Here is a 111,704-nt window from a genome sequence, read left to right on the forward strand (position 1 = left end):
GACACGGCAGGGAATTGCGTCTCGCTGAAGGTCAAGCCCGCCGCGAGTTTCAGGCTCAACCGGGGCGCCAGCCGCGTGTTGAGCTGGGCGGTCGGCGTATATTGGGTCGTCTTACCGAAGGCGGGATCGAGATAGTCGCTGCGAGCCGCATTGAAGCCCACACCCACAGAGGTGTTTGCGCCGATTGCGCGCATGTAGGTCAAGCCGCCGCCGTAGGTGTCATATTCCTTGGAGAGGCCCATATTGTCCGGGAACCGCACGCGCGTGCCGTTGGCTGACACGTTGAGCGTGTCGCGGGGCGAGAGGGTGAAGCCGAAGCCAAGCTGGCCGGAGAACACGTCGGACCGCTGGCGATAGTTCACGCTGCCGCTCGGATCGACGATGATCGGGGCGCCAGGATCGACCGGCCCGCCCACGATCGGATCGTAGACCGGGTACAGGCCGTTGCGCACATAGCTGGAGTAGGAAAGACCTGCAGTCAGCGAGGTCAACGGGCTGATCTGGCGGCTGATGTTGCCGGAAAGGCCGTAATCGGTGGTGCCGTCGTAGAGCCGCGAATATTCCGTATGCGTCACTGATCCGCGCAACTGGGTCGTGCCCGTCGGCGAATTGATCGTGACGGTGGGAGCGAAGCTGCCGGCCAGCGTGGCAGCGGCGCTATCGCCGCCCACCGTGCCATAGGGATTGCTGGCGACACCGCCGGTGACGCCAAGATCTGCGCCAATGCGGGTGTCAGCCTGCGCGGCGCTGCCGAGCATGAGGGCGGCGATGGCTGCCGAGCCGATCAGCTTCGTCTTATTCATGGAACGATCACCGTGTCGCCGGTCTGGATCTGGGGAATGGCGCGGGCGGCCTCTTCGGAAAGATTGCCCTTCATCGCGCCGCCGAGCCGGAAGCGCAGCGCGGACAGCTCATTGCCGTTCTTGCGGATGATGGTGACGTTATCGAGATTGGCGAACTCGTCCGGTCCACCGGCCATGGCGATGGCCTCGACCAGGTTCACATAGCGACCCGGTGTGAACGAGCTGGGGCCGCGGACCCGGCCCACCACCGAGAAGGTGAAGCCCGAGGGCGTTTCGACCGAGACGGTCACCTGAGGGGGCTCGCCGCGATATTGGCTGGCCAGTCCGTTCGAGATCGCAGTCTGGACCTGCTCGGGCAGCATGCCCTGCGCGACGATGCGGCCGACCAGCGGGAAGGAGAAGCTGCCATCCGGAAGCACGCGGATCGAGCGCTGCAGACGCTCCTCGCCCCACACATAAACTTCGATCTGGTCGCCGGGGTTAATTGTATAGGGCCGGGCGACCTGATTGGATGCACCGCCTGCCGCAGCGGCGTTCTGCTGCGCCATCGCTGGCAGCGTTGCGACGGCGGCAAGAAGGCCCGCCATGGACCATGAAATTACGGGAAACCGCACGGTTGAGGATCCTTCTACTTGGCCGGGAATGCAGGCTTCATATACCAAAACCCTATGCCGTCACTACGTAAAAGCTGGGTTAATGATGTGGGGGCAATGGTTACTTTCGTTGCTTGCTGGGGTTAAGCCCTGTAACGCGACGCGGGTTGGGCGATATTCACGACAGGGCGATATGACCGGGTTTGGCAGGCTGACTTTCGCTCATGGCAGCGCCGCCCGTTTCGGCGGCAGAATGCCGAAGGCCTCGGGCAGAGGCCCATCGTCGAACGCTTTGGCAGCTTTGCTGATCCTTGCGGCCTTGGGCGGCTGCAAGAGCCCGAGCGAGCAGGCCGCCGAGCGGGCGCAGGCGGCGGAAGCGATGCTGCAGGCGGGTGACCTCGCCGGTGCCCAGCGGGCGATTGGCGAGGCGATCCGTCTGCGGGAAGATGGACCCAATTTCCAGCAATTGGCTGGCATGATTGCCTTGCAGTCGGGCGATCCTGCGGGGGCCTACCGGGCGTTCCAGAGGGCGCTGGAGTTCGATGCCACGAACCGCCTGGCCCTCGCCTATGTGGCGAATCTCGGCGTTCAGCTCGGGCAGATCGCAGATGCCGAAGCGGCAGCGGACCGACTGTTGACGCTGGAACCCGATGCCATGCCCGCGCTCCAGACGAAGGGCATGATCGCCCTGGCCCGCGAGCAACTGGACGATGCGATGTCCTATGCGGACCGGATTCTGGCGCGCTCGGCAACGGACGAGGCCGGCGTTATCGTGAAGGCGCGAGTGCTGGCGCGGCGCGGGCAGGCGGAAGAGGCCATCGCCCTGATCGACAACGCGTTGCGTGTCTCCGGCGATTCCTCGGCGCTGTTGACCAACAAGGTCAATCTGTACCGCTATCTCGGCAAGCCTGAGCCGATGGCGGAGGCGCTGGGCCGGCTGGTCGCGACCGGCAATGCCGGGACGGCCATGAAGCTGGACCGCATCAACCTGCTCTACAAGATGGGCCGGCTGCCGCAGGCCCGCGAGGCCAACCTGGCGCTGCTCCGCGAGGGTCTGCGAGAGCCGTCGGATTATGAGGTGCTCACCCGCATCTGGTGGGAGTTCGACCCCACGCCGCTGTCGCCCGACGTCGCGCGCGGGCCGACGGATTGGCGTGACCCGCTCGCCGTCCTGACGGTTTCGCGCTATCTGCTGGCGCGCGGAAATCGCGAGACGGCCAATCTGCTTTTGAATTCCGTGCCGGATGGGCGCGCCAAGGATTTGATCGCACCGCTCAAGCTGCGCCTGCTCATGGAAACCGGTAAGGATCAAGGAGTCGAGGGGCAGGTCGAATCGCTGCTCAAGCAGGATCCGGAGAATGTCGACGCGCTGCTGCTGCGCGCGCACTACGCCGCGAAAAGGGGCGACGTACGCGCTGCGCTGGAAGCGGCGCAGCTGGCGCTGGCGAACGATCCGCGCAATCCCGACGCCTATCAGGCCGTGGCGCAGCTTTATCGGGCGCGCGCCGAGAACTGGCGTGCCCGCCAGATCTACGAAGAGGGATTGAAGCAGATCCCCCAGAATTTTCCTCTGGTGCAATCTTATATGCAATATCTTCATGACTCGGGGGATAGGGCGCGGAGTATGTCGGTCGCGCGCAATTTTGCCCGGGCTTTGCCGTCGTCGGAAAAGGCGTGGAGCCTGCTCGTGGCGCAATGCGCGGCCATACAAGATGGGACCTGCGCGAGCGTGGCTCAGAATGGATTGGACAATGCCCGGACAGCCTATCTCGTGGATGATCCCCCAGGCAAACCGGCCGATCGCGGCCTGTTTGGTCGCTTTTGACACCGTTTTGTAATTCGGCGAACCATGATCAGCTTTCAGCGTCCTGCGCGTAACAAATATGTCCGCTTCACGTCCAACGTGTTGCGCTCGGGCGGTATCATCAATGATAGCCTGTGCTTCCTGCTGTCCTATCTGATCACGGTCGCCTTTTATCGCAGTTTCCTGGGCTATTATCTGGACGCGCGCCTGCATTCGACCGTCGTGGTCGTCATGGCGATCAACTTTTTCCTGATCCGGATTTCCCGGGACGCCTATTCCGGCTTCCGGGGGCAGGGCGATGATCTTGGCGGCAGCACATTCCTCGATTTCCTCGTGGCTTTGACGCTGACCGGATTCATCCTCGTCCAGTTTGGCAAAGGCGGCGATCTGTCGCTCCGCTTCGCGCTCGTCTTCTCGCTGGTCTGCCTGATCTTTCTAGTGTTTTCGCGCCTGTTGTTCCGGCAGCTCGTTCGCGTGGCGATGAAGCACAAGATCATCGGGCAGCGCGTGGCGATCTATGGCGCGGACCGGGAGGTGACGAGCCGGCTGCTGGAACTGCTGGAGATCGAGCGGCTGCCCCATATCAACATCGTTGGTTTTGCAGACGACCGGCGCTCTCGGGTCGAGACGGGTATGATCGGGCGATTTCCGTATCTGGGCGGGTTCGACGAGATGCTGGGCCTCGCGCAGCAGGGGATGCTGGACCAGGTGATCGTGGCGCTGCCTCTGGTGCGACAGGAGCGGCTCAACCAGATCATCGAGCAACTCAGTGCCGGCGCGATCGACATTTGCATCATGCCGCGCGAGTTTCTGGTGCTGCGGGATCGGTATAGCGTCAATTATATCGGCTCCCTGCCGGTGCTCAGCGTGTGGCAACTGCCGATGCGGGATTTCGACGGCGTTCTGAAGGAGATCCAGGATCGCCTTCTTGCGCTCATCGGCGTGATCGTTCTGGCGCCGCTGCTCATCCTCACCGCGCTCGCCATCCGGCTGGAGAGCAAGGGGCCGATCCTGTTCCGCCAGAAGCGCCTCGGCTTCAACAATCTGGAAATCGAGGTTCTCAAGTTCCGGTCGATGTATACCGATCGTCAGGATGTCAGTGGTGGCGAACGGACGCGAAAGGGCGATCCGCGGATCACCCGGGTGGGACGCATCATTCGTCGCACCAGCATCGACGAACTGCCGCAGTTGTGGAATGTGCTCAGGGGTGAGATGTCTCTGGTCGGGCCGCGGCCCCACGCCTTGGCGATGCGCGTCGGCGATGCCTATTATCACGACGCGGTCCGTGGATATGCGGCGCGGCATCGCGTGAAGCCCGGGATCACCGGCCTCGCGCAGGTTAGGGGCTTGCGCGGAGAGATCGATACGATCGAGAGAGCTAAGAAACGTGTCGAATATGACATCTATTACATTGAGAACTGGTCGCCCTTGCTTGATCTGCGGATCATCCTCGAGACTGTCGTGCGCCTGATCTGGGACAAGCATGCCTACTGAGGCTGTCCGCCAGCGTGAAGGGTCGTGCGAGCGGGCTGCCATGGCCGGCGCGTTGATGAGCGCGCTCAACTGCATCGCGCGGAGGGGATGAAGCGATGCAGGCGTTGATCGCTCAGAGCGTTCTCATCCTCTGGCCGCTGGTGGCTCTGGTCCTTTACATGACCATGTCGGCCGGACGGGCGACGATCTGGACGTTGCTCGCGGGCTATCTGCTGCTGCCGCGCGGGGTTGCGTTCGACCTTCCGGGCATTCCGGCCTTCGACAAGTCCACCATCCCGAGCCTCGCAGCGTTCGTGCTCGCGCTAGCCACCGCGCGGAGGGGTGAGTTCAAATGGCCGCACAGCAAGGCGCTGAACTTGCTGATGCTGGGCTTCGTCCTCACGCCCTTTGCCACGGCTCTGACCAACCGCGATTTCTACATGATCGGGAGCATGGCCTTCCCGGCGCTCGGTTTTAGAGAAGGCCTGTCCATGTCGGTCGGCCACGTGATCACGCTGGCGCCGTTCGTGCTCGGCGCCGGTCTGCTCGGCAATGAGCGTGGCCATCGGCAGATCCTGCTCGCGCTAGTGATCGGCGCGCTAGCTTATTCCATCCCAATCATGCTCGAAGTCAGGCTCAGTCCGTTTTTGCAGCGATGGGTCTATGGCATCGAAGACGCCGAATATTTCCTGCAACAGATGCGGTTCGGCGGCTTTCGCTCGATGGTGTTCCTCGGCCATGGCCTGCTGGTGTCCACGCTGCTCGGCATGGCACTTCTGGCCGCACTCGGCCTGATGAAGATGCGAATGAAGTTGTTCGGACTCCCGATGTCCCTCATCGCGGCTTATCTGGCGGGCATCCTGATCCTGAACAAATCCGTCGGCGCAGTCGTCCTGGTCGCCCTGCTGGCCCCGATGTTGCTGCTGCTCAAGCGGCGCATGTTCCTGATCGCAATCGCCGGGTTGGCCATGATGGTCGTGACCTATCCCGCCCTGCGCGGCGCCAATCTGCTGCCGTTGCAGGACATCGTACAGACCGCTGCCTCGTTGAGCGCCGAGCGGGCGGACTCCTTCGATTTCCGACTGAGGAATGAAGAACTGTTGCTCGACAGAGCGGAGCAGCGGCCATTGTTCGGATGGGGGACATTTGGTCGAAATCGTGTGATCGTGGTCGCGCATTGGGGCGGCACGCTCGATGTCGCGGTGACCGATGGCACATGGATCATCGTCATCGGCATGCTGGGCTGGGTCGGCTATGTGCTATTCTTCGGTTTGCTGTCCTATCCCTTCTGGCGCGCTTTCCGTTTGCGCCGCAGCGCGGTGCCGACAGCCAGTCTCGCGCTGGTGGCGGTCCACATGTACAATGTACTGGACTTGATCCCGAATTCGTCCATCCAGCCGATTACGTGGCTGGTCGCGGGAGCGATTGCCGGACTGCGCTTGGAAACGAGGCTCCGGAGAGGCCAGCGCGATGCCCAGCCAGTGGACGGGCCGTCCCGTGACATCCACCCGCCATCAAAGGCGTTGTCGCGAGCCTAGCAGCATGGTGTGCCGCTGATCGCCGCAGATGGAAACCTGTTGGTAGCTTTGCTCTTGGCAAAACCGAAAGATCGGTCAACCGGCGTACAACGGCGGGCTGCAGATAATCTACAGAGCAATATATAGCGGATCGGTAACGCGATGCGTTCAGCGGGGTGGTAAGCAGGAATTTAACCACACTTGGCAATCGAAGCTTTTTGGCTCTCTCCTAGGTTCGCTTCGGGACGCAATGAATCCCTACGGGGTTGGCAGGAAGTTGAAGCGTATGAACCGGGTGCGTAAGACGAAACTCAGGTTGATCGGTGCGATGGCACTGAGTTCGACAGTGATGATGGGCACGGCGGCAGTGGCTGCCAGCACGGCCAGCGCGTTTCTTCTCTATACGGCGTCAATCAAACTGAAAGGGCTCAATCTGGTGAAATGGGCCGATGTTCTCTCGGTTCTGACCCTTGCGTCGCTCCCGTCGACGTCCTCGGGTACCAAGCCGTCGGGCTCTTCCACGACGACGATTTCTACACCGGGTTCCGCGACCACTGTTGGAAGCGGGTCGGCAGCGACTGGCGTGCCGGCCATGAAGCTCGGATTGAACCTGACCGCTCCCACCACGTGGATCGGAAACAGGTCTTTCCTGAACCTTCTAAGCGGTTGGCGTCTCAGCAATGCACAGGGCGGATGGTCTGACATGCCCGAGGACCGTCTGGACGCCAACAAACGGCTCGTCGATCTGCGATCGGGTGAATCGGGCATTCGCCAAATGGCTCTGCCCACGCGCAGCCTGTGGGGTGAGAGTGTCGATATCATCTGTCGCTGGCAGGGTACGGGAAGTGTCAGCGTGGGTGGTACGCCTGCAAAGAATACCCGAGTATCGGGAAAAACTTTGACATTCACATTCGTGCCTCAGGGCGGGGCTTCAGCCTGGCTTCGTATCGCAAGTACAAGCCCGTCGGATCCTGTTCGGAACGCAGACTGTCGTGAAGTCGACGCCGATCCGAATGCGACGTTCGACCCGACTTATCTTGCCGAGGTGAAGCGCTACGGCGTCTTGCGGTTCATGAAATGGTCCTACGGGGGCGTCGAGGGCAATCTTCCCGTGCGTTGGGAGACCCGAGCAAAGCTGGGCGACGAAATCGTTGCCGGTCCGGACGGCGTGGCGCTGGAATATATGATCCAGTTGGCCAATGAATTAAAGGCCGATCCTTGGTTCTGCGTTCCCTGGAATGCCGACGACGAGTATGTGCGCAAGTTCGCGGAGCTCGTGCGCACACGGTTGGACCCGTCTCTCAAAGCCTATGTTGAGGTATCCAACGAGGTCTGGAATTACGTTTATCCCGTGACGACGCAGGCTTTGAAAGAAGGTAAGGCGGCCGGTCTCTCCTCGAACGACCATATGGCGATGCTGTCTCGTTATTCGCAGAAGACTGGACAAGTGATGGACATCTGGTCCTCCGTCTTTGCCGGTCAGATGCAACGGATCGTTCGTGTTGCGGCAGTTCAGACGGGCGCCTGGAATGCGGACTTTGTTCTGAGTTTTGGCGACACTGCAAAGAAGGTAGATGCTGTTGCCATCGCGCCCTATTTTGCAGCGAACCTGTCTGCGAATGCGCTTGATACCTCGGCAGGTGTCGATGCTGCCTTTGCCGGTCTGGCCAATGACGTGAACGACCGCATCGCCGAATCCAAGAAGGTCAAGGACGTTGCTACCAAATTCGGTTTGCGAACGATAACTTATGAGGCGGGCCAGCACGTGCTGGGATCGGCGCCGCTGGACAAAATGATCGCCCTGCAACGGGACGCGCGCATGACCAAGCTCTACACGACCTATCTCACCAAATGGCGTGACGAGGTCGGAGACCTCATGGTGATGTTCGCGGATTATGGCGGCGGCAGCCAATGGGGGAGCTGGGGCCAGCGGGATTATGTGGGCCAGCCTTTGAGTGAGGCGAATAAGGAAAGAGCTGTGGAGCTGTTCCGCCAGTCCTACATCACACGCTGATCAGGATAGATTAGATGGGACGGGTCGCGCTGAGCGCGGCCCGTTCTTTTGTCTGACGGATTAACTTTACCGGTCAACTTGCGGGATCGCGGCCTCAACGAGAACGCGCCCCTCTCTGCGCGGGTCATAGCCGCCGTCCACCACGCCATTGCGGATGATGACGGCATGAACACCGCTGTCTTCGCCTTGTCCGGGCCGCAGGTCGACGCCACGGGCCTTCAGGCCTGCCAGCGTCTCCGGCGAGAACTTGCTCACTTCACCCTGAAAGCCAGAGCCACGTGCGATGAGGTTGGGGAGGGCGAGGGCTTCCTGCATGGGGAGGTCCCAATCCACCGCAGCGACCAGCGACTTGCCCACATAAGCGAGAATGGCGTTGCCGCCCGCCGAGCCGATGGCGCCCGCGAAGTGGCCCGCGCGATCGATCATCACCAGCGGGATCATCGAGGAGCGCGGGCGCTTGCCGGGGGCGACGGCGTTGGCTGCCGGCCTTCCGTCCGCATCCTGCGGCGTGAAGGAAAAATCGGTCAGCTGATTATTGAGAAAGAAGCCATCGACCATGCGGCCCGTGCCGAAGATGGATTCGACGGTGGTCGTGATCGAGACGACATTGCCGCGCGCATCGCCCACGATGAAATGAGAGGTGCCGCCGGGCTCATGGGTATCGTCAATGCCGGCGATCTGCGCGCCGGGCGGCACGCCGGCCGAGGGTGGCGGCCCCGCGGTAGCGCCGATCAGCTTTGCCCGGCTGTCGACATAGGCGCTATCGAGAAGACCGGCGACGGGAACGGCAGTGAAGGCCGGATCGCCGACATAACGGTCGCGATCGGCGTACATCAGCCGGCTCGCCTCGGCGAACAGGAACCATGCCTGCGGGTCCGCCGGTCCGCGCTTGTCGATGTCGGTCCGTTCCAACAGGGAGAGCAATTGCAGGAAGGCGACACCGCTTGACGGCGGCGGCGGCACGCACACGACGTAGACCCGGTACGGATTGCACACGGCTTCGCGCTTGAGCGGGCGGTAGGCCGCCAGATCAGCCAGCGTCATGCTGCTGCCCAGCGGCCCGGCGGCGACGCGCGTCACGATCCGTTGCGCGGTATCGCCGGCATAGAGCGCGGAGGGCCCTTGCGCCGCGAGACGCTCCAGAAAATCGGCATAAGCGGGATTGGCGAGTTGATCGCCGGCCTTCTTGATCGATCCGTCCGGGGCAGAAAAATAACGCCGCGCGTCGGCCACCTGCATCTGGGGGAAATTGCCTTCCAGGAACTTGGCCAGGCGCGGCGTGATGGTGAAGCCGGTGCGTGCCGTCCGCTCCGCGTCGCCGAAGAGAGATTTCCAGGGCAGGCTGCCATGCTCGTCATGAGCCAGGGCCAGCATCCGCACCGCGCCCGGCACGCCGGTCGCCCGGCCGCTCACCAGCGCGTCGCGGAAGGGGATGGGCTTGCCGTCGGCACCGAGAAACATGTCCGGCGTGGCACCGGCGGGCGCGGTTTCCCGGCCGTCATAGACGACCACCTTGCCTGTGCCGCCATCGAAGAAGGTCATGAATGCGCCGCCGCCCATGCCTGAGCTCTGGGGTTCGACAAGCGAGAGCATCGCCTGCACGGCAATGGCCGCATCGACTGCGCTGCCGCCCTGGCGCAGGATTTTCATGCCGGCTTCCGCTGCCAGCGGGTTGGACGCCACGACGAAATTCTGGGCTACCGGCGATGCAGAACGCGGGGCTGTGCTCGAGCGCGGCGGCGTGGTCGTCGCGCAGGCCGTCAGGGCCAGCGCGGAAAGGAAGCCGATGGCGGCACGGAAATGGAACATATGGCAAGCCCGCTTGGTTGTGATCGACGACGCTGCGCTGCAGTCGCGGCACAGTGGGGCGCGCACGATCCCGAAGCAAGGGGATGATGTGCGTATCTTGCCGCCATTGCCGCGCATGCGCGATCGGGTGCGCGGGCAGGGTGGCCCTCGCGGAACGGCGCGCTATATGGGATGTAAAGGCGCTCGTTGTCGGAGCAGCCGGTTCAAGGAGAGCGTTGCTTGCAGGCCCTCGAATATTTTCCAAGCCTGACCGCCATGTTTTTAACGCGCGCCATGGAGCGCGGCGAGCGGCCGTTCCTGTGGGCCAAGCAGGGCGAGCAATGGCAGCCGATCAGCTGGATGGAGACCGCCCGCCGGGTCGCCTCCATGGCAAAGGCGCTCAAGGCGCTGGGCGTCGCGCCGGGCGACCGGGTGATGCTGGTCTGTGAGAACCGACCGGAATTCTGCATTGCCGATTTGGCGATCATGGCGGCGGGCGCCATCACGGTGCCAACCTACACCACCAACACCACGCGCGATCATGAGCACATCATCGGCAATAGCGGCGCGCGCGCGGTGATTTTCTCGACCGCAAAAATCGGCTCTGCCCTGCTGCCCGCCGTTATGCGCTCGCGGATCGAATTCGCGATCAGCATCGAGCCGATCAAGTCGATGCAGAACTCGGCTGTGCAGATCTGCGACTGGGCGACGCTCATCGCCGAGCATCCGGCCGATCCTGTCGCCTGCGCCGCCGAGCAGACGGCCACGCGCGATGATATCGCCTGCCTGATCTACACCAGCGGAACCGGCGGGGCACCGCGCGGGGTGATCCAGCATCACGGCGCAATCCTTTGCAATGTGGAGGGCTGTGTCGACATCATTGCCGGTGATTTCGGCTGGGATGATGAGGTGTTCCTCTCCTTCCTGCCGATCAGCCATGCCTATGAGCATTCGGGCGGGCAGTTCCTGCCGATCGGTCTGGGCGGGCAGATCTATTATGCCGAGAGCCTGGAAAAGCTGGCGAGCAATATTGCCGAAACCCGACCGACCATCATGGTGGTCGTGCCGCGCTTGTTCGAGCTGCTGAAAACCCGCGTCACCAAGGCGGTGGAGAAGCAGGGCAAGGTGCCCGCGCTCCTGCTGGAGCAGACGCTGCGGCTGGGCGCCAAGCGGGCGGAAAGGGGCGGCACGCTGCCCTTGTGGGACAAGCCGCTCGAGGCCGTGCTCAACCGGACGATCAATCCCAAAATCCAGGCCCGGTTCGGCGGTCGCATGAAGGCGCTCGTCTCCGGCGGAGCGCCGCTCAACCCGGAGGTGGGGACCTTTTTCCAGTCGTTCGGCCTGACCTTGCTGCAAGGTTATGGCCAGACGGAGTCAGGACCGGTGGTGAGCTGCAATCGCCCCTCGGTAGGGCTGCGGATGGACACGGTGGGGCCGCCGCTCAAGCATGTCGAGGTACGCATTGCCGAGGATGGCGAAATCCTCGTGCGCGGCGAGCTGGTAATGAAGGGCTATTGGAACAATCCGGCGGAAACCGCGCGGGCGATCCAGGATGGCTGGCTCCACACCGGTGATATCGGCCGGTTCGACGATGCCGGGCGGCTGATGATCACGGACCGCAAGAAGGACCTGATCGTCAATGACAAGGGCGACAATGTCGCACCGGCAAAGCTGGAGGGAATGCTGACCCTGCAGCCGGAAATAGGGCAGGTGATGGTGCATGGCGACCGGCGTCCGCACATCGTGGCGCTGATCGTGCCCGATCCGGACTGGCTCAAGGCATGGGCACAGGCGCAGGGCAAGCCGGCCGATCTTGCAGCGCTGCGGGAGGACCCGGCGTTGCACGGGGCGATCAGGTGCGCGGTCGATCGCGTCAATATCGACCTGTCCGTGATCGAGAAGGTGCGGCGCTTTGCGTTGGCGGACGAGCCGTTCACGATCGACAATGAGATGCTGACGCCCAAGCAGTCGATCCGCCGCCACGTGATCCGCGCACGCTATCAGGCGCGGCTGGACGCGCTTTACAAGGCGTGACGGCTGCCCGGCGTGTTACTTGCCGGGCGTGCGGTAGGGAATGAAATCGCCGAGCGCACAGCTGCCGGTCATCGCGCCCGAGGGCAGGTTCACCACGCGGGCGATGTCGCCACGGCAATATTGCGATGAACTCATGCGGTTCATTACCAGCGTGTCGCCGCGCGAGATGCCTGTGCAGCTCCCCTGCAGGCGGTTGAGATAGACCTGATCCTTGCTGACCACATAGACCAGCGTGTTATCGCCGATGGACCGCAGGCGGCTGCTGTCGAACGAGGTGACGCAGGAGACGGGCTCGCCCGCCGTCTTGCCCTCCAGCAGGCGCTCCAGCTCCTGCGTTTCGCGTTCGCTTAGCCTTGGTTCGGGAGCAGGGCCCGCAGTCGCGCAGGCGGCCAGCGGCAGGACCGCCAATGAGAGACACAATCTGTTCATCATCTCCGCTCCTCTCGCGTCCGTCTGTCTCGCGAAACTAGCAGATTTCCGGCTGTCTCGCATCTTATATGACGGATACGAACGCGCGCGCCCTTGGTTGCGGAAGCAGGGAAGGAGCGAGTAGGCTCCGGCAGCCTTACCCCCTGTCCTTGGCCGCGCGCCGGCTGGCCAGTTCCTCCACGCTTTGGGCGCGCATGAAGGGGTTGGTGGCGCGTTCCAGCGCGATCGTTGTGGGAACGGTGGCCTCGTCGCGCGCGCGGGCAGCTTCGACCTGCGCCAGGCGATCCGCGATGGCCGCATTCTGCGGTTCCGCCTGAAGGGCGAACTTGCCGTTGGAGAGCGTATATTCGTGCGCGCAATAGACCTGGGTGTCGTCAGGCAGGGCCTCGAAGCGTCGCATATTGGCGTACATCTGCGCAGGCGTGCCCTCGAACAGCCGGCCGCAGCCCATGGCGAACATCGTATCCCCCACGAAGATCATGGCGTCATCGGCAAAGTGATAGGCGATGTGGCCGGCGGTGTGTGCGGGCACCTCCATCACCACCGCTTCGTGATCGCCCAGCCGTACCCGGTCGCCTTCGCGGGCCGGGAGATCGACATTGGGGATTTTCGCGCGTTCGACGGCGGGCGCCGTGACGGCGGCGCCGGTCGCCGCCACGATGCCCGCATTCCCGCCGATATGATCGCCATGCCAGTGCGTGTTCCAGATCTGGGTGATGGACCAGCTGCGCGCCTGCGCAGCGGCCAGCACCGGCTCGGCCACTGAGGGGTCGACGACCAGCGTCTCCCCGCTCGGCTTGTCATGAACCAGCCAGACATAATTGTCCGACAGAACCGGAACGCGAAGGATTTCGAGCGCGCTCACCATTCACCCGTGTTCGGCATCGACGCCCAGGGTTCGGCCGGCTCGAGATGGCCATCCTGCAGCAGCTCGATGGAAATGCCATCGGGCGTGCGCACGAATGCCATATGGCCGTCCCGGGGCGGCCGGTTGATGGTCACGCCATTGTCCATGAGGCGCTGGCAGGTCTCGTAGATATTCTCGACCCGGTAAGCCAAGTGGCCGAAATTGCGCCCGCCACCATAGCTTTCGCCGGCGCTGCCGTCTTCCGGCGGCCAGTTGTAGGTCAGTTCCACCTGCGCATCCTCATCGCCCGGTGCGGCGACGAAGACGAGCGTGAAGCGGCCCTTGTCATTATCGAAGCGACGGACTTCCTTGAGGCCGAGCAACTCGAAAAAACGCAAGGTTGCGTCGATGTCGGTCACGCGGATCATGGTGTGGAGATATTTGGGCATGGTGCAGCTCTTTCCTTTGGTCCCGCGTCAGCAACGGTTCAGCACAAGAGTGAGATTGGTCACCTCTCAAATAGGCGTCTCGCGGTCGCGGGAAAAGAGAGGAATGCGCACAATGGTTTGGCTGCAGGACATGAACAAGGTCGCTTTGGCAGGTGCTGTGGTGCTCGCGGGCGGCATGATCACCGGTGGCTACCTGCTTGGGGATGGCCTGCGGCGTGCCCACGCAGCTGACCGATCCGTCACGGTGCGGGGCCTCGCCGAGCGGAATGTGACCGCCGATCTTGCGACCTGGACCATCGCCTATTCCGCGACCGGCACCGACCTTGCTAGCGTGCGGGCCGATATCGAGGGCAATACGGCCGAACTGCGCGGCTACTTCAAGAGCCTCGGCTTCCCTGACAATGCGCTGACCGCGACCGGGGCCGGGGTCAATCAGTTCATCAACAATGGCGTCCCCAACATCACGATCACCCAGCGGATGCAGTTGCGCACAACCGATATCGAGCGGGCGCAAAAGGCGGTGGCCAATCAGTTCGATCTCGTGCGGCGCGGCGTGACGCTGCAGGAAGGTTCGGCGATGAGCTACAGCTTCACCAAGCTCAACGATATCAAGCCGGAGATGGTCGCCGCCGCGACCAAGGATGCGCGCTCCTCGGCCGAACAGTTCGCCAAGGATAGCGGCACCGGCGTGGGCGGCATCAAGAGCGCGACGCAGGGCTATTTCTCGATCGAGCCGCGTGATGGCGAGACGTCCGGCGGTTATGGCGCGGCCGACACGCCGTTCAAGAAGGTGCGGGTCGTGACGACCGTGGACTTCTACCTCGATTGAGGTCGGCCGCACTCAGCCGGCCGCGTGATGCTTCACCGCCCGGTTTCGGTCCCTGTCGTAGCAGCGGCGGGGGCCGGATCGCCGTTCAGCTGGGCGAGATAATCGGTGGCCTGCCGGGCAATATCGCTATCGCGCGCAGCCAGTTCCTTGCTGCGGCTGAAGGCAGCGCGGGCGCCGGCATCATTGCCTGAGAGCGCCAGAATGATGCCCTGTTCCAGCGCAATGGCGGCATCGTTGCGGGCGCGGCTGGCGGCTTCCTCGATATGCAGGCGAGCCAAGGGCAGGTCGTCCATGCGCCGGGCCAGCGTGGCCGAGAGGAGCCATGCGAGCGGATCGGCGGCGGCCAGCACGATCGCCTGATCGAGATCGGCACGGGCGCCGGGCAGATCGTTGGCGGCCACGCGGGCGCGGGCGCGATCCAGATAGATTTCTCCGGTCGCGAGCGTCTTGGGCAGGGGCCGCGAGAGCGCCGCGTCCAGCGCTCGCAGTGCGCGTGGCGTTTCCCCCGCGATCAGCGCGGCATTGCCGGCCTGCGACCACAATCGTGCCTGCGTTACCGCGTCGAGGCCCTTGAAGGCCGCGCCGTCCTCGAAAGCCTTTGCCGCATCACTCCAGCGCCCGGCCTGCCCGAGGGCGTAGCCCCGGCACTGCGCGGCATAGGCGCCGCCATCGGCCTTTGCCCAGCTTTCCGCATCGGCAATGCCCTCGGAGGGGTTTGTGTTGGCGCGCTCCAGACAGGCGGCGAGGCGGGGCGCAATGGCGGGCGGGACGACGGCGGCCAGTTCCGTGCTGTCATTGCCGGCGCGTTCCGTGGGCACCTGCTCGATCCAGGGGCGCTGCTCTCGCTGCTCGGCCTCGGCGCGGCGCATCTCGTCTCGTCGCCGCAGCAGCGCCTCGATTTCGGGATCATGCTGGGGCACGCTCGCCTGAGCGAGCTGGGCGAGGGAAAGCGCGGCGGCAACGAGCATAGGCAGGGTCAGGACTCCACGAGGCGCGCGACTGTCGCGATCAGCAAGGCGATGTCCTGCGGGCGCGAGAGGCGATGATCGCCATCCTTGACGAGCAGCGTCTGCACATCGGCTGAACGAACCTGCTGCGCGATCCGCACAGCGATCTCCCACGGGACGTCGGCATCGGCCTGTCCTTGCAGCAGGCGGACGGGGCACTCGATCGCGATTTCGCCATCGAGCAGCCGCAGCGCCTCGCCCGATTCCCAGAAGGCGCGTGTGGTGACATAGGGCTGGTCGCCATAAGGCGTGGGTTCAACCAGCTTGCCCTCGCGCTGGAGGGTCGCCTTCTGCGCGTCGTCAAAACCCCAGTCGGTAAAATCCGGCGCCGCCGCGATGCCGACGAGACCGGCGACGCGCGCGCCCAAGTCGCGGGCGAGCAGCAGCGCCAGCCAGCCGCCCATGGATGAGCCGACGAGGATGATCGGTCCGGCGGGGACGCAATGATCGATCACGGCGCGGGCATCGTCGCGCCAACTGGCGAGCGTGCCGTCCTCGAAGCGGCCTGCACTTTCGCCGCAGCCCGCATAGTCCAAACGGAGCATGGCGCGGCCTTGGGCGGCGGCCCAGTCGTCCAGCGCGAGCGCCTTGCTGCCCATCATGTCCGACATGTAGCCGGGGAGGAAGACGATGGTCGGCCCTGTGCCGGACCGGTGGCGGTAGGCGAGGCGCAGGCCCGCGGCGTTAGGCAGGAAGGCGGGCGGTGCGCTGGTGGTGTCGTCAGTCATGAGCCTGCCCTTATCAGAAAGGGAAGCGGCTGGCAGGTGCGACGTCCTTGTCATCCTTGCAGGCATTCACGATGGCGCGCCATTCTGCCGGGGTCAGTGCGGCCTCATAGCGGTGGCCCTTGCGCGCCGAGGCCTCGAACGCCTTGCGCCGCTCGGCGGAGATGGGGTGCGAGGCCATGAGATTGGCGGCGCGCTCGATCTGCTCCCCGCCGTCGCCTCCCCCGAGGCGTTTAAAGAAAGCGGCGGTGGGCAGGGGCGATATGTCGGCCTTTTGCAAGGCGCCGATGGAGTAGCTGTCCGCCGCCCGCTCGGCATCGCGACCGTAGCTCAGGGACAGCAGGCCGTTGGCGGTGTTGCCGAGGTCGCCGCCGAACCCGCCCAGCACGATGCTGAGCCCAAACTGACGGATCAGCGCCGTCATCGTGTCGCGGTTGCGGACGTGGCCGATCTCATGGGCGAGGATGCCAGCCACTTCATCGGACGACTGGGCATCCTGAATGAGCTGGTCGAACAGCAGGATGTGGCCGCCGGGCAGGGCGACCGCATTGACCATCGTCACATTGGCGATGCCGATGCGGCGGATGGGTACATCTTCCCCGAGCTTGCGCTGGAGCTTGTCGAGCGCGGCGCGGCTTTGGGGCGTCTGGCAGAGGCGACCGCCGAAATCGCCGATCATGGCATCGCCGAGCCGTTGCTCCCAGCTGAGCGGAACATGCGGCGCGATCCAGTCCGGTGCGCGGAGAACGGCGTAGACGACGCCCGCCGCGATCACGGCGAAGAGCGCCAGCGCCCGCCACAGGCCGACACGGTCGATCCAGCGGCCATAACGTGCTGGGAGGGGCAGGTGGATCGCGAAGTCCTGCGGTGGCGCGCCGGTGAAGCCGAGCCGCCAGCCATGCTGTCCGCGCAGGCCATAAATGGAGCGCCCGCCGCTGCCATCGACCGGCACCAGATCGCCCCAGCGGTGCGGGCCGCTTTTGTTCAGACCCCAGCGGAGCGTGAACGTCTCCGCTGTCCATTCCAGAACCGGATGATGGCGCGTCGCGCTGGTGCCATCATAATGCCAGATGGTCTCGTCCGGGCCGGCCTGGGTCATGCGCGCGCTATGGAGCTAGATGGCGCCGATGTCGAACGCGTCGGCAAGGCCCTCGCCCTGACCCGGCGCATTCGTGCTCGACTGGGTGAGGGACGACAGGCTGATCTCGCCGCTGGCATCGAGATGGACGATGAAGAACTTCCAGTGCCGATAGGAGAGGAAGACGAGGCCGATGCCGAGCGTCAGCACCACCAGCGCGATGTCGCCGAGGATGAGCTTGAACCAGTCCTTGGTGCGGGCCGAGAAGTGGAAATCGAGCGTCGAAAGTGACAGGCTGCTCACGGCCACGCGGAAGAATTTGGCGTAATAGGCCAGCGCCACAAAGCCGATGATCGTATAGATCAGCAGCACCATCAGGATCATCGCGAGCACGAAGGCGAGGCCGGGTTGGGCCTGCGTCTCGGGATCGAAACCGCCACGCATCGCAGCGCCGCCACCTGCAAAGATGAGTACGGCCATGACGGCAAAGATGATGAACGGCAGCAGGTAGAACAGCAGGAACCGGCGGAAGATCTGGCCGGGCATTGCCGCCGCGCGGAAGGGATGGGGGCCAAAGCTCATCGCGTTCCAGCGGTCGTTCCATAGCGAGGTCATCGCCCAGGGGATGAGCAGGCCGATCACCATCCACGCGACGATGTTGCGCCAGACGTAGGACCAGCCATAGGCCCAGCCCTTGTCATTGCTGCCGCCGCGAATGCCGTGCCACCAGGTGCGGCTGAGGCGATAGCGCAGCATCCGCATGCGCGCGACGCCGGCGAGATAGAAGATCACCATGAACGACGCGAGGCCCAGCACACCGGCGAGCGGTGCCTGTCCGCGCAACACCATCGCCTGCATGCCAAAGTTGAGAAACAGGAAGGGGATGCCGAAGAGGGCCAGCACGATCAGGAAGCCGATGAGCAGTTCAACGCCGGTACCGGTCCATTCCAGCCGCTCGTCGATGAAGCGGGTGCGGCTCCACAAATAGCGGCGCGTCCGCGTCGTCGCCCAGAAGCGATAGACGCCCAGTGTCACGATAGTCAGCAGCAGATTGGTGAAGGCAATCGGGGCGAATTCCCGCCAGCTCCCTTCAAAACCGAATGCACGGTCGGTCTGATCGTTCATTGGCAATGGTCCCCCGGCTATTGCGCGGGCGACCAGACACCGGATGCGGCTGAGCTGTCAAGTGACTGAGAAAAAAGGGCGGGGCGCGGAGAGGGGCGCCCCGCCCCGCACTCACAGGGCAAGGGAGACCGTGAGGCGTATGTCGCGCCCGGCGAGCGGGGCGTAATCCTTGAGCAGGCTGGCATGGCGCCGCGCCTCGACATCGAAGATGTTGTTGGCTTGCAGGGAGAAGGAAACCTGCTGGTTCGCGATGGCGGGTTTCCAGGTCAGCCCGGCGTTGACGAAGGTGTAGGCCGGCGTAACGGTTTCGCGCGCGCTTACCCGGTCCTGCTTGAAGGCATGCTCGATCTCGCCGCGCACAGACCATTCGCCGGCATCGAGCGTGGCACCGCCAAGCAGCCGCAGCGGCGGGATGCGCGGGACCGGCTCGCCGCTGTCGAGCGTTGCGCTCGTGAAATCGGCCAGACCATCCAGACGCAGCTCGGTGCGACCGAATGTCGCTGCCGTCCAATCCGCCTGGATCTCCGCGCCATAATATTCCGCGCCGGATTGCAGATAGGCAAAGCAGGGGAATTCGAGCGAGGTCGCGCCGCTGGCCGCCAGACAGGCGCTGTCATCCACGATGGAATCGTAAATGAACCGATCGAACTTGTTGTAGAAGCCCGAGACGGTGATGTGGAAGTCCTGGCCCCGCCCGTGCAGGGTGCCCTCGACGCCCCAGCCGCGCTCGGTGCCGAAGTTGGGATTGCCAAGCTCAAAAGCCTGTGTGCCGGCATGGTTGCCGCGCGCGAAGAGTTCGTCTGCCGTGGGTGCGCGCTCAACCCGGGAGAGGTTGACGCCGACCCGCCAGTCGGTCGCGATGGCATAGCTGGCGCCGAGCGATCCCGACACCGTGTCGAAGTTGCGGCGATAGTCCGGCGAGCCAAGGTCGCTGTCCTGCGCCGCCTCGATGCGGTTGTGCTCGAACCGCGCGCCGGCCTCCAGCCGCACCTTGCCGAGATCGAGCGCCTGCAGCGTGAACAGACCCAAGGTCTCGCTGTCGATGGCCGGCAGGAACTTCTCCTCGCCTTCGATGTGGCTCTTGCGCAGCAGCATCTGGCCGCCGATCGCGCCTTCCCATCCGCCGCGCCGCGCCTGTACGAGATCGAGCCGGGTTTCGAGGCCTTGCGTGAAGAAGCGGGTGTGGATGTCCTGCCCGTCGAGGGACATCTCGGCGTGCTCGTAATCGGCCCAGCCGGCGCGCAGGCGGATCTGGTCGAGCAATCCGCCGCCGACATTCACTTGCGCGCGCAGATCGGCGCGGGTCTGCTTCATCTGGATTTTGACTTCCTCGGCGCCATGCTCGTGCTCGCCTTCTTCGCCCTCGATCGCGCCTTCGTCCTCATGGTCCTCGTGGGTCACGTAGCGGATCGGCAGGCCATAGGTAAATTGCGAGCGCCCGACCGAGAAGCCGATGGACCCGCCGGAATCGATGTAGTTGAGGCCGCCGGTATAACTCCAGCCTTCGATGGCGGAATTGGGGATACGCCCGCGCAGCCCGGCGAGGTCGCGGATGTCGGATTCGTCGCTCTCTTGGGCCTCGGCGCGGGGCTCGGCGCCAAGCACATAGCCGCCGCTGCGCAGGTCGCCGGTCTCGATCCAGCTGCCATCGGCATGGAAGACGAAGCCGCCGCCCAGTGCAATGTCGGTCTTGCCGGCGAGCGATTTCTCGCGGGCGGCGCTGCCGAAGGTACCGGTGGCGGCCAGATCGAAGCCGCCCTCGGGCAGATGCGTGGGAATGCGCGTGTCGATGACATTGACGACGCCGCCGACCGCGGAAGAGCCATAGAGCAACGCTGCAGGGCCGTGGAGAACCTCGATCCGGTCGGCGAGCAGCGGATTGATTGCGACGGCATGGTCCACCGAGGTGGCGGACGCATCGAAGCTGCCAATACCATCGGTGAGCAGGCGGATGCGGTCGCCCGAGAAGCCGCGCAGGATCGGGCGGGAGGCGCCGGGGCCGAAGGACGTGGAAGAAACGCCCGGCTGTCGGGCCAGCGTCTCGCCCAGGCTCGGGCGGATGTCGCGGGCGAGTTCCTCGCCGGTGAGGACGGATGTGCCACCCAGCACATCGATATGCGAGCGCGGGATGATCGCGGTGACGACGATGTTTTCCGGCCGATCGTCATGGCCATGCGCTTCGCCGGTATCCGGCGGCGGCTGGCGCTGCGCCAGAGCGGGAGCTGCGAACAGCGCGGCGCTGGAGAAAAGGGCAGAGAGGGCGGCGGTATGCGCGAGGCGCGGACGGAGATTGGTGTTCATATGATATAACGTAACGAGTGAGAAAATGCTGCGCAAGCGAAATGTCGTCGGCGTTCGCTTCGTGCGAATTTTCACGCGGCAGCAGGGCGGGGCGCGTCAGGCGCGCCGAAGGCGTGGCATCCGAGAGGAACGGGCGTCGCTCGCGACCGAGCGGATCGCGCTTATCGCGTGCGGCTGGACCCGCCGCCTGCCGACTGAGCGGACGCAGCAGCGCTTGAGGCATTGCTCGCTGCCATTTCCGTCGGCTCCGTCTTCGCAGGCTCAGGAAGGCCGGCGCGCAGGCGCTTGAGTTCGGCAAGGCGGCCCTTGAAGGCGCGCAGTTCAGCGCCCGCCAGTTGGGCCGTCTCAGTGAACTTCACGCTCGCCGGATTGATCGTGCGGCCATTGCGATAGAGCTCGTAGTGCAGGTGCGGCCCCGTGGAGAGGCCTGTCGAGCCGACATAACCGATGACCTGCCCACGCTTGACGCGCTGGCCAGCGGCGACGGCAATGCGGCTCATATGGCCATAGCCGGAACCAAGGCTCCCACCATGCTCGATCTTGACGTACTTGCCGTGGCCGCCGTGCCAACCGGAATAGGTCACCCGGCCGTCGCTCACCGCATAAATGGGTGTGCCAGTGCTGGCGGCGAAGTCGAGGCCGGCATGCATCCGGCTATAGCCGAGGATCGGATGCCTGCGCATGCCGTAACCGGAGCTCTGTCGTCCGCTCACCGGACGGGCGAGAACGCCGCGGCGCTCACCGACGCCGGATGCCTCGAACCACTGCGCGCGGCCGGCCTGCGTCCAGCGCAGCAGGTTGATGTCCTTGCCTCGCTGCCGCTGGAGGCCCGCGAACAGCAGCTCTCCGGTCTCGCTTTCGCCGGTTGCAGCGCGGCGATGGGCGACGATGATATCGAACGTATCGCCAGCCCGCAGGCCGTTGCCGACATTGACCTGCGCCGAGAGCACCTTGAGATAGGCCTGGATCGTCGACGGATCGGCGCCGGCTGCGCGGGCAGAGCGGTAGAGGCTGTCACCCACCTGGCCGCGAATGCGCAGTGGCGTGTTGTCCACGATGATGGGAATGCGGCGGAGCGTCAGGGCGCCATCCTGCCGGGTGATCTCCAGCGCCAGCTCGAGCTTCGCGCGGAGGGACAGATGATCCAGCGGGCGTGCGACATTGCGATTGGCGCGTCGGCCGAGCACGATGCGCACGCGGGTGCCGGGCGCGATCGTAGCAGGATCGACGGCCTGCCGGATCAGCGCCATCGCCGCGCTGGCATCATTGCTGCTGATGCCGGCGCGGGAGAGGGTGTGGGCGAAGCTGTCACCAGTGCCGACGGCGGCATCCAGCTCGATCTGCGGGCGTTCGGGCGTCTCGCGCAGCGGCGCGACCAGATCGGTCGGCCCCATGCGCTTGCCTGTATCGGCCCCGAGCGCCGAGGCGCTGATCATCTGCGAGCGATACTGGTCCAGCTGCTCGGTCGAGAGCGGCGCGGGTTGTGCGCCGGGAACGGTTAGGACGCCGGGCGCGGACATCACCATGATGCCGCAGAGCGAAAAGCAGGTGATGAGGCCGCGCCACCAGGTCCGGCTGCCGATGTTCTGGCCAAGATCGGGCGCGAGATCGACGCGATGCGCCCAGTCCTGCACTCGCTCGCGCCAGTCGCCAGAACGGAGCGGTGCGAGCACCTTCGCCGGGCTGTTGAGCCAAAGCGTACCGGTGCCGGCGCCCTGCGTGGGGCTAAGCTCGATCTTCTGAAACACGAATTGATGCGCCCCTGACGGCTTCTGCCACGCTGTCGCGACTGCCAAACGTCGTGCTTTGTTTGTAAAGGCAGGGGGTTAAAGTCAAATAAAGACACAATATCGGCCCATAGCTTGCGGCGAGTTGTGCGCAATCGTCGGCTGATTGCGGAACCATCCCTAATTCATGCGCCGTCTGGATTGAGCCTTGCCGTGAGGCACGCCGCGCTCCATGTGTCAGCCAATCATGTCGAGCTACGAGCCTGCAGCTCTCAAGGCGGTCCTGGGACCGACCAACACGGGCAAGACCCATCTGGCGATTGAGCGGATGTGCGGCCATTCGAGTGGGCTCATGGGGTTTCCGCTCCGCTTGCTGGCGCGTGAGGTTTACGAGCGCGTGGTGCGAATCAAGGGCGCCGATCAGGTCGCGCTGCTGACCGGCGAGGAGCGAATCGCGCCGCCGGGCGCCCGTTATGTGCTGGCGACTGCCGAGGCGATGCCGGTTCGCGGTGGCTTCGGCGCCTTCTCCGATTTCGCATTCGTCGCGGTGGATGAGATCCAGCTCGCCGCGGACCCCGAGCGCGGCCACATCTTCACCGACCGGATGCTGAATGCCCGTGGGCGCGAGGAGACAATGCTGCTCGGCTCTGCGAGCATGGCGCCCTTGGTGCGCACGCTGCTACCCAAGGCGGAAATCGTGACGCGGCCGCGCTTCTCCACCCTGCGCTACAGCGGGCCGCAGAAACTCTCCCGCCTGCCGCGCCGCTGCGCCGTCGTCGCCTTCTCCGTCGAGGAGGTGTACCGCGTCGCTGAAATGCTGCGCCGGCATCGCGGGGGCGCGGCGATCGTGATGGGGGCGCTCAGCCCTGCGACGCGCAATGCGCAGGTCGCGATGTTCGAGGCCGGAGAGGTCGATTATCTGGTCGCCACCGATGCCATCGGCATGGGGCTCAATCTTAACGTCGATCACGTCGCCTTCGCGTCGCTTCGCAAGTTTGACGGACGGCGGACGCGCCGCCTGACCGTGTCTGAAATGGCGCAGATTGCCGGGCGCGCCGGGCGGCACCAGCGGGACGGGACATTCGGCGATGTCGGCGCGGCGGATGGCGAGCCGGCTTTTTCTGCCGAAGAGGTGGAGCGGATCGAGGAGCATCGGTTCGACCCGATTGAGCAGATTTTCTGGCGGGAAGCGGACCTGCCGATGGACGATATCGACACGCTGATCGAGGCACTGCTGGAGCGCCCCGAGCGCACAGGCCTGCGCGCGGCGCCCGAAGCGATTGACCTGGCGGTGCTGCAAAATCTCGCCGATTTGCCGGATGTCCGTGCGCGGGCGCGGGGCCGGGGGCAGGTTGCGCGGCTCTGGGCGACCTGTTCCGTGCCGGATTTCCAAAAGCTCGGCATCGAACATCATGCGCGCACCATTCACCGCCTGTGGACGTGGCTGAGCCAGGGCAGCGGCCATATTCCGCAGGACTGGTTCGCGGCGCAACTCGCCCGGCTGGACAATGTGCAGGGCGATGTCGATGCGCTGGCCGGGCGGATCGGTGCGGTGCGAATCTGGGCCTATGTCGCGCAGCGCGACGATTGGCTGGCCCAGCCTGTCGAGATGGCGGCGCGCGCGCGGGCTCTGGAAGAGCGTCTTTCCGATGCGTTGCACGGCGCATTGAAGCAGCGTTTCGTCGATCGGCGCGCCTCCGCCTTGCTTCGGCGCGGCGGTGATGCCAAGGCGTTTTTGTCAGTGGACGTCGACGGCGCAGGCAATGTAACAGTCGATGGTCACAGGATCGGCACGATGCGGGGCTTCCGCTTTATCGTCGATCCCTTGGCAAGAGCGAATGAGAAGCGGCTGCTGCTGGCCGCTGCCGAACGGAGACTGGGTGCGCATTTGAACGAGATGGCTCAGGCATTGCTGGCGGTGGACGATAAAGCGTTCACTCTCGCCAGCCCTCCCGGCGGTGATGCGCAGATCATCTGGAACGGGCACCCGGTCGCGACATTGAAGGCAGGGCAGCGTCTGCTCGCGCCTGAAATGACGCTGGATGCGGGGCTCTCCAGCCTCGTCCCGGAAATTCAGCAGGGCGTGCGCGATCGGCTCGCGCTCTGGCTCAAGAATCAATTCGAGCGCCACATTCCGGCGCTGCTGAAGATGGAGGCCGGCTCCACGGAGGCCGAACTGCCCGCGACCGTGCGCGCCGTGCTCGCGCAACTGGCGGACGCCGGCGGCATCGTACCGCGCAACACGCTGGATGAAGCGCTCGGGCAGGTCGCCAAGGAAGACCGCACCCATTTGCGCAAGGCCGGCGTGGTGATCGGCGTCATGGATTTGTATCATCCCGGCCTGATGAAGCCGGCGGCGGCGCAATGGCGCATGGTGCTGCTCTCGCTGAAATCCGGCAAACCGTTGGTGGCGCTGCCCGCGCCGGGCGCGGTGTTGCTGCAGAGCGGTGGCGGCGAAGAGCGCAAGGCGAGTGCGCCGAGCGAAGCGGTGGAAGCCGGCGACGTTGCAGCGCCGGTCGAGGCCGAAACCGAAGCATCCGTGGAGACTCCGGAAGCAGTCGAGGCTCCGGCATCCGAAACGCCGGCAACTGCCGAGGCGGCCGCACCTGCCAAGGTCGCCAAGCCTGTCGTGCCGATCGACGAGATTGGGGCGCGCATTGCCGGGTTCCGCAAGCTGGGCGAGGCCTGGCTGCGCATCGATATGGCCGAACGGCTCGCGCGCGGGGCGCATGAGGCGATTGCCGCCGGCAAGCCCTATGGCGCCGACGATCCGACCATCGTCTCCATTGGCCTGAATGAAGCGAGCTTCCTGGAACTGATGCGGCAGGCGGGGTTCCGCCCCGTGCCCGATGCGGCGGAAGGCGCGCCCAACTGGCAGTTCCGTGGCCGGCCCAAGCCCCGTCCGAAATTCGAGGGGCCGCGCAATCGCGGGGGCAATCGTCGTCCGGCGCAGCAGGGGCGGCAGGATCAGGATGGCCAGTCTCAAGCGGCCGGCGATGGCCCGCGCAACCGCCCGGATCGGCGCGGCAAGGCAGCCGAGGGTGGTCCGCGGCGTGAACGGGACAAGCGCCCCGATCGCGACAATCGTCCCGATCGCAGCCCACGGCCGGATCGTGGTCCGCGACCGGACCGTGATGGCGGAGGTCGCGAGCGGCCGATTGTCGCCACGGGCAAGGCGTTGGCGGGTCTTGGCGCCCTGTTTGGCCGAGAGGACTGACTTTCTGGCGAGGCAGCGGGATGAGGGCGCATCGACCGGGCATGGACCGAGCCTGCGCCTCGACAAATTCCTCTGGTTTGTGCGCCTGTCTCCCAGTCGTTCCAATGCGCAGGCGCTGGCAGAGCGCGGCATCGTGCGCATCAATGGCCGCCGGATCGAGCGGGCGCATGCGCCGGTGCGTGTGGGTGACCTGCTCACCTTGCCGCAGGGCAATGTCATTCGCGTGATCCGCGTGGAGCATCTGCCGGAGCGGCGCGGCCCGGCCCCCGAGGCCCAGCTTTGCTACAGTGCGATCACCCCCGGCGCCGACCCGGATACGACGGTGATGCCCCGATAAAGTTAAGCTACGCGCAATCCTTCCCCTTGCCTGTTGACCCTGTGGCGGCGCGCGCATATCGCGATCAGCGAAAACCAAGCTAGGAAAGCCAGCCATGACCTATGTCGTGACCGACGCGTGCATTCGCTGCAAATATATGGACTGCGTGGAAGTATGCCCGGTGGATTGCTTCTACGAGGGCGAGAACATGCTCGTCATCAATCCCAACGAGTGCATCGACTGCGGCGTGTGCGAGCCGGAATGCCCGGCTGAGGCGATCCTGCCCGATACCGAGAGCGGTCTTGAGCAGTGGCTTGAGGTGAACACCAAATATTCCGCCGAGTGGCCGAATATCACGACCAAGCGCGAACCCCCTGCGGATGCCGAAGAGCATAAGGGTGAGGACGGCAAGTTCGACAAATATTTCTCGCCCGAGCCGGGCGAAGGCGGCTGAGCCTTACGCGCAACTGACTGTATTCGCCTGCAATTGCGGGCGGATGTGGTCCCTCGCGATGCCGACCTATTGGCTCGCGAAGGACTAAGGGCGGGTTCGGAGCGAGCCCGCTACGGTTGGGCCAGATGAACTCTCCAGACCAGCGCGACACGCCATCCATAGTGTGTCGGCGTGCGATATGCCGCAAAATATCAGATTACCTCCGGTTAGGCTGGTAATTTTGTTGCGAATCTGTTAAACCCGCCGGGAGGTGACACCCCTCGTCACTCAGGAGTATTCGCGCATGGCCTGTGGCTGGCACCTGCACATCTGCATTCTCGCAAATCTGCATTCTCAACGTGCCGCGTAACTCAGCCAAGAATACAAACAGATAGAAGAAAGGTTCGCAAGAATGGCTGCAAAAGCGCTGTCTTTTGATGTCGGCGACTATGTTGTCTATCCGAAGCACGGCGTCGGCCGGGTGATCGAGCTGCAAAGCCAGAAGATCGCCGGGATCGACCTCGAGCTTTATGTGCTGCGTTTCGAGAAGGAGCGGATGACCCTCCGCGTCCCGACGAACAAGGCCGAAAGCGTGGGGATGCGCAAGCTCTCCTCGGACAAGACACTGGGCGAGGCACTCGAAACCCTCAAGGGTAAGCCGAAGGTGAAGCGGACGATGTGGTCGCGCCGCGCACAGGAGTATGAAGCCAAGATCAATTCCGGCGATCTGGTGTCGATCGCGGAAGTGACGCGCGACCTGTTCCGGGCGGACGATCAGCCCGAGCAGAGCTATTCCGAGCGTCAGATCTTCGAAGCCGCCTCCAGCCGTCTGGCGCGTGAACTCGCGGCGATGGAAGAGGTGGACGAGGCGACGGCTCTCAAGAAGATCCTCCAGATCCTCAACGAAGCTGCCCCGAAATATGCCAAGGAACGCGTCGAGTAATCGAGGCTTCTTCCTTACGGACCAAGAGACGGCGCCCTTAACGGGCGCCGTCTTTTGTTGGGGCGCGTCCACGCCCAGGGCATCGTCCATAGTCACCTCGTGACGATGGGGCCTCGTGTGGGCGACTTGGGTCGGCTCATCTGCTATGCTCGCGCTCATAAACAGCTTCGGGGGATGACCGTCATGACATCAGGTGCCGCGCGCCGGGCGATCCGGCTGCTGATGCTCGTTGCCGCCGCTGGCGGACTGTCAGCGGCCCATGCAGCGAACCGCACCTATATCGTGACCGACTTCGATAGCATCCGCGTCGAGGGACCATTGGAAGTCTCCCTTGAGACCGGACGCGGGGCGTCCGCGCGGGGCGAGGGAGATCGTGCCACGTTGGATGCCTTGCAACTGACGGTGTCCGCGCGCACGCTGACGGTGCGCCTCCGCGCGCCCGTGGCCGGCGCTGCCGGGGCGCAGGGCGCCCGGGGCACCGCGCGGCTCGCTCTCACAGCACCGAGCTTGCGCCGGGTGCAACTTGTGGGCTCCGGTCTGCTGCGCGTGAAGGGCCTCAACAAGGCGGCTGCCGATGTAAACCTCGTGGGCAGCGGTCGCATCGAGGTGAGGGGGATCGAGATCGACGATCTCAAGCTCGTGCAGGGCGGTGCGGGCAGCACGCTCCTGTCCGGGCGAGCGCGCAAGGTGCAGATCGGTCTCTCCGGCAGCGGCACGCTCGATGCGAGCGACCTGCGGGCCGTGGACCTCGACCTCGCGGTGGATGGCGCCGCGACGACCGAAACCTTTGCCGAGCGGACCGCCAAAGTGATGCTGGTGGGAACCGGCAGCGCGGTGGTGGAGGGGCGCCCTGCCTGTACCGTGCGCCAGGTCGGGAGTGGTCTGGTGCGCTGCGGAAGCCCTGCGCCTTGAGGTAAAAGGAAGGGCGCCGGAAACCTGACGCCCTGCCCTTATGCAATTCTGGCGATCAGGTCGATCAGGCGAACTGAACCTTCGCGGCGCGGCGGCGCATCAGCATGCCTGCCAGGCCGAGACCGGCAACCATCAGTGCCCAGGTGGCGGGCTCCGGCACGGGAGCCGGGACCGGCGCTGCGCCTGTCTTGTAGATGGTCGCGTTCGAGCCGCTGGCGAACTGGAGATTGAGCAGGTCGATGCCGTCGGTGCCAGCATCGAACTTATAGAATGCGGTGATGTTGTTGGCGAGCGGCTGACCCTTGCCCGACGGATTGGGAATGTTGCCGAAGTGCACGCCGATGTAGGTCGTGCCGTACATCATCGTGTCGAAATTCAGGGTGGCGGTCGAGATCCAGGGCGAACCGGAGACCTTCTCCACGGCGCTGGAAAAGGCGTTGGGGAGCGTCAGACCGAGCAGGGCCAGCGCGGACGTCTGATCTCCCGTGGTCGCCTGACTGGCCAGATTGCCATTGTAGAAGCCGACGCAGCTGAAGCTCGAACTCGCGGTGAGGCCAATGTCCGATGCGGAGCAGCTTGCGGCAGAGCTGACAAGCGCAGCCTGAGCCGGCTGAACGGCAAAAGCAGCACAGGTCACCAGCGACGCGATGAGGATCTTACGCATGTATCGAACTTCCCGACTGAGCGTTCTCGGCTCGTTTCCTTGGTAGGCCTGCCTTCGTCCCAACGGAGGCTTCCTGATGACCGAGCATGTAGAGGCGCCAGCAAAAAGGGGCGAGGTCGTTAGGGATAGTTTCCTGGCCCTTCCGGGCGCCGTCCGACATTGGCACTGTTTTGCAGCAAGGATTAACGCGCGTGGAAAAGCGAGATGATCGTTTGCAAGGCGCTGCCGCCCGCCGCAGCTAGATCCGATCCGCCTGCACCACGGCGTCCACGGCCCGCAACGCCGAGAGAATTCGGGCGACGTGGCTCGCATCTTCCACCTCAAGATCGATGAGATCGGTGTGGAACGGGCCTTCGCGGTTCACCAGTTGCAGATTGAGGATATTGGCCTTGTTGACCGCGAAGATGTTGGCCACCGTCGCCAGAGCGCCGGGCTGGTTCTTCAGGATGACTGAAAGGCGCGCGGTGCCCCCCTTGGCTTCGCTGTCCCAGCTGAGGTCCACCCAATCGGCATCCTGACCGGTCTCCAACACGAGGCAATCGATGGTATGCACCTCGATCGGTTCGCCGGGCCGCCGCAGGCCGACGATGCGGTCGCCCGGAACGGGATGACAGCATTCTGAGAGCGTGAAGGCGATGCCGGGCGTCAGGCCGATGATCGAAACGGCCTGCGCCTGCTTTTTGCGCCGCCGCGCCGCGCCGGGTGCGTCCTCCGCACTGCCGGGCACGAGGGCGTTCATCACCTCCTCGTCCGAGATGCGGTTGGTTGCGATGGCGATCATCAGCGCGGCCTTGTCTTCCAGTTTGAGCCGCTTGATCGCCGCTTTCTCCGCCTTGTCGCCAATCTCCACCGGCAGGCGCAGCACGATCTCCTCGTAGAGCTTCTCGCCCAGTGCGATCGTCTCGGTGCGCTGCTTCTGGCGGATGAACCGGCGGATCGCTGCGCGCGCCTTGCCGGTGATCGCGAAGCTGAGCCAGCCGGGCTGGGGCTCCTGCGCATCGGACTTGAGGATCTCGACCTGATCGCCATTCTCAAGCTGCGTGCGCAGCGGCATGACGCGCCCATTGATCTTCGCACCCACGGTCTGGTTGCCCAGCGTGGTGTGGACGGCATAGGCAAAATCGACCGGCGTCGATCCCTTGGGCAGTTGTTGCAACTCTCCCTTGGGGGTGAAGGCGAAGATCCGATCCTGATACATCGCCATGCGGGTGTGCTCGAGCAACTCCTCCGCATCGTGGCTCTGCTCAAGGATTTCGACGAGATCGCGCAGCCAGCCGGCCTGCCCGTCGGGCCGCGCGCCGGACTGCTTGTAGGCCCAGTGGGCGGCAAGGCCGAACTCGCTATCCTGATGCATCCGTTCCGAGCGGATTTGCACCTCGATGCGGGCGTTCTCCTCATGGATCACGGTGGTGTGCAGCGACTGATAGCCATTGCGCTTGGGCGTGGAGATGTAATCCTTGAACCGCCCGGGCACCATCTTGAAGCGCTGGTGGATGAGGCCCAGGGCGCGGTAGCAATCGTCCGTGCTGTCGGTGACGACCCGGAACGCCATGATGTCCGTCAGCTGCTCGAAGCTGATGTGACGCTCCTGCGTCTTGCGCCAGATCGAGTAAGGATGCTTTTCCCGGCCGGAGACCGTGACGTGCATGCCCGCCGAGGTGAGCATATTTTGCAGCTGCGTCGAGATGCGGGCGACCTTGCTCTCGCCGCCTTCCTTGAGCAGGGCAAGGCGCTTGGTCACGCTGTCATAGGCATCGGGCTCAAGCTGCTGAAAGGCAAGGAGCTGCATCTCGCGCATGAACTCGTACATGCCGATGCGCTCGGCAAGCGGCGCATAAATATCCATCGTCTCGCGGGCGATGCGGCGGCGCTTCTCCTCATTTTTGATGAAGTGCAACGTGCGCATATTGTGCAGCCGGTCGGCCAGCTTGACGAGCAGCACGCGGATGTCGTCCGACATGGCGAGCAGGAACTTGCGCAGATTCTCGGCGGCCCGCTGGCTCTCGCTCTGCGCCTCGATCTTGCTGAGCTTGGTCACGCCATCGACCAGCCGGGCGACGTCCTGCCCGAACAGGCGCTCGATCTCCGCCGTGGTGGTGAGCGTATCCTCGATCGTATCGTGCAGCAGGGCGGTGACGATGGTCTTATCGTCGAGGAACAGATCGGTCAGAATGCCTGCGACTTCAATCGGATGACTGAAGTAGGGATCGCCACTGGCGCGCTTTTGCGTGCCATGCTTGGCGACCGAAAACACATAGGCGCGGTTGATCAGGGCCTCATCGGCATCCGGGTCATAGCCTTTGACCCTCTCGACCAGTTCATATTGACGCAACATCGTCGCGCAACATGGTGGGCGGACCCCGTGCAGCGCAACAAAAAACTCGCGCTGCAGCGGTCCGCAAGCGGGAAGTTGTCCCCTCAACGCCACGCTCCGCCCGATCCGTGCGACGAAGGCACAGTCGAGCGCACTCGCCATTTGGCGCGGCGCGCCGAATGCGCTAGCGTCGCTGGCCATGGCTGAACGCAAGGGTCTTGATGCATTTGAGGGCTGCGCCCTGCCGGCCGCGCTCGAAACGATGGGCGAGCGGTGGTCGTTCATGATCCTGCGCGCCTGCTTCAGCGGCATCGTCTATTTCGAGGATTTCCAATGTGCGCTCGGCATCGCCCGCAACATCCTGTCCAATCGGTTGGGTAAGCTGGTTGCGAGGGGCATCCTCACCCGTGAGCCGGTCGCGAATGACAAGCGCCGTGTCGCTTACGGCCTTACCGAGAAAGGCAAAGCCTTGATGCCGGTGATGATTGCGCTGCGCCAGTGGGGGGAGCGCTGGGAACCGGTGCCGCCGGCACGCCGGATTCTGGCGGATAGCCGGGACCGGCAGCCAGTCCGCGAGGTGCGCTTGCAGGCCGCAGATGGCCGGCTGCTCGACTATCAGGATCTGTGCTGGATCGAGGCGCCGGCCGCGGCCGACCAGGAGCCGGATTGCACAGCCGCGCCCTTGCGCGCGATGGGCGCCGCACGTTGAGCCCGCCGATGACCTCCGTGCTCGTCATCCGCCGTCGGCCGTTCTTCGAGGACAAGAACAAGGCGTTCTGGACCTTGCAGGCGGTCGGATGGACCGGCGCCTTCCTGCTGCGCGCCGTCTCCGGCATCGCCAATGGCCAGCCAATGTCTTTCCTGGTGCCGGTGCTGATCTCGACGATCACCGGTTATTCGCTCACGCTGCTGATGGCGGTCGGCTATCGCTTCCTGCTGAGGCAGACGCCGATCGTCACCTGGACCGCCTCGATCGTCATTGCGATCGTCGCGGGCGGAACATCCGCCTTTATCGATGCCTGGGTGTTCACCACGCTCAACCAGTCGGGCGATGGTTCCAGCCTCAAGCTGTTCCTGGGAGCTTTTTACCTCAATTTCACGCTGCTGGGGGCGTGGTCGGCGCTTTATTACGCGATCAATTTCTACATCACCGTGGAAGAGCAGGCCGACCAGTTGCAGTTGCTGGAGAGCCAGGCGAGCAGCGCCCAGCTTGCCATGCTGCGCTACCAGCTCAATCCGCATTTCCTGTTCAACACGCTCAACAGCATTTCCACGCTGGTACTGCTCAAGCAGACCGAGCGGGCCAATGCGATGCTATCCCGCCTGTCGGCGTTCTTGCGCTACACGCTCATCAACGAGCCGACGGCGCAGGTGACGCTTGAGCAGGAGGTGGAGACGCTCAAGCTGTATCTGGAAATCGAGAAAATGCGCTTCGAGGATCGCCTGCGCCCGATTTTCGACATTCATCCGGCGGTCGCCTCCGCGCGACTTCCTTCGCTGCTGCTGCAACCTTTGGTCGAGAACGCCATTAAATATGCCGTAACCCCCCAGGAGGAGGGCGCGGATATCGTGGTCACAGCGCAGCCTGTCGGCGAAAACGTGCGGATCGTCGTTTCGGACACCGGTCCCGGCTTGAATGGGAGCGATCAGCGCATGACGAAGGGTACGGGTGTGGGCCTTGCCAACATTCGTGACCGATTGGTTCAGGCGTTCGGGGAACGCCAGAATATGGAAACGCGTTCACCACCCGAGGGGGGCTACAGCGTCATCATCGAGATGCCGTTCATTACCGCCGAACCATCAAGGGTAGCCGCATGACCATACGCACCATTCTCGTCGACGATGAAAGCCTCGCCATTCAGGGGCTGAAGCTCCGCCTGGAGGCTCATCCCGACGTTGAGATCGTGGAGACGTGCACCAACGGTCGCGAAGCGATCCGCGCGATCAAGACACACAAGCCCGATCTCGTCTTTCTCGATATCCAGATGCCCGGCTTTGACGGCTTCTCCGTGGTCCAGGGGGTGATGGAGGTCGAGCCGCCGCTTTTCATCTTCGTGACGGCTTATTCCGATCACGCGCTGCGAGCCTTTGAGGCGAAGGCAATCGATTATCTGATGAAGCCGGTGGAAGAGCAGCGCCTTGCCGACGCGCTCGACCGTGCCCGAACCCGCCTGCACGAGAAGAAGCAGGTGGAGGAAGCCGGTCGCCTGCGCGAAGTGCTGGCCGAGGTGGCTCCGGACGCAGTTTCCGAAATGCCGGCGGACAATGAGGCGCCCTCATCGAGCCGTTATGAGAAGCTCATCAACATCAAGGATCGCGGGCAGATCTTCCGCATCGATGTCGACACCATCGAAAGGATCGACGCGGCCGGCGATTATATGTGCATCTACACGGCGGATAACTCGCTGATCCTTCGGGAGACGATGAAGGACCTCGAAAAGCGTCTCGATCCGCGCAATTTCCAGCGGATTCATCGCTCGACCATCGTCAACCTGTCGCAGGTTCGTCAGGTCAAGCCGCATACCAACGGCGAGTGCTTCTTGATCCTCGAATCCGGCAGCCAGGTGAAGGTGAGCCGCTCCTATCGCGACGTGGTCGCGCGCTTCGTGCACTAAGAGCGCCACCGCTCAGGTGATGCGACTGAAAAGAAAGGCCGGTCCCTCGCGGGGCCGGCCTTTCCATTTGCCTGGGAGGCAGAAGCGTGGCTGTCAGGCTGCTCAGCAGCGGCTGTCGGCCTTGTCGATCGCGCGGCCGGCAATCGCACCCACGGCGCCGCCGATGATCACGCCCGCGGTCTTGTCACCACGGCGACCGGCGACCTCATGGCCGAGCAGGCCACCGGCAAGGGCGCCGATGATCGTGCCGCCCGTGCCATTGTCCCGGCAGCGGTTATCGTAGCGATAGTTGCGACGATCCGAATAACGGGCATCGCGGTAATCACGATAGTCGCGGTCGTTGTAGCGATAGTCACGGCCATAATCGCTGCGATAGTCGCGATAATGGTCACGGGCCATGGCCGGAGCCGTGACGCCGAAGGACGTTGCGACCATGGTGGCGGCCGCCGTGATGCTGAGGAACTTGCGTGCAGTCATGGTCTTGCTCCTTGAAATCCTTTGGCGGGCATCTTGCGGCACGGTGGCCACGCCTTGTCCGTCATGATTTCTGTTTAGACCCCATCCGTTGAGCCGAAGCTGAATGGACATTTTAGCCGAGGTTCAGCTTTGTCGCTCTGCTGTCGCCCGGCTGGCGCGCTGCCCGAGGGGGCGCTAGGAGCAAGGCCATGCGGCGCATCCTGCTCATTCTCGCCCTCTTCATTCTGCTGATGAATGGCCGCCACCCGGCGCTTTCTCCCGGGCTTGAGAGCGGGCTGCTGCTCATCGAGGCCGAGCCACTGGCGCTGACGTCGGCCGCAGCCGACGCCACGGCCTTCGGGCCGCTCCGCCTGACGGGCGCCTGGTCCCTGACCAGCCCGCGTGAGGTCTTCGGCGGCATTTCCGCGCTGATGGTGCGCGCTGACGGCAATCTGACCGGGCTGAGCGATTCGGGGGAATTGTTCGAGATCATGCGGCCGGGGCGGCCGGGCGTTGGCAAGGTCCAGTCCCTGCCGCGCTGGGCGGTCGAGCGGGATTGGCCGCGCTGGAAGATGGATTCGGAGAGCCTCGCGCACGATCCGGCATCGGGGCGCTCCTGGGTGGGGTTCGAGCATCTTCAGCGAATCTGCCGCTATGCGCCCCGGTTTCGCCGTGTCGAAGCCTGCGTCGCCCCTGCGGAAATCAGACATTGGCCCTCGACGGGCAGCATCGAATCGCTGGTGCGGCTGGGCGATGGCCAGTTTCTCGCCATTGCCGAGATGGCGCAGGATCGCTCCGGCGCGTTCGAGGCGCTGCTGTGGCAAGGTGACCCGGTTGCGCGGGAGACGCCACCGCCGCTGCGGCTTCGCTATCATGCCCCGGCGGGTTACCGGCCGACGGATGCGCTGTGGCTTGGCGGAGACCGGCTGCTGGTCCTCAATCGGCGGCTGACGCTGGCACACGGCTTTACGGCCCGGCTGAGTCTTGTGCGACTGCCAGCGTTGAAGGATGGCGCCGAGCTTTCCGGCACGGTCGTGGCCCGGCTGGAGCTGCCCGGGTTGGCGGATAATTTCGAGGGGCTGGCGCTGGGCTGGGAGGCGGGTCAGCCGATCCTGTGGGTCGTTTCCGACAATAACCGCTTTGCCCTGCAGCGCACCTTGCTGCTGCGCTTCGCCTTGCCGGCCGACTGGATCGGGGAGGGGCTGCGACCCTGAATTACAGGCACAGAAAAAGGCGGCCTGCTGAGGCCGCCCCTTTCAATCTCTGTGTCTGGCCGAATGGATCGGCCAGCGCGTTCAGGCAGCCTTGACGGCTACCTTCTTGACGATCTCACGCTTCAGGCGACGCACGCGCAGCGAGAGCTTTTCGTCAGAGGTCTTGAGCAGCCAGTTGTCCAGACCACCGTTATGCTCGACCGAGCGCAGGCCGTGGGTCGAAACCCGCAGCTTCACGCCACGCTCCAGCGTGTCGGAGATGAGCGTCACATTCTGCAGGTTGGGCAGAAACACGCGCTTGGTCTTGTTATTGGCGTGGGACACGTTGTGGCCCACTTGGCGGCCCCGGCCGGTCAGTTCGCAGATGCGCGACATGTCAATCGATCCTGATACTTGGTCGTTCGGAAAGCGGCGCCGATACAAGGCGGGGGACGAATCGTCAAGGCGGTTTCCCGCAAAACGACCCTGTCCTTGCGCGCGGCCTAGCAGGACTGGCCTCGACAGGGAAGGGCGGATGAGCCACTAGCTGCGATCATGTCGAGCGCTTTTCCCCTGCCCGAGCCGATGCGTCTGGCGCTGGACTGTGCGCGCCGCGCTGCGGACGCGGGGGAAGTGCCGATCGGCGCTGTGATAATGCGGAATGGCGCGGTGATCGGGCAGGGCGAGAATCGCAACCGGCGCGATCGCGATCCCACGGCGCATGCCGAGATCGTCGCGATCCGCGCTGCCTGCGCACATCTCGGGCAGGACCGGCTTGGCGATTGCGACCTGTGGGTGACGCTCGAACCCTGCCCCATGTGCGCGGGGGCCATTGCCCATGCCCGGATCGCCCGGCTTTATTATGGCGCGGCCGATCCCAAGGGCGGTGGTGTCGAGCATGGTGCGCGGGTCTTTGCGCAGCCTCAATGCCATCACCGTCCGGAGATCTTTCCCGGCATCGGCGAGGACAGCTCAGCGCGCCTTTTGCGGGACTTTTTCGCCGCGCGGCGGTGACGCGGTTGCGGAAGACGCCTGCGCCTCCAGCGGCTCGATCCGGTAAAGCCGGTAGGGCAGCTCGCTCGCCGCCTTGACGGTGACCGGGGTCAGGAAGGGGAATGTCTCGCCACGCGCCAGCCGTGCATAGAAGCCCTTGGGACTGCGGCGCTGGTAGATCGTCCCTTCCGGGAAGCCGGGACAATAGAGCAGATAGGTCGCGCCGCGCTTCTGCGCGATCTTGCGAAATGTCTCGGGCGACCCATCGAAGGCGTGGTGCACGTCGAGAATGGCTTCCTGATTGCGGTGATAGGGGCCGGCAATGACCGTGTGGTGCGTAATCGCGATGAGGCGCGGCCCCAGATCGACGAGGGTGAAGATCGTCGCAGGCGCGATCTGGTCGAGCGGTTGCAGCGCAGGCTGGGTGCGGCAGCGCACTTCCGGTCGATGCGTGCCGGTGAGCGGCTTCGTGGCGGGTTTTGAGACCGCGGACAGATTGGACGCCGGTGCGGCGCTGGCGCTGTTGGCTGAGGCGTTCTTCGCCGAGGGGGACGCCTGGTTGCGAATCGAGGGCGCGGTGTTCGCCTGGTTTTCCGGCTTGGGCGCCTGGGCAAAGGCCTTTGAAACGATGGGATAGAGGAAATAGACGCTGCTCGCCCAGATGAGGACGAGCGCGGCCGGCACGGCCAGCAATCGCCGGAGCCACGAGCCGGTGAGCAGGGTGACGATGATCGCCCAGCCGGCCCAGGCGACCGGGGGAATGGCCAGAAGCTGCGCGGCAGGGCCGGCGCGGATTTGCCAGAAGGTGAGCGCGATGGCGAAGGCGATCATCAGCGTGACCGTGGCCCAGGCCCACATCCGCTCCGAATCGCGGCGGGCGGCCCAGCAACCGATCAGGCCACAGAGCAGACCCGTCACCGGCAGGCTGATCATCGGCACCCAGCTCGATTGTGCTTGCACATAGATCGGCTTGGCCTCGCGGATGTAGACCAGCCAGCTCTTCTGGAGTTCAGGCGAGATGCCGTAGAGGTCCGTCACGCAATTGGGCCAGCTCAGCCATGCAAAAGCGAGAACGGCCCCTCCCCCAAGGGCCGCGGCGCCCAGGCGCTGCAGCCAGCCGCGGAGGGGCAGGAGGGTGAGGCCGTAAAGAACGCCCGCCGTCAGCACGAGTACGCTGGCCCAGACCGGTGAGATGGCATCGCATACCGGCGCGCGATTGGCGTTGCTGGCGAACAGCGCGTAGCCGAGCGCCGTCGTACCGCCGAGGCCAAGCGCATAGGGGCGGACGCGGCGGGCAGCGCCTTCCTTGAAAATCCACCGCAAGGCAATGAGCGCGCCGGCCCCGACGAGATATACCAGCATTTCCATGCCGATGACCACGGAGAGAGCGCTGGCGACGCCGGTGACGACACCGCCGCGCGTCCACTTGCGATCGACAAGGCCCGCAAGCGCGGTCGCCGTGAGCGCCAACTGCCAGCCATGATGATCTATGCGCAGCGGCATGAACATGGAGAGGCCCATGCCGGCGCCCAGCGGCAGCAGCATCGCGATGAACCAGCCCTGGCCCTGGCCACGATCCGACAAGCGCCGGGCGATGAAGGCAAGGGCGAGCATCAGCAGCAGCAACGGGAGCAGTGGCTCGACGCCAACCGCCAGTTCCTCGGCGCGCGCGCGATCGGTGAACAGGCTGAAGAAGAGGATGAGGGCGGCGATGGGCAGATCGACCAGCCGGCTCCAGTGGATATTGGCGCCATCGGGCGGCGCCATGCGGTGCTGCCGCAAATCCCACCAACTCTGCCCGGCCAGCCAGTCCCTCACCTGCAGATACCGCATATTATCGTCGGTATCGCCAAGGGAGAGGAAGCGAATGGCATCCGCGGAGCGATTCAGGAAATAGGCCGCGATGATCAGCCAGGCGATGACGATCAGCCAGCGCCATTCACGCTGCGCGAACCCCTCTATGGCGCGCCACAGCCGGCTCGCGCGCGATGTCCACCCGCTTTGAGTGGCAGAACTGTCAATCCGCATGGTTCAGCGCCCGATAGCCATATGTGCAGGAACAGGCAGGGCGGCCTCGTCGTCCCGATACGCCTGCGGTCTTACCCAATGGGGAACCGCGACCATTGCCGCTGCCGAGTTCACGGCCTAGGGCTTAGCCATGTGCATCAAAAGCGCAACGGGGCAAATCACACATGAGTGAATCGAAACGCCGGTCGGCTGAAAGTGCGTGTAGCTGATGATCGGTGGACAACTCGTGCGCTATGCGCTGACCGGCGGCTTCGTCACGGCGCTGCAGGCTGGCGTCTACTGGGTTCTGGCGCAATTGCTGGGCGTCCACCCGCAACTCGCGAATGTCTGCGGCTATCTGGTTGCGGTAGCTACAGGCTATGTGCTGCATGGCCGCTTCACATTTCGGGGGCATGGTAGCCGGGATCGTCCGGTGGCGCAGGCGGTGCGCTTTGCGATCGTTTCGCTGCTCAGTCTGGCGCTCAACGCCTTCTGGGTCTGGCTGTGCGTGGAACGGCTGATGCTGCCGCTCTGGTCGCCGATCCCCTTGATGGGCGTGGTCACGCCGGTGCTGGTCTTCACGCTCAACCGCCAATGGGTGTTCCGCTAAGGCGAGCGCGCAATAAAAAAGGGCCGCCGGATCGCCGGCAGCCCTTTTCGAATTCTTACGGCAAAGCCTTGGATTACATCGCGTTGTTGGCGACGTTGCTGGCACCGTTCGCCATGTTGTCCATCGCGTTGCCCGCGGCGTTCATGGTGTTGTCGGCAGCGTTTTCCACGTCGTTGGACATGTTCACGGTGTTGTTGACGGCTTCGTTGGTCTCGGACTTGGAGCACGCGGCGAGGCCGAGCGAAGCAGCCAGAACAAGCGAGATGGCAATAGTCTTGGTCATGGGCAAACCCCTTGATGAATTCAAACCGAGCAGAAGCTGTGGAAGGGGTCCCCCCCCTTTGCCTGCGAAGCGATTCGTATCGATTTGTGAGCGCCAGCGCAATCCCTTGGTAATGATGCCCATTAACCAGCGATGAAAGCTATGGCTTGAACTGCCTCCGCGGATGCCGCAGACAGCCGGGCGATGCTGGGACAACTCGATCTTTTCCGCGCTCTTGCCGATCCCACGAGACTGCGGATCGTGCATCTTCTGCGTGAGATGGAACTGGCGGTGGGCGAAGTTGCGCTCGTCGTCGGGCAGAGCCAACCCCGCGTTTCCCGGCATGTCCGCATATTGGTCGAAGCCGGGCTGGCGGAACGCCGGAAGGAAGGCAGTTGGGTGTTCCTGCGCCTGTGCGGGGGACAGGAGACGCCGGCATTGCTGGCCCTGCTCGACGCGGCGGCACCCTCAGCAAGCGAGCGGCTGTGGATCGACGCGGATCAGGCGCGCCTTACGGCCGTTCGGGCCGAGCGGGCGCGCGCGGCCGAGGATTATTTCGCGAGCCATGCCGAGGAATGGGACGCCCAGCGCTCGCTCTATGTGCCGGAGGCCGATGTGGAAGCGGCCATGCTGGCGATGCTCAAGACGCACAAGCTTGGCCGCTTGCTTGATGTGGGAACGGGGACGGGGCGGATCGCGACGCTGTTCGCCGCGCAGTCCGAGCAGGTGCTGGCGATCGATCGCAGTGCCGAAATGCTGCGGCTGGCGCGCGGGAAGCTGCCGCGCGACATCGCCGACCGGGTGCATTTTCTGGCGGGCGATTTCAGTGCCTTGCCCATCGAGGATGGGTCAGCCGACACGGCGATTTTGCATCAGGTGCTGCATTATGCGCAGGCGCCCGAACGGGTCATCGCCGAGATCGCGCGCACCTTGCGACCTGGCGGGCGCCTGCTGATCGTCGATTTCGCGCCGCATGAGCGGGAGGAGTTGAGAACGCGCGATGCCCATAGCCGGCTAGGCTTTTCCGACGAGCAGATCAGGGCGTGGTTTGCGGCGGCAGGCGTGGCGCTGGAACGGGTGGAAACACTGGCGGGCGGTGAGTTGACCGTGAAGCTGTGGCTCGGCCAGAGCCAGCGCGTGCCGCTGGCTCAAAAGAAGGACGCCCGACGCGCATAAACGCCGGGCGCCGCAACTGCATTTCGCGACAATCGAGGGAGATCAGTCGCTCGGCACGAGGTGGCGCCGGCGCGCCATCAAGGCCAGCCGATCCTTGACCGCCAGCTTGAGGCGCTTGAGTCGTTGCAGCTTTCCGAAATCCGGCGCGCGCTGCCGCTGTTCAAAGCGCAGGGCTTCATCGAGCTTCTGGTGCCGATCAAGGAGACTGAAGATATGCTTGGACATATGCCACTCCGTTGGAAGGTTTCCAAAACTCGGGTGACAACCGGGCGATGATCTTGTCTGCATGGGGGTGCCAGACGTCGCACCGGTGTCACCCGATGCGGTCCGACATCACGAGCTGACGCAGGGGGAACGTCGTTGCTCGCCAGAGGGGCCCGGCCCGCACATCCAATGTAGCAAGCCGGGACGGCTGTTCAAGTCTGAACAGGCTTTTTCTGTCGCAAAAACCGCCTCATAGCGGGCGTGTCGCGGAGCGACCGGCGTTATTCGCCGAGTTGGCGGGCTTCCTGATATTTGAGCTCAAGATAGCGGTTATGAACCGCGAGCTTGTCGAGATCGCCATCGGCGAGCTGGGCCGTCATATGCGCGATCTCCTGCTCGATGACAGACAGGCCCTCGACCAGTTGCGCGTCCGGCACGCGGCCGTTGCGAGGGACATGACGCAGCGGTTCGGGAATCGACTGATAGCCGGTAACCAGCTCCGGCAGATGGTCGCTGAGCAGGCGGCGGACCTCGACGGCGGCAGGCTCGCGGGGGTCGAGCTTGGCGAGCTGAGGTGCCAGGGTCTCCAGCCGGTTGCCGATGGCGTTGACGATGGGGATGGCGGGCGCCGGGAGCGCGCGACGCTGATTGTCGAGCCAGATCTCGGTCTTTTGCGGAAGCGTCTTGAGGTCTGCCTGCGCGAGCCGTTCCGGCTCCATGACGCGGGGCTCGGTGGAGATGAACGCGAAAGCGAGGCAGGCGATGAGCAGGCCCATGACCAGCAGAACGCCCGTGGTGCCGATGCCACCCAGCACGAACCCGGCAATCGCCGCGCCCACCAGCACGGCAGCGACCGCGAGGATCATGCGCTTGAGCCGCCGCGTCCAGTCGCGCTGCATCCGGGCGATCTTGCGACCGGTATGGCGGTAGCGCTCGCTGGTCCGCGCGATCAGCTCATTGGCGCGCTGGACGATCTCGTCGACTTCGCTGGGCATGGCGGCCCTGTTACTCGATTGCCGTCAGCGGAGACTGACCGCTGGTGACCGCTGCCTGCGCGCGGGCCTGACCCTCCGCGCGCGCGATATAGCCTTTCGACTTCTCGACTTCAGTGCTCAGCGTGTTCACCGTCGTCTTCATATTCTCCAGCGCTTTCAGCTTGAAGGTGTCGATGTTGTCCATGGTGTCGTAGATGTTCTGGAAGGCGCGCTGCAGCGTCTCCAGCGGAATCGTGCTGCTGGCCGCCTGCTCATGGATTTGCGCCGACTGGGTCTTGAGCAGTTCGCCCGTCGAATCGATGAGATTGGCCGTGGTCGTGTTAAGCGCGGTGATCTGATCGAGGACCAGCTTCTGCCCGGCCAGCGCCTGCGCCACGGTCACCGCCGTGCGTAAGGCCGAGACGGTGGTCGTGCTGGCCCGGTCTACGCCCTTCACCAGCTCCACATTGTTCTTCTTGACCAGATCCAGCGCTAGATAGCCCTGCACGGTGACTGCCATTTGCGTCAGCAGGTCCTGGGTGCGCTGGCGAACGTAGAACAGCGCGCTCTCCTTGATGGCCTTGCTCTTGGCCGGATCGGTTGCCTCCAGCTCGAAGGCCTTTTGCTCGAGCCGCGCGTCCATGGCCTTGGCGATGTGGATCATCTGCTCCAGCCGGCCCATGGTCGCCCACATGTTCTGGCGCTCGACATCGATGGCGGCATTGTCCTTGATCAGCGTGTCCTTGCCGCTGGCGAGGCTGCCGAGGATCGAATTGATGTGCGTCTGGCTCGACTTGTAGCTGTCGAAATAGTTGCGCATCTTGTTGCCGAACGGGATGATGCCGAAGAGCTTGCGCGGCGCGAGCAGATTGCCGCGCTTGCCGGGATCGAGATCCTCGATGACACGGCGCAGCTCGGCAAGGTCGGTTCCGACATTGCTGTCCGCGTCCATGGCGCGCACCGGGCGATCGAGGAAGCGGTTGGAGTGGCCGGCAGCTTCCGCAATCTCCTTGCGGCCCATATTGGTGATCTGATCGACCTTGGCGCCGAACTCGGGGGAATTGGCGTCGAGCGCGGCCAGTTCCTCGACAAAAGCATCGACCTTTTCGTCGAGCTTGCTCTTCTTCTCATCTTCCAGCGGGACGAGGCCGGCAGCGCGTTCAGCCGTCACATTGGGCACCACCTCGGGTGGGGTGAGATCGAGCTTGTCTTGGGTCGTCGTCGCGCTGGTCGCCATCTGGGTCTCCTTGGGGTGTAATATTGCGATATAACACCGCCGGTTCAAGGCCGGTCTTCAGTATAGGGGGCATGGGGCGGAGAAGTAAGTCCCCGGAGGCGAGGACGCGGATTGCACTGCGCGGCCACGGCCCTCGCGAGGAGACGCCGGGACGGAGCGATGGTAAATCAAATCTAAGCCATTTGAGGCTAGGCCCTGCCGCCTTGGAGAGAACATTGCAAAGGCGGGGGAAATGCACCACCATCATCGCTTCGAGAGGATGTCCCTTGGAAGGCGGTTGGACAGGCAGGCAGCCTGTCAGGCAGCGGGGGGCGCCATTATGGATGTTTATGATCTCGTCGTGATCGGCAGTGGGCCGGCCGGGCGCCGGGCAGCGGTGCAGGCCGCAAAGCTCGGTAAATCGGTGCTGGTGGTGGAAGGGCGCAAGCGTGTCGGCGGCGTGTCCGTGCACACCGGCACCATCCCGTCCAAGACCCTGCGGGAGACCGTGCTCAATCTGACGGGCTGGCGCGAGCGCGGCTTCTACGGCCGCTCCTACCGTGTGAAGAAGGACATTGGCGGCAGCGATCTCGATCACCGGATCGACAAGACGCTGGAGCATGAGGTGGACGTGCTGGAGCACCAGTTCCAGCGCAATGGCGTGCGCACGCTGGAGGGGTTTGCTCGTTTTACCGATCCGCACACCCTGCTGGTCACCGCGCCGGACGAAAGCGAATTGCGGGTGCGTGGTGAGCGCATCCTGATTGCGGTCGGCACTGCGCCGTTCCGGCCGGATAATATCCCCTTCGACGACGATATCGTGCTGGACAGTGACGTGCTGATTGAGGCGCCGCGCGTGCCGCGCTCGCTGGTGGTGATCGGTGCGGGCGTGATCGGCATCGAATATGCGACGATCTTCTCCGCGCTGGATGTGGCGGTGACGCTCATCGAGCCGCGCGAGACATTCCTGGACTTCATCGACCGGGAGATCATCGAGGAATTCATCCATCAGTTGCGCGACCGGGGCATGACCATCCGGCTGGGCGCCAAGGTCACCAACGTGGCAAAGGATGCGAGCGGAGCCGTCTTCACCACGCTGGAGGACGGGCGCGCGATTCGCTCCGAGATGATGCTGTTCGCGGCCGGGCGGGTGGGCGCGACGCATACGCTCGGGCTGGAGCATTGTGGACTGGCGGTGGACAATCGCGGACGGCTGAAGGTGGATCCCAAGACCTTCCAGACCGATGTGCCGCACATCTACGCGGCAGGCGACGTGATCGGCTTTCCCAGCCTTGCCTCGACCTCGATGGAGCAGGGGCGGATCGCGGCGTGCCATGCCTTTGATCTGCCGATGCCGCCGGCGCCGGCCTATTTCCCTTATGGCATCTACGCGGTGCCGGAGATTTCCACGGTCGGCATGAGCGAGCAGGACGTGAAGGCGAAAAAGATCCCCTATGAATGCGGGATCGCGCGCTTTCGCGAAACCTCGCGCGGGCACATCATGGGGCTGGATTCAGGGCTGATGAAGATGATCTTCTCGCTCAAGACGCGGCGGCTGCTTGGCGTGCACATCATCGGCGAGGGCGCAACGGAGCTGATCCACATCGGGCAGGCGGTGCTGAACCTTAAAGGCACGATCGATTATTTTATCGAGAATACGTTCAATTACCCGACGCTGGCCGAGGCCTACAAGATTGCGGCGCTGGATGCCTGGAACAGGATGCCCAGGGAGGGGTGAGGGTTCGGTTTTGATTTCGTCATTCCCGCGAACGCGGGAATCCAGCTTTAACCTCTGACCAGTAGCGCTGGTGCCAACTGGATTCCCGCGTTCGCGGGAATGACGAGGGGATTGTCGGAGCTGCCGGTTGCGGCGCCCTCAAAAACTCTCTTCGCCGTAGACCCTGGAAATATCGCCTGCCCATGCACCATTGTAGCGGTCGAGCAGGCGCTCGGCGTGGGTGCGGCCGGTGGCGACGACTTCGTCCAGCGCGGAGAGGTAACCGCCTTCATTTTCGCCGATGCTGTTGAGGCGGGCGCGGGCGGTGAGGCCGGCGCGAGCGATGGCGAGGACTTGCGGCGCGATGTCCTGAAGCGTGCGGCCGCCGGGGACGGGCGCGCTAAGGGCGAGGCGGGGGACTTCGGTGCGGAGGGTCTCGCGCTCCTCCATCGTCCAGTCCTTCACCATATCCCAAGCGGCATCGAGCGCGCCGTCATCATAAAGCAGGCCGACCCACAGGGCCGGCAGGGCGCAGATGCGGTTCCACGGGCCACCATCGGCGCCGCGCATTTCGAGGAAGCTCTTCATGCGCACTTCCGGGAAGGCGGTGGAGAGGTGATCCTCCCAGTCGCCCATGGTCGGTCGCTCGCCGGGGAGGGCGGGCAGCTTGCCATCGAGGAAGTCGCGGAAGCTCTGGCCGGCGGCGTCGATATATTTGCCGTCGCGGAACACGAAGTACATCGGCACGTCGAGTGCGTAGTCGGCGTAGCGCTCGTAACCGAAGCCATCCTCAAACACGAAGGGCAGCATGCCGGTGCGGTGCGGATCGGTGTCCGACCAGATGTGGCTGCGATAGGAGAGGTAGCCGTTGGGCTTGCCCTCCGTGAACGGCGAATTGGCGAACAGGGCCGTCGCCAGTGGCTGGAGCGCGAGGCTGGTGCGGAACATCTTCACCATGCGCGCTTCGCTGGAATAATCCAGATTGACCTGAATCGTGCAGGTGCGCAGCATCATGTCCAGGCCCATGCTGCCGACACGCGGCATGTGCTGCAGCATGATGCCATAGCGACCCTTGGGCATGATCGGCAGTTCAGCGCGCGTCTTGTCCGGCCACATGCCAAGGCCGAGGAAGCCGAGGCCGAGCTTGTCGCCGATGGCCTTGACCTGTTCCAGATGCCGCCCGGTTTCGGCGCAGGTCTGGTGGAGATTGTCGAGCGGGGCGCCGGAGAGTTCGAGCTGGCCGGCAGGCTCAAGGCTGATCGTGCCATCGCTGCCTGACAGCGCAATGACCTTGCCGCCTTCCTCGACCGGTTCCCAACCGAACGCGCGCAGGCCATCGAGCAGATCGCGAATGCCGCCGGGCTCATCATAAGAGGGTGCGCGATGGTCTGCGAGGCGGTAGACGAACTTCTCGTGCTCGGTGCCGATTTTCCAGCGATCTGCAGGCTTTTCGCCATCCTGGAACAGGCTGATGAGCTGGCTGCGAGACTCGATGATCGGATCTTCGCCCGCCGTTTCCTTGCGTGTACTCATTGCGTGATCCGGTCCTCGCCCTGCATCGGCGCGCCCATAAGAGGTTTGCCGCGCCCGCGCAAATTCATTTCGATTCGAAACTTGTCCAGTCACCGTTAAGCGCCATCCAGCAGGCCGTGGCGGCGAGGGCGGCTGTCTCGGCGCGGAGGATTCGCGGGCCAAGGGAGATGGGGCGGGTGGCTGCATGCGCGCGGATGAGAGCGCGCTCCTTCTCGGTAAAGCCGCCTTCCGGCCCGATGAGCAGGGCGGCCGGGCCGGTGTTTGCCGCAAAGCTCGTCGTCATCGGCTCGCCGCCCGTCTCGTCGGCGAAGAACAGGGCGCGGTCAGCCGGCCAGTCGGCGAGCAGGGCGGGGAGGGTGGTGAGGTCGGCCAAGTGCGGCAAGGCGGTGCGGCCGCATTGCTCTGCGGCCTCAACGAGATGGGCGTGCAACCGCTCGCTGTTCAGCTTGTCGACGATGCTGCGCTCGGTGCGCACCGGGAGGAGGCGCGCGACGCCCAGTTCGCAGGCCTTTTCGGCGACCAGATCGATCCGGCCCTTCTTGATCGGGGCGACACAGAGCCAGAAATCCGGCACGCTCTCCGGCGACCGCGTCTGCGCCGTGCAGCGCAGGACGAGATCGCGCTTGCGGACCTGCTCGGCGGTGGCGCTCCATTCGCCCGAGCGGCCATCGAAGAGAAGGACGGTGTCGCCCTCGCGGATGCGCATCACCGAAATCAGATAATGGGCGCTGTTGCCCTCGACCGGCACGGCGATGTGATCGGCGAGCGCCGTCTCGACGAACAGGCGCGGCGTAGATTTGGGTGGCCAGGCGGGAGTGGCGGGCATGAGCATTGCCCTAATGCATCGTCCGTTGACTCGGCAACGCCTCAATTCCGTTCGTGTCGAGCGAAGTCGAGACCCTCGACAGCATGGCGTAGGTCGAGGGGTGTGTCTCGACTTCTCTCGAAACGAACGGTGGCCGCTCAAGGCACGTGGGCAGAGGCCGCCAGGAGGTGGCGGAAGAGGAGGTCCGGCTCGACGAGGGGTTGATCGGATGGTCGCTCCTGGCGCAGGGGTGGGGCGACCATCAAGGCAACAGGGACGAGCAAGGCGATGGAGCGCAGCGAGCCGCAATATGTGCCGGATACCGAAGCGCAGGGTTTCTTGCGCCTGCTCCCGGCTGCGGCACGGCCCTACGCGCTGCTGGCGCGGTTCGACCGGCCGATCGGCTGGTGGCTGCTGTTCTGGCCCGGCGCCTGGGCGATCGCGCTTGCCGGCGGGGTGCCCGAGCGCTGGACGATGCTGCTCTGGTTCCTGATTGGCAGCATCGCGATGCGGGGCGCTGGCTGTGTCTACAATGATATCGTAGACCGCGACCTCGACGCGAAGGTGGCGCGGACCGCCAATCGGCCCATCGCCAGCGGCGCTGTGTCGCTGAAGGCGGCTTGGGCGTGGTTGCTCATCCTGTGCTTCATCGGGTTGATCGTGCTGCTGCAATTGCGCTGGCAGGCGCAGGTCGTGGCGCTGGCGAGCCTTGCGCTGGTCGCGGCCTATCCGTTCATGAAGCGCATTACCTGGTGGCCGCAGGCTTGGCTGGGGCTGGTGTTCACCTGGGCCGCCCTAGTCGGCTGGGTCGAGATCAGCGGGGGCATGAACGCGGCTGGCCTGTTGCTCTATGGCGGCGCCTTCTTCTGGGTGATCGCCTATGACACCATCTATGCCCTGCAGGACAAGGAGGATGACGCGCTGGTCGGCATCCGCTCCAGCGCCTTGGCGATGGGTCGGCATGTGCGGGCGGGCGTGGGGCTTTGCTTTGTCCTGTCCCTGCTCCTGTGGGGCGGCGCGCTCTGGCAAGTCGTGCCGAGCTGGCTCTCCCTCATGGCCCTGGCGCCTCTGGCGGTGCAGTTCGGCTGGCAGGTCTGGACCTTGCGCGAGGATGGCAAGGACCCGCTCATCAAGTTTCGCTCCAACCGCTTCGCCGGTTTGCTAATGTTCGCCGCCTGCCTTGCGGTGGGCAGTGCTTGACGAACGCAGCGGGGGCGGGCAGGCGCAGGCAGCCTGACACCGCCGGGGAGCGCCAATGCTGCGTCGCATCTATGAATGGACTCTCGAGAAGGCCGGGCATCGCACCGCGCCGCGCTGGCTGTTCGGCATCAGCTTCATGGAAAGCAGCTTCTTCCCGATTCCGCCGGACGTGCTGCTGGGGCCAATGTGCCTCTCCAAGCCCCACAAGGCCTTTCAATACGCGTTGATCTGCACCGTGGCGTCCGTGCTGGGCGCAATGCTCGGTTATGTCATCGGCATGTTCCTGTTCGATACGATCGGGCGGGCGATCCTCGATTTTTATGGTCTGACGGCGGAATTTGAGCATTTCGCGCAACGCTTCAACGAGCAAGGCTGGTTGATCGTGCTGCTGGCCGGCTTCACGCCATTGCCTTTCAAGGTGATCACCATTGCGGCGGGCGCCACCGGGATGCCCCTTTATGTGCTGGTGATCGCGAGCATCATTTCGCGGGCCGCGCGCTTCTTTCTGGTCGCAGGTCTGCTGTGGAAGTTTGGAGAGCCGATGAAGGCCTTTATCGACCGGCATTTCGGGCTGATCACGGCGATTGTCGGCGCTTTGGGCGTCGGCGGGTTCGTGCTGGTCAAGTATCTGGTGTGATGGCGTGACAATCTCCCCCGCGCCTTACCGGATCGCTGCGGCCTTCGTTGCGCGCAGGCCGCGGGTGACGGCCCTGCTTGCCGGGCTGATCTCAGCCACTGGCTTCGCGCCGCTCGGGCTGTGGCCGGTGACGGTCATCATGCTCGCGCTGGTGATGCAACTGATCTGGGTGGCGCCGGACCGCAAGAGCGCAGGGCAGATCGGCTATCTGTTCGGCCTCGGGCATTTCATGCTTGGGCTCAACTGGATTGCCCATGCCTTCACCTTTCAGGATTCGATGCCCGCGTGGCTGGGCTATCCAGCGGTTGGCCTGCTCTCGGTGTATCTAGCGGTTTATCCGGCGATGGCCGCCATGATCGGCTGGACGCTCGGGCGGGGCCGGCCGCAGGTCTTCGCGCTGTTTCTCGCCACAGCCTGGCTGCTGACCGAATATCTGCGCGCGAGCCTGTTCACCGGTTTTGCCTGGAACCCGCTCGGGGTGATCTGGCTGGGCACGGGCGTGGAACAGACGGCCATCGCCATCGGCACTTATGGTCTTGGTCTGGTCGCCATGCTGGCGGCGGCGGCGTTGTGGTGGCTGGCGCACCGGCAATGGCGGCCCGCAGGTCTCATGATCGTCGGTCTCACGCTGGTGGCTGGGCTGGGGCTGCTGCGGGCGAGCTATATCGGTGCAAAGGACCAGTCTGGCGCCCTCGCCAACATCCATGTGGTGCAGCCCAATATCAATCAGAACGAGAAGTACGACGCCAATCTTGAAATCCTGAACTTCCGCCGTCTGGCCGAGCTGACCATGCTGCGGTCCGGCAAGCCTGCGTTGATCTTCTGGCCGGAGGCAGCCGTGCCGGCGGTGCTGGATATGGAACCACGCTGGCGCGGGCGGATCGCCTCGCTGCTGGGGATGGACGATCTGCTGATGCTCGGCGGTGATAAATATCATTTCCGCGAGCAGGGCGGCGTTGTGGATACGCAGGTTCTGGAGGGCGCCAATAACAGCCTGTGGGTGCTGGACGCGCGCGGGGACCTGCATGGGCGTTATGACAAGGCGCACCTCGTTCCTTATGGCGAATATCTTCCCATGCGGCCAGTGCTGGAGGCGATCGGCCTCTCGCGGCTCGTACCGGGCAGCGTCGACTTCTGGCCCGGACCGGGGCCGCGCACGCTCGATCTGCCCGCGACTCCGGATGGCGGGCAGGCGCGCGGCAAGCTGCGGATGGCGGTGCAGATCTGCTACGAGATCATCTTCTCCGGGCAGGTGGTCGACCGGGCCAATCGTCCCGATTTCCTGTTCAACCCGTCCAATGATGCGTGGTTCGGTAGCTGGGGCCCGCCGCAGCATCTGGCGCAGGCGCGGCTGCGGGCCATCGAGGAGGGGCTGTCCGTGATCCGCTCGACCCCCACCGGCATTTCGGCGCTGGTCGACCCAGCCGGGCGTGTCGTGCGGTCCATACCCTTCCAGCAGGCGGGTGCATTCGAGGCCCCCCTGCCGGCGCCGCTTCCGCCGACCTTGTTCGCACGGCTGGGCAACCTGCTCCCGGTCGGCCTGGCCGTGCTGCTGCTCGCAAGCGGCGTTGCTATCGCACGGCGCACTCGCTAAGGAGCGCGCAACATAAACATTTCTTTATATGAACTGCGGCCCCGAACTCCCGCCACGAGAGCCGCTAGAAGAAAGGTCACGATCTCCCATGCGTTCCAGCTATCTCTTCACGTCTGAATCGGTTTCCGAGGGGCACCCGGACAAGGTTTCCGACCAGATCAGCGATTCGATCGTCGACCTGTTCCTCTCCAAAGACCCAGAAGCGCGCATCGCCTGCGAGACGCTGACGACGACGCAGCTGGTAGTGCTGGCCGGCGAAATCCGCTGCAAGGGCGTGTATGAGAACGGCCAGTGGGCGCCGGGCGCGCTGGAGGAAATCGAACGCACGGTCCGCCAGACGGTCAAGGACATTGGCTATGAACAGGAAGGCTTCCACTGGGAGACGCTGCGCTTCGAGAATAATCTCCACGGCCAGAGCGAACACATCGCGCAGGGCGTGGATGCGAGCGGCAATAAGGATGAGGGCGCCGGCGACCAGGGCATCATGTTCGGCTATGCCTGCAATGAGACGCCTGACCTGATGCCGGCGACGCTGGATTACAGCCACAAGATCCTCGAGCGCATGGCCGCCGACCGCCACTCGGGTGCGGCGCCCTTCCTGGAGCCGGACACCAAGAGCCAGGTCACGCTGCGCTTCGAGAATGGCAAGCCGGTCGCCTGCACCGCTATCGTCGTCTCCACCCAGCATGCCAAGGGCTATGATGCCGGCGAAAAGGAAGCCGAGCTCAAGGCCTATGTGAAGAAAGTGGTCGCCGATGTCCTGCCCGCCGCGCTGCTGAGCGCCGAGACCGAGTACCACATCAACCCGACCGGCAGCTTCGAGATCGGCGGCCCGGACGGCGACGCTGGCCTGACCGGCCGCAAGATCATCGTGGACACTTATGGTGGCGCGGCTCCGCATGGCGGCGGCGCGTTCTCCGGCAAGGACCCGACGAAGGTTGACCGTTCGGCGGCCTACATCACGCGTTATCTCGCCAAGAACATCGTGGCGGCGGGCCTGGCCAGCAAGTGCACCATCCAGCTGGCTTATGCCATCGGCGTGTCCAAGCCGCTCTCGCTCTATGTCGATACGCACGGCACCGGCACGGTGGGCGACGACAAGATCGAGGCGGCGATCGGCAAGATCGAGAAGCTGGGCGGCCTGACTCCGCGCGGCATCCGCACGCATCTGGGGCTTAACAAGCCGATCTATCGCAAGACCGCAGCTTACGGCCATTTCGGCCGCAAGGCGGAAGGCGACTTCTTCCCCTGGGAAAAGACCGATCTGGTCGAGGACCTCAAGGCCGCGCTGGGCTGAGCCGAAGCGCTCCTTTGCGTTCCAAGAGATAGGGAACGGCGCGAGGCTTGCTTCGCGCCGTTTTTCGTAGGTGCTGCGCGGGCGGATGAAAGCAGGCACCGCGCGCGCCGTCCCCCGTTTCCTCCAGCGACAAAATGATCTAGGCGCACGCGCATGACTGCGCACAAATCAGGCGATCCCACCACGCTCAACCGGCTCTATGGCCGCCAATCCGGCCATAAGCTCCGGCAGGGGCAGCAGGCCCTTGTCGATGAGCTGCTGCCGGCGATCAGCGTGCCCGAAGAGGGCGAGATCACCGCCGAGCGCTTGTTCGGCCCGACCGCCTTTGGCGAGCGACCGCTGCATTTCGAGATCGGTTTCGGCAGCGGCGAGCATCTGGCCTACCGCGCCGATATGCTGCCGGACCATGGCTTCATCGGCTGCGAGCCCTTTCTCAACGGCGTGGTCGGCGCGTTGGGGCATGTGCGGGACCAGCATCTGGGCAATGTCCGGCTGCATATGGGCAATGCCCTCGAAGTGCTGGCGCGCATCCCCGATGGGGCGCTCAGCTTTGTGTATCTGCTCCACCCGGACCCATGGCCCAAGGCCCGGCACGCCAAGCGGCGGATGATGAACAAGGGGCCGGTCGACATGATCGCCGCCAAGCTGAAACCGGGCGGCGAATTCCGGTTCGGGACCGATCATCCGATCTACCTGCGCTGGGCGCTGATGGTGATGCGGGACCGCGAGGACTTCGACTGGCTGTGCGATAGCCCGCGCGATTTCCTCAACCGTCCGGGCGGCTGGCCGGAAACCCGCTATGAGGCCAAGGCTCGCAGGCAAGGACATGAGGTCTGGTACTTCCGATATCGGCGGAAGTGAAAATAACCATTTAGGTTATTTACTGTTGACATCGTGACGCTCTCTGGTTAGAAGAAGGCATCATCGCAATTCGAATCGCTTGGACGGGCCGCTCATATAGAGCCGGCCTGCTCGTCCCGTGGCGCATTGCGAAGGCTTCTCTCAACAGGATGGTGTTCATGACGCAACGCCCGATCGGTGCGCCGCGACCGCGCATGTCGCGTCCCCGGCGCCCGCGCTGGACGATCCAGCGCCGCCGCCAGTTTCTTGCGGTGCTCGCCGAGACATCCAATGTCAGTGCAGCGGCGCAGGCGGCCTCAATGCATCGATGCACGGCCTATGCGCTCAAGGGGCGTGACCCCGAATTCGCCCGAGCCTGGAAGGAGGCGCTGGAGCAGGGCTATTCCGACCTCGAATTGCACCTAATGCGCCAATCGATGGACGGGACGATGCGAACCGAAACGGTTATCGATGGCGAAACCAAGGCGGTCAAGCAGGTGCGGACCATCCACAGCTATCCGTTGACGGTGGCAGTGCGATTGCTGACAGCCCATCGGCAGGAGGTGGAATCCTGGCGGCGCGAAACCGAGGCGGCAAGTGGCGCTGGCGATGACCCGGAAGATCTGGACGGGCTGGATGCCGAACTGGAGGCCATTTGCGAGCGGTTCCTCACGGAGGACGATGGAGAGGAGAATGCCGGGGAGCCGGCAGGTGAATGACGACAGGCTGTCGATGATCGATCGCCTGGCCAGACTGAGTCCCACGCGGCGGCAGCAATTGTTACGAAACTTGTCACTCTTGCAACGGCGGCGCTTGATGCAGGCTTGGCGCTTTCGGGCGCGACCTGCGCAATTGCCGCCGCCGGGCGACTGGTTCACCTGGATGATCATGGCGGGGCGAGGCTTCGGTAAGACGCGGGCTGGTGCCGAATGGGTGCGAATGGTGGCCGAGGGCGACCCCACCGCGCGCATCGCTTTGGTCGGGGCGAGCCTGCATGAAGCGCGAGCCGTGATGGTGGAAGGCGAGAGCGGAATGCTTGCCATCGCGACGCAGGGCAATGAACCGAAATGGTTTCCCGCCAAGCGTGAGTTGCGCTGGCCGGGCGGGGCGTGCGCCATGCTTTATGGCGCTGCGGACCCGGAGACGTTGCGTGGGCCGCAGCACAGCCATGCCTGGGCGGACGAGATCGGGAAGTGGCCGCGCGGGGAGGCAGCGTGGGACAATCTGGCGATGGGGCTGCGTCTGGGCAATCGACCGGCCATTGTCGCGACCACCACACCGCGCGCCGTGCCGCTGGTCCGACGCCTAGCTGCCGATCCGCGCGTGGTGGTGACGCGGGGCAGCACGCGGGACAATCGAGGTGCGCTTCCGCAGAGCTTCCTCGCGGAGATGGAACGCAATTTCAGAGGCACGCGGCTGGGGCGACAGGAACTGGACGGGGAATTGTTGCTTGATCACGAAGGCGCGCTGTGGACGCGGGCGCTCATTGAGACGTGCCGTTTAGCCGGCCTTGTGCCTGAGCGTGCAGAGCTGGCGCGTGTCGCGGTGGGCGTCGATCCGCCAGCGAGCGCGGGAGGCGACGCCTGCGGGATCATTGTCGCAGGAATCGATCAGGCCGGCGAGGCAATCGTGCTGGAGGATGCGAGCGTCGAGCAGGCGAGCCCGCAACGCTGGGCACAGGCTGTAGCGCACGCCGCGGAGCGCTGGGCGGCAGATCGCATCGTGGCGGAAGCGAACAACGGCGGCGAGATGGTGCGTACCGTGCTGCGCGGGGCCGACATGGCCCTGCCGGTCCGTCTGGTTCATGCGGCGCAGGGCAAAGTGGCGCGAGCCGAGCCGATTGCCGCCGCCTATGAGGCCGGTCGGGTCCGCCATGCCCGACCCTTTGCGATGCTTGAGGACCAGTTGTGCGGCTTGTTGATCAATGGACGTTACGAGGGGCCGGGACGATCGCCTGACCGTGCGGATGCCCTCGTCTGGTGCCTGACCGAACTGCTTTTGAAGACCAATCCGCAGGCGCGGGTGCGATCACTCTAGCTTGTCGCTTCACCCCGTTTCGGGAACGATACGGAAGTGCTTGCTATTGGTTGCAAGCAGGCACAGCATGATCGTCCCATGAAGCTGTCCCCAGGAGCTTCCACGGGTGAACGACATTTTGGAGAAGATTGCCGAGGCATCCAGCCTCCCGCTGCTGTGGCGCGGGATGACGCGCTATTATGCGCGCAACGGCTTCGGCGCGGTCAGCTATTATTGGGTGAAAATCGGCACCAACATGCCGGCGACCCTGCCGCTGCAACATGGCTTCTCCAAAAAGGAGGTGGCGCTCTATTGCTCGTTCGATTTCCAGCGGCTGGATATCGTGCCGCGCGCGGCGCTGGCAGCAGGCGTACCAATTCGGTGGCATGAGGTGTGGGGCAATACCGAACTGACGGTCGAGGAGCGCCAGTTTCTGGAGGCCATGCGGCAGATCGATTTCACCGATGGGTTCTCCTTGCCTTGCTATGGCCCTGGCAATCGTAATGGCGTCGTTGGTCTGGGGAGGATCGCGCCGGATGCGGACCTGAGCGAAGAGCGGATGACCCAACTGCATTTTGCGGCGCAAGCGGCGCATTTGCGGATCTGCGGTCTCTTCGCGGAAGAAACGGGGCGCGAACGGCAACTCTCTGCGCGGGAAAAGGAGATCCTGCATTGGGTGGCGCGGGGCAAGAGCAACACGGTGATTGCCGACATCCTCCAGATATCGCCGGGAACGGTCGATACCTATATGCGGCGAATTTACGAGAAGCTGGAGGTGTCTGACCGGACGTCTGCCGCCGTCAAAGGTGTGGGGTCCGGCTTGATCGCGGCCTGATCCATTCCCGCGCGATCGGGGGCGTTGCCACGCATCGGCCGTCGCGACCGATAAGTGATTTTGCAGCCGCCAGCCCCGACGCTGGCGGCTTTTTTGGTGCGCAAGCGAGGAGACGATCAGGTGAAATGGTTTGGACGAAAAGCCGCGTCGACACCGACGCGGCCGCCGCTGGCGCGCGCGTGGCTGGGGCTTGGCTGGGCAGGAGCGGGCGACTGGCCGCAAAGCTATGAGGCGCAGCTCAAGGGGGCAGTGATTGCCAACCCGGTGGCGCAGCGTGCGGTGCGGCTGGTGGCGGAGGCGGCGGGAAGCGCGGCGTTGCACGCGGTGGCTGCCAAGGAGGGGGATGCGCAAGCGGCTCTGGCGCTCGTGCAGCGGCGCGTGGCGGGGCAAAGTCTCATCGAGACGCTCGCCGCGCATGTGCTGCTGCATGGCAATGGTTACGCACAGATTGGCCATGGCGCTGATGGTCTGCCCGCGACCCTCTATGCCCTGCGCCCCGAACGGGTGACAATCGAGCAAGATCGCGCCGGCTGGCCGGTGGGCTATCGCTACCGGGCGGGCGAAAGCGAGATGCGCTATGCCAGCGAGGATGCGGCAGGGCGGACTGCGGTCATCCACGTCAAAGCGATCAACCCGGCAGACGATCATTATGGGCTAGGCTGCCTGGGCGCTGCAGCGGGTGCGGTGGCGATTCACAATGCGGCGACGCAGTGGAACAAGGCGCTGCTCGATAATGCAGCGCGGCCATCCGGCGCGCTCATTTATGCGCCGGGCGATGGCAGCGTGCTCGCGCCCGAGCAGTTCGCCCGGCTGAAGGCCGAACTGGAAGGCGCATTTCAGGGTGCGGACAATGCGGGGCGGCCGATGCTGCTGGAGGGCGGGCTGAACTGGCAGTCGATGAGCCTTTCCCCGCACGACATGGATTTCGTGGCGCTAAAGGCAGCGGCGGCGCGGGACATCGCGCTCGCCTTCGGTGTGCCTCCCGTGCTGATTGGGATGCCGGGGGACAGCACCTACTCGAATTATCGGGAGGCCAATAAGGCGCTGTGGCGGCAAAGCGTCCTGCCGCTGCTGGCCAAACTGCTCGGCGCGCTCGGGCAGGGGCTGCGCGACTTCTGGCCCGAACTGGTGCTGGAGGTCGATCTCAACCGCTTGCCCGCCCTGGCTGAGGACAGGATGCTGCTGTGGGACCGGATCGAGAGGGCGGATTTCCTCTCGACCGAGGAAAAGCGCACGATGCTGGGGCTGGACGCCGCGCGCGCATGAGCGCCGGGACCGTGCGGTTCGCCGGCTATGCGGCGATCTTCGACAAGATTGATCAGGGCGGCGATGTCATCGCGCCGGGCGCCTTCTCGGCCAGCCTCTCGCGCCGTGCGGCGACAGCGCTGCCATTGCTCTGGCAGCATCGGGCGGGCGCGGTGATCGGCCGGATCGATCATGTCACGGAGGATGCACGCGGGTTGCGGGTGATCGGCACGATTAGTGCGTCGGGGGCGACAGCGGAACAGGCGAAGGCGCTGCTGCGCGACGGGCGGATCGAGGGATTGTCGTTCGGCTATCGCGTGGTGGCGGCGCAGGGCCATCAGCCCCGCCGGCTGCATGCGCTCGATCTGGTCGAGGTGAGCCTGGTGACCCACCCGATGCAGCCGCTGGCGCGCGTTCATGCGGTCGAGGCCGGGTGAGGGCGCAGACGGATTTCTGGATGTTGGAGGGGCCGATTGCGGCCCCTTTTTGTTTTTGACGGCAGGAGAATGACGCAATGCAGGACGTGGAAACCAAGAGCCTTGAGGAGAGCTTCGACGCGATCCTGCAGGCAGACCGGCTGACGGGTATGGAGGCCCGGATGGACGTCTTTGACGAGGCGCTGCGCAAGCAGACCGAGCGGGCGATGGCGCTGGCCGGTCGGCCGCCGCTGGATGGCGCCAAGGGCAGCGATGTCGACCCGGCGCGGGCAGCCTTCACCGACCGCTATCTGCGGCGCGGCATCGAAGCCGGGGTGGAGCTGAAGAGCTTCTCGGGCGCGAGCGGCGGCAGCGGCGGCTATGCGGTGCCGCGCGAGATCGACCAGATGATCGATGCGGCGCTCAAATCAATTTCGCCGATCCGCGCGGTGGCCAATGTGGTCCGCACGGGGTCGGCGGGATATCGCAAGCTTGTGACGACTGGCGGTGTCGTATCTGGCTGGGCGGTCGAGACTGCGGCGCGGCCCGAGACGGCGACGCCCACATTCCAGGAAATCGCGCCGCCCTCCGGGGACCTTTACGCCAATCCGTCGGCCAGTCAGGCGATGCTGGACGATGCCCAGTTCGATGTGGAGAGCTGGCTCGCCGAGGAAATCGCCCGCGAGTTTGGCCGGGCAGAGGGCGCGGCATTCATCAATGGCGACGGGACGAGCAAGCCCAAGGGCTTCCTGACCTATGCGACGACCAATCAGGCGGACAGCGTCCGCCCGTTCGGGTCCTTGCAATATGTCGCATCGGGCGCAGCGGGCGGCTTTAGTGCCAGCAATCCGCAGGATCGGCTGATCGACCTCGTCCAGTCGCTGCGGGCGCCGTATCGGCAGGGTGCGGTATTCGTGATGAATGCCGCGACGCTGGCGACGATCCGCAAGTTCAAGACCAGCGATGGCGCGTTCCTGTGGCAGCCGAGCATGATCGCGGGTCAGCCGGCGACGTTGCTTGGGTATCCGGTGATCGAGGCCGAGGACATGCCCGACATCGCCGCCAACAGCCTCTCCATCGCCTTCGGCAATTTCACCAATGGCTATGTGATTGCCGAGCGCAGCGAGACGAGCATCTTGCGCGATCCCTTCACCAACAAGCCGTTCGTCCACTTCTACGCAGTGAAGCGGATCGGCGGCGCGGTCGCCAACAGCGAGGCCATCAAGCTCATGAAGTTCGCCGCCTCCTGAGGAGGCCCTGATCGGCGAACCGATGAGGGGCGCCATGCCGGTCTCTCCCCGCCGGCATGGCGCCTTTTTCTCAGGCTTGAAGGACGGCTGCGATCATGAGCGTGATAATCGAGAAGGGCGGGCCGCTCGCGGTGCCGCTCGAAGACCTGAAACAGTATCTGGGGGTCAGCCTTGCCGACGACGACGCTGCCCTCACCGATCTGCTGCGCGCGGCGAGCGAGGCGGCCGAGCAGTATCTCGGCCAGATGCTGATCGAGAGAGCTGTGACCGAAGTGCGCGGCGCCAGCGGTGCATGGGGTCGGCTGACGATGGCGCCGGTCAGCGCGACCAGCAGCATTGAAGGACTGCCGGCGGATGGCGCGGCATTCGTCCTGCCGGTTACGGCCTATACCATCGATATCGATGCGCAGGGGGCGGGATGGGTGCGGATCCTCAATCCGGGATCGGCCGGACGGGTCCGCGTGACCTATCGTGCTGGCCTTGCCCTGGCCACGGACAATGTGCCCGATGCGCTTCAGCACGCCGTCGTTCGGCTGGCGGGCGAGTGGTATGCGCGACGCGACGGGCTGGAGGGAGACCTGCCGGCATCGGTTGTCTCCCTGTTGCGGCCCTGGCGACGGGTGCACCTCGCATGAGCGGCGAGATGGCAGTGAGGGGGGCGGTGATCGCCGCACTCCGCAACGATGCGGACCTGATGGCCCTGGTCAACCTCGTGAGCAATGGCGAGCCGATCAAGGCAAGCCCGCCCTGGCTTCTGGTCGGCGAGATGATGTCGACCGGCTGGGGCGCACGGGATGTGACGGGGCTGGCGCTCCGCTTGCCCATCCAACTGGTCGTTCGTGGCGATGATCTGGCGCGGGTGACCGCCGTGCTGGCGCGCATGGATGCCGTGCTCGCGGGGGTCGATGGCGATCTGGGCGACTGGCGGATCACCAGCTTGCGGTTCGAGAGATCACGCATCCTGCGCAGCCGCACCGAGTGGCGAGCGAGCGCCGACTATGCCGTGCGGGCGGCGCGGCTGAATTGAAGCCCACATCTCACTCGATGCGAACGGGGATGCGGATACAGAAAGGATCAAGGCGATGGCAGTGGAGAAGGGCAGCGCGTTTCTGCTCAAGATCGGCAATGGCAGCACGCCGGTAAGCTATGCGACGGTGGCGGGGCTGCGCGCCACGCAGCTTTCCGTCAATGGTGAGGCGGTGAATGTCACCTCCAAGGATTCCGGCGGCTGGCGCGACCTTCTGCCGGGCGCGGGGGTGCGCTCCGTCAGCGTGTCAGGCTCCGGGATCTTTACCGGATCGGCGGCGGAAACCCGGCTGCGCAATCATGCGCTGGCGGGCGCCATCGACGATTATGAACTGAGCTTTGAGAGCGGCGAGAAGCTGCGTGGGCGGTTTCTGGTTACGCGGCTGGACTATGCCGGCGATTATAATGGCGAACGCACCTATACGCTCGCGCTGGAGAGCTCCGGTGCCGTGAGCGCGCTATGAGCGGGGCGGTCGCGAATGAAGCGCGGGGGGAAGCCGCGCTCATGGTCGGCGAGCACTGCCTGACAGTGCGCCCGAGCTTTGCGGCGTTGGTCGCTGCCGAGCGCGAGACCGGGCCGTTGCTTGCGCTGGTCGAGCGCGCGGCGGACGGGCGGCTCGGCCTCGCCGAGATGGAAGCTCTGTTGTGGCACTGCCTTACGGATCGACCCGAGGCGATGGCCCGAGCCGATCTGGGCGACGCGCTGATCGCGCAAGGGGTGGGCGTGGCCTTGCCGGCGCTTCGGGCAATCATGCGGCAGGTCGTGGCTGGCGGGGCATGACGTCGGCCTGCTTTGCGGAGGTCGCGCGCACGCTGGCCGGGCAGGCCGGGCTGCTGCTCGGCTGGCGCCCCGACGAGTTTTGGGGCGCGACGCCGGCCGAGCTGGCCGACGCCCTGGCGGTGTTGCGCGATCTGGCCGGGCCTCAGGTCGCGCCGTTCGACCGATCTGTACTGGCCAAGATGATGGAAAGGCATCCCGATGGATGAGGATATGCAAAGCCTGTTCGCGCCGATGGGCAGCGACATGGCCCGCTTGCGCGAAGATGCGAGCGGTCTGCGCGACGAGCTAGATTTACTGAGCACAGGCGCGGAACGAGCGAGCCGCGCCATCGAGGCGGGGCTGCTGCGTGCTGTGCGGACGGGGCGGATCGGCTTTGAAGATCTCGGCAAGATCGCGCTGTCCGTCATGGACCAGATCGCCCGTTCGGCGGTTCGTAACGGCTTGGAGGCGATCCTCGGCGGCGGAGGCTCTTCCGGGCTTTTGGGATTGGGAACGAGCCTCATCACCGGTGCGCTTGGGTTGCCCGGCCGGGCAACGGGTGGCCCGGTGGCGCCGGGGCGTGCCTATCTCGTCGGTGAGCGCGGGCCGGAGGTGTTCGTCCCCACGCATAGCGGCCAGATCGCGCCCGGCATGGGCGGGCAGGGGGGACGAGACGTGCGCGTCTCGATCACCGTCAATGGCAGCGGCCAGGAGGCGCCGCGCGCGCTGGCGCGCAGTGCGCGTCAGGTGGCGCGGGCGGTGCGTGGGGCGCTCGGGGATTAGGCGTTTTCGCGTCCATGACTGTGTCTCGACTAGAGCCGAGAGGCTGAAGTTTACCCTGAGCGCCCGCCTGCGGGCGGTCGAAGGGCTCGACACAAACGGGCGGGGGCGGGTGGGATCGCCCGCCGAAATGGCTGCTCTCGATATCAACAAAGGATAACCCCGATGGCCTACTGGCTGGCGACCGAGAGGCGCAATCAGGAGAGCGGCGTGGTCAAGCGCTTCTCGCCACCTTTCTGGACCGTCAATTTCCCACGGCCGATGACGGCCTCCGTCGTGACGGTCGGGGATGATGGATTGCGCGTCGATGCGGTGTTCCATGGCTCGGGCGACCTTGCCGGGCTGATCTGGGAATCGGCCGATATATGGGATCATCCGCTGCTCCGTTATGAGACGCGACGGGATTATCGTGGCTGCACCTTGCGGTTCCGCTGGCGAAGCGCTGGGGTCAAGCCGCTCGATGCCATTCAGGGCCCGACGTTGACGCTTGAGGGGCGGGATGCGGCCGGCAATGCGTGCGCCTGGTATGTGCGGCTGTGGAACTATGCAGAAGGCAGTCCGGAGGATGCGGTCGTCACCCTCGACTTCGACGCGTTGGTCGGAGGCTTTGCCTTGCCCGCCGATGCGGACCCGGTGGATGCGCGGGATATCGACCGCCTGTTCATCTCCATCGTCCAGACCGATTATGATGAGGGAGAGACGACCTTTCATGACGCCCGCGAAGGCTGGGTGGAGGTCAGCGAGATGGTTTGCGAGGGGGCAGGATCGGTCATCGCCATGGGCGATCCGATGCTGCCGGAGCATGGGCTGTCCATCGCCAGCGGCTATGATGATGCGTACAACCAGACGCCCGAGCGCTTGCTGCGGCAGGTGCTGGCGCTCGGCTATCGCGGCGCGATCAATCATTATGTCGGGATGAGCCACTATATGCGGCTCGCCCCTGACGGCAGCGATTTTCGCGTGACGCTGGCGGGCGGTGCGCTGGCGACGCCATGCCGGCGCTGGCACGAGGACTTCGCGGCGCGCTGCAAGGCGCTGGGGTTCGGGCTGATCCTTTCGCTCTCTTACGAGCTGTTCGATGCTTATTGCCCAGCTGAGTGGAAGCAGCGGGCGTGGGACGGAGCGCCCGCGCTGACAGGGTGGACTCCGCCCTCCACCCTGCTTTCGCCAGCCAATGCCGCGGCAAACGACTATTTGCGTGCGGTGGCGCGGGCTTTTGCCGGCATCGCGCGGGATGCCGGGCTAGCGGTGCGTTTCCAGATCGGCGAGCCCTGGTGGTGGGTGATGGCGGATGGGCGACCCTGCCTGTACGACGATGCTGCGCGCGCTGCGTTCGGGAGTGCTGCGGTGGAAATCCCGACAGTTCGCGATACGCTCGACAGCGGGCAGATCGCTTTGCTGGATGCGGCTGGCGCTCTGCTGGCCGCTTCGACAGCGGGCGTGGCAGATGCCGTGCGCGCGGAGACCCCGGGCGCCGAGCTTCTTCTGCTTGTCTATTTACCGAGCGTACTTGATCCGGCGGCGCCGGAGCTCAAACGCGCGAACGTGCCGACAGGCTGGGCCGCGCCGGCTTTCGACCGGTTGCAGATAGAAGATTATGACTGGGTGACCGAGGGCCGAACCGCCCGCTCAGCCGCAGGGCGCGCCGCGATGGACGCGCGCTTGGGCTATCCGCCAGATGAGCAGCATTATTTCGCCGGATTTTTGCCGGCTGGCTCCACCGATGAGTCAACGCAGATCGGCTGGGACCGCATCGCCGCGGCGGCAGATGCTGCGCGGGCGCGCGGCCATGCCGCCACCTTCATCTGGGCGCTGCCCCAGGTCGCGCGGGACGGCTTTACCTATTTCCAGCTTTCAGGAGATGCGGACGTGCAGCATTTCGACGACCTCGCCTTTCCGCTCGACATCGGCAATCGCGCGCAGGTGGCGCCGGCTTTCTCGACGCGGATCGTGGAGAGCGTGTCCGGCCACGAGCAGCGCAGCACGCAATGGGCTGACGCGCGGCTGCAGTTCGATGCGGGGCCGGGGGTGCGATCCGAGGCGGATATCGCGACGCTCATCGCCTTTTTTCGGGCTCGACGCGGCGCAGCTCGGGGGTTTCGGTTCCGTGATCCGTTCGATCATGCGTCTGGCTCGTTCGGCCTTGCGCCGGGGCCGTTTGATCAGTGGATCGGAACGGGCGATGGCGTGACGACCAGCTTCCAGTTGCGCAAGAATTACGGGGGGAATGATCCCCAGCAACGACGGATCACGCGGCCCGTCGCAGGGAGCATCAGGGTTGCGGTGGACGGGGTCGAGCGATTTGCCGGCTGGTCTCATCCGGGCATGGGGGAGATCGCGTTCGATGACCCGCCGCCCGAGGGCGCGGTGGTGACGGCGGGCTTTGTCTTCGACGTGCCCGTGCGCTTTGCCGAAGACCGGCTGGATATCGACCGAGAGACGTTTGCGGCGGGCATTGTCCCGTCCGTCCCCCTGATGGAGGTGCGTGAGTGAGCGCTGCGGCGATCCTGAGCAAGCCGCTTTGCGCGCTCGCTTTTTGCTGGCGGTTGGAGCGGCGGGATGGCGTGACCATCGGCCTGACCAGCCATGATCGAGGCCTGCGGGCGCACGGCCTGCGTTATGCGGCAGCACCCGGGATCACGCCGAGCGCCATCGTGCAGGGTGGCAACGACCCGGACCTGACGGACGTGCAGGGCGCCATCAGCAGCGCGGCCATCAGTGAGGTCGATCTCGATGCCGGGCGCTGGGACGGCGCGACACTGCTCCTGCATCTCACCGAATGGACCGAACCCGGGGTGCTCTGGCTGGAACTTGCGCGCGGCGAACTGGGAAGCATCGAGCGGCGCGGCGGCGCTTATTCGATGAGCTTACGGTCCACGCTTGCTGCGGCGCTTGAGCGACCGGTCGCGCCGGTGACCAGCGCCACCTGCCGGGCGACGCTGGGGGATGCGGATTGCCGGATCGATTTGCGACGGCATCAGCAGATCGTCGCGGTTGGTGCCGTGGCGGATGACCGCATTGCGTGCGGTGGCCTGCTGGCTGGGGTGTATCCCTTCGGCTCGTTGCGCTGGCTGGAGGGGCCCAATTGCGGCCTCCTGCAGACCATTGTCGATCAGGAGGCGGGGGGCGTTTTCTTGGCGGAACCGCCGGTGTTTCCGGTGGCATCAGGCACGCGCGCGCTGTTGACGCAGGGGTGCGACAAGCGCCTCGCGACCTGCGCGGGGCGGTTTGGCAATGCCGTCAATTTCCGCGGGGAGCCGCATCTGCCCGGCATGGATCTGCTGACGCGCTATCCGGGGAGTTGAGTGATGGACCTTGGCGAACGCATGGCGGCCGAGGCCTTGGCCTTGGTCGGCGTGACCTTTCGGTTGCACGGGCGCAGCGTAGAGACGGGGGTGGACTGTGTGGGCTTGGTTGCGCTGGCGGCGCGGCGGGCCGGAGTCCGCGTTCCCACGCTCCCGACCTATAAGCTGAGGGGGATGGGGCAGGCGAGGGCAGTGCAGAACCTCGCGGCATGCGGCCTCTCGCCGGCGCCGGAGCTGGGCGAAGGCGCCGTGCTGCTGGTCGATAGCGGTCCGATGCAGTTGCATCTGATGATCGTGACGCCGGGCGGCCATGTCCATGCTCATGCCGGACTGGGCAAGGTGGTGCTGATGCCGGGGTCATCGCCCTGGCCGGTGCTGGGCGCGTGGCAATTTCAGGAGTAAGGCATGGCGACATTGGTTCTCACCGCCGTGGGCAGTGCCCTTGGCGGAACGTTCGGCGCTGTGGGCGCGGCGGTTGGCGGCGCGGTCGGCGCGCTCGCCGGGCGGTCTGTCGACGCGCTGATTTTTCGACCCGGCGGGCGGACGGGGCCCCGGCTGAGCGACCTTCAGGTCCAGACATCTCGTTACGGCGCGGCGATCCCGCGCATCCACGGAACGATCCGTATCGCGGGGACGGTGATCTGGGCCACGGACCTTCAGGAGAGCAAATCGACCAGCGGTGGAGGCAAGGGCAGCCCAAGCGTCACGACTTACAGTTATTCCGCGAGCCTGGCTGTTGCGCTTTCCTCACGGCCTATTCTCGGCATCGGGCGCATCTGGGCGGACGGCAATCTGCTTCGTGGTGCAGTGGGGGATTTCAAATCGCCGCTCACGGCATTTCGGCTGTATCTGGGCGGGCCGGACCAGATGGTGGACCCGCTGGTTGCGTCCGCAGTGGGCGTGGCGCAATGTCCTGCTTATCGCGGCTGTGCTTACGTCGCGTTCGAAGGGCTGCAGCTGGCGGACTTCGGCAACCGGATTCCCTCGCTGACGTTCGAAGTGATCGCTGATGCCGAACGAGTGGCCCTGCCGGCGATTGCCTCCGACCTTGCCGGGCGCACCGTCAGTCATGCCGGAGACGGCGATCCAGCGCGTCTGCTGGGCTTCGCGGCGGAAGGGACAGTGGAGGAAGCGATGCGCGACATCGTCTCACTCCACGACGTGCGATGGACAGAGCGCGAGGGGGCGCTTGCGTTGAACAACGGGAGGCCCACGGGCCAAGCCATCGATCGGGCAGCCGCCGTGCGCAGCATAGACGGCGAGAAGCAAGCCGAGCCTCAGCATGTTCGCACGCCGATTGAGACGGTGGCTGCCCGGCTGGCAATCCGTCACCACGACCCAGCCCGCGACTATCAGCTTGGCTTGCAGACCGCGTTGCGGGCCGGGCCGGGGATGCGCAGCGAGGAAATCGACTTGCCGGCGGCAATGGGAGCGGACGATGCGCGGCGCCTGGCCGACCGGAAGCTGCGCAATGCGTTGCGACGGCGCCGACGCGTCAATATCGGCGCTGGTTGGGGCGCGCTGGACCTCGGCCCGGGCGATCTTGTGACGGTCGCGGGCGAGCCGGGGCAGTGGCTCGTCGAGACGACGGAATGGGATGACATGGCCGTCAGGCTTAGCTTGCGGGCTTTTGAGAGCGGCACGCGGGCCATCGCAGGCGCAGGGGCCTCCGGGGAGCCGGTCCGTCAGCCCGACCTCGTCCAGGGGCCGACCAGTCTGGCGATTGTGGAGTTACCGGGTGACGGGACTACGATTTCCACGAGCCCCGTCGTTGCGGCAGCGGCGTGCGGCTCGAATGCCGGGTGGCGGCGCGCAACCCTCTTTCGCTATGATCCGGTCCTGGAGATTGCCGAGCCCATTGGCAGCACAGCGCCGCGCGCCGTGATGGGCCGCACTGTTGGCGCGCTGCCTCTGGGCGCGCCGTGGCGGATGGACCTTTCCAGCAGCGTTGAGATCATTCTCGACGATCCCGGCGATGTGTTGACCGGCGTGGGGGACGATCTTCTGCTCGGCGGCGCGAACATCTGCCAGATTGGAAAGGAACTGCTGCAATTTGGCCAGGCGGACGTGGTCGCGCCGGGGCATTATCGACTGTCGCGGCTCGTTCGCGGGCGCATGGGGACCGAATGGGCCATGGCGGCGCACGACGCGGGCGAACGGTTCGTGCTGATCGACCGCGAGCGGCTGGCGCCGATCCCGGTCGAACAAAGTGCGGTCGGAACGATGCTGACTCTGAGGGCAATCGGCAGCGGTGACAGTACGCCGGCGCAGGACAGCCTTTTGATCGACGGCCGCGCATTGATGCCTCTTTCGCCGGTGCACGGGCGGCGCACGACTTTGGCCGGTGGTGATGTTGAGATCAGTTGGGTTCGCAGAAGCCGGCTTGGCTCGGCATGGATCGACGGCGTGGATGCGCCCCTCGGGGAGGAGCGGGAGGCTTATGCGGTCAGTGTCGTCGCAGACGGAGTGACATTGCGGCGATGGGAAACGACGCTCCCGTCCTGCGTCTACGCGGCGAGTGACGTTGCGGCCGATCTCGCGACCGCGGCCTCGGCTGGCGTGCAGATCGAAGTGAGGCAGATGGGAAGCTGGGGAGCGGGGCGAGCGCTCGTCATTCCCTGGCCCTGTCTTATCCGCGTCTGCGCGCGCGACTTCCCACATCAGAAGGACGACGATCTATGGCTCAAACCGATCGACTTGGCTTGCCGCTGCTCTCTGCTGGGCAGGCGCAAAAGGAACTTACCCATAATGAGGCGTTGTCGCTCATCGACATCGCGATCGGACGGGTGGTGGAAAGCGCGAGCCTGTCAGCGCCTCCCGCCGCGCCCGATCTGGGTGCGTGCTGGCTCGTGGGAAGTGGCGCTACGGGCGAATGGGCAGGGTGCGAGCGGATGATTGCGGCGTGGACTGCGGCTGGATGGCGCTTCCTCGCGCCGTTCGAGGGCTTGCATTGCTGGAAGCGGGATACGCAAAGTGGCGTGAGATTCCAGGCCGGCGACTGGCGGGAAGAAGGTCTGCGGACTGACGGTTTCTATGTTGATGGCGAGAAAGTGATTGGCAGCAGGCGGCCTGCAATCGCGAATCCATCCGGGGGGGCGCCCGTCGATTCGCAGGCGAGAGAGGCGATCATTTCAGTGCTTGATACCCTGAGGGCGCACGGTCTCATCGCATCGTAACCACGCATAAAGCACAAAGACGTTGTCGGTTCCCAACATGCGGACGCGACAGGCAATATTTCCTGCAGGGCCAACATTAGCTGATCACAATGCGGCATTTAGGCAACATCACGCGATTGTGCGCTTGAAACCTTTGCGGCGCACTCCTAAAAACGTCGAGCAGCATTTTACGATCAACCTGAAAGGGGAATGATATGCGGAAGCTTGGCCTCGCCATAGCGCTCGCTTCGACCGCGATGGCATCACCATCGCTCGCCAAGGACGGCGCCTGGTATCTGGGCGGTGACATTGGCGCGATCATCGTCGAGGACTCTGACACCACGTATGACGCCGGCACCGTTGCCGGTGTGGCAGCGACCACTGGCGTCACGGCCAACACCCCGCACAAAGTCGGTTACGACGCCGCGGGTTATGTGGGTTACGACTTCGGTGCGTTCCGCCTGGAAGCCGAATATTCGCACAAGAAGGCGATGAACAAGAACACCACCTACTCGAACCGGACGACGGCTCTGCCCGGCGGCCAGGCTCGCGTGGACAGCATCATGCTGAATGGTATGCTCGACTTCGGTCCCGATGATGGCCTGCAGGGCTTCGTCGGCGGCGGCGTCGGCGTTGCGCGGTCCAAGATCTCGCTGCCCGACACGCGCGATTCCGACACGGGCTTCGCCTGGCAGGCAATTGCTGGCGTCCGTTATCCGGTGAGCAACAACGTCGATCTGTCGCTGAAGTATCGCTTCTTCAACCACAGCAACATCGACCTGATCAACACCGCTGGCACGCCGCTGGAAACTGAGGTTCGCAGCCACAGCATCCTGGCAGGCCTGGTGTTCAACTTCGGTGGTGAAGAGCCGGCTCCGCCGCCGCCTCCCCCGCCGCCCCCGCCGCCGCCTCCCCCGCCGCCTCCGCCTCCGCCGCCTCCGCCGGTCGCGCAGTGCCAGCCGGGGCCGTACATCGTGTTCTTCGAGTGGGATAGCGCCGACGTTACGCCGGATGCTGCCTCGATCCTCGACAACGCGGTTTCGGCTTATGCGAACTGCGGTAGTGCGCAGGTCATGCTCGCTGGTCACGCTGACCGTTCGGGCTCGCCGCGCTACAACATGGGCCTTTCCGAGCGTCGTAACGCTTCGGTCCGTGGCTACCTCACCTCGCGTGGCATCTCCGACGGCGTCATCTCGACGCAGGCCTTCGGTGAGACGCGTCCGCGTGTCGACACGGCCGACGGTGTGCGTGAACTCCAGAACCGTCGCGTGGAAATCACCTACGGTCCGGGTTCGGGCAACTAAGAACTTTCCGCTTCGGCGGGACGAACAAGGAAGGGGCCGGCTTATCCGGCCCCTTTTTTTGTGTGAAAGAGCGTCGGGCTGTCATCTTGCGTCTATGGGCGCGCATCGAGAGCGGGCGATACAGCAGGCATGATAAGCCTCGCGGACCGGTTTCACTTGAAATCTAAGGGCATAGCCCGATATTGTGCGCTGATAGTCCGGCGCTGTTGCCGGAAAGAGGAGATGATAAAATGGCGAATTGGCCAGATCCCCGGTCGTCCGCTACGGGCTACGGTGGTGCTTCCACGCATGCGAGCGAGGTTGCTTATGACGCAGGCCTGCGCTCCTACATGCTCTCGATCTACAATTACATGGCCAGCGGCGTGCTGGTCACGGGTATCGTTGCGCTGTTGTTTGCAAGCTCCGGCTTCGCGGCTCAGGTGCTGGTGACCCCGCTGCGCTGGGTAATCATGCTGGCCCCGATGGCCTTCGTGATGGTGCTGAGCTTCGGGATCAACAAGTTGCAGACGAGCACCGCGCAAGCGCTGTATTGGGCATTTGCAGTCGTCATGGGCCTCTCCATGTCGTCGATCTTTCTGGTGTTCACGGGTGTCTCGATTGCGCAGACATTTTTCGCCACGGCAGCGGCTTTCGTGGGCCTGAGCCTTTACGGCTATACGACCAAGAAGGACCTCTCCGGTTTCGGCACGTTCCTGATCATGGGCGTGATCGGTATTCTCGTCGCCATGGTCATCAATATCTTCGTGCAGTCGACGGCGCTTCAGCTGGTCATCAGCATCCTTGGTGTCCTGATCTTTGCCGGCCTGACTGCCTATGATACGCAGCGCCTCAAGAGCCTGTATTTCCAGGTTGCCGGGTCCGACATGATGGGCAAGGCCGTCATCATGGGCGCGCTGAGCCTGTATCTGGACTTCGTGAACATGTTCACGTTCCTGCTGCAGTTCCTGGGCAATCGCGACTGATCGCGTCGGGTTCTTTTATTGACCAGAAGGGCCGGGAGATATCCTCCCGGCCTTTTTTCTTATTAAACCAGCCCGAGCGAGTACACCGGAACTGAGTCTGGATTAAGCTTTGCCCGACTGCGCCTGCGCGATAAGCGCATTGTCGATGTCCTTCGCGCGCACATAGGCGGGTCGGCTCTCAAGACGGGCGACATAGTCCGAGAAAATCGGTCGGGAGGGGATGGTGCCGAACTGCAGCCCCCAGGCGATATGCGATCCGACATAAACATCGGCTGCCGTGAACATCTCTCCGCAGATAAACGTCTTGTCCCGGAGCGCGCTTTCCAAGGTGTCGATCGTCTGCTCGAAGCTGCCATAGCCCAAAGTCCTTTCCCGACCAGGCTCAGCGACAAAACCCAGTGCACGGTTCGTCACAGCCGCCTCCAGCGGTCCCGCCGCGAAGAACATCCAGCGATAATAATCAGCCCGATCGGCCAGGGGCGGGGCCAGCGCTGCTTCGGGAAAGCGATCCGCCAGCCAGGCGCAAATTGCGGCGCATTCGGTGACGACCGTTCCATCGTGTACCACGGCGGGCACCTTTCCCATCGGATTGATGGCCAGATAGGCTCCGCCTTTCATCTCGGTCTGGTAGTCGAGCAGGTGGGTCTCGTACGGGACGCCGACCTCTTCCAGCATCCAGCGGACAATTTGCCCACGCGACATCGGGTTGGTGTAGAATTGAATTTGGCTCATGATCGTCTCCCCAGTGACTGGAACGTATCATGAACGAAATTTAGAGTTCCGTCAAAGCCCTGCTATGGGCGAAGCGCCCTTCGCTCAGAAAATGCTTTATCTGGGCATGGGCGGTCGGGTGATAGGGCAGCAGCATATGGGAGAGCGGGAGGACGATGTGGTCCGTCGCGTTCTTCAATCTGGTCGAGGCCACGCTGACCTTGCCATCGCTCGGCCCGGGTAGAAGACGTGACGCGCCATACCGCATCATCGGGCGGTCGCCGGCGATGATTCCTACCGGATAGTCGATCTCACCCAACATTGCAGTGATCTCTGCGGGGCGCTGCGTGACCAGGGCCGGGGCGGCCCTGCCGAGGATCGGGCGCAGCAGAGCATAACGGTGCAATGTGTCGGCTATCTCGCTGCCAGCGTTAGGAGTTCCCAACATGACGACCCGGCCCAGCCGCGCCGGGCGCCGCGCTCTGATGAGCGCACGGGCGACCAGTCCGCCCATGGAATGGCAGACGATGTGGAGAGGCTGATCCGGGCTACCCGCTCTATCAAGCTCTTCCAGACGTGGGCCGAGCAGTTTGCAGATGCCTTCGAGGTCCAGCCGCCAACTGTCGTAACTCAGATCGACAGGCTGATAGCCGGTGCTGCGAAGCATGGCGGCGAGGGGGCGGTTCATCACCGCAAATCCAGCAAAGCCATGAATAAGGACGACAGTCGGCTGCACGGTGGGTTTCAACGCCTGATCATGCCTGAGCGATCCCAGCCATTCTCATGGTGATGCGGATATCCTGAAAACAAGCCGGCCCCGAGCAACTGCCCGGGGCCGGTCGAGATTATATGAACTGTGCCGTCGATGGTGTTCAGCTCTTCGGTTCTGAGACCTCGGAAGGGCCGCTCTTTGCCTTGCGCGTGGCACTCCCCTTGCTGCGCTTGGGTGCGGCGGGCGTGATCTCGAAGGAGAGAGCATCGTCCTTGAGGCGGACGTGAACCTCGCCACCGTGCACGAGCTTGCCGAACAGCAGTTCCTCGGCAAGAGGCTGCTTGATCTTCTCCTGCATGAGCCGACCCATCGGACGGGCACCGTACAGCTTGTCGTAACCGCGGGCGGTGAGCCAGTTGCGGGCTTCGTCGTCGAGCGTGATGTGAACGTCGCGATCGGCCAGCTGAAGCTCGAGCTGCAGGATGAACTTGTCGACCACACGGGCGACAACTTCAGACGGCAGATAGCCAAAGGGCACGATGGCATCGAGGCGGTTGCGGAACTCCGGCGTGAAGAGCTTCTTCACGGCCTCTTCCTGCACATCCTCGCGCGTCGATTCCCCGAACCCGATCGATTCCTTCGCCATGTCGGACGCGCCGGCATTGGTCGTCATGATCAGGATCACGTTGCGGAAGTCGACGGTCTTGCCGTGGTGATCGGTCAGGCGCCCGTTGTCCATCACCTGCAGCAGGATGTTGAACAGGTCCGGATGGGCCTTTTCGATCTCGTCCAGCAGCAGCACGCAATGCGGGTTCTGGTCGATAGCATCGGTAAGCAGGCCACCCTGATCATAGCCGACATAGCCCGGAGGCGCGCCGATCAGGCGGCTGACCGAATGACGCTCCATATATTCCGACATGTCGAAGCGCTGGAGCGGGATGCCGAGCAGCGTGGCAAGCTGGCGGGCAACTTCCGTCTTGCCGACGCCGGTGGGGCCCGAGAAGAGATAGTTGCCGATCGGCTTGTCCGGATCGCGCAGGCCGGCGCGCGACAGCTTGATCGCGGAGCTGAGCACCTCGATGGCCTTGTCCTGCCCGAAGACGACACGCTTGAGATCCGTCTGGAGGGTTTCCAGCACACTCTTGTCGTCGCTCGACACGGTCTTGGGCGGGATCCGCGCCATCGTTGCGATCACGGCCTCGATCTCCTTGGGCGTGATCATCTTCTTGCGACGCGAGGGCGGCACAAGCATCTGCATCGCGCCGACTTCGTCGATCACGTCGATCGCCTTATCCGGCAGCTTGCGATCATTGATATACCGCGCTGACAGCTCCACCGCCGCCTTGATGGCATCGGGCGTGTATTTGACCGAGTGGTGATCCTCGAAGGCCGAACGCAGGCCCATGAGGATCTTGACGGTATCATCCACCGTTGGCTCGTTCACATCGATCTTCTGGAAGCGACGCAGCAGCGCGCGGTCCTTCTCGAAGTGGTTGCGGAACTCCTTGTAGGTCGTCGAGCCGATGCAGCGGATCGCGCCACCCGACAGCGCAGGCTTCAGGAGGTTCGAGGCATCCATGGCTCCGCCTGACGTCGCGCCGGCGCCGATCACCGTGTGGATCTCGTCGATGAACAGCACCGCGTGCGGCATCTTTTCCAGTTCGGTGACGACGGCCTTCAGCCGCTCCTCGAAGTCGCCGCGATAGCGCGTGCCAGCGAGCAGCGCGCCCATGTCGAGTGAGTAGATCACCGCTTCCTTGAGCACGTCGGGCACTTCGCCATTGACGATCTTGCGCGCCAGACCCTCGGCAATGGCCGTTTTGCCCACGCCCGGATCACCCACATAGAGCGGGTTGTTCTTGGAACGCCGGCACAGGATCTGGATCGTCCGATCCACCTCGGAATCGCGGCCGATCAGCGGATCGACCTTTCCTTCCTTCGCCTTCTCGTTGAGATTGACGGTGAACTGGTCGAGCGCGCCTTCCTTCTTCTTGGCCTCCGGCTTCTTCTCTTCCTCGGCCTGGGCCGGCTTGGCCGGCTCCGGCGAGGCAGCGCCCTTGCCGACGCCGTGCGAGAGATAGGAAACCGCGTCGAGGCGGCTCATGTCCTGCTGCTGCAGGAAATACACGGCGTAGCTCTCCCGCTCGGAGAACAAAGCCACCAGCACATTCGCACCGGTCACTTCTTCCTTGCCGGAAGACTGGACGTGAAGGATCGCGCGCTGGACGACGCGCTGGAACCCGCTGGTGGGAGAGGGGTCGACGCCGCCGGAGACCTTCAGGCTCTCCAGTTCGGTATCGAGATAATGGGTGACCGTGTCGCCAAGCTCACCAAGATCCACGCCACAGGCCTGCATGACCTTTGCGGCATGTTCATCGTCAATCAGCGCCAGCAGCAGATGCTCGAGCGTCGCATATTCGTGCGCGCGCTCCGTGGCATGTGCCAGGGCATTGTGCAGAGTTGTTTCGAGGGCGGACGCGAAAGAGGGCATATCGTTCTACTCCTGCGGCCCGAGAGAGGGTCGCGTTAGGGTCAATGTCGGCACGCCGCGAGCCGCCTTCAAGGGCCGCTCTGTCATCCACCGATTTGCCGGAGGCCGATATGCGCCAGAAGGCGATCCTGCCTCCGCTCTCCTCATTTCTTGAATAGCGCCTCAGCGCTTGCCTTGTGGTGAACCGCGCTCGATTTCTTGGCGCGGGTGCGCTCGATTTCGGCTGAAAGAAGGCTGATGCGTTCATCGAGCTCATCGACCGAAAGCCGATCCAAATCTTCGCGGATCAGCTGTGCAATCAGGTCGCCGGGCCGCGCCCGGGGTGAGGCGTCGTCGAAATCCATAACGACATGCTTGCGCCAAAGTCCGCGCAAGTCAACCGGGGTTGGCAGAAGCTTCGGTATGCCGGAAGGGGCGGTTGCAATCCGCCTATCTTGCTTTCCGGGCTGGTCTTTTTCGCACCGGACTCTAGACGTAGGGCCGATCACGGCCAGCCAGGGGGAGCAAGCCAAGGTGACGAACCTGCCCGAGACCATGCGCGCCATTGCTATTCGGGAGCCAGGCGGGCCGGATGTGCTGACCGAGGTTCAGGTTCCCCTGCCGGTGCCCGCGCAAGGCGAAGTGCTCGTTGCCGTGGAGGCGGCAGGCGTCAATCGCCCGGACGTTCTGCAGCGGCAGGGCAGCTATCCGCCGCCGCCCGGCGCCTCCCCCCTGCCGGGGCTGGAAGTGGCCGGAACCATTGTGGCGGTGGGTGAGGGGATAGGCCCCGACGTGATCGGCGAGCGCGTCTGTTCGCTGGTCGCGGGCGGCGGCTATGCCGAATATGCCTGCGCCGACTATGCCCAATGCCTCGCCATTCCACCGGCGCTCTCCATGGAAGAAGCGGCTGCAATCCCTGAGACGCTGATGACGGTCTGGCACAATCTCTTCGAGCGCGCCTATATCGTGAACGGCGACAGCGTGCTCATCCATGGCGGGACGAGCGGCATCGGCACCATGGCCGTGGCCCTATGCCGGCTGTTCGAGATCACGACGATCGTCACCTGTGGCAGTGACGACAAGTGCCGCGCCGCGCTGGAATGGGGCGCTGGCCATGCGATCAATTATCGCAGCGAGGACTTCGTCGAAGCTGTGAAGCGCATCACGGATGGCAAGGGCGTGACGGCGGTGCTGGACATGGTGGGCGGCGATTATCTCCCGCGCAACCTGGAGTGCCTGGCCGAGGACGGCCGGCATGTCTCCATTGCGGTGCTGGGTGGGGCCAAGGCCGACCTGTTCATTCCCAAAATCATGATGCGCCGCCTGACGCTCACCGGCTCCACATTGCGGGCGCGGACCGCGGGCTTCAAAGGCCTGCTCGTCGATGAAATCCGCCGCACGGTCTGGTCGATGGCGGAGGAGGGCGCGCTGCGTCCCGCGCTGGACCGCGTCTTCCCGCTGGGCGAAGCCGCGAAAGCGCACGCGCTGATGGAAGCGGGCGAGCATTTCGGGAAGATTGTCCTGAAGGTGCGGTGAAGAGCCGCCGAGTGACGCAAATCCGTCATATTCCCAGAAAAACTGTCACATTGTTCGGCTAGAGCGCGCTTGGGGAAATGGTGTCCCCGGGGGTCAAGAAAGCCATGAACGCCATCAGCTCAATCGCGCAGGAGCGGGCCGTGCGCAGCGGTCATCCGCGCGCCCACTACCGCACGATCTGGATCAGCGACATCCATCTCGGCACCAAGGGGTGCAATGCCGAGATGCTTGTCGATTTTCTCGACAATGTGGACAGCGACACGCTGTATCTGGTCGGCGACATCGTCGATGGCTGGCAGCTCAAGAAGCGCGTCTACTGGCCGACTGCCCATAACGACGTGGTCTGGCGCGTGATGAAGCGGGCGCGGCGCGGCACGCGCGTCATCTATATCCCGGGCAATCATGACGAGATTTTCCGCCAGTTCACCGGCATGAGCTTCGGCGGCGTCGAAATCCGCCGCAAGATGATCCACACCACTGTCGATGGCCGCAAGTTGCTGGTGCTGCATGGCGATGAGTTCGACACGGTCATGCTGGCGCATCGGTGGCTCGCCTTCGTAGGGGACGCCGCCTACACCGCGCTGATGGCGCTCAATCGCCGCGTCAATCAGGTCCGCCGCTGGCTGGGCCTGCCTTATTGGTCGCTCTCCAAGATCGCCAAGCACAAGGTCAAGAACGCCGTGGCGTTCATCACCCGCTTCGAGGAGATCGTTGCGCACGAGGCGGGACGGCGGCGTGTCGATGGCGTCGTCTGCGGGCACATCCACACGGCGGAAATCCGCCAGTTCGGCGACATCACTTATTATAATGATGGCGACTGGGTGGAGGGATGCACGGCGCTTGTCGAGCATCATGATGGGCGGATGGAAATCCTCCACTGGGCCGAGGTGATGGCGGCACGCACCACGAGCGTCGCTGCGGATGATCTGGAGGTCGCCGCTTGAGCGGTCACGGGCTTGCTCCGGCCCCCCGGCGCATCCTCATCGTCACCGATGCCTGGGCGCCGCAGGTCAATGGCGTCGTGCGAACGCTTCAGGCGGTTCGCGCGGAACTGATTGCCATGGGGCACACGATCGAGGTGATCGCGCCCGATCGCTTTCACACGCTGCCTTGCCCCACTTATCCCGAAATTCGGCTGGCGATGCCGGCGCCGGGAGCGATTGCCCGCATGATCGCGGCGTTCGGGCCGGATGCGATTCATCTCGCGACCGAAGGCCCGCTGTGTCTGGCCGCGCGGCGCTGGTGCCTGCGGCATGACCGCCCGTTCACCACGGCATTCCACACCAATTTCCCTGATTATGTCGAGCGGCGCACGGGCCTCTCGGCGGACTGGTTCTGGCCCTATTTCCGCTGGTTTCATGGCGCGGCGCAAGCGGTGCTCACGGCGACGCCCTCCGTGCGCGCGGAGTTGCATCGCGCCGGCATCCGTCACACGCATCATTGGGGGCGCGGCGTCGATCTGACGCAATTCTCGGCGCAAGGGGAGGGGCATCCCGCGCTTGCCGGCTTGCCGAGGCCGGTCCTTCTCCACGTCGGCCGTGTCGCCGTGGAGAAGAATATCGAGGCCTTCCTTGCGCTCGATACGCCCGGCAGCAAGGTCGTGGTGGGCGATGGGCCTGCGCGCGCGTCGCTGGAGGCGCGGCATCCCGGCGTTCACTTCCTCGGCATGTTGAGCGGCGAGGCGCTTGTCTCGGCCTATCGGGCTGCCGATGTCTTCGTCTTCCCCAGTCGCACCGACACCTTCGGGCTGGTGATGATCGAGGCGCTCGCCTGCGGCACGCCGGTGGCGGCTTATCCGGTCACCGGCCCGGTCGACGTGCTGACAGCACAGACCGGCGCGATGGATGAGGATCTCGCGCGCGCCGTGACGCAGGCGCTGGAGCTTTCTCCGTCGGCCTGCACGGCGCATGCGCGCGGCTTCACCTGGCGGCGCAGCGCGGAGCAGTTCCTCGAGAGCTTGCACTGGCTCGACGCCCCGGCGCTGGCACACGCGGCCTGAGCCCATTGTACCGGCCGAACGGTCTTTCGCCGCCTTGGGGGCCGTGACGCGCGCGAACGCTTGCCGATCCAGCCGGAATAGCTTATCTGTGCGACCATCAAGGCCATCCCGTGAGGGGTGGCCCTTCTATTTTGCACAGAAGGACTTGTCCCGTGGCACAGCCGCTCATGCCCCACGCCACAGCCAGCTGGCTGGTCGACAACACTGCGCTCAGCTTTGAGCAGATTGCGGAATTCTGCGGTTTGCACATCCTCGAGGTGCAGGCGATCGCGGACGATACCGCCGGCACCAAATATACCGGCCGTGATCCGGTCCGTGCGCATGAAATCTCCGTGGAGGAAATCCACAAGGGCGAGCAGAACCCCGATTACAAGCTGCAGATGCTCAAGGGGCCGGACCCGGTCCGCCGCACCAAGGGGCCGCGCTACACGCCGGTTTCCAAGCGTCAGGACAAGCCGGACGGCATCGCCTGGATTCTGCGCCACCATCCCGAGGTTTCGGACGGCGCGATCGGCAAGCTGATCGGCACGACGCGCACGACCATCCAGGCGATCCGCGAGCGGACGCACTGGAACATCAGCAATATCCAGCCCAAGGATCCGGTGACGCTGGGCCTGTGCTCGCAGCGTGAGCTGGATGCGCTGGTGGCCAAGGCGGCCAAGAAGGCCGGCATCGAAGCGCCGACCGACAACCGTCTCGATGGCGACCGTGAGGCACTGATCGCCGAACTGCGTCAGGAGCGCGAGGACGCACAGCGCCGCGCGTCTGAAACGATGCTGGCGGAGGAAGCCGCTTTGTTCGCGAGCCGCCCCCGCGAAGACTGATTTCGCGCCCCGATTCGGTGCGTTCGGGGTCGAATTTACACTGTGATCAAAAGCATTCATCCGGGCGACGTAGCGTCGCCCGGCATGGCGTTGCCTTGCTACGCGGGATCGCATAGCCTCTCCGCATGGAGAGCGAAAAACCCGCCTGGCAGGACCATTATGATCACCCCGTTGCGTGGGCGCAGGACTTCACCCCGCTATCGCTGCCGGAGATGCTGCGATCTGCCGTGGAGCAGGACGGCAGCCGCCCGATGCTTGATTTTTACGGGCGCAAGTTCAGCTATGCCGAGTGCTACCGCAATGCACGGCGCTTCGCGGCCGGGCTGATCGGCCTTGGCGTCCAGCCCGGCGATCGGGTCGGCCTCTACCTCCCCAACGTCCCGCACTACGTCGTGGCCTATTATGGCGCGATGATGGCCGGCGCCATCGCGGTCAATTTCTCGCCGCTTTATACGGTCGAGGAACTGGCGCATCAGGCTGAGGACAGCGGGACGACCCTGCTGGTGACCATCTCCGCCAAACCCCTGTTTGGCAATGCCTGCGCCGTGCTGGATTGCTCCTGCATTGACCGGCTGGTGGTGGGCTCCGTCGCCGGTGGCCTGCCGCTGGGCAAATCCCTGCTCTACCGCCTGTTCAAGCGGTCAGCCGATGACCATGTCCCCTCCGATCCGCGCATTCTCTCGTTCGGCTCGTTGCTGGGCGATGATCCCTCCAGCCTGCCGTCGATCGATCCCCTGCGCGACCTTGCCTTGCTGCAATATACTGGTGGCACCACCGGGCGGCCTAAAGGCGCGATGCTCACTCACCAGAACCTCTCGGCCAATGCGCGGCAGATCGACCTGCTCGATCCCTGGCATGCCCTTGAGGACCGCATTTTGGGTGCGCTGCCCTTCTTCCATGTGTTCGCCAACACTGCGGTGCTCAATCGCACAGTCGTTCGCGGGGGCGAGATCGTCATTCTTCCGCGGTTCGATGCCCGGCAGGTCATCGCGGCGATCCAGCGGACCCGCGTCACCTCGCTCCCGGGCGTGCCGACGATGTTCCAGGCTTTGCTGGACAGCCCCTATCTCGCCAAAGCCGACCTCTCTTCTCTACGCGTCTGCATTTCCGGCGGCGCGCCGCTGCCGCTGCCGCTCAAGGAGCGGTTCATGGCGACCACCGGCGCGCGGCTGGTCGAAGGCTATGGGCTGACGGAGAGCAGCGGGGTCGTCTCGGCCAATCCCTATGATGGGCCGGGCAAGACCGGCTCGATCGGCCAGCCCATTCCCGGCACGCGCGTGCGCCTGCTCGACCGGGAAGACCCGTTCAAGCTTGCCCAGCCGGGGGAACCCGGCGAGATAGCCTTTGACGGCCCGCAAAGAATGCAAGGCTACTGGCAGAATCCGGATGCCGATCGTGAGGTCTTCGTCGACGGCTTCCTGCGCACCGGTGACGTCGGCACGATCGATGAAGACGGCTATTTCCGCGTGGTCGACCGCATCAAGGACATGATCGCGGTCGGCGGCTTCAAGGTCTTCCCCAGCCAGGTCGAGGACGTGCTGTATCGCCATCCCGCCGTCCGGGAGGCGCTCGTGATCGGTATTCCCGATGATTATCGCGGGGAGGTGCCCAAGGCCTTCGTGACCTTGCGGCCGGAGGTGGAGGACGACATCGACGGCGAGCGTCTCAAGGACTGGCTCAATCCGCAGCTCGGCAAGCATGAGCGCGTCTGCGCGGTCGAAATCCGTGAGAGCCTGCCGCGCACATTGGTTGGCAAGCTCTCGCGCAAGGAACTTGTCGCGGAAGAGCGGGCCAAGGTGGGGCTTGTTTGAGGGTTTCTCTCCCGGCTCATCGTTGGGGGGGACTGAGGGATGAGCCGGGAGAGATGATAGCGGCAATTGCGGGGAGCCGCATCATTTCCTCAACGCGGCTGTCAATGGACGGTTCCCACGCAATGTTGGACCTGGAGAAGAAACAGGACGCGCTCCACCTCTCTCCAGTGGCAGAAGCGGATATGGTTGCCGACATCGCGGCTGCGATCCGCGCGCTGGGCCGCCTCAACGCCCGCGTGATCGCCGAAAATCCGCATCAATGCGGTGGCGTCGTCATAGCTCCGACGGTCGACCATGATCGGAAGATGCATTCAAAATTCGAATCCCTTGCCCCCGTAAAATCGAGTCATTCTGGTCCAGCTGAATCCATTCACGGACCGTGCCAGCTTAGCCCTCTATCCGGATCAGACGCCTCACGCTGGCTAAGCACGGCTTAACCAAGTCCCGTGCGGGAGCAATCTGTCCAGTTACGGCACGACGAAGACCGCGCGTTTGTTCGGCTGGCATCGCGGCGCGGGACATGGCATGGGCGTGGCATGACCGATCCGAATTCTCCAGGCGACAAATCACCCATGGGCGGCGGTGCGCCGCTGGCCGGCCTTATTCTCCTTGGCACGATCGTCGGGATCGCGACCGGGCAGCCCTCGATCGGCATTCTGGCCGGGCTTGCGCTGGGGGTGATCGTGGCTGTCGCGATCTGGCTGAAGGGCCGGGGCTGATCCGCGCAGATAAGGGCGCGCATGGCCGCTCGGCTTGTTGCGTCAAGGCGGGCGCAGCCGTAAGATCGTCGCCATGAAAAAGATCATCCTGCTGACACTCGCCGCGCTGATCCTCATCGCGGGTGGCGTGTTCTATTATCTGTCGCGCCCCGATGTCGCGCGCCTTCCGGAAACCGCGCTTGAAGGGCGCGAGCCCGAGTTCACGCCGGCGCGCAAGCAGATCCTCCCCACCGTCATGATCGCCAAGCCAGTCGGCTGGACCGATGGCGCCGCGCCGGTGGCCGCGCGTGGTCTCGTCGTGCAGCGTTTCGCAGCCGGTCTCGATCACCCACGGCAGATGCTGCGCCTGCCCAATGGCGACATTCTGGTGGCGGAGACCAATAGCCCGCCCCGCAAAGCCGGTGGCATCCAGGATTGGATCATGGGCAAGCTGATCGGCTTTGCCGGCGCTGGTGGCGTGTCCGCCAATCGCATCACGCTGCTGCGCGATGCCAATGGCGACGGCATTGCCGAGCAGCGGCATGTCCTGCTGGAAGGGCTGAACTCGCCCTATGGCATGGCGCTGATCGACGAGACGCTCTACGTCGCGAACACCGACAGCCTGATGGCCTTCCCCTACAAGCTGGGCGAAACGCGGATCACCGTGGAAGGCCGCAAGGTCGCCAATCTTCCCGCCAATGCGCCCAATAATCACTGGACGCGTAGCCTTGCAGCAAGCCCCGACGGCAAGCTCTATGTCGGCGTCGGCTCGAACAGCAATATCGCCGAGAACGGGCTGGACGCGGAGGATTATCGCGCCGCTATTCTGGAGATCGATCCGCGCAAGGGCGAGGCGAATATCTTCGCCAGCGGCCTGCGCAACCCCACCGATCTGGCCTGGAACCCGTGGACCGGCTCGCTCTGGGCGGTCGTCAACGAGCGGGACATGCTGGGCTCGGACCTCGTGCCGGATTACATGACCGACGTGGAATTCGCGGCCTTCTACGGCTGGCCGTGGAATTACTGGGGCGGCTATGTCGACCGGCGCGTGCAGCCGCAGCGCGATGATCTGCGCGAATATACCCGCCGCCCGGCCTTTGGTCTGGGCACGCACACGGCGCCACTGGGCCTGGCCTTCACGCCGGGGTCCGCGCTTGGCGCACCGTTCAATCAGGGGGCCTTCGTGGCCCTGCATGGCAGTTGGAACCGCAAACCGCCCAGCGGCTACAAGGTTTCCTATGTTGCCTTTGACGATCGCGGCCGGCCGCAGGGCAAGCTTGTCGATCTTCTCACCGGCTTCCTCAACAAGGACGGGCAGGCGCAGGGTCGGCCGGTCGACGTGCTCGTCGCCGCCGATGGATCGGTGCTGGTCAGTGACGATGTCGGCGGGATTATCTGGCGTGTGAGCAATTCCGCAAGACCGGCCGCCGCGCCGACGCCGGAGCGCGCGCCCGCCTCCTGAGCCCTTCACGCAAATGATCGGACCCGGTGCTCCTGCGAAAGCAGGGGCCTAGGGCGGCTCAGCTCCTCGGCCGCGCCCTGGACTCCTGCTTTCGCAAGAGCACGGCCTTTATAGCAGCGCCCCGCCCGGTCGTTCAGCGGTCGAGCGTAATGCCCGCCCGGCCCGCCAGTTCCACCACATATTGCCAGGCGACCCGGCCTGAGCGGCTGCCGCGCTGGGTTGCCCACTGGATCGCGGCCAGTGGATCGACGTCCAGCTCATAACGGGCGGCGTAGCGGCGCACGATGGCGACATAGGCATCCTGATCGAGCGCATGGAAGCCGAGCGACAGGCCGAACCGATCGGAAAGGGCCATCCGGTCGTCCACGACGTCGCGGGGGTTGATCGGGTCATCCTGCTCGCCCATCGAGCGCGGCACGATGTGGCGCCGGTTGGATGTCGCATAGAGCCGCACATGGCTCCCGCGCGCACTGGCGCCGCCCTGCAGCAGCGAGCGGAGCGCTCGTGCATCGGCGCCGAAGTCGCCGTCGAAACCAAGGTCATCGATATAGAGGACGATCGGCCGGTGGGAGGCGCGCAGCAGCGAGAACAGCGTTGCGAGGCTGCGCAGATCGTCCGTGGCGATCTCGACCATCGCGAGCGGAAGCCCTTCCTTCTGCACCTGGCCGACACAGGCGGCCACCGTGGCCGACTTGCCCGTTCCCCGCGCACCCCACAGCAGAATGTCGTGCGCCGCATGGCCCCGCGCGAGGCGACGGGTATTCTCAAGGCAAGCCTCTTTCTGCGCGTCGATGCCGGTCAGCAGGGCGTAGTCGATCGGCTCGAAGCCCTCGATAGGCACCAGCATCTTCCCATCCCATCGATAGGCCGGATGCGCCTCTAGGTCCGGGGTGGCGGCGGCATTCGGCGCAAGCCGTTCGAGCGCGGCGGCGATCCGCGCGAGCGCATCGTCCATGGATGGTGTGGACATGGCATTTCCCTCGGTCATCATGGATTGAGCCGTGGCGGGCCGTTCCCGCGAGGTCAAGACGCGAAGGCCGGCGGCACCGGTCTCCGCCCTGTCGCCGCCACGCTATCATGCCGCTTCAATGTGTCACGCGGCGCGGCTATAGGCCGCACATGTCCCGCGCCACCCGGTCCCTCGAAACGCGTATTCGCGCCTATGACAGCGCCGGGCTGGCGGAAGCCGCCGCGCTGATCATGGCCGGCGAACCGGTCGCCGTGCCCACCGAGACAGTTTACGGTCTCGCCGCTGATGCGACCAATGATCTCGCCGTGGCACGCATCTATGAGGCCAAGGGCCGCCCGTCCTTCAATCCCCTGATCGTCCATGTCAGCGATGTCGCGATGGCGCGCCAACTGGTGTCGTTCAACGCCACGGCGCAAGTGCTGGCCGAGGCATTCTGGCCAGGCGCGCTGACCATGGTCCTGCCGCGCCTGCCCGATAGTCCCGCCGCCGGGCTTGCCAGCGCCGGTCTTCCCACGCTGGCGGTGCGGCTGCCATCGCATCCGGCAATGCGCGCGCTCATCGGCGCGGCGGGCGTGCCGTTGGCCGCCCCCTCGGCCAATCGCTCCGGCGCGATCAGCCCGACCCGCGCCAGCCATGTGCTGGCCAGCCTCGGCGGGCGTATCCCGTTCATCCTCGATGCCGGGCCAGCCAGCGATGGCGTGGAATCGACTATCGTCGAGCCGCTTGACGATGCGATCATCCTGCTGCGGCCCGGCCCCGTGACCCCGGAGCGCCTCGAAGCGATCACCGGACGACCGGTGCGCGCACCCGCAGCCATTGCAGGGATTACCGCGCCCGGCCAGCTCGAAAGCCATTATGCGCCATCCAAACCCTTGATGCTCAACTGCACAGACCCTGCGTCCGGCAGCTTCCACATCGGTTTCGGTCCGGGACCATCCCAGCGCAATCTCAGCCCGAGTGGTGATCTGGTCGAAGCCGCCGCCAATCTGTTCGCCGCCCTGCACGAAGCAGACGAGAGCGCGGCGTCGCGCATTTCGGTGGCGCCGATCCCGTCTGAAGGGCTCGGCCTTGCCATCAACGATCGTCTGCGGCGCGCGGCTGCGTGAGGTCGGCCTAGGCGGTGAGTCGGTCGAAAATATGCGGGCCGGGCCGGGGCGATCGACCGCTGGCCATCCTCGCGAATCTCGCACATGTGGCAGGCAGCGGCGGCTCATGCACGGTTTGCCGCTGGCTGGTTTGCGGTTTTTGAAGAGTTCGTGAAGGCTCGATTGTCAAATCCATGCGTTATGCACGGACGCGGCAAATCCAGTTGGCGTGTCGGCAGTAAACGGAGGACTGAATAATTGATCGCCTTATCCAGAGTTGATCTCGATTCTTCGTTGATCTTCGTTGCATTTTTTACACTTGCGGCTGCACTTTTGACACTTCGTGCCGTTTCTGCGCCGCATCGTATTTCTCGGCCGGTTTCCGAGGAAGTGCACGAGTTTTTGGGCGCTTCGTTCGGCGCGCTTTTCGCCACGGCGCTGGTCACCTGGCAGATCGGCTCGGTCATCCCCATCTTCCTCGCCGCGATCACGCTGGTCGCAATCGCGCGCTATTATCTCGTGCGCTTCAGCATGCCGGGCATCCTCTGGCTGACTGGCGCCGGGCTTGGCAGCGTGATGACGAGCCTGTGGGGCACGCTGTTCATTCTCGAAGCCGGCCTGCCGCCATTGCTGATGGTGCTGGCCTTCGCCGCGCTCGGGCTGACGCTGTTCGCCTTCCTCGCCAATCTCATCGCCAGCGTGGCGCGCGAAGCGGTGCTGACGCATGAGCGCTGGCGCCTGCCGGTGGCGATTCCCTCATCCGATGCTGCAGCCGCGCATCTCAAGGTCTCGTTGCACCTCGCCTGCTATGCCGAACCGCCCGAGATCGTGATCGAGACGATGAACCGTCTCGCCGCGCAGGATTACGATAATTTCGAGGTTCTGGTCTGCGATAATAATACGAAGGACGAAGCTCTTTGGAGGCCGTTGGAGGCCCATTGCGCACGCCTCAACGCGAAGCTCGGCAAGGAATGCTTCCGCTTCTTCCATGTCGATCCGCTGCCCGGCGCCAAGGCCGGCGCGCTCAATTTCCTGCTCGAGCAGACCGCCTCCGATGCGCAGATCATCGGCGTGATCGATGCCGATTATTATTCCCGCAACGACTTCCTCTCGCGCTTGCTACCGTTCTTCGCCGATCCGAAGCTTGGCTATATACAGACGCCCCACGACTATCGCGATTATGAGGGCAATGACTATCTGAGCGCCTGCTATTGGGAATATATGCCGGTCAACAAGGTCGATTACCCCGGCGTGAGCGAATATGGCGGTGCCTTCACCATCGGGACGATGTGTCTGATGCGCAAGGATGCGCTGGTGAAAGCCGGTGGCTGGGCCGAGTGGTGTTTGACCGAGGATTCAGAAGTCTCCGTCCGCCTGCGCAAGGTCGGCTATGAGGGCCTATATTTCGGCGAGACCTTTGGCCGCGGCCTGATCCCCGAGACCTTCGACGATTACAAGAAGCAGCGCTTCCGGTGGACGGCGGGTCCGGTGCAGCAGCTGCGCCGTCACTGGCGCCTGTTCCTGCCGGCGCCCTTTGCCGCGCCGCTGCCGGGTTGGACCAAATTGCTGGAAGTCGTGCGCTGCCTCGCGCCGCTGCAGACGCTGGCCGCGCTCGTCGTCAGCGTGGGCGGCATGCTTGCCATGGTCGTTGGGCTGGCCATCGGCGCTATGGAGCCGGTCAAGGTGCCGTCCATCGCCGGTCTGCTGATGCTCATCGGTGCGGCGACATGGTGGGTGCGGCTCGTGCATCGCTATCGCCTGTCCGGCTGCTATGACACTGGCGCCATGGTGTGGGGCGAGATCGCCCGCGCATCGCTCAGCTATGTCGTGCTGGTGGCAGGCATTGCCGGCCTCTCGAATCGCCCGCTCGCCTGGCGACGTACGCCCAAGTTCGCCGGACTGGCCGACGAATCGCCCTTTGCAGCGACCCGGCCAGAGACGATCGCAGGGTGCGCGTCGCTCGCCGTGGCGGTGCTCTGCCTGTTCGCCATCGGGCTGCTCGGCACGGGCATCGCGCTCCTCAGCTTCATCGGCTTCGTGTCGCTGGCTCTGCGCTTCTTCTGTGCGCCATTGATGGCGGCGACGGCCATTCGTGCCTCCCGCCCGGCGCCCAGGCCGTCTCGCCCGCGCTACATTCCGCGGGATGCGCGCGTGGCCGTCAGCCGCGTCTGGGAAAGCTGAGGTTCTGACAATTGAGGGGAGGGCGGCTAGTCCCGCCCTCCTGCCTCATTGGCAATAATAAGGGTCGTAGCGCGCCTTGCATTTGCGCCGGAGTTCGCGACCCCGTTCCCGATCCGCTTCGTCGCCGCTGACCGTTGCCCAGTCAGCCATCTTCGCACCGGCATCGACCGGCGCCTTGGCTACCTTGTAGGCGGTGCGAGCAACGCAGCCCTGCAGGGCGAGCGGTCCAAGCACGCTCGCGGCGATCAGCAGGGCAGGTCGAACCATGGCAGCCTCTCCAATGTCCATCAGGGACAGGAGCACTGTCTGAGCGGCTTCCCGCCGTCGCGCAAGCCTGCTGCGCCGGAATGGCAGCCGCTTGCTGCTCAGGTCCTCAGGCGATCGGCGAAGCCCTTGCGCAGCTTCTGCAGCTTGGGTGGGATCACCGCCATGCAATAAGGGTTCCGGTCGCCGACCCGATCCCAATATTGCTGGTGATAATCCTCGGCCGGATACCAGGTGGCAAGCGGCTCGATCGTCGTGACGATAGGGCTGGGCCAGTCCGCCTGTGCCCGTTCCATGGCAGCGCGTGCCTCGGCCTCCTGCTCGGCATCATGAGGGAAGATGGCCGAGCGATATTGGGTGCCGATGTCATTTCCCTGGCGGTTCAGCGTCGTCGGGTCATGCGTGGCGAAAAAGATATCGAGCAGATCGCCATAACCGATCACGGCCGGATTATAAGTGATGCGGATCGCCTCGGCGTGGCCCGTGCTGCCCGAGCAGACCTCCTCATAAGTGGGGTTGGGTTTGCTGCCACCGATATAGCCGCTCTCGACGGACTCGACGCCGGCGAGATTTTGATAGACCGCTTCTGTGCACCAGAAGCAGCCGCCGGCCAGCGTTGCAGTCGCGCTCATGAGTGGGCGTCCTTTCGAGGAGGGGTGTGGTTGCCTCAAAGATAGGAAGCCGGTGGCGGGGTGCAAAGGGGTGCGCCCAGCCCACCTGCAGTTCGTGTCGAGCCCTTCGACTGCCCGCAGGCGGGCGCTCAGGATAAACTTCAGCTGCAAGCTGAAGTCGAGACACGTCAAGCACAGTGGCAAAGTGTCTCGACTTCGCTCGACACGAACGGGACCGGGAATCCGCTGGCCGTGGCCTAAAGGCGCAGCCCCGTCGTCTCCGGAAGGCCCGCCATAAGGTTGAGGTTCTGCACGGCAGCGCCGGACGCGCCCTTGCCGAGATTGTCGAGCGCCGCGACCAGTCGGATCTGCGCGCTGTTTTCGTCCGCAAAGACGAACAGGCGCATGATGTCCTTGTCCCGCAGCAGCTCGATGGGGAGCGTCGCAGCCTCATAGCCATCCGCCACGCTGATGATCGGCGAGCCGGCATAATCCTCGGCCAGCGCCGCGCGGATGGTGCCGGCATCCGCGCCATTGGCCAACAGATCGCGATGCAGCGGGACGTCCACAATCATGCCGGAATAGACCGGCACGACGGCCGGCGCGAACAGCGGGCGATGCGTTAGGCCGCAGCGGGCCTGCATTTCGGGCACATGCTTGTGGCCAAGGCCGAGCGCATAGGTGCGGAAGGCACTCGGTGCGCCATCAGCGCCCTCATATTCGGCGATCATGGCTTTGCCGCCGCCGGAATAGCCGGAGGCGGCGTTGCATGTGAGCTGCGTCTCGGCGGGGATGATGCCGGCTTTCACCAGCGGCGCGACCAGCGCGATGAAGCCGGTCGAGTAGCAGCCGGGATTGCTCACGAAGCGGGCTTTCGCGACCGCATCATGGCCGGAGACCTCCGGCATGCCATACACCCAGCCGTCGGCCACGCGATGCGCCGTCGAGGCGTCGATCACCCGCGTGCGATCATTGGCGATCATCTGCACGGACTGGCGCGCAGCATCGTCCGGCAGGCAGAGAATGACGATATCGGCGGCGTTGATCGCTTCGGCGCGCGCGTCATCGTCCTTGCGGGCGGCATCGCCCAGCGTGATGAGATCGAATTCGCTGCGCCCCTCCAGCCGGTCCCGGATCTGGATGCCGGTGGTCCCGGCGGCGCCGTCAATGAAAATCTTTGTCATGTCGTAATCCTGCGCCGGCCTGTCACCGGCTGCTCATGCGTGTCGCGGAGCCGCGCGACGACATCGTCCAGCGGCTCTATGGTCACGGCCATCGCGTGGGCATTGGCATGGATCAGGCGCTCGCCATCCACCATCAGCCCCACATGGCCGGGGAAGAAGATGATGTCGCCTCGTCGGAGCGCGGCATTGTCGCCCAGCGCCTCGCCGATGGCCTCGGCCTGCTGGTCGGTGTCGCGCGGCGCGGCGATGCCGCAGGCGGCCAGCGCCATCTGGACAAGCCCCGAGCAGTCGACGCCAAGGCCCCGACCGCCCCATATATAGGGCGCGCCCAGATGGCGCTCCGCGACGGCAACCCAGTCGCTCCCGACATCCGCGACGGTGCGGATGTGCCGCTGATGAACGAACCCGCCATCGATGGCGAGAAAATCGCCCTGCGCCGTACCCGCCAGTTGGGCCCCGGCGGGCAGCAGCATCTGCACCGGGGATTTGATGTCAGCCGCCGCGAACACCGGCGTCATGCCGCGTGCGATATGGCTGGCTTCGGCAGGTTCGCCCAGCGCATCCAGCGGCACATAGCCGACATAATGGTCATGGCCGCAATAGCCCCAGGCCCAGCCGGCGCGGGCATCGAGCATGTGAAAGCTCTCGCCATAGAGCAGCTCGCTCACGGCGCTCGAGGCGGCATCCGGGGCGGCGCGCAGCATCGTTGCGGCCACCACGCAGCTGCGCGGCACCGGCGCGGCATAATGCGGCGCGAAATACAGATCGGCGAGGGCGACATCGGCCAGATCGGGCCGGATCGCGCGCACGCGCGGATCGTAGCTGCGGGATGTCCCATCCAGCTTCACGCTCTTGCGTTCGGGCGACGACGCCACGCTAGTCCCGGCGATGGTCTGTTTCATCGGCGCCCCCTGCGGCAAAACAGGCCGAAAGGTCAAGGGATACCCGACCGCGACGGTGCATCCCGGCCCCCGGCGAAGACGCCCGGATCGCTCAATCCCCCGACTGTCCGTAGCGCTTTTGCAGCATGGCAAAGGTCGCGCGCAAACCGAGCGCCTCGCCCCCCTTGGGTCGGCCCGGTTTGGCGGTCGGCCGCCAGGCGAAGGTATCGAAATGCACCCACAGGGTCTTGTCCGGCACGAAGCGCTGGAGGAACAGCGCCGCCGTCGAGGCGCCGGCAAACGGCGTTTCGCCACTGTTGGAGAGGTCCGCAATGTCGCTCTTGAACAGGTCGTTGTAGGGCGCCCAAAGGGGCAGGCGCCAGAGGGGATCATCCACGTCGCTGCCACAGCTGGCCAGCGTGGCCGCCAGCGCATCATCATTGGTGAAGAGCGCAGGCAGGTCCGGGCCGAGCGCGACCCGGGCCGCACCGGTCAGCGTGGCGAAGTCGATGATGAGTTCGGGCTTGTCTTCCCCGGCCCGCGTCAGCGCGTCGCCGAGCACCAGCCGTCCCTCCGCATCGGTATTGCCGATCTCCACGGTCAGCCCCTTGCGGCTGCGCAGCACATCGCCGGGGCGGAAGGCATTGCCGGCGATGGCGTTCTCGGCGACCGGCAGCAGCAGGTGCAGGCGCACCGGCAGGCCCGCACCCATTACGAGATCCGCCAGCGCCAGCGCATGGGCCGCGCCGCCCATGTCCTTCTTCATCAGGCGCATTCCGGAGGCCGGCTTGATATCGAGGCCACCGGTATCGAAGGTAATGCCTTTGCCGACCAGCGCGACGCGGGGATGATCCTCGCGGCCCCAGACCAGCTCGATGAGGCGGGGCGCATTGGCCCGGTCCGCCGCGCGGCCGACGGCGTGGATCATCGGATAGCCCGATTCGAGCGCATCGCCGCGCGTCACCGACATGGTGGCGCCATGGCGCTCGGCGACCGCGCGCGTCTGCGCCTCGATCTCGTCCGGTCCCATTTCGGCCGTCGGCGTATTGACCATATCCCGCACAAGCGCCGTCGCGCGGGCCTGCGCGGCCGCACCGTCAATGGCGCCGGGCTGGCTGCTGAGCAGCACGCACGGCCCCTTGGCCGCCGGCTTCGCCTTGTAGCGCTCGAAGCGATATTGCGCCGTCATCCAGCCGAAGATCGCGGGACCTGGCTCCCTATCCGCCAAGCGATAGGTTCCAGCCGGCAGCACGCCCGGCAATTTGGCAAGGCACCAGCTGGAGAGCGAGTCGACATTGGCGACATATGTCACCACGCTCCATGCATCGGGTTTTTCCCCGGGCAGGATGGCGTGGGCATAGGCTTTTGGCTGATAATTCTGCGCCACGAGCGCGGCGCGTTCCCGCTCGGTCCGTCCGGCGAGCCATTGCTCATGGCTGGCGGCATCGATGAGGTGGATGAGATGGGCGGTCTGGCCCGTGTCGGGGCGCACGAGATCGGCTGGGTCCGTCATAATGCAGGGTTAGAGTGCGCAAGGGGCCTCGGCAAGCGCCGGCTGATCCGTTAGGCTCGCCCCGTTCGTGAAAGGATTGCCCCATGGCCCCCATCAAGTCCGCCACTCTGCTCAGCCTGTGCATCGCGCTGGCCGCCTGCGGCAATGAGACCGTCGCCAACAATATGCAGGTGCCGGTCGAGAATGCGGTGAACGTCGCAGAGCCCGCCAATGCGATGCAGGCCAACGCGGTGGCGGGCAAGTCGGTGGCGTTCACCAAGGGCGAATCCGAATTTCGCGTCAGCTGGCCTGCCGAGGCCGCTGCCATCGCCCCGCTCGATGCCATGCTGCAAGAGAGCGCGGAGAAGCAGCGCAAGGAAACGGAGGACGGCATCCGGGCAGAAGAAGCCTCCGCAAAGGAAGCCGGCTATCCCTTCCGTGGCTATAGCTACACCGAGGACTGGTCCGTGGCGGCCGACGTGCCGACGCTGCTCGTTCTGCGCAGCGAAGGCTATAGCTATACGGGCGGCGCCCACGGCATGCCACTGGTCAAGGTTCTCTACTGGGACAAGGCCGGGAACAAGGCGCTGGAGGCCAGCGACCTGTTCGACAGCGCTGCGCTAGGCCGCGCCGCTAAAGACCGCTTCTGCGCGGCTTTGAACGCCGAGCGCACCAAGCGGCGCGGAGAGCCCGTTGGCAGCGGGGAGGGCAGCCCGATCCCCGAATTCGACCAATGTGTTGATCCAACCAAGCAGACGATCATTGCCGCGACCTCGGGCGGCGGCGCGCTCGACAGGGTCCACTTCGTCATCATGCCCTATGAGGCCGGGCCCTATGCGGAAGGGATCTACGAGATCGAAGTGCCGGTGGATGCGGCCGTGCTGGGCGCGGTAAAGCCGGCCTGGAAGGGGGCCTTCGCGGCGGCGCAGTAGGCCCGCAATCCCCACCTCCCGTTCGTGTCGAGCGAAGTCGAGACACACAAGCACCGCTCTTCCCGTGTCTCGACTTCAGCCTAACGGCTGAAGTTTATCCTGAGCGCCCGCCTGCGGGCAGTCGAAGGGCTCGACACGAACGGGAGGCTGGAAAGCTTCGTCAGACCGAAATCGGCACGCCAAACAGGTCGTGCTCGTCCGCATCCTCGATCTCGACGGTCACGAAATCCCCCGCCGCAAGCCCCGGATCGACGTCGCGGAGATAAACATGCCCGTCGATCTCGGGCGCGTCAGCCTGGCTGCGGCCGGTCGCCCCGACACTGCCGTCCTCATCCGGTTCGCCAACCTCGTCGATAATCACAGGCAGCGTCCGGCCGATCTTGGCGGTCAGCTTGGCGGCTGAAATACGCGCGCAGGCGTCCATGATCCGCTGGAAGCGCTCTTCCTTGATCTCGTCCGGCACATGATTGGGCAGGGCATTGGCCTGCGCGCCTTCCACCGGCTCAAAGCGGAAGGCGCCGACGCGGTCGAGCTGCGCTTCCTCCAGCCAGTCGAGCAGATACTGGAAGTCCGCTTCCGTCTCGCCGGGGAAGCCGACGACGAAGCTGGAGCGGATCGCGATGTCCGGGCAGATTTCCCGCCAGCCGCGCAGGCGCTCCAGCACCTTGGCCTCGTTGGCGGGACGCTTCATGGCGCGCAGCACATTGGGCGCGGCGTGCTGGAAGGGGATGTCGAGATAGGGCGTCAGCAACCCTTCCGCCATCAGCGGGATCACCGCGTCGACATGCGGATAGGGATAGACATAATGCAGCCGCACCCAGGGCTGCTCGCCCTGCGGCGTACGCAGCTGGCCAAGCGCGCGGGCGAGGTCGGTCATGTGGGTGCGGACCGGTTCGCCCTTCCACAGCCGTTCCTCATGGCGCACGTCCACCCCATAAGCAGAGGTGTCCTGGCTGATGATCAGCAGTTCCTTGGTGCCCGCCGCGACCAGCTTCTCCGCCTCGCGCAGCACCGCATCGATCCGCCGGCTGGCGAGCTTCCCGCGCAGGTCGGGGATGATGCAGAAGGCGCAGCTGTGATTGCAGCCCTCGCTGATCTTCACATAGCCATAATGGCGCGGGGTGAGCTTGAGGCCGCCTTCGGGCACCAGATCGACAAAAGCATTGGGGACGGGCGGCGCGGCGTCGTGCACCGCATTGACCACATCCTCATATTGATGCGCACCGGTGATCGCCAGCACCTGCGGGAAGCGGGCGCGGATCAGCTCGGCCTCATTGCCCATGCAGCCGGTCACGATCACGCGACCGTTCTCGGCAATGGCCTCGCCAATTGCCTCGAGGCTTTCCTCCTTGGCGCTGTCGAGGAAGCCGCAGGTGTTCACCAGCACCACGTCCGCGCCATCATAGTCTGGGGACAGGGCGTAACCATCGCTCCTCAGCTTGGTGAGGATACGTTCTGAATCGACCAGCGCCTTGGGGCAGCCGAGCGAGACCATGCCCACCTTGGGCGCGTCGGGAATTTTCAATGCCATGATTGCGCGCGCATATAGGGCGCCGGCAAGCAAAAGGCGAGTCGTCCCGCGCGGTCCATCTGCGCCGTTACGCCGGGCTGGGGCTGGGCGGTGTTTCGCCGTCGTTGGGAATGATCTCGATGATCATGTCACCAGCATAGAGCATCGCGGCCTCTGGCTCCCAGAAACCATAAGCGCGCCCGGCACGGTAGAGCCGCACGCCCAGGCCGGTCTGGATCGCGCTCAGCGGTTCGCCCACCTCGGCCTGCGTGACGCGGCGCTCGCGCAGCTGCACGCGCCCGCCCGATGCCGCAAGATCGGCCATGTAATCGGCGATATGAGCGCCCTGGCAGGAACCGGCGAGCAGCAATCCGGCGAAACTGACCGGATTAATGACCGTCGTCGCACCCGCCTGGCGGGCCAGCGACTCATTGTCCGGCGCCCGCACGACGACGCTCAGCGGAATATCGGGCGCCAGGTGGCGAGCCGTCAGCGTCACGAGGATTGAGGTGTCGTCGCGTCCTGCCGAAACGATCATGGCCTGCGCTTCCTGCACCCGCACGTCCATCAGCGTCTGGTCGCGGGTCGCATCCCCTTTCAGGACGTTGCAACCAGCCGCCTCGGCCAGCGCCAGTGATTCGTCGCTGCGCTCGATGACGACGATGCAGCGCGGGTCGGTGCCGCGCGCCACCAGCTCCCGCACCGCCTCGGAACCGCTCGTGCCGAAGCCGGCGACGATGATGTGGTTGGTGAGGGACTTCTGGATCTGCGACATGCGCCACCTGTGCCAAACATTGCGGAAAACGAACTGATAGGCCGTGCCCAGAAAGATCAGCCAGACGAAGATGCGCGCCGGGGTGACGAAAATGCTCTCAAACAATCGCGTCCGGTCCGTGACCGGCACGATGTCGCCATAGCCCACGGTGGTGACCGTCACGGCGGTAAAGTAGACGACATCGCCAAAGCTAACCTCCCCGTCGAGATTGTCGCGCAGCCCATCCCGCTCGAACCAGTGAACCATCAGAACGAACGTCGCGAGGATCAGAATCGCGCCCACCCGCCACGCGAGGTCCGCCCAGACCGGCAGGGACGAGCGCCGTCGCAAAAAGGCGCGCGGCGGCACGCGGGGATCGTCGCGCTGGAACATCACCGGCCTTGTGCCAGCGGGGAGGGCAAGGTGCAAGGCGAGGTGGGGGCAGGAGTGAACCTTCTCCCCTCATCTTCCAAGAAGGGGCTTCAGATCACTGCCGTTATTCCCCGGCCCCCGCCAGCCCCGCTTCCAGCGCCGTGAGCAATTCATAGTGCGTCAGGTCGTAGTGCAGCGGCGTCACTGATACATAGCCCTCCGAAACCGCCGCGAGGTCGCTCGCTTCCGGTGCTGAGTCGCTGTGGTGCAGGCCGAACCAGAAATAATCATAACCGCGCGGATCGGTGCCCGGCACGATGCGGGTGCGGTCGATGTCGTAGAAGCCCTGGCGCGCGACCTTGATGCCCTTGATCGCGCTGGCGGGTAGGGCCGGGAAGTTCACGTTAATGAGCGTGCGCTCCAGCGCATCCTGCTTGAGCAGCGCGCGCACCACCCGCTCGCCCCAGGCCTCGGCCGCCTCAAACGGGATGCTGTCGCCCAGCCCCTCGCGCGAGTAGACTTGGCTCAGCGCGATCGAGCGCACGCCGGAGATCGCGCCTTCCATCGCCGCCGAGACGGTGCCGGAATAGGTCACGTCCTCGCCCAGATTGGCGCCGCGATTGACGCCGGAGAGCAGCAGGTCGGGCTTCTGGTCCTTCATCAGATGCCCTACCGCCATCATCACCGCATCGGTGGGTGTGCCGGAGACGCTGTAATGCTTCTCGCCATGCTCGCGCAGGCGCAGCGGGCGGGAGAGTGTCAGGCTATGCCCGGCGCCCGATTGCTCCTCCATCGGTGCGACGATCCAGATGTCGTCGGAAAAGCAGCGGGCAATCTTTTCCAGCACCTTGAGGCCGGGCGCGTTCACGCCGTCATCATTGGTGAGCAGGATGCGCATCAGGCCGGCGTCAGCACTTTGAGGCCGCCGGTATAGGGTAGCAGCGCCTCAGGCACCGTCACGCTGCCATCGGCATTCTGGTAATTCTCCAACACCGCCACCAGCGTCCGCCCCACGGCGAGACCCGATCCGTTAAGCGTGTGGAGGAAGCGCGTGCCCTTCTCGCCCTCGGGCCGGTAGCGCGCATTCATGCGCCGCGCCTGAAAGTCACCACAGGTCGAGACGGAGCTGATCTCGCGATAGGTCTGCTGGCTCGGCAGCCACACTTCCAGATCGAAGGTCTTGGTGGCAGAGAAGCCCATGTCTCCGGCGCACAGCAGCATCCGGCGATAGGGCAGGCCCAGCGCCTCAAGAATGCCCTCGGCGGATTTGAGCATATGCTCATGCTCGGCCGCCGCCTGATCGGGCGTGCAAATCGCCACCAGCTCGACCTTCTCGAACTGATGCTGGCGAATGAACCCGCGCGTATCGCGCCCCGCCGATCCCGCCTCCGAGCGGAAGCAGGGCGTGAGCGCCGTGAACCGTATCGGCAGCGCGGCCTCGGTCAAAATCTGCTCGCGCACGAGGTTGGTTAGGCTCACTTCTGCTGTCGGGATGAGCCAGCGGCGGGTCGTGGCACTAGTCGTCACTGACTCTTTGATTTGCGCTGCGACCTTTGAGACAATCGCCGTGGATACTTCGGAAGGACTGCCCTTCCAATCAAAGTCTACAAGCGCCCGAGCAATTGCGTGATCGATGTCTTCATCAGTGACGTTAATTCTCGTTTGGAACAAATCCTCGGCGAACTTGGGCAACTGCCCGGTGCCGAACACCGCTTCATCACGCACCAGCAGCGGCGGATTGACCTCGGTATAGCCATTGGCCTCCGTCTGCCGGTCGAGCATGAATTGCGCGAGCGCCCGGTGGAGCCGCGCCATCTGCCCCCGCAGCGCCGCAAAGCGCGCGCCGGACATGGCAGCCGCACCCTCGAAATCGAGGCCGAGCGCAGGACCGAAATCGGCATGGTCCTGCGGCGTGAAGTCGAAGCTGCGCGGCGTACCCCAGCGATGCACTTCCACATTGCCAGTCTCGTCGACGCCATCGGGTACATCTTCGGCGGGGAGATTGGGGATCGCGGCGAGGCGATCACGAACCTCGTCCGAAAGTATGCGACCCTCTAGCTCGCGCATAGAAGCTATACGTTCTTCCTCTTGAGCCAAGCCAGATCGGGCGAAACCGCCCAAGTGAACGGAAACTTCTTGATCAATCTGCTTCTTCGTCCAGTCGGGATGCTCAGCTTTGACGATCTCGTGAACTCGCCGGAAATTTTCCTCCGTCGCTCTTTTGAACTGGTTACGCCGCTCATCAGCTTCAGCCTTATACTGGTTAGCTAACTTACTTTTGCTAACGAGATCGTCCGCAACCGGCTCCATGCCACGGCGGGCGAGGGCGGCGTCGAAGGCGGCGGGATTTTCGCGAATGGCTTTGATATCATGCATGGCGCACCGCCTATGCCCTGCGCGCCATGGCCGATCAAGCGGCCAGCGATCTGCCAGTGGTGGGGACGCGACCGGCACCGCCGCCCAAGCCTGGCGGGGGCAGCGGTAATAGGCTCGTTCGGCCGCAGTTTCACAGCGGATTCGGCCGTTGTTCAGTCATCGTTCAATGCGCTGGAAACAGTGCTTGTTTCACTCTCGGCTGCGCTCTATAGGCGCCGCGAGAGCGCCGGAAATCGGCGACTTGATCGACGCGGAGAAGTGAATGGCCTCGCTTGCAGATTCGTCGGATAAAAACGGCTCGAAAGGCTCGGGGATCGATCTTCCCGAAGGCTATCGGCCTTCCGCAGACGAAGAGTTTATGGGGCCGCTGCAGCTGGAATATTTCCGCCGCAGGTTGCTCGATTGGAAAAAGCAGATTCTCGCTGAGGCAGAGGGCACGCTCGCCACGCTGCAGAGCGAACCGCTGCGCGAGCCCGATCTCAACGATCGCGCCTCTAGCGAAACGGACTGGTCCATCGAGCTGCGCACCCGCGATCGTCAGCGCAAGCTCATCTCGAAGATCGACGCCGCGTTGCGCCGCATCGACGATGGCGAATATGGCTATTGCGAAGTGACCGGCGAGCCCATCTCGCTCGGTCGCCTCGAAGCCCGCCCCATCGCGACCATGACCGTTGAGGCGCAGGAGCGCCACGAACGGCAGGAAAAAGTCTCTCGCGACGATTGATCATAGCGGCCGTCGGTTAGCTGTCTTCGTCCTGATAGCTCGCGCATCTTAGCAGGGTGCGCTGGCGACGAGCGGCGTTCGGCCGCTTGCCTTCCTGACTGATCGACTGGCGTTGATTGCGACCGTGCGTGGTTTCGTGCTCGCGCTCCCCTATTTTCTTGCAAAGCTGTCAAGGATGCCTGGCTGCCGCGTTGCTTGGGGAGCATCCTTGTGCCCTACCCGCGCACTCAAAGCCGCTTACGCAGTCAGCCTGCCCAATGACAGCAAGACACTGCTGCCTCGATAGTCCCGCGCAATGTCCAGAAACGAAAAAGCGGAGGAGAGCTGCTTCTAAGCGCTCGATCCTCCGCTTTGTCCCGTCGCCCGTGCCGGTCTTCCCGGCGGCTCCCTCTCCGAAGTAATCTTGTAAGAGCGATGGAGACGGGCCTGCCTAATGCAGTTTTATACAAAAAAAAAGGGCCGACCTCGTGAGAGATCGGCCCCTTGAGTCTTAGGAGAGGATGCCTGAAAGGCAGTTTCTAAATAGCACATCCGTTTTTTGCTGCAAGTGCGAAAAACGAAACTCGCTGATGCAAAAATGTAATTTAGATATAAGCCTTTAATCTAAAAGAGAAAAAATTTTCGCCGGAGGGGAAACCTTCTTCATCTCTCTCACCGCTGGGTTTTATCTCGCGCCCGCGAGAGGTGACGGAATCAACCGGGGATCGCCTCAAAGAAGCGAAAAAAATTCAAAGAAACCCGCCATTTTCTGATCATGGATGAGGGCGCCTTGCTCCTAGCTGAACATTGCAATCGAATGCAATGTCGCCCTTGTTCGCGAATCACCTGCCCGCTTCGACGATCAGATGTCGCCGCTGAAGGTGTCGCACTGGGCAGGGTCGCCGGAGTCGTAGCCCCGACGCAGCCAAGCCACGCGCTGGGCGCTGGTGCCGTGGGTGAAGCTGTCCGGCACCGGCCGGCGCCCGGCGTCCTTCTGCAGCGTGTCATCGCCGATCGCGGCGGCAGCGCGCAGGCCTTCCTCAAGATCGCCAGTTTCCATCAGACCGGTACGGCGTCCCCACACCCCTGCGTAGCAATCGGCTTGCAGCTCGATGCGGACCTGCAGCGCATTGGCTTGTGCTTCGCCCAGTTGCTGCTGCCTTTTGTTCACATCATCCAGCCGGCCCTCCAGATGCTGGACGTGATGCGCGACTTCATGGGCGATCACATAGGCCTGGGCGAAGTCGCCCGGCGCGCCGAAGCGCTGCTGCAGTTCCCGGAAAAAATCCGTGTCGAGGTAAATCTTCTCGTCGAGCGGGCAGTAAAATGGTCCCATGGCCGATTGCGCCGCCCCGCAGCCCGAACGCCCGCTTTGCGCATAAAAGGAGAGGATGGTGGGCTTGTAGGTCTGGCCACTCTGCCGGAAGAGATCGCCCCAAACCCTTTCGGTGGTGTTGAGCACCTTGAGCGAGAAGCTTTGCATCTGCGTCAGCTCGCCCTCCTGACCCGCAGGAGCGCCCTGTTCGGTCGCCGGCTGGGAGGAATCTCCGCCGGTCAGCAGCCCGCCGCCGCTAAAGCTGATGAAGGCAAACACGGCGAGCGCGATCACCACGCCGCCGCAGCCGAAACGACTGCCGATCATCGGCAGCAAAATGCCGAGCAGATTGCCGCCCCCGCCGCCGAAGCCGCCCCCGCCGCCGCGCTGGATCTCGTAGTTGCTGCTTTCCCGTTCGTCGTCGAGCCGCATTCTCGTCCCTTCCCCAGCGCGTGCTTGCATGATCACGCCATGATCGATGTGTCGGGAAATTCTCCCCACTGCGACGGTGAAATGCAACAAGGCTAGGAACTATCCCACGGCCCCGGCAATTCTGTGGGGATCACGACATCCGGTCCCCCGCTCGGCGCTGGTGGACGGCCGGGGAATGGGATATTGCGTCGCACCATGGATATGCCGACTCCGCGTCGCCGCGGCGGCCATGCGCCGCTTCCTTTGCCCGATCAGGTCGCGCTGGTCCTCCAGGGCGGAGGTGCGCTGGGGTCTTATCAGGCCGGCGTGATCGAGCGGCTGGCGGCGCTGGGCATCGGGATCGACTGGGTCGCGGGCATTTCCATCGGCGCCGTCAATGCCGCCATCATCGCCGGTAACGCGCCCGATCAATGGGTGGCGCGTCTGACCGAGTTCTGGACTCTCGTCAGCAGCGGCCTACCGAACATCTGCCTGCCCGAGGACGACCATCTGCGCGAGGGCGCACATCTCGCCGCCGCCGGCGCCGTGCTGCTCGGGGGCGTACCAGGTTTCTTCCGCCCGCATTTCTTGCAGCCCCTATGGGCGCCGCCCGGAACGACGGAAGCGATCAGCTATTACGACACGGCGCCCTTGCGCGAGACGCTGGACCGGCTGGTCGACTGGGACCGGGTCAATCACGGTCCCATGCGGTTTTCCATTGGCGCAGTGGATATCGAGAACGGCAATTTCGTCTATTTCGACAATCAAGACCCGCAATGGCGGGGCCGGATCGATGCCCGCCATGTCATGGCCTCCGGTGCCCTGCCGCCGGGCCTGCCGCAGGTGGAGATTGACGGGCGACATTATTGGGATGGGGGTCTGGTCTCCAATACCCCGCTCAGTCATGTCCTCGAGCACCAATCCGGTGATCTGCTGATCTTCCAGGTCGATCTCTTCCCGGCGGAAGGGCCGCTGCCGCGCGAAATGAGCGATGTCTGGTCGCGGCAGAAGGACATTCAATATTCCAGCCGCACCCGGCAGGTCACGGACCGCTTCCTCCGCGCCCGGCGCGAGCATGAGGCGATCCGCGCGCTGCTGGATCGCTTGCCGCAGGACCTCGCCCAAACACCCGAGGCGCGGCGGCTGGCGGGGATGATCGAAGAGGGATCGGTCAACATCATCCATCTTATCCACCGCCTGCGCGCATGGCACAGCGGCGCTCGCGATTTCGAATTTTCGCGCCGCACGATGCTGGATCACTGGGCGCAGGGCGATGCAGCCGTCGCCGCCGTGCTCTCGCACGGCACCCAGCTTATCGCGGAAAACATCGTCAGTGGCCGCAGCGCAACCTTCGACCTCGCGCTGACCGGTCAGATCAAGGAGAAGCAGGCATGAGTTTGAAAGGCAAGACAGCGCTGATCACCGGCTCCACGTCGGGCATCGGCCTTGCTTATGCCAAGTCGCTGGCGGCCGAGGGCGTCAACCTCGTCATCAACGGCTTTGGCGATGCAGACGCCATCGAGAAGGAGCGGCTGGCGCTGGAGCAGGCGAGTGGTGCGAAGGCGATCTATTCCGGCCATGATCTCACCAAGCCGGAGGAGATCGAGGCGATGATGGCGCAGGCGGCGGAGGCCTTCGGTGGCGTCGACATCCTCATCAACAATGCCGGCACCCAGCATGTCGCGCCGGTTGAGGAATTCCCGCTCGACAAGTGGAGCCTCATCATCAAGCTCAATCTGGAATCCGCCTTCCACACCACCCGGCTTGCCGTGCCCTATATGAAGCAGCGCAAATGGGGCCGGATCATCCAGACCGCCTCTGCGCACAGCCTCGTCGCCTCGCCGTTCAAGTCGGCTTATGTGACGGCCAAGCACGGCCTTGCCGGCTTCACCAAGACGATCGCGCTGGAGTTGGCGACCTTTGGCATCACCGCCAACTGCATCTCGCCGGGCTATGTCTGGACCCCGCTGGTCGAGGGCCAGATTCCGGACACGATGAAAGCGCGCAACATGACGCGCGAGCAGGTGATCAACGATGTTCTGCTGGCTGGCCAGCCGACCAAGGAGTTCGTGACGGTGGAGCAGGTCGCCGCCATCGCGATGTTCCTCTGCTCGGATCCCGCGAGCAACATTACCGGCGCGAACATCAGCGTGGATGGCGGCTGGACCGCCGCCTGAGGGCTAGAATTACGACAGCTAGATAGAAGTGCGTGCTCCTGCGCAGGCAGGAGCCCAGGGCGCAGCCGCATGTCCTTGCCGCCCTAGGCTCCTGCCTGCGCAGGAGCACTAATCGCAATTTTAGTTGTGGTGGGGAACGGGGGGCGCTTACCCCCAAACGTCCTTGACCCCTCCCTGGGGGAGGGAGGGGCCGTCGGGGACTGTGGGAGAGTATCAGCGCCGTGGGAGAGTAACGCTGATGAGGACTGTATAGCCCCCACTTGTCACGAGACTTTGTCGCAATCGGCGGAGTTTGTATCAATGTGTCGCAGCCGGCGCGACGGGCTCAGTTGCCGCTGCCGCCCAGCACGTTGATCGTGAAGGCCAGTACGCCCAGATTGAAGACGAAGGCGGCAAGGCAGTGGATCGTCGCCACGCGCCGGACCGAGGTGGAGGTGACCGCCACATCCGAGGTCTGGAACGTCATGCCCAGCGTGAAGCTGAAATAGACGAAATCCCAATAGGTCGGCTCCTTGGTGCCGGGAAAGTCGAAGCCGCGCGCATCCGCGCTGCCCTCGTCATCTGTGTCGCCCTCGCTCCGCACGTAGAACATATGGGCATAATGGAGGGCGTAGACCATGTTGGAGAAGATCCACGCCAGTGCCAGGGTCGCGATGACCAGGGCCATGGCTTCGATGCCGGGATCGTGCCTGTTCTCAAGCTCGGAGAAGATCGCGACGAGCACCACCAGCGAGACCGCGCCGGTGATCCCCAGCAGCAAGGTGCGATTGGCATCGTTCCGCGCGGCCGACTGGCGCATCTGATCCGGGCCGGCGCGCGCCAGCAAAGGCCAGACGGACAGCAGAAAGATGCCGGCCGCGACGTCGAATCCCGCCATCATGGCATGACGCCAGCCCAGAACCGGATGCAGCAGCGGCAGGCTGACAAGCAGGATCGCCGCAAAAGCGAGGAAGCGTATGGGCGCAAGGCGCCGTCCAAGGTCAAGAGCCATCGGTGCGACTATAGCGGGCGAAATTGCCTGCCGAACCTTGTTTCTTCATCTGCTAGCGCCGGCGCGTGTCACCGGTTGAAACGAGAAGCTGCGTAAAGCGTAACCCTCGCTTGGGTCCGCCAACGCTCGCGTTCAGGAGCGACGCTCAGGCTCCTCGATCTCTGACTTCCGTTATTCAGACAAACAACATTTCTGGACGGTCCGAGCGCCAACATGATCCGGTCTTGGCCCCGCAGAACCCGGACGCGTCCAATATCGACGCGCCCGCATTCTGCCAAATTCAACCCGCGCTTCAGAGCTTGCTCGTCAACTCCGGCACGATCTGGAACAGGTCGCCCACCAGTCCGACGTCGGCCACCTGGAAGATCGGCGCATCCTCGTCCTTGTTGATGGCGATGATGGTCTTGGAGTCCTTCATGCCGGCAAGGTGCTGGATGGCGCCGGAAATACCGACGGCGATGTAGACGTCCGGCGCCACGATCTTTCCGGTCTGGCCGACCTGATAATCATTGGGCACGAAGCCCGCATCCACCGCCGCCCGGGAGGCGCCGACAGCGGCGCCGAGCTTGTCGGCCAGCGGCTCGATGAGCGCCTTGTAATTTTCGCCGCTGCCGACGCCACGACCGCCCGAAACGATCACCTTGGCGCTGGTCAGCTCGGGCCGCTCCGAGGCTGCCACCTCGGCGGACACGAAGCGCGCGGTGCCGGCATCGCCGGTGCCGGACACGGCCTCCACCGGAGCCGATCCGCCCTCGGGCGCCGCCTTGTCGAAGGCGGTGCCGCGCACGGTGATGACCAGCTTGGCGTCGCTCGTCTTCACCTGCGCGATGGCATTGCCGGCATAGATCGGGCGCGTGAACGTGTCCGGCCCATCCACCGCGATGATGTCCGAAATCTGCATCACGTCGAGCAAGGCGGCGACGCGCGGCGCGATGTTCTTGCCGGTTGTCGTGGCAGGCGCGAGAAAGGCGTCATGATGCCCCATGAGGTCGACGATCAACGGTGCGACATTCTCGGGGAGCTGGTGCTCCAGCGCGGCATCATCGGCGAGATGAACCTTGGCCACGCCCGCGATCTTCGCGGCCTGCTCGGCCACGGCGGCGCAACCTTTGCCTGCGACCAGCAAATGCACCTCGCCCAGCTTGGCGGCGGCGGTCACGACCGGCAGGGTCGCATCCTTGAGGGTGGCATTGTCATGCTCGACCAGAACCAGTGTCTTCATTATCCTGTCCCTTCATCCGCATCCCGTTCGCTTCGAGCGAAGTCGAGAAGCGTTGTGCGCGGCGTGTCTCGACTTCGCTCGACACGAACGGAAAAGTGATCGGTCGCTCAGGCGACCCCAAGCACCTTCAGCTTCTCGACCAGCTCATCCACGCTGTTCACCTTCACGCCCGCCTGCCGCTTGGCCGGTTCAGTCACCGTCAGCGTCGTCAGCCGCGGCGTCATGTCCACGCCGTAATCGGCCGGCGTCTTCTGCGCGAGTGGCTTGGACTTGGCCTTCATGATGTTGGGCAGCGAGGCATAGCGCGGCTCGTTCAAGCGCAGGTCGGTGGTCACGATGGCCGGCAGCTTGAGCGCCACCGTTTCCAGCCCGCCGTCCACTTCGCGCGTCACGTTCGCCGTATCGCCCGAGACCTCGACCTTGCTGGCGAAGGTGCCCTGCGCCCAGCCGAGCAGCGCGGCGAGCATCTGGCCGGTCTGGTTGCTGTCATCGTCGATTGCCTGCTTGCCGAGAATCACCAGCCCCGGCTGCTCCTCATCGACAATCGCCTTGAGGAGCTTGGCCACCGCCAGCGGCTCGGCCACGCCCTCATGGGTGATCAGGATCGCGCGGTCCGCGCCCATGGCCAGTGCCGTGCGCAGCGTCTCCTGCGACTTCGCCTCGCCGATGGAGACCGCGACGATCTCGGTCGCGACGCCTTTTTCCTTCAGGCGAATGGCTTCCTCGACGGCAATCTCGTCAAAGGGGTTCATGCTCAGCTTGACGTTGGCAAGGTCCACACCGGACCCGTCCGCCTTCACGCGCGGCTTGAGATTGTAATCGAGCACCCGTTTTACGGGGACGAGGATTTTCATCTGCGCTCTCCTTAAGACATTCAAATGTTAGTTGACGTTCACGTTAACGTCAATCGTGCGCGAGACCGGCGAATTCCGCCATGAGGGGCTGGAACTGCTCCATGGGCGGGAAGGTCTCGAAGCTGTGTCTGGCTTTCGTGACCGCCCAGGGCAGCGCTTCCGAGGTATAGGTTTCGAGGAACGGCGGGTCCGTCGGTGGCACGTCCAGCAAGGTGGTACGCACGTTGACGATCTCGTCCATGCCTTCAGGTCGCGTGAACACCCAGCTCAGGCAATGATCGCAAAAGAAATGCCGGGTTGCCCCGTGCAATCCACCGATCACCGGTTCGCCCGCCATCACCTCGAAACGGGCCGAGAAATAGCAACTCGTGAGCGAAAAAGCGCTCGCCGTCATCAGCTGGCAGCCGCGGCAGTGGCAGGCCGCCGTGAACAGCGGCGCTCCGGTCACCCGGAAGCGCAGCTTGCCACAGCGGCAACCGCCCTCTGCCGCGCTCTGCATCAGGCCAGTGCCTTCACCTCGGCCACGATCTTCTTGGCGGCATCGCCCAGATCGTCGGCCGGCACGATGGCGAGGCCGGAATTGGCGAGGATTTCCTTGCCCTGCGCTACGTTGGTGCCCTCAAGCCGCACGACCAGCGGAACCGAGAGGTTCACTTCCTTAGCCGCCGCGACGATGCCCTCGGCAATGATGTCGCAGCGCATGATGCCGCCGAAGATGTTAACGAGAATGCCCTTCACCGCGGGGTCGCTCAGAATGATCTTGAACGCCGCCGTCACCTTCTCCTTGGAGGCGCCGCCGCCCACATCGAGGAAGTTGGCCGGGAACATGCCATTGAGCTTGATGATGTCCATCGTCGCCATGGCAAGGCCAGCGCCGTTGACCATGCAGCCAATATCGCCATCCAGCTTGATGTAGGCGAGGTCGTACTTGCTCGCTTCCAGTTCGGCGGGGTCTTCCTCGGTCTCGTCGCGCAATTCCATCAGGTCCGGGTGGCGGAACAGGGCATTGCCGTCGAAGCCGACCTTGGCGTCCAGCACCTGGATCTTGCCGCCGGCGATGGCTAGCGGGTTGATCTCGATCTGGCTGGCATCAGTGCCGAGGAACGCCTTGTACAGCGCGCCGGCGACCTTGCTGGCCTGCTTGGCGAGATCACCGGAAAGCTCCAGCGCGGCAGCCACGCGGCGGCCATGATGCGGCATGAAGCCGGTCGCCGGGTCGATGGTGATGGTGTGGATCTTCTCGGGCGTGGAGTGCGCCACTTCCTCGATGTCCATGCCGCCCTCGGTCGAAGCGACCATGGCGATGCGGCCGCTGGCGCGGTCCACGAGGAGGGCGAGGTAGAATTCCTTTTCGATGTCGACGCCATCGGTGATGTACAGGCGGTTGACCTGCTTGCCGGCCTCACCGGTCTGGATCGTCACCAGCGTGTTGCCGAGCATGTCCTTGGCGTGCGCCTCGACTTCGTCGATCGTCTTGGCCAGCCGCACGCCACCCTTGGCATCCGGACCGAGCTCCTTGAACTTGCCCTTGCCGCGCCCGCCAGCATGGATCTGCGCCTTCACCACATAGAGCGGGCCGGGGAGCGACTTGGCGGCCTCGACGGCTTCCGCCACGGTCAGCGCGGCATGGCCGGCGGGGACGGGGGCGCCAAATTTCGCGAGCAGTTCCTTGGCCTGATATTCATGGATGTTCATGGGTGCAGTATCCTGAGCCTGAGAAGAGGTTGGCCGCGCCATAGCCCAAGCCGACGCCGGCGTAATTTGCAAAGTTGCAAAATCGACGGTTCGGATACGCTATTTACGCGTGGCCCAGCGCGCCCTTGGACCAAGGCGTCACAAGTCGGATTGGCTGGACGACGTCAGGTGTATGCGTCAGATCGCGCAGCTAATGGCCGAGGCTGTTGCCGCCCGCAGGATTTCGGGATCGCCCAGCGTACTCAGGTGGCGGACCATTTCGCTCACCGTCGTCCGGTTGGGGTCGATGCCGCGTCCATCGGTCAGCGTCGCGATCCGGCGAAGCTGCGCATTGCTCAGGCGATCCGTGAGGGTGCGCGCCATGCAGCCCGCCATAGGCTCACTGAGGCCAGCGCGCACGAGCCCTGCGCGAATGCGACTTTCCGGCGTCGCGCAGCTGCTCAACAAAATGGCTGCGGGCAGGGCGAGGGCGGCAAGCGCGCGGGCGGAGGTGAGCTTCATGCGCGGGAGAGTAGCCGGCCAGAAGGCTCATGCCTAGAGCCTGCGTTTCGGCTGCTCTGTCTTGGCGCACAGGCGGGCGCAGCAACCTCGGTGGGCGTGCCTGCGTGCTGGCCAGCCCGGCCCCGACCGGTTACACATCCGCCGCATCCTCCCTGCTGGAATGCGCAACATGATCGAGATGTTTTTCACCCGTTTCGCCAGTCGCATGGCGAGCTGGACGGGCCAGCCATTCACCTTCGTTCTCGCCTTGGGCATCATCGTCATATGGGGGGTCAGCGGGCCGCTCTTTCAGTGGTCCGATACCTGGCAGCTGGTGATCAACACCGGCACGACCATCGTGACCTTCCTCATGGTGTTCCTGATCCAGAATGCCCAGAACCGCGACGCGAGCGCGATGCAGGTCAAGCTGGACGAGATTATCCGCGCCATCGAGTCCGCGCAGAATGGCTATATCGGCATCGAGCACCTTACGGATGCGCAGATTTGCAGCCTGCGCGATGCGTTGGAGAAGGAAATCGACGCGGTGCCGGAATTGATCGCCCAGCGCCAGGTGGAGCTGAACAGGCTGATCGAGCGCCGCTGACAAAGCAAAACGGGCGCCGTTCGGGCGCCCGTTTCATGTGGAGGACTAATCGCTCAGCTCGGCATGGCCTGTGGATCAACCGGCCAGGGATGGGCCTTTGCGGGCTTCGAAACATCCGGCGATGCCGAAGCATTGGCTTGTGCCTTGCCGGACGACAGCGATTTGCCGATCTCCTGCCGGGCCGTATCCGTCTCGGACGTCTGGCGATGTTCCGCCAGCTTGTCCTTGAGCTCCTGAGCGCGCTTGCGCGCGCGATCCTTATACGGCTCGAGGCGTCCCTCATCGTTCATCTTCTTGAGCTTCGAGCCGATGAAGGCGGCGACCGCTCCATAGAAAAATGTTTTCAGCATGATGCTCTCCTGATTTGCGAAATTTTGCGAAGCACGTTTGCGTTGGCCGGCGAGGCCTTAGCGGCAGCGCACCTCGCCGCGTTCGATCGCTCGGCCCGCCACGGCGCCACCCGCAGCGCCGATGATCGTGCCGATCGTCTTGCTGCCACCGGGCGCGATGATGTTACCGAGAACGCCACCGGCAAGGCCGCCGATGATCGCGCCGCGCGTACCGTCCGGCTTGCGGCAATAGTAGCCGCCGCGGTCGTCGCGATAGATCGGGTCATTGGCGCCCAGCACATAGCCATCATTGTTGGAGGCATAGCCGGGGCCGCCGCCGAGGCCCATATCGCTGCACCCTGCGAGGGTCATGGTCGCGGCCGCGAGTGCGATGGCCGGTGTGCGAAATCCTGCGAAAGTCATGTCCTTGCCTTTCTGATCGTCCTGCCCTTGTTGGCAGACATAACGGCTAGAAGGCGAGGTCGTTCCGAGGGCTCGCAGAACCTGTCCTGCTGCGCGCTCGCGTGCCGGATCAGCTCAGGCGATGTTCCAGCGTCACCTCGGCATTGAGCAGCTTCGAGACCGGGCAGGTCTTCTTCGCTTCTTCCGCGATCCGCGCAAACTCATCGGGGTCTATGCCGGGGACGGTGGCTTCCAGCACTAGGTCTGAGCGGGTGATCGTAAAGCCGCCGTCGCCCTGTTCGAGCTTGACCGAAGCCTTGGTGTCGAGCGACCCGTCCGCATAGCCGGCGCGCTCCAGCGCGAAGGAGAGCGCCATGGTGAAGCAACCGGCATGGGCCGCCGCGATCAGCTCCTCGGGATTGGTGCCGGGCTCATCGCCGAACCGCGTGCCAAAGCCATAGGGCTGCTCCTTGAGCACGCCGGATTGGGTGGTGAGGCGGCCTTTGCCGGCCTTGCCCATGCCTTCATATTGAGCCGATGCTGTCCGGGTGGTCATATGCTGTCTCCTTGAACGCGTTGCGCAATATCGTTGAACGAACGCCCCTGCGCTCGGTTGCCTGAACGGTGGCGTGCCAGGTCGTACCATCTTTGCTGGGGGATTTGGCGACAATGCATGGAGGCGGGGCGTCGCCCGCCAAAGATATGGGCCGGAGACGCCATGCGCTCCGGCCCATATGGGATCGATTGAGTGGACGATGCCCGCTCCTTACTGGCAGGCGAGAGTGCCGAGCCGCAACGTGCCGATGATCCGGGGGATCACTGGCATTATGGGACGCTCTCGATCGTAAACTTGGGTTAAATTATTGGATATAAACAAAAATATTACAAAATCCGACCGAAAGTGTAAACCTTTGAGTGTTTATCAGACTTCAAAGTTCATCTTTGAAGTCTGATAAACGCAACCGCCGAAGGCGGAATTTTGGGGGCTGGGCCCTGTTTCCAGACCATCAGCGCTAAGTTTTGCCGGGGAGGCTGAAGCTTGCCGAATTTTACCCCCTTCTGAGCTAAGACTGCAATCTTTTCCTCCTGATAATGCCTTTGTATAACCATGGTCCACGCTCTGGGGTTGAACGGTCAGTGCATAGCGGCCGACAAACTAATTTGGCCATTTTCATATGAAGCATCCTGATGGCTCCCACTTGATTGGGCACGCTTCGTCGGCAGCGATAACGAGTATAGAGGTTGATATCGAAGTTATCTGCAGCGTTCTGACCCCCCAGGATTGTCCGAAGCCCTAACTCCTGAGAGGAAGGGTCTACGATGAGCAAGACGACGAACAAGTTTGCACCAGAGGTTCGTGAGCGGGCGGTCCGCATGGTGCTGGATCACGAAGGCGACCATCCGTCCAGCTGGGCCGCGATCACATCCATTGCCGAGAAGATCGGCTCTTCGGGGCACACGTTGCTGGAGTGTGTGAAGAAGGCCGAGGTGAACAGCGGCAAGCGGGCCGGCGTGCCCACCCGATGTGGCTGACAAGCTCAAGGCGCTGGAGCGCGAGAACCGCGAGCTGCGCCAAGCCAACGAGATCCCGCGCAAGGCGTCGGCATCAACGGCCTTTACAAGGCCGAGGTGGTCCACCGGCGTGGTCCCTGGCGATCCTTTGAGGCCGTTGAGTACGCCACGCTGGAATGGGGTGACTGGTTCAATAACCACAGGCTCCTCGCGCCTATTGGCGATATACCACCTGCCGAAGCGGAGGAGCGTTCCTACGCCATGCTGGACGACACGCCCCATGGCCGCGTAATTAAGTCGAATGGCCTTGGGAATGTTGGCCGCGCCGCGAGGACCGATGACTTACTTAATTCCTGAATCTTCATCTTCATGCGCTGGACCAAAACGCGGCGAAATCACGCGGAACTCACGCTCCTTGCGGCCGCCGTACTTCAGGATATTGAAGGGTGCGCCGGTCTCTTGGTCGGTGAAGCTCAACTCTTTGTCACCATCGTGCGGGCGGAGGTAAATGTTTACCGACCTCAGTTCTCTAACACCATTCAATCTAAGCGTCTGAATGATGCAGTCCATCGCATCTTGGAAATCGTAGATACTATAGCTGCCGGACATCCTAATGCGCATTTGTCAGTCACCGCCTGCCTTAAACCGGGCCTTGGTAACATCCGTAGCAGAGCCCGAATGCGCTGACGCCTTTGGGCAAGCCTTGGACATACGCGACAGCGACCCGGCCATAACTGGCCAAGCCTCTGCTGCTTGCGGGGTTACCAAGCCCCACGCCGCTTCTCGTCGGCGCATCTCGACTATCGCAGCATGCAGTCTGGTTGTCACCCCTAACTCGATGCTTAGCTGCCATCTATAAGTGCCTCCGCCTAAGCTGCGTCGCGTGCCGGAGATCGATTTTAGCATTCAAGGACTGCCGGACGGCGTAATGCGGTTGCAGGTTACATGATGCCCAAACCCTAATTGCCCTTAGGGCAAGGACGGCTCATTTGAGGTGTCCGCGCAATATGCACATTCGCCCTGGAGTCGGACATTTTCATGGCCAGATGCTCGCCTCCAAAGCGGACGCCCGTTCAGCTAACCTCTTACATCAGTCGGACGGCGCCAGTCGGCCCTCAGTCTAGAAAATCGCCTTACAGAACGTCCTGAAGCTTGTCTGCCCGCTCGTCTCGGGCGAGCGTTGGGCGACATTGTCGATGCCCTCGTCCTTGGCGCGATACATGTCGACATAGCCCTGCGCGAAGGATTCGCTCGCGCCACGATCGAGGAATTGCTGCCTGAACTGGTCGAACGATATCTGCTGGTAGGACACCGGGCGACCGATCACTTCGGAGAGGATCACCGCCTGATCATCGAACGACAGATCCTCCGGGCCGAGCACAGGTAGGTCAGACTGGCCGGTCCAGTCCCGGTCGGTGAGCAGCCGAGCGGCGGCCGTCGCCATGTCGCGGGTCGCGGTCAAGGGGAGCTTGCGGTCGGGCCGGATCGGGCCGACGAACAGGCCCTTCTCGCGGATGACGCCGGCCTGACGGGCCGTATTCTCCATGAAGGAGGGCATTGCCAGGCCGCGATAGGCGACCCCGCTCGCCATCAGCAGATCGTCCATCCGGAGCGAGGTCGTGACGAGGCCGGCACGATCCTGCCAGGGCGTGCCGCGCCCCAGCGCAGTGATCGCGACCACACGCGGGACGGCGTGGCGGCGGATCGCCTTCGCGGCCGGTCGGGTGAAGTCGAGATAGGCCTGCTCCTGCGTCTTCGTCACGTCCGGCGGGGCGAGCCAGAACAGGGCGTCTGCCCCGTCGAACGCGCGATCGACGATGGCGGGGTCACCATGCGATCCCTCGAGTAGCTCGACACGGTCCCGAACGCTCGCGGGCAGCTTGCCGGCATCACGGACGATGAGGCGGAGAGGCGCGCCGGCGTCCAGCAGCGTGCCGACGAGCTTGCTACCGATCTGGCTGGTCGGTGCGGTGATGACGATCATCTTGAATCTCCAATCGATCTGAAAGTCGCCGGTCGCTCAAAGCCGGATCGACAACTCGACCTCGTCGGTGAATGGCAGGGTGATGTAGCCATTCTCGGTCGCGCTCACATGGGCGAGATAGTCCGGGCAATAATCGGCATTGTCGGCCAAGATGACCGCGCCGGGGCGCAGCCGGTCCTCGACCAGCAATAAAATGTCGCCATACAGCGCCTTGGCGCCATCGAGCAGCAGCAGGTCGATGGTCTCGGGCAGGTCGCTTGCGAGCGTCTCCAGCGCGTCGCCCTCGCGAAACTCGATCAGGTCGGACAGGCCGCCTGCGGCGATGTTCGCTTTGGCCGCGGCCACTTTGGACGGTTCGAACTCGCTGGTGATGAGCCGTCCGCCCCCATTGTCGCGCAGCGCCGCCGCCAGATGCAGCGTCGAGAGACCAAAGGACGTCCCGAACTCGACGATGGTCTCTGCCCG

108 protein-coding genes and 2 pseudogenes (2 of these 110 only partly in view) are annotated in these 111,704 nt (G+C 64.3%); 59 read left to right on the forward strand and 51 right to left on the reverse strand.

Annotated features, from left to right (window positions below):
* A protein-coding gene (locus M2343_RS00280; protein ID WP_264575154.1) for a hypothetical protein crosses the window boundary here: on the reverse strand, positions 1–803 show its 5' portion. 391 nt of this gene lie to the left of the window's left edge; the window shows 803 of its 1,194 coding nt (coding positions 1–803); it begins with the start codon at positions 801–803; the stop codon falls past the left edge of the window.
* Positions 800–1,417, reverse strand: a complete 618-nt coding sequence (locus M2343_RS00285) for a polysaccharide biosynthesis/export family protein (RefSeq protein ID WP_264571104.1) — start codon at positions 1,415–1,417, stop codon at positions 800–802. Before M2343_RS00285 ends, M2343_RS00280 begins: the two co-directional genes overlap by 4 nt.
* A 271-nt stretch (positions 1,418–1,688) precedes the next feature.
* Between M2343_RS00285 and M2343_RS00290 the strand changes: the two genes are divergently transcribed.
* The 4 genes from M2343_RS00290 to M2343_RS00305 all read left to right on the forward strand — a co-directional run bounded on the left by M2343_RS00290 (position 1,689) and on the right by M2343_RS00305 (position 8,204).
* The gene (locus tag M2343_RS00290) at positions 1,689–3,221 is read left to right on the forward strand and encodes a tetratricopeptide repeat protein (protein ID WP_264603847.1); all 1,533 of its coding nucleotides are present in this window, start codon (positions 1,689–1,691) and stop codon (positions 3,219–3,221) included.
* A 24-nt stretch (positions 3,222–3,245) separates the two neighbouring features.
* Positions 3,246–4,694, forward strand: a complete 1,449-nt coding sequence (locus M2343_RS00295; protein WP_181560414.1) for an undecaprenyl-phosphate glucose phosphotransferase — start codon at positions 3,246–3,248, stop codon at positions 4,692–4,694.
* 95 nt (positions 4,695–4,789) lie between these two features.
* Positions 4,790–6,211: a hypothetical protein gene (locus tag M2343_RS00300; protein WP_264575156.1), complete on the forward strand. Its 1,422-nt coding sequence runs from the start codon at positions 4,790–4,792 to the stop codon at positions 6,209–6,211.
* A 265-nt stretch (positions 6,212–6,476) separates the two neighbouring features.
* The gene (locus M2343_RS00305) at positions 6,477–8,204 is read left to right on the forward strand and encodes a hypothetical protein (protein WP_181560412.1); all 1,728 of its coding nucleotides are present in this window, start codon (positions 6,477–6,479) and stop codon (positions 8,202–8,204) included.
* Positions 8,205–8,270: 66 nt separating this feature from the next.
* Here M2343_RS00305 and ggt read toward each other — a convergent pair whose 3' ends face one another.
* Positions 8,271–10,013, reverse strand: coding sequence for a gamma-glutamyltransferase (gene ggt, locus M2343_RS00310; RefSeq protein WP_264575157.1), 1,743 nt, complete (start codon positions 10,011–10,013; stop codon positions 8,271–8,273).
* A 219-nt stretch (positions 10,014–10,232) separates the two neighbouring features.
* Between ggt and M2343_RS00315 the strand changes: the two genes are divergently transcribed.
* The gene (locus M2343_RS00315; RefSeq protein ID WP_264575158.1) at positions 10,233–12,026 is read left to right on the forward strand and encodes an AMP-dependent synthetase/ligase; all 1,794 of its coding nucleotides are present in this window, start codon (positions 10,233–10,235) and stop codon (positions 12,024–12,026) included.
* Between the two features lie 15 nt (positions 12,027–12,041).
* On the opposite strand, the gene M2343_RS00320 is transcribed toward M2343_RS00315, so the two are convergent.
* From M2343_RS00320 to M2343_RS00330, 3 genes are all read right to left on the reverse strand, one after another.
* Positions 12,042–12,458 carry a DUF6491 family protein gene (locus M2343_RS00320; protein WP_264575159.1) on the reverse strand — a complete coding sequence of 139 codons (417 nt, stop codon included), beginning with the start codon at positions 12,456–12,458 and terminating at the stop codon, positions 12,042–12,044.
* Between the two features lie 133 nt (positions 12,459–12,591).
* Positions 12,592–13,323 (reverse strand): hydroxyacylglutathione hydrolase, encoded by a 732-nt coding sequence (gene gloB / locus M2343_RS00325; protein WP_264575160.1) that lies wholly within the window; start codon positions 13,321–13,323, stop codon positions 12,592–12,594.
* Positions 13,317–13,751 (reverse strand): VOC family protein, encoded by a 435-nt coding sequence (locus tag M2343_RS00330; protein WP_264575161.1) that lies wholly within the window; start codon positions 13,749–13,751, stop codon positions 13,317–13,319. Before M2343_RS00330 ends, gloB begins: the two co-directional genes overlap by 7 nt.
* A gap of 112 nt (positions 13,752–13,863) precedes the next feature.
* Between M2343_RS00330 and M2343_RS00335 the strand changes: the two genes are divergently transcribed.
* Positions 13,864–14,580: an SIMPL domain-containing protein gene (locus M2343_RS00335; protein ID WP_264577455.1), complete on the forward strand. Its 717-nt coding sequence runs from the start codon at positions 13,864–13,866 to the stop codon at positions 14,578–14,580.
* Between the two features lie 32 nt (positions 14,581–14,612).
* On the opposite strand, the gene M2343_RS00340 is transcribed toward M2343_RS00335, so the two are convergent.
* From M2343_RS00340 to M2343_RS00365, 6 genes are all read right to left on the reverse strand, one after another.
* The gene (locus tag M2343_RS00340) at positions 14,613–15,548 is read right to left on the reverse strand and encodes a hypothetical protein (RefSeq protein WP_264575162.1); all 936 of its coding nucleotides are present in this window, start codon (positions 15,546–15,548) and stop codon (positions 14,613–14,615) included.
* 8 nt (positions 15,549–15,556) lie between these two features.
* The gene (locus tag M2343_RS00345) at positions 15,557–16,315 is read right to left on the reverse strand and encodes an alpha/beta fold hydrolase (protein ID WP_264575163.1); all 759 of its coding nucleotides are present in this window, start codon (positions 16,313–16,315) and stop codon (positions 15,557–15,559) included.
* A gap of 13 nt (positions 16,316–16,328) precedes the next feature.
* Entirely contained in the window at positions 16,329–17,411 is a 1,083-nt protein-coding gene (locus M2343_RS00350) for a M48 family metallopeptidase (protein WP_264575164.1), read from the reverse strand.
* Between the two features lie 15 nt (positions 17,412–17,426).
* On the reverse strand, positions 17,427–18,515 hold the full coding sequence (locus tag M2343_RS00355) for a YjgN family protein (RefSeq protein WP_264575165.1): 1,089 nt from the start codon (positions 18,513–18,515) through the stop codon (positions 17,427–17,429).
* A gap of 111 nt (positions 18,516–18,626) precedes the next feature.
* Positions 18,627–20,816: a TonB-dependent receptor gene (locus M2343_RS00360; RefSeq protein ID WP_264575166.1), complete on the reverse strand. Its 2,190-nt coding sequence runs from the start codon at positions 20,814–20,816 to the stop codon at positions 18,627–18,629.
* 161 nt (positions 20,817–20,977) lie between these two features.
* On the reverse strand, positions 20,978–22,564 hold the full coding sequence (locus tag M2343_RS00365; RefSeq protein WP_264575167.1) for a M23 family metallopeptidase: 1,587 nt from the start codon (positions 22,562–22,564) through the stop codon (positions 20,978–20,980).
* 226 nt (positions 22,565–22,790) lie between these two features.
* Between M2343_RS00365 and M2343_RS00370 the strand changes: the two genes are divergently transcribed.
* From M2343_RS00370 to M2343_RS00390, 5 genes are all read left to right on the forward strand, one after another.
* Positions 22,791–25,760 carry a helicase-related protein gene (locus tag M2343_RS00370; RefSeq protein ID WP_264575168.1) on the forward strand — a complete coding sequence of 990 codons (2,970 nt, stop codon included), beginning with the start codon at positions 22,791–22,793 and terminating at the stop codon, positions 25,758–25,760.
* Complete coding sequence (locus tag M2343_RS00375; protein WP_264573415.1) at positions 25,744–26,097, forward strand: RNA-binding S4 domain-containing protein; 354 nt, start codon at positions 25,744–25,746, stop codon at positions 26,095–26,097. The genes M2343_RS00370 and M2343_RS00375 overlap by 17 nt, the downstream gene beginning before the upstream one ends.
* A 94-nt stretch (positions 26,098–26,191) precedes the next feature.
* Positions 26,192–26,530, forward strand: a complete 339-nt coding sequence (gene fdxA / locus M2343_RS00380) for a ferredoxin FdxA (RefSeq protein ID WP_181560401.1) — start codon at positions 26,192–26,194, stop codon at positions 26,528–26,530.
* 391 nt (positions 26,531–26,921) lie between these two features.
* Positions 26,922–27,452, forward strand: coding sequence for a CarD family transcriptional regulator (locus M2343_RS00385; RefSeq protein ID WP_181560400.1), 531 nt, complete (start codon positions 26,922–26,924; stop codon positions 27,450–27,452).
* 183 nt (positions 27,453–27,635) lie between these two features.
* On the forward strand, positions 27,636–28,364 hold the full coding sequence (locus M2343_RS00390; protein WP_264603848.1) for a DUF2807 domain-containing protein: 729 nt from the start codon (positions 27,636–27,638) through the stop codon (positions 28,362–28,364).
* A 64-nt stretch (positions 28,365–28,428) separates the two neighbouring features.
* Here M2343_RS00390 and M2343_RS00395 read toward each other — a convergent pair whose 3' ends face one another.
* Positions 28,429–29,028 carry a PEPxxWA-CTERM sorting domain-containing protein gene (locus M2343_RS00395; RefSeq protein ID WP_264575170.1) on the reverse strand — a complete coding sequence of 200 codons (600 nt, stop codon included), beginning with the start codon at positions 29,026–29,028 and terminating at the stop codon, positions 28,429–28,431.
* Between the two features lie 238 nt (positions 29,029–29,266).
* The gene (locus tag M2343_RS00400) at positions 29,267–31,363 is read right to left on the reverse strand and encodes a RelA/SpoT family protein (RefSeq protein WP_181560397.1); all 2,097 of its coding nucleotides are present in this window, start codon (positions 31,361–31,363) and stop codon (positions 29,267–29,269) included.
* A 178-nt stretch (positions 31,364–31,541) separates the two neighbouring features.
* Here M2343_RS00400 and M2343_RS00405 point away from each other — a divergent pair, with 178 nt between their 5' ends.
* The 3 genes from M2343_RS00405 to M2343_RS00415 are packed head-to-tail and all read left to right on the forward strand — an operon-like array spanning position 31,542 to position 33,957.
* Positions 31,542–32,051, forward strand: a complete 510-nt coding sequence (locus M2343_RS00405) for a winged helix-turn-helix transcriptional regulator (RefSeq protein ID WP_264575171.1) — start codon at positions 31,542–31,544, stop codon at positions 32,049–32,051.
* Between the two features lie 8 nt (positions 32,052–32,059).
* On the forward strand, positions 32,060–33,160 hold the full coding sequence (locus M2343_RS00410; RefSeq protein ID WP_181560395.1) for a sensor histidine kinase: 1,101 nt from the start codon (positions 32,060–32,062) through the stop codon (positions 33,158–33,160).
* Entirely contained in the window at positions 33,157–33,957 is an 801-nt protein-coding gene (locus M2343_RS00415; RefSeq protein ID WP_181560394.1) for a LytR/AlgR family response regulator transcription factor, read from the forward strand. Before M2343_RS00410 ends, M2343_RS00415 begins: the two co-directional genes overlap by 4 nt.
* A gap of 102 nt (positions 33,958–34,059) precedes the next feature.
* Here M2343_RS00415 and M2343_RS00420 read toward each other — a convergent pair whose 3' ends face one another.
* On the reverse strand, positions 34,060–34,434 hold the full coding sequence (locus tag M2343_RS00420) for a glycine zipper 2TM domain-containing protein (RefSeq protein ID WP_264575172.1): 375 nt from the start codon (positions 34,432–34,434) through the stop codon (positions 34,060–34,062).
* 188 nt (positions 34,435–34,622) lie between these two features.
* Between M2343_RS00420 and M2343_RS00425 the strand changes: the two genes are divergently transcribed.
* Positions 34,623–35,627 carry an esterase-like activity of phytase family protein gene (locus M2343_RS00425; RefSeq protein ID WP_264575173.1) on the forward strand — a complete coding sequence of 335 codons (1,005 nt, stop codon included), beginning with the start codon at positions 34,623–34,625 and terminating at the stop codon, positions 35,625–35,627.
* 81 nt (positions 35,628–35,708) lie between these two features.
* On the opposite strand, the gene rpmB is transcribed toward M2343_RS00425, so the two are convergent.
* Positions 35,709–36,002 (reverse strand): 50S ribosomal protein L28, encoded by a 294-nt coding sequence (gene rpmB / locus M2343_RS00430; protein WP_181560391.1) that lies wholly within the window; start codon positions 36,000–36,002, stop codon positions 35,709–35,711.
* Between the two features lie 159 nt (positions 36,003–36,161).
* On the opposite strand from rpmB, the gene M2343_RS00435 reads away from it, so the two are divergent.
* Complete coding sequence (locus M2343_RS00435; RefSeq protein ID WP_264573409.1) at positions 36,162–36,620, forward strand: nucleoside deaminase; 459 nt, start codon at positions 36,162–36,164, stop codon at positions 36,618–36,620.
* On the opposite strand, the gene M2343_RS00440 is transcribed toward M2343_RS00435, so the two are convergent.
* Positions 36,579–38,627, reverse strand: coding sequence for a hypothetical protein (locus tag M2343_RS00440; RefSeq protein ID WP_264575174.1), 2,049 nt, complete (start codon positions 38,625–38,627; stop codon positions 36,579–36,581). The genes M2343_RS00435 and M2343_RS00440 overlap by 42 nt on opposite strands.
* 208 nt (positions 38,628–38,835) lie before the next feature.
* Here M2343_RS00440 and M2343_RS00445 point away from each other — a divergent pair, with 208 nt between their 5' ends.
* Positions 38,836–39,216, forward strand: a complete 381-nt coding sequence (locus M2343_RS00445; protein ID WP_181560388.1) for a GtrA family protein — start codon at positions 38,836–38,838, stop codon at positions 39,214–39,216.
* Between the two features lie 73 nt (positions 39,217–39,289).
* On the opposite strand, the gene M2343_RS00450 is transcribed toward M2343_RS00445, so the two are convergent.
* Positions 39,290–39,499, reverse strand: coding sequence for a circumsporozoite protein (locus tag M2343_RS00450; protein ID WP_181560387.1), 210 nt, complete (start codon positions 39,497–39,499; stop codon positions 39,290–39,292).
* A 183-nt stretch (positions 39,500–39,682) separates the two neighbouring features.
* On the opposite strand from M2343_RS00450, the gene M2343_RS00455 reads away from it, so the two are divergent.
* The gene (locus tag M2343_RS00455) at positions 39,683–40,654 is read left to right on the forward strand and encodes an ArsR/SmtB family transcription factor (RefSeq protein WP_264575175.1); all 972 of its coding nucleotides are present in this window, start codon (positions 39,683–39,685) and stop codon (positions 40,652–40,654) included.
* Positions 40,655–40,696: 42 nt separating this feature from the next.
* On the opposite strand, the gene M2343_RS00460 is transcribed toward M2343_RS00455, so the two are convergent.
* From M2343_RS00460 to M2343_RS00470, 3 genes are all read right to left on the reverse strand, one after another.
* On the reverse strand, positions 40,697–40,879 hold the full coding sequence (locus M2343_RS00460) for a DUF465 domain-containing protein (RefSeq protein ID WP_181560385.1): 183 nt from the start codon (positions 40,877–40,879) through the stop codon (positions 40,697–40,699).
* A gap of 260 nt (positions 40,880–41,139) precedes the next feature.
* A complete protein-coding gene (locus tag M2343_RS00465) occupies positions 41,140–41,853 on the reverse strand; it encodes a hypothetical protein (protein WP_181560384.1) in 714 nt (237 codons plus the stop codon).
* Between the two features lie 10 nt (positions 41,854–41,863).
* The gene (locus tag M2343_RS00470; protein ID WP_181560383.1) at positions 41,864–43,069 is read right to left on the reverse strand and encodes a toxic anion resistance protein; all 1,206 of its coding nucleotides are present in this window, start codon (positions 43,067–43,069) and stop codon (positions 41,864–41,866) included.
* Positions 43,070–43,388: 319 nt separating this feature from the next.
* Between M2343_RS00470 and sthA the strand changes: the two genes are divergently transcribed.
* Positions 43,389–44,786, forward strand: coding sequence for a Si-specific NAD(P)(+) transhydrogenase (sthA, locus tag M2343_RS00475; RefSeq protein ID WP_264575176.1), 1,398 nt, complete (start codon positions 43,389–43,391; stop codon positions 44,784–44,786).
* A 138-nt stretch (positions 44,787–44,924) separates the two neighbouring features.
* Here the strand turns inward: sthA and M2343_RS00480 are convergent, their stop codons facing one another.
* Together M2343_RS00480 and M2343_RS00485 are read right to left on the reverse strand one after the other, a co-directional pair.
* Positions 44,925–46,298, reverse strand: coding sequence for a glutamate--cysteine ligase (locus M2343_RS00480; RefSeq protein ID WP_264575177.1), 1,374 nt, complete (start codon positions 46,296–46,298; stop codon positions 44,925–44,927).
* 64 nt (positions 46,299–46,362) lie between these two features.
* On the reverse strand, positions 46,363–47,124 hold the full coding sequence (locus tag M2343_RS00485) for a 16S rRNA (uracil(1498)-N(3))-methyltransferase (protein ID WP_264575178.1): 762 nt from the start codon (positions 47,122–47,124) through the stop codon (positions 46,363–46,365).
* Positions 47,125–47,391: 267 nt separating this feature from the next.
* Here M2343_RS00485 and ubiA point away from each other — a divergent pair, with 267 nt between their 5' ends.
* The 24 genes from ubiA (at position 47,392) to M2343_RS00605 (ending at position 69,725) form a co-directional block, all read left to right on the forward strand.
* Entirely contained in the window at positions 47,392–48,303 is a 912-nt protein-coding gene (ubiA, locus tag M2343_RS00490; RefSeq protein ID WP_264575179.1) for a 4-hydroxybenzoate octaprenyltransferase, read from the forward strand.
* 55 nt (positions 48,304–48,358) lie between these two features.
* Positions 48,359–48,940 (forward strand): YqaA family protein, encoded by a 582-nt coding sequence (locus tag M2343_RS00495; protein ID WP_264575180.1) that lies wholly within the window; start codon positions 48,359–48,361, stop codon positions 48,938–48,940.
* Positions 48,941–48,944: 4 nt separating this feature from the next.
* Positions 48,945–50,534, forward strand: a complete 1,590-nt coding sequence (lnt, locus tag M2343_RS00500; RefSeq protein ID WP_264575181.1) for an apolipoprotein N-acyltransferase — start codon at positions 48,945–48,947, stop codon at positions 50,532–50,534.
* 88 nt (positions 50,535–50,622) lie between these two features.
* Positions 50,623–51,831: a methionine adenosyltransferase gene (gene metK / locus M2343_RS00505; RefSeq protein ID WP_264575182.1), complete on the forward strand. Its 1,209-nt coding sequence runs from the start codon at positions 50,623–50,625 to the stop codon at positions 51,829–51,831.
* 153 nt (positions 51,832–51,984) lie between these two features.
* The gene (trmB, locus tag M2343_RS00510) at positions 51,985–52,692 is read left to right on the forward strand and encodes a tRNA (guanine(46)-N(7))-methyltransferase TrmB (protein ID WP_181560376.1); all 708 of its coding nucleotides are present in this window, start codon (positions 51,985–51,987) and stop codon (positions 52,690–52,692) included.
* Between the two features lie 158 nt (positions 52,693–52,850).
* Positions 52,851–53,390 (forward strand): hypothetical protein, encoded by a 540-nt coding sequence (locus M2343_RS00515; RefSeq protein ID WP_181560375.1) that lies wholly within the window; start codon positions 52,851–52,853, stop codon positions 53,388–53,390.
* A gap of 13 nt (positions 53,391–53,403) precedes the next feature.
* Entirely contained in the window at positions 53,404–54,708 is a 1,305-nt protein-coding gene (locus tag M2343_RS00520) for a DNA-packaging protein (protein WP_413716034.1), read from the forward strand.
* Positions 54,709–54,814: 106 nt separating this feature from the next.
* Positions 54,815–55,522: a helix-turn-helix transcriptional regulator gene (locus M2343_RS00525; protein WP_181560374.1), complete on the forward strand. Its 708-nt coding sequence runs from the start codon at positions 54,815–54,817 to the stop codon at positions 55,520–55,522.
* Positions 55,523–55,642: 120 nt separating this feature from the next.
* Positions 55,643–56,788, forward strand: a complete 1,146-nt coding sequence (locus M2343_RS00530; RefSeq protein WP_264575184.1) for a phage portal protein — start codon at positions 55,643–55,645, stop codon at positions 56,786–56,788.
* Complete coding sequence (locus M2343_RS00535; protein ID WP_264575185.1) at positions 56,785–57,204, forward strand: HK97 family phage prohead protease; 420 nt, start codon at positions 56,785–56,787, stop codon at positions 57,202–57,204. The genes M2343_RS00530 and M2343_RS00535 overlap by 4 nt, the downstream gene beginning before the upstream one ends.
* Before the next feature lie 77 nt (positions 57,205–57,281).
* The gene (locus M2343_RS00540; RefSeq protein ID WP_264575186.1) at positions 57,282–58,433 is read left to right on the forward strand and encodes a phage major capsid protein; all 1,152 of its coding nucleotides are present in this window, start codon (positions 57,282–57,284) and stop codon (positions 58,431–58,433) included.
* 95 nt (positions 58,434–58,528) lie between these two features.
* Entirely contained in the window at positions 58,529–59,068 is a 540-nt protein-coding gene (locus tag M2343_RS00545) for a head-tail connector protein (protein ID WP_264575187.1), read from the forward strand.
* Between the two features lie 8 nt (positions 59,069–59,076).
* Positions 59,077–59,460: a DUF3168 domain-containing protein gene (locus M2343_RS00550; protein ID WP_264575188.1), complete on the forward strand. Its 384-nt coding sequence runs from the start codon at positions 59,077–59,079 to the stop codon at positions 59,458–59,460.
* Between the two features lie 55 nt (positions 59,461–59,515).
* The gene (locus M2343_RS00555; RefSeq protein ID WP_181560368.1) at positions 59,516–59,923 is read left to right on the forward strand and encodes a phage major tail protein, TP901-1 family; all 408 of its coding nucleotides are present in this window, start codon (positions 59,516–59,518) and stop codon (positions 59,921–59,923) included.
* Complete coding sequence (locus M2343_RS00560; RefSeq protein ID WP_264575189.1) at positions 59,920–60,240, forward strand: gene transfer agent family protein; 321 nt, start codon at positions 59,920–59,922, stop codon at positions 60,238–60,240. The genes M2343_RS00555 and M2343_RS00560 overlap by 4 nt, the downstream gene beginning before the upstream one ends.
* Positions 60,237–60,446 carry a phage tail assembly chaperone gene (locus tag M2343_RS00565; protein WP_264575190.1) on the forward strand — a complete coding sequence of 70 codons (210 nt, stop codon included), beginning with the start codon at positions 60,237–60,239 and terminating at the stop codon, positions 60,444–60,446. The genes M2343_RS00560 and M2343_RS00565 overlap by 4 nt, the downstream gene beginning before the upstream one ends.
* On the forward strand, positions 60,439–61,002 hold the full coding sequence (locus tag M2343_RS00570; RefSeq protein ID WP_264575191.1) for a tail tape measure protein: 564 nt from the start codon (positions 60,439–60,441) through the stop codon (positions 61,000–61,002). The genes M2343_RS00565 and M2343_RS00570 overlap by 8 nt, the downstream gene beginning before the upstream one ends.
* Positions 61,003–61,164: 162 nt before the next feature.
* Complete coding sequence (locus M2343_RS00575) at positions 61,165–63,492, forward strand: DUF2460 domain-containing protein (RefSeq protein WP_264575192.1); 2,328 nt, start codon at positions 61,165–61,167, stop codon at positions 63,490–63,492.
* Positions 63,489–64,304: a DUF2163 domain-containing protein gene (locus tag M2343_RS00580; protein WP_264575193.1), complete on the forward strand. Its 816-nt coding sequence runs from the start codon at positions 63,489–63,491 to the stop codon at positions 64,302–64,304. The genes M2343_RS00575 and M2343_RS00580 overlap by 4 nt, the downstream gene beginning before the upstream one ends.
* Before the next feature lie 3 nt (positions 64,305–64,307).
* A complete protein-coding gene (locus M2343_RS00585) occupies positions 64,308–64,706 on the forward strand; it encodes a peptidoglycan endopeptidase (RefSeq protein WP_264575194.1) in 399 nt (132 codons plus the stop codon).
* A gap of 3 nt (positions 64,707–64,709) precedes the next feature.
* A complete protein-coding gene (locus M2343_RS16680) occupies positions 64,710–67,199 on the forward strand; it encodes a phage tail protein (RefSeq protein WP_319799376.1) in 2,490 nt (829 codons plus the stop codon).
* The gene (locus M2343_RS00595; protein ID WP_319799377.1) at positions 67,094–67,480 is read left to right on the forward strand and encodes a DUF2793 domain-containing protein; all 387 of its coding nucleotides are present in this window, start codon (positions 67,094–67,096) and stop codon (positions 67,478–67,480) included. The genes M2343_RS16680 and M2343_RS00595 overlap by 106 nt, the downstream gene beginning before the upstream one ends.
* A 194-nt stretch (positions 67,481–67,674) precedes the next feature.
* Positions 67,675–68,763 carry an OmpA family protein gene (locus M2343_RS00600; RefSeq protein WP_264575196.1) on the forward strand — a complete coding sequence of 363 codons (1,089 nt, stop codon included), beginning with the start codon at positions 67,675–67,677 and terminating at the stop codon, positions 68,761–68,763.
* A 230-nt stretch (positions 68,764–68,993) separates the two neighbouring features.
* A complete protein-coding gene (locus M2343_RS00605; RefSeq protein WP_264575197.1) occupies positions 68,994–69,725 on the forward strand; it encodes a Bax inhibitor-1/YccA family protein in 732 nt (243 codons plus the stop codon).
* Positions 69,726–69,827: 102 nt separating this feature from the next.
* On the opposite strand, the gene M2343_RS00610 is transcribed toward M2343_RS00605, so the two are convergent.
* From M2343_RS00610 to M2343_RS00625, 4 genes are all read right to left on the reverse strand, one after another.
* A complete protein-coding gene (locus M2343_RS00610; RefSeq protein WP_264575198.1) occupies positions 69,828–70,457 on the reverse strand; it encodes a glutathione S-transferase family protein in 630 nt (209 codons plus the stop codon).
* Between the two features lie 40 nt (positions 70,458–70,497).
* A complete protein-coding gene (locus M2343_RS00615; protein WP_264575199.1) occupies positions 70,498–71,184 on the reverse strand; it encodes an alpha/beta fold hydrolase in 687 nt (228 codons plus the stop codon).
* 124 nt (positions 71,185–71,308) lie between these two features.
* Entirely contained in the window at positions 71,309–73,639 is a 2,331-nt protein-coding gene (gene clpA / locus M2343_RS00620) for an ATP-dependent Clp protease ATP-binding subunit ClpA (RefSeq protein ID WP_264575200.1), read from the reverse strand.
* A gap of 143 nt (positions 73,640–73,782) precedes the next feature.
* Positions 73,783–73,983, reverse strand: coding sequence for a DUF1192 domain-containing protein (locus M2343_RS00625; RefSeq protein WP_181560355.1), 201 nt, complete (start codon positions 73,981–73,983; stop codon positions 73,783–73,785).
* 190 nt (positions 73,984–74,173) lie between these two features.
* Here M2343_RS00625 and M2343_RS00630 point away from each other — a divergent pair, with 190 nt between their 5' ends.
* The 5 genes from M2343_RS00630 (at position 74,174) to M2343_RS00650 (ending at position 79,788) form a co-directional block, all read left to right on the forward strand.
* Positions 74,174–75,154, forward strand: a complete 981-nt coding sequence (locus M2343_RS00630) for an NAD(P)H-quinone oxidoreductase (protein WP_264577456.1) — start codon at positions 74,174–74,176, stop codon at positions 75,152–75,154.
* Between the two features lie 104 nt (positions 75,155–75,258).
* Complete coding sequence (locus tag M2343_RS00635) at positions 75,259–76,098, forward strand: UDP-2,3-diacylglucosamine diphosphatase (RefSeq protein ID WP_264575201.1); 840 nt, start codon at positions 75,259–75,261, stop codon at positions 76,096–76,098.
* Positions 76,095–77,153, forward strand: a complete 1,059-nt coding sequence (locus M2343_RS00640; RefSeq protein WP_264575202.1) for a glycosyltransferase family 4 protein — start codon at positions 76,095–76,097, stop codon at positions 77,151–77,153. The genes M2343_RS00635 and M2343_RS00640 overlap by 4 nt, the downstream gene beginning before the upstream one ends.
* Before the next feature lie 167 nt (positions 77,154–77,320).
* Positions 77,321–77,977, forward strand: coding sequence for a DUF1013 domain-containing protein (locus M2343_RS00645; protein ID WP_181561486.1), 657 nt, complete (start codon positions 77,321–77,323; stop codon positions 77,975–77,977).
* A 125-nt stretch (positions 77,978–78,102) separates the two neighbouring features.
* Positions 78,103–79,788: a long-chain-fatty-acid--CoA ligase gene (locus M2343_RS00650; RefSeq protein ID WP_264575203.1), complete on the forward strand. Its 1,686-nt coding sequence runs from the start codon at positions 78,103–78,105 to the stop codon at positions 79,786–79,788.
* Between the two features lie 101 nt (positions 79,789–79,889).
* On the opposite strand, the gene M2343_RS00655 is transcribed toward M2343_RS00650, so the two are convergent.
* Positions 79,890–80,099, reverse strand: a complete 210-nt coding sequence (locus tag M2343_RS00655) for a hypothetical protein (RefSeq protein ID WP_181560352.1) — start codon at positions 80,097–80,099, stop codon at positions 79,890–79,892.
* Between the two features lie 225 nt (positions 80,100–80,324).
* Between M2343_RS00655 and M2343_RS00660 the strand changes: the two genes are divergently transcribed.
* On the forward strand, positions 80,325–80,507 hold the full coding sequence (locus M2343_RS00660) for a hypothetical protein (protein WP_181561599.1): 183 nt from the start codon (positions 80,325–80,327) through the stop codon (positions 80,505–80,507).
* 73 nt (positions 80,508–80,580) lie between these two features.
* On the forward strand, positions 80,581–81,948 hold the full coding sequence (locus M2343_RS00665) for a PQQ-dependent sugar dehydrogenase (protein ID WP_264575204.1): 1,368 nt from the start codon (positions 80,581–80,583) through the stop codon (positions 81,946–81,948).
* A 133-nt stretch (positions 81,949–82,081) separates the two neighbouring features.
* Here the strand turns inward: M2343_RS00665 and M2343_RS00670 are convergent, their stop codons facing one another.
* Positions 82,082–82,903, reverse strand: a complete 822-nt coding sequence (locus M2343_RS00670) for an ATP-binding protein (RefSeq protein ID WP_264577457.1) — start codon at positions 82,901–82,903, stop codon at positions 82,082–82,084.
* A gap of 164 nt (positions 82,904–83,067) precedes the next feature.
* Here M2343_RS00670 and M2343_RS00675 point away from each other — a divergent pair, with 164 nt between their 5' ends.
* The gene (locus M2343_RS00675; RefSeq protein WP_264575205.1) at positions 83,068–84,024 is read left to right on the forward strand and encodes an L-threonylcarbamoyladenylate synthase; all 957 of its coding nucleotides are present in this window, start codon (positions 83,068–83,070) and stop codon (positions 84,022–84,024) included.
* A gap of 369 nt (positions 84,025–84,393) precedes the next feature.
* Entirely contained in the window at positions 84,394–86,184 is a 1,791-nt protein-coding gene (locus tag M2343_RS00680; protein WP_264575206.1) for a glycosyltransferase, read from the forward strand.
* A gap of 45 nt (positions 86,185–86,229) precedes the next feature.
* Here the strand turns inward: M2343_RS00680 and M2343_RS00685 are convergent, their stop codons facing one another.
* The 5 genes from M2343_RS00685 to M2343_RS00705 form a co-directional block, all read right to left on the reverse strand.
* Positions 86,230–86,451 (reverse strand): hypothetical protein, encoded by a 222-nt coding sequence (locus M2343_RS00685; protein WP_264575207.1) that lies wholly within the window; start codon positions 86,449–86,451, stop codon positions 86,230–86,232.
* A gap of 98 nt (positions 86,452–86,549) precedes the next feature.
* The gene (gene msrA / locus M2343_RS00690) at positions 86,550–87,080 is read right to left on the reverse strand and encodes a peptide-methionine (S)-S-oxide reductase MsrA (RefSeq protein ID WP_264575208.1); all 531 of its coding nucleotides are present in this window, start codon (positions 87,078–87,080) and stop codon (positions 86,550–86,552) included.
* Positions 87,081–87,316: 236 nt separating this feature from the next.
* Complete coding sequence (gene argC / locus M2343_RS00695) at positions 87,317–88,243, reverse strand: N-acetyl-gamma-glutamyl-phosphate reductase (protein ID WP_264575209.1); 927 nt, start codon at positions 88,241–88,243, stop codon at positions 87,317–87,319.
* A complete protein-coding gene (locus M2343_RS00700) occupies positions 88,240–89,145 on the reverse strand; it encodes a C40 family peptidase (RefSeq protein WP_264575210.1) in 906 nt (301 codons plus the stop codon). Before M2343_RS00700 ends, argC begins: the two co-directional genes overlap by 4 nt.
* Positions 89,146–89,236: 91 nt before the next feature.
* Complete coding sequence (locus M2343_RS00705; RefSeq protein ID WP_264575211.1) at positions 89,237–90,637, reverse strand: leucyl aminopeptidase family protein; 1,401 nt, start codon at positions 90,635–90,637, stop codon at positions 89,237–89,239.
* Between the two features lie 83 nt (positions 90,638–90,720).
* Between M2343_RS00705 and M2343_RS00710 the strand changes: the two genes are divergently transcribed.
* Positions 90,721–91,548 (forward strand): DUF3298 and DUF4163 domain-containing protein, encoded by an 828-nt coding sequence (locus M2343_RS00710; protein ID WP_264575212.1) that lies wholly within the window; start codon positions 90,721–90,723, stop codon positions 91,546–91,548.
* 160 nt (positions 91,549–91,708) lie between these two features.
* Here the strand turns inward: M2343_RS00710 and rimO are convergent, their stop codons facing one another.
* The 4 genes from rimO to serS form a co-directional block, all read right to left on the reverse strand.
* A complete protein-coding gene (gene rimO, locus M2343_RS00715) occupies positions 91,709–93,079 on the reverse strand; it encodes a 30S ribosomal protein S12 methylthiotransferase RimO (protein WP_264575213.1) in 1,371 nt (456 codons plus the stop codon).
* A 67-nt stretch (positions 93,080–93,146) separates the two neighbouring features.
* On the reverse strand, positions 93,147–94,205 hold the full coding sequence (locus M2343_RS00720; protein ID WP_264575214.1) for a potassium channel family protein: 1,059 nt from the start codon (positions 94,203–94,205) through the stop codon (positions 93,147–93,149).
* A 103-nt stretch (positions 94,206–94,308) separates the two neighbouring features.
* Positions 94,309–95,082 carry a 5'/3'-nucleotidase SurE gene (surE, locus tag M2343_RS00725; protein ID WP_264575215.1) on the reverse strand — a complete coding sequence of 258 codons (774 nt, stop codon included), beginning with the start codon at positions 95,080–95,082 and terminating at the stop codon, positions 94,309–94,311.
* Positions 95,082–96,560, reverse strand: coding sequence for a serine--tRNA ligase (gene serS / locus M2343_RS00730; RefSeq protein WP_264575216.1), 1,479 nt, complete (start codon positions 96,558–96,560; stop codon positions 95,082–95,084). The genes surE and serS overlap by 1 nt, the downstream gene beginning before the upstream one ends.
* Before the next feature lie 262 nt (positions 96,561–96,822).
* Here serS and dksA point away from each other — a divergent pair, with 262 nt between their 5' ends.
* Positions 96,823–97,284, forward strand: coding sequence for an RNA polymerase-binding protein DksA (dksA, locus tag M2343_RS00735; protein WP_181560338.1), 462 nt, complete (start codon positions 96,823–96,825; stop codon positions 97,282–97,284).
* Between the two features lie 841 nt (positions 97,285–98,125).
* Here dksA and M2343_RS00740 read toward each other — a convergent pair.
* On the reverse strand, positions 98,126–99,010 hold the full coding sequence (locus M2343_RS00740; RefSeq protein ID WP_264575217.1) for a neutral zinc metallopeptidase: 885 nt from the start codon (positions 99,008–99,010) through the stop codon (positions 98,126–98,128).
* Positions 99,011–99,205: 195 nt separating this feature from the next.
* On the opposite strand from M2343_RS00740, the gene M2343_RS00745 reads away from it, so the two are divergent.
* Both M2343_RS00745 and M2343_RS00750 read left to right on the forward strand, forming a co-directional pair.
* The gene (locus M2343_RS00745; RefSeq protein WP_264575218.1) at positions 99,206–100,384 is read left to right on the forward strand and encodes a patatin-like phospholipase family protein; all 1,179 of its coding nucleotides are present in this window, start codon (positions 99,206–99,208) and stop codon (positions 100,382–100,384) included.
* A complete protein-coding gene (locus tag M2343_RS00750; protein ID WP_181560335.1) occupies positions 100,381–101,166 on the forward strand; it encodes a 3-hydroxybutyrate dehydrogenase in 786 nt (261 codons plus the stop codon). Before M2343_RS00745 ends, M2343_RS00750 begins: the two co-directional genes overlap by 4 nt.
* Before the next feature lie 325 nt (positions 101,167–101,491).
* Here the strand turns inward: M2343_RS00750 and M2343_RS00755 are convergent, their stop codons facing one another.
* The 6 genes from M2343_RS00755 to M2343_RS00780 form a co-directional block, all read right to left on the reverse strand.
* Entirely contained in the window at positions 101,492–102,157 is a 666-nt protein-coding gene (locus M2343_RS00755) for a DUF1345 domain-containing protein (protein ID WP_264575219.1), read from the reverse strand.
* Between the two features lie 292 nt (positions 102,158–102,449).
* On the reverse strand, positions 102,450–103,379 hold the full coding sequence (locus M2343_RS00760) for an electron transfer flavoprotein subunit alpha/FixB family protein (RefSeq protein ID WP_264575220.1): 930 nt from the start codon (positions 103,377–103,379) through the stop codon (positions 102,450–102,452).
* 107 nt (positions 103,380–103,486) lie between these two features.
* Positions 103,487–104,233 (reverse strand): electron transfer flavoprotein subunit beta/FixA family protein, encoded by a 747-nt coding sequence (locus M2343_RS00765; protein ID WP_181560332.1) that lies wholly within the window; start codon positions 104,231–104,233, stop codon positions 103,487–103,489.
* A 49-nt stretch (positions 104,234–104,282) separates the two neighbouring features.
* Complete coding sequence (locus tag M2343_RS00770; RefSeq protein WP_181560331.1) at positions 104,283–104,732, reverse strand: GFA family protein; 450 nt, start codon at positions 104,730–104,732, stop codon at positions 104,283–104,285.
* The gene (gene sucC, locus M2343_RS00775) at positions 104,732–105,928 is read right to left on the reverse strand and encodes an ADP-forming succinate--CoA ligase subunit beta (RefSeq protein ID WP_264575221.1); all 1,197 of its coding nucleotides are present in this window, start codon (positions 105,926–105,928) and stop codon (positions 104,732–104,734) included. Before sucC ends, M2343_RS00770 begins: the two co-directional genes overlap by 1 nt.
* A 177-nt stretch (positions 105,929–106,105) precedes the next feature.
* Positions 106,106–106,291 carry a hypothetical protein gene (locus M2343_RS00780; protein WP_264575222.1) on the reverse strand — a complete coding sequence of 62 codons (186 nt, stop codon included), beginning with the start codon at positions 106,289–106,291 and terminating at the stop codon, positions 106,106–106,108.
* 307 nt (positions 106,292–106,598) lie between these two features.
* Between M2343_RS00780 and M2343_RS00785 the strand changes: the two genes are divergently transcribed.
* Positions 106,599–107,012 carry a low affinity iron permease family protein gene (locus tag M2343_RS00785; RefSeq protein WP_413715996.1) on the forward strand — a complete coding sequence of 138 codons (414 nt, stop codon included), beginning with the start codon at positions 106,599–106,601 and terminating at the stop codon, positions 107,010–107,012.
* Between the two features lie 53 nt (positions 107,013–107,065).
* On the opposite strand, the gene M2343_RS00790 is transcribed toward M2343_RS00785, so the two are convergent.
* The 3 genes from M2343_RS00790 to M2343_RS00800 form a co-directional block, all read right to left on the reverse strand.
* Positions 107,066–107,362, reverse strand: a complete 297-nt coding sequence (locus tag M2343_RS00790; protein WP_264571027.1) for a hypothetical protein — start codon at positions 107,360–107,362, stop codon at positions 107,066–107,068.
* A 57-nt stretch (positions 107,363–107,419) separates the two neighbouring features.
* Complete coding sequence (locus tag M2343_RS00795; protein WP_181560327.1) at positions 107,420–107,764, reverse strand: glycine zipper 2TM domain-containing protein; 345 nt, start codon at positions 107,762–107,764, stop codon at positions 107,420–107,422.
* Positions 107,765–107,873: 109 nt separating this feature from the next.
* The gene (locus M2343_RS00800; protein WP_264571026.1) at positions 107,874–108,299 is read right to left on the reverse strand and encodes an OsmC family protein; all 426 of its coding nucleotides are present in this window, start codon (positions 108,297–108,299) and stop codon (positions 107,874–107,876) included.
* 764 nt (positions 108,300–109,063) lie between these two features.
* Here M2343_RS00800 and M2343_RS00805 point away from each other — a divergent pair.
* Both M2343_RS00805 and M2343_RS00810 read left to right on the forward strand, forming a co-directional pair.
* Positions 109,064–109,349, forward strand: a pseudogene (locus tag M2343_RS00805) (transposase); the annotation flags it as partial.
* Positions 109,343–109,612: pseudogene (locus M2343_RS00810) on the forward strand (hypothetical protein); the annotation flags it as partial. The pseudogenes M2343_RS00805 and M2343_RS00810, both read left to right, overlap by 7 nt.
* Here M2343_RS00810 and M2343_RS00815 read toward each other — a convergent pair.
* The 3 genes from M2343_RS00815 to M2343_RS00825 form a co-directional block, all read right to left on the reverse strand.
* Positions 109,598–109,864, reverse strand: coding sequence for a hypothetical protein (locus M2343_RS00815; protein WP_264575223.1), 267 nt, complete (start codon positions 109,862–109,864; stop codon positions 109,598–109,600). The pseudogene M2343_RS00810 and the gene M2343_RS00815 overlap by 15 nt on opposite strands.
* A gap of 511 nt (positions 109,865–110,375) precedes the next feature.
* Complete coding sequence (locus M2343_RS00820; protein ID WP_264575224.1) at positions 110,376–111,239, reverse strand: NAD(P)H-binding protein; 864 nt, start codon at positions 111,237–111,239, stop codon at positions 110,376–110,378.
* A gap of 36 nt (positions 111,240–111,275) precedes the next feature.
* Positions 111,276–111,704, reverse strand: partial view of an O-methyltransferase gene (locus M2343_RS00825; protein ID WP_264575225.1) — the 3' portion only. Its footprint extends 234 nt past the window's final position; the window shows 429 of its 663 coding nt (coding positions 235–663); its start codon lies off the right edge, out of view; the stop codon is at positions 111,276–111,278.

This window comes from Sphingobium sp. B8D3B (assembly GCF_025961875.1).
In the GTDB taxonomy this organism is placed as follows: Bacteria; Pseudomonadota; Alphaproteobacteria; order Sphingomonadales; family Sphingomonadaceae; genus Sphingobium.

Excerpts from the sequence above, each read along its gene's own strand:
- M2343_RS00295 (WP_181560414.1), top strand. The coding sequence starts at position 3,246 with ATGATCAGCTTTCAGCGTCCTGCGCGTAACAAATATGTCCGCTTCACG.
- M2343_RS00300 (WP_264575156.1), top strand. The coding sequence starts at position 4,790 with ATGCAGGCGTTGATCGCTCAGAGCGTTCTCATCCTCTGGCCGCTGGTG.
- M2343_RS00305 (WP_181560412.1), top strand. The coding sequence starts at position 6,477 with ATGAACCGGGTGCGTAAGACGAAACTCAGGTTGATCGGTGCGATGGCA.
- ggt (WP_264575157.1), bottom strand. The coding sequence starts at position 10,013 with ATGTTCCATTTCCGTGCCGCCATCGGCTTCCTTTCCGCGCTGGCCCTG.
- M2343_RS00320 (WP_264575159.1), bottom strand. The coding sequence starts at position 12,458 with ATGATGAACAGATTGTGTCTCTCATTGGCGGTCCTGCCGCTGGCCGCC.
- gloB (WP_264575160.1), bottom strand. The coding sequence starts at position 13,323 with ATGGTGAGCGCGCTCGAAATCCTTCGCGTTCCGGTTCTGTCGGACAAT.
- M2343_RS00330 (WP_264575161.1), bottom strand. The coding sequence starts at position 13,751 with ATGCCCAAATATCTCCACACCATGATCCGCGTGACCGACATCGACGCA.
- M2343_RS00335 (WP_264577455.1), top strand. The coding sequence starts at position 13,864 with ATGGTTTGGCTGCAGGACATGAACAAGGTCGCTTTGGCAGGTGCTGTG.
- M2343_RS00340 (WP_264575162.1), bottom strand. The coding sequence starts at position 15,548 with ATGCTCGTTGCCGCCGCGCTTTCCCTCGCCCAGCTCGCTCAGGCGAGC.
- M2343_RS00345 (WP_264575163.1), bottom strand. The coding sequence starts at position 16,315 with ATGACTGACGACACCACCAGCGCACCGCCCGCCTTCCTGCCTAACGCC.
- M2343_RS00350 (WP_264575164.1), bottom strand. The coding sequence starts at position 17,411 with ATGACCCAGGCCGGCCCGGACGAGACCATCTGGCATTATGATGGCACC.
- M2343_RS00355 (WP_264575165.1), bottom strand. The coding sequence starts at position 18,515 with ATGAACGATCAGACCGACCGTGCATTCGGTTTTGAAGGGAGCTGGCGG.
- M2343_RS00360 (WP_264575166.1), bottom strand. The coding sequence starts at position 20,816 with ATGAACACCAATCTCCGTCCGCGCCTCGCGCATACCGCCGCCCTCTCT.
- M2343_RS00370 (WP_264575168.1), top strand. The coding sequence starts at position 22,791 with ATGTCGAGCTACGAGCCTGCAGCTCTCAAGGCGGTCCTGGGACCGACC.
- fdxA (WP_181560401.1), top strand. The coding sequence starts at position 26,192 with ATGACCTATGTCGTGACCGACGCGTGCATTCGCTGCAAATATATGGAC.
- M2343_RS00385 (WP_181560400.1), top strand. The coding sequence starts at position 26,922 with ATGGCTGCAAAAGCGCTGTCTTTTGATGTCGGCGACTATGTTGTCTAT.
- M2343_RS00390 (WP_264603848.1), top strand. The coding sequence starts at position 27,636 with ATGACATCAGGTGCCGCGCGCCGGGCGATCCGGCTGCTGATGCTCGTT.
- M2343_RS00395 (WP_264575170.1), bottom strand. The coding sequence starts at position 29,028 with ATGCGTAAGATCCTCATCGCGTCGCTGGTGACCTGTGCTGCTTTTGCC.
- M2343_RS00400 (WP_181560397.1), bottom strand. The coding sequence starts at position 31,363 with ATGTTGCGTCAATATGAACTGGTCGAGAGGGTCAAAGGCTATGACCCG.
- M2343_RS00405 (WP_264575171.1), top strand. The coding sequence starts at position 31,542 with ATGGCTGAACGCAAGGGTCTTGATGCATTTGAGGGCTGCGCCCTGCCG.
- M2343_RS00410 (WP_181560395.1), top strand. The coding sequence starts at position 32,060 with ATGACCTCCGTGCTCGTCATCCGCCGTCGGCCGTTCTTCGAGGACAAG.
- M2343_RS00415 (WP_181560394.1), top strand. The coding sequence starts at position 33,157 with ATGACCATACGCACCATTCTCGTCGACGATGAAAGCCTCGCCATTCAG.
- M2343_RS00420 (WP_264575172.1), bottom strand. The coding sequence starts at position 34,434 with ATGACTGCACGCAAGTTCCTCAGCATCACGGCGGCCGCCACCATGGTC.
- M2343_RS00425 (WP_264575173.1), top strand. The coding sequence starts at position 34,623 with ATGCGGCGCATCCTGCTCATTCTCGCCCTCTTCATTCTGCTGATGAAT.
- rpmB (WP_181560391.1), bottom strand. The coding sequence starts at position 36,002 with ATGTCGCGCATCTGCGAACTGACCGGCCGGGGCCGCCAAGTGGGCCAC.
- M2343_RS00435 (WP_264573409.1), top strand. The coding sequence starts at position 36,162 with ATGTCGAGCGCTTTTCCCCTGCCCGAGCCGATGCGTCTGGCGCTGGAC.
- M2343_RS00440 (WP_264575174.1), bottom strand. The coding sequence starts at position 38,627 with ATGCGGATTGACAGTTCTGCCACTCAAAGCGGGTGGACATCGCGCGCG.
- M2343_RS00445 (WP_181560388.1), top strand. The coding sequence starts at position 38,836 with ATGATCGGTGGACAACTCGTGCGCTATGCGCTGACCGGCGGCTTCGTC.
- M2343_RS00450 (WP_181560387.1), bottom strand. The coding sequence starts at position 39,499 with ATGACCAAGACTATTGCCATCTCGCTTGTTCTGGCTGCTTCGCTCGGC.
- M2343_RS00455 (WP_264575175.1), top strand. The coding sequence starts at position 39,683 with ATGCTGGGACAACTCGATCTTTTCCGCGCTCTTGCCGATCCCACGAGA.
- M2343_RS00460 (WP_181560385.1), bottom strand. The coding sequence starts at position 40,879 with ATGTCCAAGCATATCTTCAGTCTCCTTGATCGGCACCAGAAGCTCGAT.
- M2343_RS00465 (WP_181560384.1), bottom strand. The coding sequence starts at position 41,853 with ATGCCCAGCGAAGTCGACGAGATCGTCCAGCGCGCCAATGAGCTGATC.
- M2343_RS00470 (WP_181560383.1), bottom strand. The coding sequence starts at position 43,069 with ATGGCGACCAGCGCGACGACGACCCAAGACAAGCTCGATCTCACCCCA.
- sthA (WP_264575176.1), top strand. The coding sequence starts at position 43,389 with ATGGATGTTTATGATCTCGTCGTGATCGGCAGTGGGCCGGCCGGGCGC.
- M2343_RS00480 (WP_264575177.1), bottom strand. The coding sequence starts at position 46,298 with ATGAGTACACGCAAGGAAACGGCGGGCGAAGATCCGATCATCGAGTCT.
- M2343_RS00485 (WP_264575178.1), bottom strand. The coding sequence starts at position 47,124 with ATGCCCGCCACTCCCGCCTGGCCACCCAAATCTACGCCGCGCCTGTTC.
- ubiA (WP_264575179.1), top strand. The coding sequence starts at position 47,392 with ATGGAGCGCAGCGAGCCGCAATATGTGCCGGATACCGAAGCGCAGGGT.
- M2343_RS00495 (WP_264575180.1), top strand. The coding sequence starts at position 48,359 with ATGCTGCGTCGCATCTATGAATGGACTCTCGAGAAGGCCGGGCATCGC.
- metK (WP_264575182.1), top strand. The coding sequence starts at position 50,623 with ATGCGTTCCAGCTATCTCTTCACGTCTGAATCGGTTTCCGAGGGGCAC.
- trmB (WP_181560376.1), top strand. The coding sequence starts at position 51,985 with ATGACTGCGCACAAATCAGGCGATCCCACCACGCTCAACCGGCTCTAT.
- M2343_RS00515 (WP_181560375.1), top strand. The coding sequence starts at position 52,851 with ATGACGCAACGCCCGATCGGTGCGCCGCGACCGCGCATGTCGCGTCCC.
- M2343_RS00520 (WP_413716034.1), top strand. The coding sequence starts at position 53,404 with ATGATCGATCGCCTGGCCAGACTGAGTCCCACGCGGCGGCAGCAATTG.
- M2343_RS00535 (WP_264575185.1), top strand. The coding sequence starts at position 56,785 with ATGAGCGCCGGGACCGTGCGGTTCGCCGGCTATGCGGCGATCTTCGAC.
- M2343_RS00540 (WP_264575186.1), top strand. The coding sequence starts at position 57,282 with ATGCAGGACGTGGAAACCAAGAGCCTTGAGGAGAGCTTCGACGCGATC.
- M2343_RS00545 (WP_264575187.1), top strand. The coding sequence starts at position 58,529 with ATGAGCGTGATAATCGAGAAGGGCGGGCCGCTCGCGGTGCCGCTCGAA.
- M2343_RS00550 (WP_264575188.1), top strand. The coding sequence starts at position 59,077 with ATGGCAGTGAGGGGGGCGGTGATCGCCGCACTCCGCAACGATGCGGAC.
- M2343_RS00555 (WP_181560368.1), top strand. The coding sequence starts at position 59,516 with ATGGCAGTGGAGAAGGGCAGCGCGTTTCTGCTCAAGATCGGCAATGGC.
- M2343_RS00560 (WP_264575189.1), top strand. The coding sequence starts at position 59,920 with ATGAGCGGGGCGGTCGCGAATGAAGCGCGGGGGGAAGCCGCGCTCATG.
- M2343_RS00565 (WP_264575190.1), top strand. The coding sequence starts at position 60,237 with ATGACGTCGGCCTGCTTTGCGGAGGTCGCGCGCACGCTGGCCGGGCAG.
- M2343_RS00570 (WP_264575191.1), top strand. The coding sequence starts at position 60,439 with ATGGATGAGGATATGCAAAGCCTGTTCGCGCCGATGGGCAGCGACATG.
- M2343_RS00575 (WP_264575192.1), top strand. The coding sequence starts at position 61,165 with ATGGCCTACTGGCTGGCGACCGAGAGGCGCAATCAGGAGAGCGGCGTG.
- M2343_RS00585 (WP_264575194.1), top strand. The coding sequence starts at position 64,308 with ATGGACCTTGGCGAACGCATGGCGGCCGAGGCCTTGGCCTTGGTCGGC.
- M2343_RS16680 (WP_319799376.1), top strand. The coding sequence starts at position 64,710 with ATGGCGACATTGGTTCTCACCGCCGTGGGCAGTGCCCTTGGCGGAACG.
- M2343_RS00600 (WP_264575196.1), top strand. The coding sequence starts at position 67,675 with ATGCGGAAGCTTGGCCTCGCCATAGCGCTCGCTTCGACCGCGATGGCA.
- M2343_RS00605 (WP_264575197.1), top strand. The coding sequence starts at position 68,994 with ATGGCGAATTGGCCAGATCCCCGGTCGTCCGCTACGGGCTACGGTGGT.
- M2343_RS00610 (WP_264575198.1), bottom strand. The coding sequence starts at position 70,457 with ATGAGCCAAATTCAATTCTACACCAACCCGATGTCGCGTGGGCAAATT.
- clpA (WP_264575200.1), bottom strand. The coding sequence starts at position 73,639 with ATGCCCTCTTTCGCGTCCGCCCTCGAAACAACTCTGCACAATGCCCTG.
- M2343_RS00625 (WP_181560355.1), bottom strand. The coding sequence starts at position 73,983 with ATGGATTTCGACGACGCCTCACCCCGGGCGCGGCCCGGCGACCTGATT.
- M2343_RS00630 (WP_264577456.1), top strand. The coding sequence starts at position 74,174 with ATGCGCGCCATTGCTATTCGGGAGCCAGGCGGGCCGGATGTGCTGACC.
- M2343_RS00635 (WP_264575201.1), top strand. The coding sequence starts at position 75,259 with ATGAACGCCATCAGCTCAATCGCGCAGGAGCGGGCCGTGCGCAGCGGT.
- M2343_RS00645 (WP_181561486.1), top strand. The coding sequence starts at position 77,321 with ATGCCCCACGCCACAGCCAGCTGGCTGGTCGACAACACTGCGCTCAGC.
- M2343_RS00650 (WP_264575203.1), top strand. The coding sequence starts at position 78,103 with ATGGAGAGCGAAAAACCCGCCTGGCAGGACCATTATGATCACCCCGTT.
- M2343_RS00655 (WP_181560352.1), bottom strand. The coding sequence starts at position 80,099 with ATGCATCTTCCGATCATGGTCGACCGTCGGAGCTATGACGACGCCACC.
- M2343_RS00660 (WP_181561599.1), top strand. The coding sequence starts at position 80,325 with ATGACCGATCCGAATTCTCCAGGCGACAAATCACCCATGGGCGGCGGT.
- M2343_RS00665 (WP_264575204.1), top strand. The coding sequence starts at position 80,581 with ATGAAAAAGATCATCCTGCTGACACTCGCCGCGCTGATCCTCATCGCG.
- M2343_RS00670 (WP_264577457.1), bottom strand. The coding sequence starts at position 82,903 with ATGGACGATGCGCTCGCGCGGATCGCCGCCGCGCTCGAACGGCTTGCG.
- M2343_RS00675 (WP_264575205.1), top strand. The coding sequence starts at position 83,068 with ATGTCCCGCGCCACCCGGTCCCTCGAAACGCGTATTCGCGCCTATGAC.
- M2343_RS00685 (WP_264575207.1), bottom strand. The coding sequence starts at position 86,451 with ATGGTTCGACCTGCCCTGCTGATCGCCGCGAGCGTGCTTGGACCGCTC.
- msrA (WP_264575208.1), bottom strand. The coding sequence starts at position 87,080 with ATGAGCGCGACTGCAACGCTGGCCGGCGGCTGCTTCTGGTGCACAGAA.
- argC (WP_264575209.1), bottom strand. The coding sequence starts at position 88,243 with ATGACAAAGATTTTCATTGACGGCGCCGCCGGGACCACCGGCATCCAG.
- M2343_RS00700 (WP_264575210.1), bottom strand. The coding sequence starts at position 89,145 with ATGAAACAGACCATCGCCGGGACTAGCGTGGCGTCGTCGCCCGAACGC.
- M2343_RS00705 (WP_264575211.1), bottom strand. The coding sequence starts at position 90,637 with ATGACGGACCCAGCCGATCTCGTGCGCCCCGACACGGGCCAGACCGCC.
- M2343_RS00710 (WP_264575212.1), top strand. The coding sequence starts at position 90,721 with ATGGCCCCCATCAAGTCCGCCACTCTGCTCAGCCTGTGCATCGCGCTG.
- rimO (WP_264575213.1), bottom strand. The coding sequence starts at position 93,079 with ATGGCATTGAAAATTCCCGACGCGCCCAAGGTGGGCATGGTCTCGCTC.
- M2343_RS00720 (WP_264575214.1), bottom strand. The coding sequence starts at position 94,205 with ATGTTCCAGCGCGACGATCCCCGCGTGCCGCCGCGCGCCTTTTTGCGA.
- surE (WP_264575215.1), bottom strand. The coding sequence starts at position 95,082 with ATGCGCATCCTGCTCACCAATGATGACGGCGTGAACGCGCCCGGCCTC.
- serS (WP_264575216.1), bottom strand. The coding sequence starts at position 96,560 with ATGCATGATATCAAAGCCATTCGCGAAAATCCCGCCGCCTTCGACGCC.
- dksA (WP_181560338.1), top strand. The coding sequence starts at position 96,823 with ATGGCCTCGCTTGCAGATTCGTCGGATAAAAACGGCTCGAAAGGCTCG.
- M2343_RS00740 (WP_264575217.1), bottom strand. The coding sequence starts at position 99,010 with ATGCGGCTCGACGACGAACGGGAAAGCAGCAACTACGAGATCCAGCGC.
- M2343_RS00745 (WP_264575218.1), top strand. The coding sequence starts at position 99,206 with ATGGATATGCCGACTCCGCGTCGCCGCGGCGGCCATGCGCCGCTTCCT.
- M2343_RS00750 (WP_181560335.1), top strand. The coding sequence starts at position 100,381 with ATGAGTTTGAAAGGCAAGACAGCGCTGATCACCGGCTCCACGTCGGGC.
- M2343_RS00755 (WP_264575219.1), bottom strand. The coding sequence starts at position 102,157 with ATGGCTCTTGACCTTGGACGGCGCCTTGCGCCCATACGCTTCCTCGCT.
- M2343_RS00760 (WP_264575220.1), bottom strand. The coding sequence starts at position 103,379 with ATGAAGACACTGGTTCTGGTCGAGCATGACAATGCCACCCTCAAGGAT.
- M2343_RS00765 (WP_181560332.1), bottom strand. The coding sequence starts at position 104,233 with ATGAAAATCCTCGTCCCCGTAAAACGGGTGCTCGATTACAATCTCAAG.
- M2343_RS00770 (WP_181560331.1), bottom strand. The coding sequence starts at position 104,732 with ATGCAGAGCGCGGCAGAGGGCGGTTGCCGCTGTGGCAAGCTGCGCTTC.
- sucC (WP_264575221.1), bottom strand. The coding sequence starts at position 105,928 with ATGAACATCCATGAATATCAGGCCAAGGAACTGCTCGCGAAATTTGGC.
- M2343_RS00780 (WP_264575222.1), bottom strand. The coding sequence starts at position 106,291 with ATGGCGCGCACCCTCACGGATCGCCTGAGCAATGCGCAGCTTCGCCGG.
- M2343_RS00785 (WP_413715996.1), top strand. The coding sequence starts at position 106,599 with ATGATCGAGATGTTTTTCACCCGTTTCGCCAGTCGCATGGCGAGCTGG.
- M2343_RS00790 (WP_264571027.1), bottom strand. The coding sequence starts at position 107,362 with ATGCTGAAAACATTTTTCTATGGAGCGGTCGCCGCCTTCATCGGCTCG.
- M2343_RS00795 (WP_181560327.1), bottom strand. The coding sequence starts at position 107,764 with ATGACTTTCGCAGGATTTCGCACACCGGCCATCGCACTCGCGGCCGCG.
- M2343_RS00800 (WP_264571026.1), bottom strand. The coding sequence starts at position 108,299 with ATGACCACCCGGACAGCATCGGCTCAATATGAAGGCATGGGCAAGGCC.
- M2343_RS00815 (WP_264575223.1), bottom strand. The coding sequence starts at position 109,864 with ATGTCCGGCAGCTATAGTATCTACGATTTCCAAGATGCGATGGACTGC.
- M2343_RS00820 (WP_264575224.1), bottom strand. The coding sequence starts at position 111,239 with ATGATCGTCATCACCGCACCGACCAGCCAGATCGGTAGCAAGCTCGTC.